The sequence below is a fragment of the Streptomyces tsukubensis genome, from assembly GCF_003932715.1.
Classification (GTDB): Bacteria; Actinomycetota; Actinomycetes; order Streptomycetales; family Streptomycetaceae; genus Streptomyces; species Streptomyces tsukubensis.
The window spans coordinates 1,798,171-1,913,513 of sequence record NZ_CP020700.1; the positions used below are offsets into that span (position 1 = coordinate 1,798,171).

Below are 115,343 nucleotides of genomic sequence, written 5' to 3' on the forward strand. Positions count from 1 at the left end.
GGCCGAGCGCGACCCGCTACCACCGGATCGACCGGGTCGTCACCGATCTGGGGGTCTTCGACTTCGCGACCCCGGACCGGTCGATGCGGCTGGTTTCGGTGCACCCCGGGGTGACGGTGGAGCGGGTGCGGGAGGCGACCGGCTTCCCTCCGGCCGTACCGGAAGGTGGTGTTCCGGAGACGCGGGAGCCCACGGCCGGGGAGCTGCGGCTGATCCGGGAGCGGCTGGACCCCGAGGGGCTGCGGGAGCGGGAGGTACCGGGCGGATGACGGGGGCGGTGGTCATGGAGACGGCGTTCACCCGGCTCACCGGGGTCCGGTATCCCGTTGTCCAGACCGGTATGGGCTGGGTCGCCGGGCCGAGGCTGGTGTCGGCCGCCGCGAACGCGGGCGCTCTGGGGATCCTGGGCTCGGCCACGATGTCGCCCGCCGCGCTGCGGTCGGCCGTCCGGGAGGTGCGGTCGCGTACGGAGGCGCCGTTCGGGGTGAATCTCCGCGCGGACGCGGCGGACGCCCGGGAGCGGGTGCGGATCGTCGTCGACGAGGGGGTACGGGTCGCCTCGTTCGCCCTGGCGCCGTCGCGGGAGCTGATCGCCGAACTGAAGGACGCGGGCGTGGTCGTGATCCCTTCGGTGGGGGCGCGCCGGCATGCCGAGAAGGTCGCGGCGTGGGGCGCGGACGCGGTGATCGTGCAGGGCGGCGAGGGCGGCGGCCACACCGGGGAGGTCGCCACGACGGTGCTGCTGCCGCAGGTCGTGGACGCGGTGGGGATCCCGGTGGTCGGCGCCGGGGGCTTCCGCGACGGCCGGGGGCTGGTGGCGGCGCTGGCGCTGGGCGCGGCCGGGATCGCGATGGGCACCCGGTTCCTGCTGACGTCGGACTCGACGGTGCCGGATGCCGTGAAGGGGCGGTATCTGGCGGCGGGAGTCCAGGACGTGACGGTCACCCGGGCGGTGGACGGGCTGCCGCACCGGATGCTCCGCACGGAGCTGGTGGATGCGCTGGAACGCCACGGCCGCGCCCGGACCCTGGCCCGCGCGGCCCGCCACGCGGCGTCCTTCCGGCGCCTGTCGGGGCTCTCGTGGCGGGCCCTGCTCCACGACGGCCTGGCGCTGCGCCACGGCCGGGAGCTGTCCTGGAGCCAGGTGCTGATGGCCGCGAACACCCCGATGCTGCTGCGGGCGGCGATGGTGGAGGGCCGTACGGATCTGGGAGTGATGGCGGCGGGCCAGGTCACGGGCGTGATCGACGATCTCCCGAGCTGCGCGGAGCTGATGGAACGGGTGATGGGAGAGGCGGCGGGGGTGGTGCGGGGGCTGGCGGGGGAGGTCTGATCCCCGGGACGGTGTACACGGATCCGCGTACACTGAGGCCATGACCGATCACCTCAGCATGCGGGAGACCCGCGCCAGGCTCCCCGAGATCCTGAACCGGGCCGAGTCCGGCGAGGCCACCGTGATCACGCGCAACGGCAGGCCCGTCGCCGCGGTGGTGCCCCTGGACGAGTACAGCGCGCTGGAGGACGCAGCGGACGAGCTGCTCGCGCGCGAGGCCCTCCGGCACCTCGACGAGCCGACGAGTTCGATGGCCGAGGTACTCGCCGATGTCTTCGGCGAACGGGACGGGGAACCGGCCGGAAGGACCGACGCCGCGTGAAGTACGCGTTCCGGTTCACCGCCGCGGCCAGGCGGCAGCTCAAAGCGATTCCGCAGTACGACGCCATGCGCATTCTCACCGCGCTGACGCCCCTCGGCGACGACCCTCGGCGCGAGGACGCCGACATCAAGAAGCTCTCGGGGCACGACAGCCTCTACCGGCTGCGGGTCGGCGACTACCGCATCGCCTACACCGTGGACGACGGTGAACTCATCGTTCTCCTGGTCAAGGTGGGCCATCGGCGCGATGTGTACCGGACCCTCTGAGTGCGGGCCCCGCTGACCACGGCCGGGACGCCCGCGCCGACGTCCGGTGGTCGTTGACCGCTGTCCTCAGCCGGCGTCGGTGCGGTCGCCGCTCACAGCCGTTCGATGATCGTGACGTTCGCCAGTCCGCCGCCCTCGCACATCGTCTGGAGGCCGAAGCGGCCGCCCGTGCGTTCCAGTTCATGGAGGAGGGTGGTCATCAGCCGGGCGCCGGTCGCGCCCAGGGGGTGGCCCAGGGCTATCGCCCCGCCGTTGACGTTGACCCGGGCCGGATCCGCGCCGGTCTCCTTCAGCCAGGCCAGGACGACCGGTGCGAAGGCCTCGTTGATCTCGACCAGGTCGATGTCGTCGAGGGAGAGGCCGGTCTTCTTCAGGGCGTACGCGGTGGCCGGGATCGGGGCGGCGAGCATCCGGATCGGGTCGTCGCCGCGGACCGAGAGGTGGTGGACGCGGGCGCGCGGGGTCAGGCCGTGGTCGTGGACCGCGCGTTCGCTCGCCAGCAGCAGGGCCGCCGCCGCGTCGGAGATCTGGGAGGAGCAGGCGGCGGTGATCGTGCCGCCCTCGACCACGGGGGCCAGGGCCGCCATCTTCTCCGCGGTGGTGTCGCGGCGCGGGCCCTCGTCGGTGGTCAGCTCGCCGTACGGCACGGTCTCGCGGGCGAACCGGCCCTCGTCGATCGCCCGGACCGCCCGCCGGTGGGAGCGGAGCGCGTACTCCTCCTGGTCGCGGCGGGTGATGTGCCAGCGGCGGGCGATCAGTTCGGCGCCGTGGAACTGGTCGACGGGCGCGTCGCCGTAGCGGGCCCGCCAGCCCGCGCTGCCCGCGAAGGGGCCTTCGGTGAGTCCGAGGGGACCGGCGGCTTGCCGGGACGCGAAGGCGATCGGGACCATGGACATGTTCTGCACCCCGCCCGCGACGACCAGGTCCTGGGTGCCGGAGAGGACCGCCTGGGCCGCGAAGTGCAGCGCCTGCTGGGAGGAGCCGCACTGGCGGTCGACGGTGACGCCCGGCACCTCCTCCGGCAGTCCGGCGGCCAGCCAGGCCGTCCGGGCGATGTTCCCGGCCTGCGGGCCGACGGTGTCCAGACAGCCGAAGACGACGTCGTCGACGGCCGCCGGGTCGATGCCGGAGCGTTCGACCAGGGCCGTCAGGACATGGGCGCCGAGGTCCGCGGGATGGACCGCGGCCAGTGCCCCGCGGCGCCTGCCCACGGGGGTGCGTACCGCTTCGACGACATAGGCCTCGGCCATCTCGGTCCTCCCTCTCGCGGCTAACGGGGCCGCGGACTCGGTGTGCCGGTTCCGGTACCGGCGGTATCGGTGCCGACGGTTCCGGTGCTCACGGCGATTCCGTCCAGCACCATCGACAGGAACTGCCGGGCGATCTCCTCGGGTCCGTACCGCCCGTCCGGCCGGTACCAGGACGCGGCGACCCAGACCGTGTCGCGCAGAAAGCGGTACGCCAGCCCGGTGTCGAGGTCGGCGCGGAACACACCGGCGGCGACGCCGCGCTCCAAGGTCCCCGTCCACAGCTCCTCGAACCGGCGCCGCGACTCGTCGAGATAGCCGAAGCGCGGCTGGCCCGCCAGATGCGGGGACTCCTTCTGGTAGATCGCGACGGCGGCGCGGTGCCGGTCGATCTCGCGGAAGGACTCGGTGACGAGGGCCTCGACGGTCTCGCGGGGGCCGAGCCCGGCGGCCAGTACGGCGTCGTAGCCGGCCCACAGCTCGTTCAGGAAGGCCGAGAGGATCTCGTCGAGCATCGACTCCTTGGAGTCGAAGTGGTAGTAGAGGCTGCCCGCGAGCATGCCCGCCTCGTCGGCGATACGGCGGACGGTGGTGGCGTTGTAGCCGTGGGCCGCGAAGACCTCGGCGGCGACGTCGAGCAGTTCACGGCGGCGTTCCGGGGCGGCGTTCACCCGGGACTTCGCCACCGGGCCCTTCGTTCCGGACGACCCTGACGAGCCGGAGGTCCCGTCCGGTCTCTCCGTTCCTGATGTTCCTGTTGTTTTTGTTGTCTTTGTTGTTTTTGGTGCTCCGCTCGGTCCTGCCGGTCCGGTGGTTCCGGTCGTTGCGTCCGGGGTGTTCGCTCTGCTCGTCTTCGGCACACCTTCATTGTCCGCCTCCGGTTGCCCACTCCCCCGTACCGTCCACCCCCGGCCGTCACCGCTCACGCCCGTCTGCTGCTGACCGGGACGATCTCGCCCGTCATATAGGACGAGTAGTCCCCCGCCAGGAAGACGATCACATTCGCGACCTCCCACGGCTCGGCGTACCGGCCGAACGCCTCGCGCTCCACCAGCTCCGCCAGCAGCTCGGCCGAGGTCGCCTTCACCAGATGGGGATGCATGGCGAGGCTGGGCGCGACCGCGTTGACCCGGACTCCGTACGCCGCGGCCTCCAGCGCCGCACACCGGGTCAGGGCCATCACCCCGGCCTTCGCCGCCGCGTAGTGGGCCTGCCCGGTCTGGGCGCGCCAGCCGAGGACCGAGGCATTGTTGACGATCACTCCGCCACGGCCGCTGTCGCGGAAGGCCCGCAGGGCGGCGCGGGTGCACCGGAAGGTGCCGTTCAGAGTGGTGTCGAGCACCCGGTCCCACTGCTCGTCGGCCATGTCGACGAGGGCCGCGGTGCCGCCGAGCCCGGCATTGTTGACGACCACGTCCGGGCCGCCGTGCTCCTCGGCGACCCGGGCGAAGAGCGCCCGTACCTGCTCCTCGTCGGTGACGTCGCAGGGCTGCGCGGCCACCGCGTCCGCGCCGAACTCGTCCGCGAGCGCGGCCCGGGACTCCGCGAGCCGCCGCCGGTGGGCATCGCTGAGCAGGACCTTCGCCCCCTCCTCCAGAAACCGGCGGGCGGTGGCGCCGCCGATCCCGGCCCCGGCCGCGGCGGTGACCAGTGCCGTACGGCCCCGGAGCAGACCGTGGCCCGGCACATAGGCGGGCGGCTCGCCCAGCGGACCCCGGCCGGCCCGCTCGCCGCTCCCGGTCTCCCTGTCGCTCTCCACCCGAAGCACGTTAACCTACCAAACACTTGTTAGGGAAGGATGGGTGTGCCGATGGACCTGCACCACTCCCCGGAGGAGACCGCCTTCAGGGCCGAGGCCCGGCAGTGGCTCTCGGCGCATGTACCCCGGGCACCCCTGCCGTCGCTGGAGACCCGGGAGGGTTTTGCCGCGCACCGCGCATGGGAGGCGGAGCTGGCGGCCGGCCGCTGGTCCGCGGTGGACTGGCCCGCCCGCTACGGCGGCCGGGACGCCGATCTGGTCCGCTGGCTGGCCTTCGAGGAGGAGTACTGGTCGGCGGGCGCCCCCGGGCGGGTGTCGCAGAACGGCATCGCCCTGCTCGCGCCCACCCTGATGGACCACGGCACCGAGGAGCAGCGGGCCCGGATCCTGCCGCCGATGGCCCGCGGCGAAACCGTCTGGGCCCAGGCCTGGTCGGAGCCGGAGGCGGGCTCCGATCTGGCGGCGTTGCGCTCGCGGGCGGTCCGCACCTCCGGCGGCTGGCTGCTGACCGGGCAGAAGACCTGGTCGTCGCGGGCGGCGTTCGCGGACCGGGCGTTCGGGGTGTTCCGCAGCGATCCGGACGCGGCGCGCCCGCACGACGGGCTGACGTATCTGATGTTCGGTCTGGAGGCGCCGGGGGTGACGGTGCGGCCCGTGGGGCGGCTCGACGGGAAGCCCGCGTTCGCGGAGATCTTCCTGGACGAGGTGTTCGTCCCCGACGAGGACGTGATCGGGGAGCCGGGGCAGGGCTGGCGGATCGCGATGTCGGCGACGGGGAACGAACGGGGGCTGACCCTGCGCTCCCCGGGCCGTTTCCTGGCCGCGGCGGAGCGTCTCGTACGGCAGTGGCAGGCGGCGGGTTCGCCGGAGGGCGCGCTGCGGGACCGGGTCGCGGACGCCGTGATCGGGGCGCGGGCGTACCAGCTGTTCACCTGGGAGGCGGCGGCCCGGTGCGCGGCCGGCGGGCGGCTCGGCGCCGAGTCCAGTCTGAACAAGGTCTTCTGGTCGGAGTACGACATCGCGCTGCACGAGACGGCGCTCGACCTGCTGGGCGGGGAGGGCGAGTTCGCGGACACGGAGTGGGCCGAGGGGCATGTGTTCGCGCTCGCCGGACCGATCTACGCGGGCACGAACGAGATACAGCGGGACATCGTCGCCGAGAAACTCCTCGGCCTGCCGAAAGGACGCCGCTGATGCATTTCGCGCTGGAGGAGGAGCAGCGGGCGTTCGGCAGGTCGCTCGACGCGCTGCTGACCGCGGCGGACGTGCCGTCGGCGGCCAGGGCCTGGGCGGAGGGGGATCCGGCGCCGGGGCGGGCGCTGCTGGCCCGGGTGGCGGACGCGGGGCTGGTGGCGCTGGCGGTGCCGGAGGAGTACGAGGGGACGGGCCGGCTCCCGGTGGAACTCGCCGTGGCCCTGGTGGAGCTGGGGCGGCATGCGGTGCCCGGGCCCGTGGTGGAGACGGTGGCCGCGGCGTCGCTGCTGGCCGGGCTGGCCCCCGGGCGGCGGAAGGCGGCGGACCTGCTGCCGGGGCTGGTGCGCGGGGAGGCGCTCGCAACACTGGTGGCCCCGGGCGGGGGGCCGTACGCACTGGACGCGGACGTGGCGGAGACGGTGATCGTCGTGGATCCGGCGGCCGCGGAGGTACGGATCGCACCGGGGCACGGGCCGGTCCGGGTCTCCACCGATCCGGTCCGGCGGCTCGCGCTGCCGGACACCGGGGGCGAGGTGCTGGCCCGGGGGCCCGCCGCGGTGGCCGCGGGGTTACGGGCCGGGCAGCTGGCCCGGCTGCTGACGGCGGCGCAGTGCCTGGGCACGGGGCAGGCGCTGCTGGACCGTACGGTCGGCCATGTGCGACAGCGGGTGCAGTTCGGCGCCCCGGTGGGCGGCTTCCAGGCGGTCAAGCACCGGCTCGCGGACACCCTGATCGGGCTGGAGTTCGCCCGGCCGCTGGTGTTCGGCGCGGCCGTGACACGGGATGTCCGGGATATCGCGGCGGCGAAGGCGGCGGCGGGCAGGGCGGGTTACGCGGCGGCCCGTACGGCGCTCCAGCTCCACGGCGCGATCGGCTACACGGAGGAGTTCGACCTGGCGCTCTGGCTCCGCCGGGCCCGCCCGCTGCGCGACGCCTGGGGCACTCCGGCGCAGTGCCGGGACGCCGTGCTGACGGCGTCGCCGGACGGCTGACGCCCGCGCCGGGCGCTCGCGAGGGGCTTCTTCAGCTGCGGCGGCGTGTCGTCGCCGGGGCGCCCGGACGCCAGGATTCCACCACCAGTTCCGCGCCGTCGACCCTGGTCCGTACGGCCTCCCCGAGGTCCGCCCGGAAGAGGTGGAACTCCCCCGGCGGCGGTCCGGCCGCCTCGCGGAAGCGGTCGAACTCCGCGCCCGCGGTGACCTCGACCGCCCGGCCGGAGATCCTGGCATCGCCGTCGGCCATCGACTCCACGGTGCCCGGGTTGGCGTGCAGCGAGAACCGGGGGTCGCGCAGAAGGTCCTTCGCCTTCCACGAGCCGGGCATCATGCCGAGGTAGACCTCGCCGCCCAGGAACGTGATCTCCAGTCCGCTCACCCGGGGTGAACCGTCCCTGCGGAGCGTGGCGAGAACGTGGTGGGTGTGCTCCTCGAAGCGGCGGCGTACGGCGTCGGCGAGTGCGGGTTCGGCGGTCCGGAAGTCCGCCCAGGAGGTGGTGCCGGTGTTCATGGAGTTCATGGCCTCCACTCCACCAGGTAATCCGGACAGCTTCTGTCCGACTTTCCGAGGGGCCGGACGGATGCGGATGCGCTCTCCGCCGCGGGCGTGCTGTGCTGGGTGTGGTGGGCAGCAGGCCGCCGCCGTGGCGACGGGGAGGCAGGGCCCGCCGCCGAGGGAGGCCCTGATGGCGATCTTCATGCATGCCGCGCTGCCGGGTGTGACGGCCGCGCAGTACGACGAGCTGAACTCCGCGCTGCAAGAGCTGCCGGGCGACACCTTCGCGGGCTGTCTGGCCCATGTGTGCGCCGTCGGCGAGAACGGGCTCGACATCTACGACCTGTGGGAGTCCCAGGCGGCGATGGATGCCTTCGGCGCGAAGATGATGCCGGTGGCGGAGCGGTTCGGCTGGGGCGTGACCCCCGCGCCGCCGACCGTCGCGGAGGTGTACCGCTACTGGATTCCCGACGGGTCCTGAGATCCGGTCCGCGGAATCCCCCGACTGACCCGACGGCCGGGACGGGAGGAGACGGCTCCTACTGGATGATGCCCTGTGCCCGCGCGGCCGCCAGCCAGCGGGGGAACTCGCCCACCATCCGGTCGTACAGTTCACTGTCCGGCACCCGCCGCGGGTCCTCACCGGCGTGGAAGAAACCGGCGTTGTCCACCACCCGCTTCTCCGGGACGGGCAGTTCGTCGAGTTTGCGGAGGAAGTCGAACTGTCTGCTGTGGGTGTTCCCGAAGCCGATGAACTGCCAGAACAGCGGCAGCTTCGAGGATTTGCAGAGATAGCGTTCGGCGGCGAGCTTGTTGATCGGGCCGCCGTCGGTCTGGAAGATCACCAGCGCCGGGTCGACGGCCCCGCTGTCGATGTAGTGGTCGATGACGGCGTCCATCGCCAGGTGATAGCTAGTCTTTCCCATATGGCCGAGCCCGGCGACGATCTTCGCCACCCGCCCGTGGTGGTCGCCGAGGGCGATATCCGTGACGGCGTCGATATCGGTGGAGAAGAAGACGGTCGGCACCCGGCCGTCGTCGTCGAGGTTGACGGAGAGGCCGAGCACCCGGTCGGCCAGGGCCTGCACACTGCCGTCCCGGTAGTAGTCCTTCATCGAACCGGAGTAGTCGAGGACGAGATAGACGGCGGCCCGCAGTCCGCCCAGACCGTGCCGGTGCAGGGAGACCCCGGCCGACTTGTAGAGGTCGACCAGCTCCGGGGCCTGCTCCTCGACCTTCCGCAGACTGATCGCCGGTCCCCCGGCGGTACGCCAAACGGCCATGCACACGGCTCCGTTCCCTCGGTCCGGCGGTGCGCCGAAACACACGCGAGCAGCACCAGGAGCACGGCGGCACGGCTCCGGCGGACGCATGATCGGCAGATCGCCTCGTATGCCGAGATTACGTCAGGTGTACGACAGTTGATGCCGTTCGGCCGGGATCACCGGCCCCGCGGTGAGGGGGTGATCCCGGCCGGGACACGCCGCAGCGCCTGCCCGGTGTCCGGTCGGGGACGGGGCAGGCGCCGCGATCAGTTCCGTACGCCGTTGTACGGGACGTCTTCCGGCCCTCCGGCGGCTTTCGCGTACCGGAGTGCCGCGGGTCGTCTCCCGTGGATCCGGCCGGGTCGGCCGGGCCAAGGGAGAGACTTCCCGGGTCAGACCGTCAGAGCACGGTCCGTCGGGCGGATCGGGGCGGGCAGTTCGCTCGCGCCGGTCAGGAAGCGGTCGACGCCGCGCGCCGCCGAACGGCCCTCGGCGATCGCCCAGACGATCAGCGACTGGCCGCGGCCGGCGTCACCGGCGACGAATACCCCGTCGACGTTGGTCGCGAAATCGGCGTCGCGGGCGACATTGCCGCGGTCGTCCAGCTCCAGGCCGAACTGGTCGACGAGCCCGTTGGACCGGTCGGTGCCGGTGAAGCCCATCGCCAGCGTCACCAGCTGGGCCGGGATCCGGCGCTCGGTGCCGGCCCTCGGGGTGAGCTTCCCGTCGACGAAGTCGACCTCCACCAGGTGCAGGGCGGCCACATTGCCGTCCTCGTCGCCCTCGAAGCGGGTGGTCGAGACGGCGTACACGCGCTCGCCGCCCTCCTCGTGGGCCGAGGTCACCTTGTAGAGCATCGGGAACGTCGGCCACGGCTGGCCGGCGCTGCGCTCCTCGCCCGGCCGGGGCATGATCTCCAGCTGGGTGACGGAGGCCGCGCCCTGCCGGTGGGCGGTGCCGACGCAGTCCGCGCCGGTGTCGCCGCCGCCGATGACGACGACGTGCTTGCCCTCGGCGGTGATCGGCGGGGCGACGAAGTCGCCCTCCTGCACCTTGTTGGCGAGCGGCAGGTACTCCATCGCGAAGTGGATGCCGTTCAGCTCCCGGCCGGGGACGGGCAGATCGCGGGAGACGGTCGCCCCGGCGGCGATGACGACGGCGTCGTAGCGGCGGCGCAGCTGGGCCGCGTCGACGTCCACGCCGATCTCCACCTCGGTGCGGAACTTGGTGCCCTCCGCGCGCATCTGCTCGATGCGGCGGTTGATGTGCACCTTCTCCATCTTGAACTCGGGGATGCCGTACCGCAGCAGTCCGCCGATGCGGTCGGCCCGCTCGTAGACCGCGACGGTGTGGCCGGCCCGGGTGAGCTGCTGGGCGGCGGCCAGACCGGCCGGTCCCGAGCCGATCACGGCGACCGTCTTGCCGGAGAGCCGCTCCGGGGGCTGCGGGGTGACGTCGCCCGAGTCCCACGCCTTGTCGATGATGGAGACCTCGACGTTCTTGATGGTGACCGCGGGCTGGTTGATGCCCAGCACACAGGCCGCCTCGCAGGGCGCGGGGCAGAGCCGCCCGGTGAACTCGGGGAAGTTGTTGGTGGCGTGCAGCCGCTCGGAGGCGGCGGCCCAGTCCTCCCGGTAGGCGTAGTCGTTCCACTCGGGGATCAGATTCCCGAGCGGGCAGCCGTTGTGGCAGAACGGGATGCCGCAGTCCATGCAGCGCCCGGCCTGCTTGCTGATGATCGGCAGCAGGGAGCCGGGGACGTAGACCTCGTTCCAGTCCTTGAGGCGCTCACCGACCGGACGGGTCTTGGCGACCTCGCGGCCGGTGGTCAGGAAGCCCTTGGGGTCAGCCATGGGTCGCCGCCTCCATCATCTTCTCGGTGGTCTCCTGCTCGGAGAGACCGGCGAGCTCAGCGGCGTCCTTGGCGGCGAGCACTGCCTTGTACGTGGTCGGGATGATCTTGCTGAAGCGGGCGGCGTTCGTCTCCCAGTCGGCGAGCAGCTTTCCGGCGACGGTGGAGCCCGTCTCCTCCTGGTGGCGGCGCACGACGTCGTGCAGCCACTGCCGGTCGGAGTCGGTCAGCGGCTCGACGGCCGCCAGATTTCCCGCGTTGACGTTGTCGCGGTCGAGGTCGACGACGTACGCGACACCGCCGGACATACCGGCCGCGAAGTTGCGCCCGGTCTCGCCGAGGACGACGGCGTGGCCGCCGGTCATGTACTCGCAGCCGTGGTCGCCGACGCCCTCGGAGACGACGGTCGCGCCGGAGTTGCGGACGCAGAACCGCTCGCCGGTACGGCCGCGGAGGAAGATCTCGCCGCCGGTGGCGCCGTAGGCGATGGTGTTGCCCGCGATGGTGGAGTACTCGGCGAGGTGGTCGGCGGCCCGGTCGGGACGGACGACGACCCGGCCGCCGGAGAGGCCCTTGCCGACGTAGTCGTTGGCGTCGCCCTCCAGGCGGAGCGTGACACCGCGGGGCACGAAGGCGCCGAAGGACTGGCCCGCCGAGCCGGTGAAGGTGATGTCGATGGTGTCGTCGGGGAGCCCGGCGCCGCCGAAGCGGCGGGTGACCTCGTAGCCGAGCATCGTGCCGACGGTCCGGTTGATGTTCCGGATCGCGACCTGGGCGCGGACCGGCTGGGCCGCCTCGGCGGACTCGGCGTTGAGCGCGTCGGCCGCCAGCTTCACCAGCTGGTTGTCCAGCGCCTTCGCCAGCCCGTGGTCCTGCTCGACCAGGGCGTGGCGGACCGCGCCCTCGGCCAGCCCGGGCACGTGGAACAGCGGCGCCAGGTCGAGGCCCTGCCCCTTGAAGTGGTGCACGGCGCGGGCGGTGTCCAGGAGTTCGGCGTGGCCGACGGCCTCCCGGAGGGTACGGAAGCCCAGCTCGGCGAGGAGCTCGCGGACCTCCTCGGCGATGAACTCGAAGAAGTTGACGACGTACTCGGCCTTGCCGGAGAAGCGGTCGCGCAGCACCGGGTTCTGGGTGGCGATGCCGACCGGGCAGGTGTCGAGGTGGCAGACGCGCATCATGACGCAGCCGGAGACGACGAGCGGCGCCGTGGCGAAACCGAACTCCTCGGCGCCCAGCAGGGCGGCGATGACGACGTCACGACCGGTCTTGAGCTGGCCGTCGGTCTGGACGACGATCCGGTCGCGCAGACCGTTGAGCAGCAGCGTCTGCTGGGTCTCGGCCAGGCCCAGCTCCCAGGGGCCGCCCGCGTGCTTGAGGCTGGTGAGCGGGGAGGCGCCGGTGCCGCCGTCGTGGCCGGAGATCAGCACGACATCGGCGTGGGCCTTGGAGACGCCCGCGGCGACGGTGCCGACACCGACCTCGGAGACCAGCTTGACGTGGATCCGGGCCTGCGGGTTGGCGTTCTTCAGATCGTGGATCAGCTGCGCGAGATCCTCGATGGAGTAGATGTCGTGGTGCGGCGGCGGGGAGATCAGTCCGACGCCGGGGGTGGAGTGCCGGGTCTTGGCCACCCAGGGGTAGACCTTGTGGCCGGGCAGCTGGCCGCCCTCGCCGGGCTTGGCGCCCTGGGCCATCTTGATCTGGATGTCGTCGGCGTTGACGAGGTACTCGCTGGTGACGCCGAAGCGGCCGGAGGCGACCTGCTTGATGGAGGAGCGGCGCTCGGGGTCGTAGAGGCGCTCGGGGTCCTCGCCGCCCTCACCGGTGTTGGACTTGCCGCCGAGGCGGTTCATCGCGATGGCGAGGGTCTCGTGCGCCTCGCGGGAGATGGAGCCGTACGACATGGCACCGGTGGAGAACCGCTTGACGATCTCGGAGACCGGCTCGACCTCGTCCAGCGGCACCGGCTCGCGGCCCTCGGCGAAGCCGAAGAGCCCGCGGAGCGTCATCAGCCGCTCGGACTGCTCGTTCACCCGGTCCGTGTACTGCTTGAAGATGTCGTAGCGGCGGGTGCGGGTGGCGTGCTGGAGCCGGAAGACGGTGTCCGGGTCGAAGAGGTGCGGCTCGCCCTCGCGGCGCCACTGGTACTCGCCGCCGATGTCCAGCGCGCGGTGCGCCGAGGCGACCCCGGACACCGGGTACGCCTTGGCGTGGCGGGCGGCGACCTCGCCGGCGATCACCGCGATACCGGCGCCGCCGATCTTGGAGGCGGTGCCGTCGAAGTAGGTGCCGACGAAGCCCTCGTCGAGGCCGATGGCCTCGAAGACCTGGGCTCCGCGGTAGGAGGCGACGGTCGAGATGCCCATCTTGGACATGACCTTCAGCACGCCCTTGCCGAGGGCGTAGATGAGGTTGCGGATGGCCTGCTCGGACTCGATGCCGTTGATGAAGGTGTCGGCGCGGACGAGGTCCTCGACGGACTCCATGGCCAGGTACGGGTTGACCGCGGCGGCGCCGTAGCCGATGAGCAGCGCGACATGGTGGACCTCGCGCACATCGCCCGCCTCGACCAGCAGCCCGACCTTGGTGCGCTGCTTGGTGCGGATGAGGTGGTGGTGCACGGCGGAGGTGAGCAGCAGCGACGGGATCGGCGCGTGCTCGGCGTCGGAGTGCCGGTCGGAGAGGACGATCAGCCGGGCGCCGTCCTCGATGGCGGTGTCGGCCTCGGCGCAGACGGCCTCCAGCCGGGCGGCGAGCGCATCGCCGCCGCCGGAGACCCGGTAGAGACCGGAGAGCGTGACGGCCTTCATCCCCGGCATGTCGCCGTCGGCGTTGATGTGGATGAGCTTGGCCAGCTCGTCGTTGTCGATCACCGGGAAGGGGAGGGTGACGCTGCGGCAGGAGGCGGCGTTGGGGTCGAGCAGATTGCCGCCGGGGCCCAGCGACGAGTGCAGGGACGTCACCAGCTCCTCGCGGATGGCGTCCAGCGGCGGGTTCGTCACCTGCGCGAACAGCTGGGTGAAGTAGTCGAACAGCAGCCGGGGCCGCTCGGAGAGGGCGGCGATCGGGGAGTCCGTGCCCATGGAGCCGATCGGCTCCATGCCGGTGCGCGCCATGGGGGCGAGCAGGACCCGCAGCTCCTCCTCGGTGTAGCCGAAGGTCTGCTGGCGGCGGGTGACGGAGGCGTGGGTGTGGACGATGTGCTCGCGCTCGGGCAGATCGCTCAGCTCGATGGTGCCCGCGTCCAGCCACTCGGCGTACGGCTGCTCGGCGGCGAGCGACGACTTGATCTCGTCGTCCTCGATGATCCGGTGCTCGACGGTGTCCACGAGGAACATCCGGCCGGGCTGGAGGCGGCCCTTGCGGACGACCTTGGCGGGGTCGATGTCGAGGACGCCGACCTCGGAGGAGAGGACCACCAGGCCGTCGTCGGTGACCCAGTAGCGGCCGGGGCGGAGTCCGTTGCGGTCGAGGACCGCGCCGACCTGGGTGCCGTCGGTGAAGGTGACGCAGGCGGGGCCGTCCCAGGGCTCCATCATCGTGGAGTGGTACTGGTAGAAGGCGCGCCGGGCCGGATCCATGGAGTCGTGGTTCTCCCACGCCTCGGGGACCATCATCAGCACGGAGTGCGGCAGCGAGCGGCCGCCGAGGTGGAGCAGCTCCAGCACCTCGTCGAAGGAGGCGGAGTCGGAGGCGTCCGGCGTACAGACCGGGAAGATGCGGTCCAGCTCGCGCTCGCCGAAGACGTCGCTGACGAGCTGGGACTCCCGGGCCCGCATCCAGTTGCGGTTGCCCTTGACCGTGTTGATCTCGCCGTTGTGGGCGACGAAGCGGTACGGGTGGGCCAGCGGCCAGCTCGGGAAGGTGTTGGTGGAGAACCGGGAGTGGACGAGGGCGATCGCGGTGGCGAGGCGCCGGTCCGACAGGTCCGGGAAGAAGGGCTCCAGCTGCCCGGTGGTGAGCATGCCCTTGTAGACGATGGTGCGGGCGGAGAGGGAGGGGAAGTACACCCCGGCCTCGCGCTCGGCACGCTTGCGCAGGACGAAGGCCTTGCGGTCCAGGGCCAGGCCCGTGCTCCGGCCGTCGGCGACGAAGAGCTGGCGGAAGACCGGCATGGTGGCGCGGGCGCCGTTGCCGAGGAGGTCGGGGGTGACCGGGACCTCGCGCCAGCCGAGGACCGTGAGGCCCTCCTCACGGGCGATCGTCTCGATACGCGAGACGGCGGTCTCGGTGGCGCTGTCCGTACCGTCCGTCGCCTCGGTGGCGTCGGTGGCGCTGTGCGGCAGGAAGGCGGTGCCGACGGCGTACGCGCCGGGCTCGGGGAGCTCGAAGCCGCTGACCTCGCGGAGGAACGCGTCCGGCACCTGCAGCAGGATTCCGGCGCCGTCCCCCGAGTCGGGTTCCGATCCGGTCGCGCCGCGGTGCTCCAGATTCCGCAGGACCGTCAGCGCCTGTTCCACCAGCTCATGGCTGGCCACACCGGTAAGGGTGGCCACGAACCCGACACCGCAGGCGTCGTGCTCGTTACGGGGGTCGTACATCCCCTGGGGGGCGGGGCGACCGTCCATGGGCGACCAGGCGTCGGAACGCATCGGCTCTCCCGTCGTCGTCGTGGCATGTGCTGTGCCGAGGGACGACGTTGGCCCTCTGCGAAATTTCGTGCAGGTTACATGATGGAATGATTCCCGAGAAGTGGATTTCTCATTCCAGCATGCGGACAACCGCGGTGGGTGTGTGGTCGTGGGTTCCGTGCCGGGGATCGGATGTCGAGCCGGGAGATTGCGGATTCCGCTGGACCGGGGGCGAGCGGGCTTCATTGCCCGCGGCGCCTGTGGCTCATGCCCGGTGACGGCGCTGTCGAAACCGCCCGCTCACCTGCTTTCGCGGGCGCCGGGCCCAGTGTCTCAGACCCGGCGGCCCAAGGCCCCTCCAGGTGGGCCTCCGGGGGATTTTCCCCAGGCAGGGCGGGCGGCGGCAGAAGCCGTACGCCCGGGCGGACCGGGGCGGTGCACCGCGGAACCCGGGGCGTGTAAGGCGTTACGGAGGGTGAAGGTACGGCCGCCGGGACGCACCGGAACCGGCGGCACGGGGCGCCCGTCCGGGTTCCGGACCGGGCCGACCGGGCGGGCCTGGGGCCCGTACGGGAGAGCGCGCCGCCACCCGGGCCCGGGGCCCACTGCGTCCGGCCGGGCTCCGGACCGGGCCGACCGGGCGGGCCTGGGGCCCGTACGGGAGAGCGCGCCGCCACCCGGGCCCGGGGCCCACTGCGTCCGGCCGGGCTCCGGACCGGGCCGACCGGGCGGGCTCCGGACCAGGCCGACCGGGCAGGCGCTCGGGCCCGTACAGGAGTGCACCCCGCTCCCGCGGACCGAACCCGGAAAACCCACCCCGTCCCGCCGGACGCCGGACCGGGCCGACCGGGCGGGCGCGCGGCCAGGCGACTCGGCGCGGCCGCCAACGACGAGCTCTTCTCCGACCGCGCTGAGCCTGATGCCCCCACGCCCGCCGTGTTCGACCCCGAGCCGGGAGCGCCGAAGCGGATCAGGGCCCGGTCATGGCCGCACCCGAGAGCACCCCGCTCCCCGGAGGGGCACCGCGTCCCGCCGGACGCCGGACCGGGCCGACCCGCGGGGCACCCGAGCCCGCACACGGGGAGCGCCCTACCCCCCGGCCCGACCCCGGATGGGCACCGCGTCCGGCCGGGCTCCGGACCGGGCCGGACCATCGGGGCGCCCGGGCCGACCGGGGAGCGCCCTGCCCGCGGCCGGAAGGCCCATGGCTGCCCCGCTCGCCACCGCTCGGCGCAGCCGAAGGGCGGGCCCGTGGAACCCGGCGGCCCCGCGGGGACGGCGCAAGGCGGCCCCCGCCGGTGGCTACAGCGCCGCGCCCAGCGCAGCGCCCAAACCGTAGGTGAGCGCCGCCGCCACACCGCCCAGCGCGAGCTGCCGCAGGCCGCTGAACCACCAGCTACGGGCGGTGACACGTGCCACAAGCGCACCCGCGCCGAAGAGTCCGATCAGGGCCAGCAGCACCGCGGGCCACAGCGCCGTCGCGCCCAGCAGATAGGGCAGCAGCGGCACCAGCGCGCCGAGGGCGAACGCCCCGAACGAGGAGACCGCCGCGACCAGCGGCGACGGCAGGTCGTCCGGGTCGATCCCCAGCTCCTCCCGGGCGTGGATCTCCAGCGCCTGCTCGGGATCGCGGGAGAGCTGCGCCGCGACCTCCCGCGCCAGCGCCGGCTCGACGCCCCGCGAGACGTACAGCGCCGCCAGCTCCTCCATCTCGTCCACCGGATGCCTGCGCAACTCGCGCCGCTCCACGTCCAGTTCCGCCTGGACCAGCTCCCGCTGGGAGGCGACGGAGGTGTACTCGCCCGCGGCCATGGAGAACGCCCCGGCCGCGAGTCCGGCGAGACCGGTGATGACGATGGTCTGCTGGGCGACGGCACCGCCCGCGACACCGGTCATCAGCGCCAGATTGGAGACCAGCCCGTCCATCGCCCCGAAGACCGCGGGCCGCAGCCAGCCGCCGTTGACGTCCCGGTGCGTGTGGTTGTCGCGATGCGCCTCGTGCAGGCTCGCGACGGACTCGATGACGGCCACGGTTCTCCCCTTCTGTCGTGCCCCGCCCTCCCGGGCGGCCGGGCCGCGGGCCCGGCCCGGGGGCCGGTTGCCGGGCAACCCTGAAGACCTCTTGCCCGCCGGAACGTTCGCCCCGGCGACCCCTTGAACTGTCCGAACGATCCGAACGATCGGAACGATCTCGAAAATACGCGCGATGTAAGGGGCGCGCCAGCAAGGCAGGGCATACTTACCTGGGCTCCAGCGGGTGACAATCAGCGCCATCAATGCATTTCTCGGTGGTTATCGGTGTTTCGCGGTCTTGTGACGCTTCGTGTGTGGCACAGATGCAGGCAACAGGCTCGCGCGCGAAAGGGGCCCGCATCATGGAGTTGGTTGCATGCAATCCCGTCGATCCGTTCGACGGCGCGCCACTACCCCCGACGGCCCCGGCCGGCCCGGCGCCGGTCCCCGCCGTCTCCGCCCCGCCCCTGCACGACCGGGCCTGCGGCGCGCTGCTGGGACTGGCGGTGGGCGACGCGCTCGGCGCCCCCGCGGAGAACATGCGGCCGTCCGAGATCCGCCGCCGCTGGGGCCGTATCGAGGGTTTCGTCGACAACGACCCGGCCGGTACGGACGACACCGAGTACGCGATCTTCTCCGGTCTGCTCCTCGCCCGCCACGGCTCCGCGCTCACCGTGGCCCATGTCGAACAGGCCTGGCACCACTGGATCGCCGACCTCGACGAGGGGCCCTTCCGCGGTGCGGGCTTCAGCGAACGCGGCACCCTGGAGAACCTCCGGCGCGGGCTCGCCGCGCCCATCTCGGCGCAGCACCGGCACGCGTGGAGCGACGGACTGGCCATGCGGGCCGCGCCGTTCGGGGTCTTCGCGGCGGGCCGCCCCCTGGAGGCGGCCCGGCTGGTCACGATCGACGGCTCCGTGAGCCACGACGGCGAGGGGATCTACGGCGGCCAGGCGGTCGCCGCGGGGGTCGCCGCCGCGATGTCGGGCGCGGGTCCGGCCGGGGTGATCGGGGCGGCCCTCTCGGTGATTCCGATGGACTCGTGGACGGCCCGCTCCTTGCGCCGGGGCGTCGTCACCGCGCAGCGCTCCTACCCCGACGCGCTGTCGATGGAGCGCGCGGTGCGCTCGTCGGTGGTCATCGGCGGCTATCCGTGGACGGACCTCGCGCCGGAGGCGGTGGGGCTGGCGTTCGGCGCGTTCACGGCGGCGCGCGGGGACTTCCGTACGTCGGTGCTCACGGCGGTCAACATGGGCCGGGACGCCGATACGACGGCTGCCGTCGCGGGGGCGCTGGCGGGGGCGGTCCAGGGCATCGGGGCGATTCCGGCGGAGTGGGCGGCGGCGATCGGACCGGTCCGGGGCAGTTGTCTGCCGTCGATGGCGGGCCATCACATCCTGGACATCGCCGATCTGCTGATCCCCGACGAGCTGCCGGGCCACGGCGGGGACCCGGAGGCGGCATCGTGACGACCGGTACGGAGGAGGGCCTGGCGCCCTCGGAACCGGCCCCCGACCCGGGCACGGGCACAGGCGCGGGCGCGCCCCACGACGCGGCACCGGACCCGGGCCCCGAGCGTGCCCCGGCTCCGGAGGCCGGTCCGCCCGGCGGCGGCCGGGAGCGCGGGGAGGAACCGTACGAGCCCGCCCCGCCCCGCCCGGAAGCGGGGACCGCCCGGACCACGGCCCCCGCAGGAACGGTCCGCCTGGTGCACCGCTCCCCGGCCGGGACGGGGACCGTGTCCGGGCCCGCGGGGACGGACGGTGCCGGGGCCGACGCACTCGGAGGAAGCACCGGCACGACGGCCCGCGCCACCGGTACGGCCGCGACCGCGACCGCGCCACCATCCCGGGCCGCCGCGAGGACCGTTCCCCGTACGGACGGCGCCGGGGGCCCCGGCCGTGCGGCAACGGCCGGTGAGAGACTGGGGACGGGCGCCCCGAACCGTACGGAATCCGGCTCCGGCGCACCCGCGGTCCCGCTCCCGGCCGCTACCGCCGTCGCGCACCGCCCCGTCGAAGGGCTGCTCCTCGGGCTCGCCGCCGGGGACGCGGCCGGGTGGCCCGCCGCTCGGCACCGGGCCGCGCGGATGCCCGAGTGGACCCGGCGGCTCACCCGCGAGCTGGACACCTTCGCCGAGCAGAACGCGACCACCACCCTCCCCGTGCCCATCGCCCTCAACCAGCCTCCCGAACCGCTCCGCCTCGGCCCCTCCGACGACGCCGAGTGGGCCGCCTTCGCCGCCGAGACCGTTCTGACGGCGGCCGGTGAGCTGTTCGCGGACATGCCGCCGGAGCACCGGCCGCGCGCCGCCGTGGACCTGGCGTGGAACTCCCTCGCCGCCGAGGTCGCCGCGGCCGCCGCCCGGGCCCCCGAGGTGGAGTCGGCGGTCCTTCCGCTGCGGGCGAGGATCTCCGTACGGGCGGGGCTGGGCAATCTCGCCACCGGGCTGCGGCCGCCCGCGACCGGTCACGACAATCCGCACTACTTCGACGACGCGGCCTGTGTACGGGCCGCGGTACTGGCGGTCGTCCACCCGGGTGATCCGGAAGCCGCCGCCGGGCTCGCGGAGTTCGACGCCCGCTACACCCAGGACGGCGACGGGGTGCACGGCGCGCGGGCGATGGCCGCCGCCGTGGCAGCCGCACTCGGCGGCGCGGACGTCGACGAAGCCGTGGACGCCGCCCTCGCCCAGCTGCCCGCCACCACCGAGATCGGCCGCAACGGCCGGCACGCGGTCCGGCTGGCCCGGTCCCTGACGGGCGACTGCGCGGCGTTCGCGCTCGTACCCCTGCTGGAGCATCAGATCGTCGACCACGTCTACAGCTACGGCATCGCCGCGGCGGAGACCGTTCCGGTGGCGCTGGCCGTGGCGACGGCGGCCCGCGGCCGGGTCGCCGAAGCGGTGCCGACGGCGGCGTGTCTGTCCCGGGTCGCTGATTCGGCGCCCGCCCTCGCCGGGGCCCTGACCGGGGCACTCGGCGGCGGCGCGGCCGTTCCGGCGTCCTGGCGGGAGGCCTGCCGCACCCTCGCGGGCTGTGCGCTCCCCCGGCTCGCGGGCACCGATCTGGTGGAACTCGCCGGGCGCCTGGCACCCGCGGAACAGACCACCCCGGGTGGACAATTCCGACATGACGCCAACAGCACACACAGCAAACGGACTCGACGACCGCATCGCGGGCGCGCTGACGGGCGCGGCGGTCGGTGACGCGCTCGGGGGTCCCGTCGAGGGGTACACGCCCGAGCAGATCGCGGAACGGCACGGCGGGCGGGTCCAGGGCATCGTCGGGCCCTGGAACGGTGACGAGTGGCGCACCGCGCGCCCCATCGCCCCGTACCACAAGGGCAATGGCCACATCACCGACGACACCCTGATGACCCATGCGCTGATCAGGGTGTACGCGACGGTACGGGATCACCTCGACGCCCATGCCGTCGCGGAGCACCTGGTGCCCGACCTGATGGGCACCCCCCGGTGGATCCCGGACCTGGAGGCGGAGGCCCTGCCGCTCCAGCGGATCTTCCTGGCGGAGAAGTGGCTGGTGGCACGGCTGCACTACGGGCATGTCGATCCGCGCGAGGCGGGCAGCGGCAATATCGTCAACTGCGGCGCGGCGATGTACATGGCGCCCGTCGGGCTGGTCAACGCGGCCGATCCGGCGGCCGCGTACGCCGAGGCGCTCGATATCGCGGGCGCGCACCAGTCGTCCTACGGCCGGGAGGCGGCCGGGGTCTTCGCGGCCTCGGTCGCCGCGGCCTGCACTCCGGGCGCCACCCCGGCATCGGTCGTGGACACGGCGCTCTCGCTGGCCAAGGACGGGACCCGGGCGGCGATCGAAGCGGTCGCGGAAGTCGCCGTACGGCATACGGACTTCGAGCCCGCGCTCAGTCCGCTGCGGGCGGCGATGGCCCCCTACGACACGGTCGGCCCGGACTACCGCTCCCCCGGTCTCGGCGCGCGCCGCCCCTCGCGGCTGCACGCCGTCGAGGAGCTGCCGATCGCACTGGGCATGCTGCTGATCGGCGGCGGCGACTACCGGCGTTCGGTGCTGGGCTCGGTGAACTACGGCAGGGACTGCGATTCCATCGCCACCATGGCGGGCGCGATCGCGGGCGCTCTGCACGGCGCGGCGGTCGTCCCGCACGAATGGGCGAAGACGGTCGTCGAGGCGAGCAGGCTGGATCTGGACGCCACCGCCCGTGAACTCGCTGCGGTCGCCCGGGAGATCTTCGTCCGCGACACGGCCCGCCGCCGGGCTCGGGAAGAGGCCTTCACTCTTCTGACGGAGACCCCCCGGTGAACCCAACGCACCCCGCGCCACCGGCACCCCCGAGGCACCCGATGAACCCGGCGCTTCCGGCGGCCCCCGCGCCGCCGGGCCGGGCCAGCGGGGGGCTGCGGCTCACCTGGGTGCAGCCGGAGGACCTCGTCGGTCACGAGCTGCGGCAGGCCGCGGAGGACGGGCGGGACCCCGGGGCCATCGCGGCGGTGGCGGCCCGGTGGGAGGCGGCGGGCGGTACGGCCGCGCCCCCGGCCGCGGGCGCCTCCCCCGTCCCCGCACCGCCCGGGCTGCGCGAACTCGCGGGGCGACTCCTCGATGAACTCGACGAACTGGCCGAACTCGGGGAACTCGGGGAACGCGGGGAACACCCCGATTCGCGGTACGGCTTCGGGGCGCACGAGCCCACGGACCTGCCCGCGATCCTGGCCGCCTGTCCCGACTGGCCCGCGTCGGACGGCGGGACCACCCCTCCGGGCGGCCGGACGGCCGCCGGGAGCCCGGCGCCGCGCCGGACCCGCCCGGGGCCGGGCACCGGCTACGGGGACGCCCTGCACGCCGCCTGGCTGGGCCGGGCCGTGGGGTGTCTGCTGGGCAAGCCGGTGGAGAAGCTGCCGCTGGCCGGGATCCGGGCGCTGGCCGCCGCGACCGGCAACTGGCCGCTGCGGACCTGGTTCACCGCCGAAGGGCTGCCCGACGAACTGGCCCGGGCCCACCCCTGGAACCGCCGCTCCGCGCCGACGTCGCTCGCCGAGAACATCGACGGGATGCCGGAGGACGACGACCTCAACTATCCGCTGCTCAACCTCGTCCTGCTGCGCAGATACGGACGCGGCTTCCGCACCCAGGACGTCGCGGCGCTCTGGCTGGACGAACTGCCCGCAGGCCGCACCTTCACGGCCGAGCGCGTCGCCTACCGCAATCTGCTCTGCGGAGTGGAGCCGCCGGACACCGCCCGGCTGCGCAATCCGTTCCGGGAGTGGATCGGGGCGGCCATCCGGGCCGATGTCCACGGCTGGACGAACCCCGGCAACCCGGGCGCGGCCGCCGCCCAGGCCTACCGGGACGCGGCCCTCACCCATACGGCGAACGGCATCTACGGCGCGATGTTCGTCGCCGCGACGGTCGCCGCCGCGGCGGGAGGCCGGGGCGACGGTCGCGGTCCCGGCGACAGCAACGGTGGCGGTCGCGGGATCACGGTCCACCGGGCGCTGGCCGCCGGGCTCACCGTCGTCCCGCCGGGGTCGCGGCTGGCCCGGGGGGTCCGGCTGGGGATCGGCGCGGCCCGCGCGGAGCCCTCGTTCGACGCGGTCGTCGACCGGCTCCACCGGGAGCTGGGCCACTATCACTGGGTGCACGCCGTCCCCAACGCCGCCCTGCTCGCCGCCGCCCTCACCCACGCCGACGGCGATTTCTCCGGCTCCATCTGCCGTGCGGTGTCCGGCGGCTGGGACACCGACTCCAACGGTGCCACCGCGGGTTCGGTCGCCGGACTGCTCGCCGGACATCCCGACCGGATCCCCGGACGCTGGACCGCCCCCCTGCGCAACCGGCTCGCCAGCTCCGTCCCCGGATTCGACGGCATCGGCTTCGACGTCCTCGCCCACCTCACGCATCAGGAGGCCCTCCGCCCATGACAGCCATCGTGGTGCTCGGCAGCACCAATATGGACCTGGTCGCCTACGTCGGCCGCGCGCCCCGGCGCGGAGAGACCGTGACGGGACGCGAGTTCCGGACGGTCCCGGGCGGCAAGGGCGCCAACCAGGCCGTCGCCGCCGCCCGCGCGGGCGGGGACGTCGCCATGATCGGCGCGGTCGGCGCCGACGCCTTCGGCAGACAGCTCCGGCACACGCTGGAGGCGTCCGGAGTCGACACCGATCTCCTGCACACCGCGGAAGGCCCCTCCGGCACCGCCCATATCGTCGTCGACGACGAGGGCGGCAACGCGATCGTCGTCGTACCCGGCGCCAACGGCACCGTCACGGCCCTCGGCCCCGGCGACGAAACCCTCATCGCCGGCGCCGGCAGTCTGCTGCTCCAACTCGAACTCCCCCTCTCCGTCGTCGTCGAAGGTGCCACCGCGGCGCGGCGCCACGGGGTGCGGACCGTCCTCACTCCGGCCCCGGCCCGGGTCCTGCCGCCCGGACTGCTCGCCGTCACCGACCTCCTGATCCCCAATGAGCACGAGGCGACCCTGCTCACCGGGCTCACCGACCCGGAGGCAGCCGCCGGGGCGCTGCTCGCGGAGGTGCCCGAGGTGGTGATCACCCTCGGCGCCCGGGGCTGTCTGTACGCCCACCGGAACGGCGCCCGGATCCGGGTCCCGGCGCCCCCGGTCACCGCCGTGGACACCACCGCCGCCGGTGACACCTTCACCGGCGCACTGGCGGTCGCCCTCGGCGAAGGCAGACCGGTCGAACAGGCCCTGCGCTGGGCCTCGTGCGCGGCGGCGCTGGGCGTCCAGCGGGAGGGCGCTTCGACGTCGATGCCCTACCGCCCGGAGATCGACGCCGAGTACACGCGGGCGACGGCCGCTTCCCCGGACGAGCTGCCGCACCCGGCCACGGAGCCCCGCCCCACCGATTCCGCCGCGCCCGCCACCAACTCCGAGATCGGCAACCCCTCATGACCTCTGCCCGCACCACGCCCTCCCCCGGCGTCACCCCACCACCCGAACAACCCAACACCTCCAACACCCCCGACACACCCGACACACTCGGCGCACCCGGAGCCACGGAGCGGCCGGGGCCGCCCGGGGCCGCCCTCCCGACCGCGCCATCCACGCCATCCACGCCATCCACGCCGACCAGACCGTCCGCCCCCTCCGTATCCGCCGCAGCGCACCCGGCACCCGGCACGGCGCCCTCCCCCCTGCCGTCTCCGGCCGCCGGGCCGCCCGCCCCGCCCCTGCACGGGCTGCGCGTCCTCGACCTGGCCACCCTCTTCGCCGGCCCGCTCGCCGCCACCCTGCTCGGGGACTTCGGCGCCGAGGTCGTCAAGGTCGAGCATCCCCGCCGCCCCGACCCCTCCCGGGGGCACGGCCCCGCCAAGGACGGCATCGGCCTCTGGTGGAAGCTGCTGGGCCGCAACAAACGGACCATCACCCTCGACCTGTCCGCCCCCGGCGGCCGGGACACCCTGCTCAGGCTGGCCGCCGACGCCGATGTGATCATCGAGAACTTCCGCCCCGGCACCCTGGAGAAATGGGGCCTCGGCTGGGAGGAGCTGCACCGGGCCAACCCGCGGCTGGTGCTGACCCGGGTCACCGGCTTCGGCCAGTCCGGCCCGTACTCCCACCGCCCCGGCTTCGGCACCCTCGCCGAGGCCATGAGCGGCTTCGCCGCCGCCACCGGCGAGCCCGACGGCCCGCCGACCCTCCCTCCCTTCGGTCTCGCCGACTCCATCGCCGCCCTCGCCACCTCCTACGCCGTACTGACCGCGCTGGCCGCCCGCACCGCCACCGGCCGGGGCCAGGTGGTCGACATGGCGATCATCGAGCCGATCCTGACGGTCCTCGGACCGCAGCCGCTCTGGTACGACCAGCTGGGCTATGTCCAGCCCCGGCTGGGCAACCGCTCCCGCAACAACGCGCCCCGCAACACGTACCGCACGGCCGACGACTGCTGGGTGGCCGTGTCCACCTCCGCCCAGTCGGTCGCCGAACGGGTGATGAGGCTGGTCGGCCGGCCCGGGCTGATCGACGAGCCCTGGTTCGCCACCGGCTGCGGCCGGGCCGAGCACGCCGACGAGCTGGACGAGGCCGTCGGCGCCTGGATCGCCCGGCGCCCCCGCTCCGAGGTGCTGGCCGCCTTCGAGAAGGCCGAGGCCGCGATCGCGCCCGTCTACGACATCCGGGACGTGATGGACGACCCCCAGTACCGGGCGCTGGACAGCGTCACCGAGGTCGAGGACCCCGAGCTGGGCACCATCCGTATGCAGAACGTCCTCTTCCGGCTCTCGGAGACCCCCGGCGCGATCCGCTGGACCGGCCGCCCCCACGGCGCCGACACCGACGCCGTCCTCACCGAACTCGGTCTGACTGCCGACGACATCTCCGCACTCCGCACCCAAGGGGCCCTGTGAACATCCCCCTCACCTATCTCTACGCCCCCGGCGACCGCCCCGAGGTCGTCCTGAAGGCCGTCCGCTCGGGCGCCGACGTCGTCATCGTCGACCTGGAGGACGCCGTCGCCCCCGACCGCAAGAAGTACGCCCTCGCCGCGACCGCCGAACTGCTCACGGACCCGCAGCCGCTCCCCGTCCACGTCCGCATCAACTCCCCCCGCTCACCCGAAGAGATCGAAACCCTGACCGGGCTGCCCGGTCTGAGCGCCCTCCGTGTTCCCAAGGTGACACACGGCACTGACATTCCCCCCGTCGCGGACCTCGCCCCCGGCGTCCCGCTCTACCCCCTGCTGGAATCGGCGCTGGCCATCGAACACGCCTACGCCATCGCGAGCGCCCATCCCGCCGTCCGCGGCATCGGTATCGGAGAGGCCGACCTCCGGGCCGATCTGGGGATCCGGGACGGCAGCGCGGCCCTGGACTGGCCGCGCTCGCGGATCGTGGTGGCCGCCCGGGCCGCCGGTCTGGCGCCCCCGGTCCAGTCGGTCTTCCCGGACATCCGCGATCTGGACGCGCTCTACGCCTCCTGCACCCATGGCCGCACCCTCGGCTTCGTGGGCCGCGCCGCCATTCACCCCCGGCAGCTTCCCGTCATCGAACGTGCCTTCCGGCCGACCCCGGAGGAGATCACGGCCGCCGCAGCCGTGGTGAAGGCCGCAGCGACCGGCGAGGGCGCCCAGGCCCTGCCCGACGGCCGCTTCGTCGACGCGGCGATCGTGGCGGCGGCGGAGCGCACCCTCCTGCTCGCCCGCCGCGAAGCGCCCTGAGCCCCAGGCCTGGGGACCCGGGCCGCGGAGCCGGAGTCCGGGCCGGGCAGCCACAGCCGCAGCCCCAGCCCCAGCCGCCCGGCAACGGCAAGAGGCCGCCGGGACGCTCTTCGTCCCGGCGGCCCCTTGCCGCCTGCCGTCGTTCCTTCTCCGCGGGCGCTCCGCACCCGAGGGGTGCACGGCCCGCGGTGTGCGTCAGGCCCCGGCCTCCGCCGTCTCGGTGTCCTCGGCCGCCCTGCCGCCCTGGTCCGGCCCGCTCTTCTCCGGCCCGGCCTTGCGGTCCTCAGCCTTGCCGTTCTCCGGCTTGCGGTCCGCCGCGTCGTCCGCGGACCCGGCACCGCCGGTCGTACCGCCGTCGGCCGCATCGGCCGAACCGCCCGCACCGTCGGCCTCGCCGGTCTTCGCGGCGCCCGCCGCACCCGGCCGGCCCGGCTCCACGACCTCCTCACGGCCCGGCCGCAGCCGCGCCGAGACCACGATGTACACCACGGCGAGGACGAAGACGACGAGCGCGGTCCAGACGTTGAGCCGCAGCCCGAGGACCTCGTGCGCCTCGTCGACCCGGAGGTACTCGATCCACGCGCGCCCGGCGCAGTAGCCGGCGACGTACAGCGCGAAGGCCCGGCCGTGACCCAGCTTGAAGCGCCGGTCGGCCCAGATCACGAGCAGGGCGACACCGATGCACCACAGGGACTCGTACAGGAAGGTCGGGTGGTAGGTCCCGGTCTCCCGGTTCGCCCCCTCGCTGATCTTCAGCGCCCAGGGCAGATCCGTCGGCTTGCCGTAGAGCTCCTGGTTGAACCAGTTGCCCCAGCGTCCGATGGCCTGGGCGAAGGCGATACCGGGTGCGAGGGCGTCGGCCCAGGCCGGCAAGGGGATGCCCCGGCGGCGGCAGCCGATCCAGGCTCCGACGGCCCCCAGGGAGATGGCGCCCCAGATACCGAGCCCGCCCTCCCAGATCTTGAAGGCGTCGACCCAGTTCTTGCCCTCGCTGAAGTAGAGCTGGTAGTCGGTGACCACATGGTAGAGACGGCCGCCGACCAGGCCGAAGGGCACGGCCCAGACGGCGATGTCGGCCACGGTCCCGGCCGTGCCGCCGCGGGCGATCCAGCGCTTGTTGCCGTACCAGACGGCCACGAAGACGCCGATGATGATGCAGAGTGCGTAGCCGCGCAGCGGCAGCGGTCCCAGGTGGATCGCTCCGGACGACGGGCTCGGAATGTAGGCAAGGTCCATGACGGAACCGACGCTACCTTGCTTAGCAGTGGAAGCGGCAAGCCGCCCGGGACAACTTATGGATAACTCTGCCGCGGACCGCCCGCCCCGAACCCGGTTCCGGGGGTCCGGGGCCGGACGGCCCGCCGCGACCGGACCCGACTACGGCTGTGTCGCGTCCGCCGAGGGCTTCGACGGTTCCGTGGTGCCCGCCTTCTTGCCCTTGTTCGCCTCGGCGACCCACTTCTTCAGATTCTCCGGGGAGATCTGCTGCCCGTCCTTCTCGGGGAAGATCGACTTCCCGTTGAGCAGGACGGTCGGGGTGCCGCGGAAGCCGCCCTCCGCGAAGGCCTTGTTCGATTTGGCGACCCAGGAGTCGTGCCGGCCGTCCTTCACACAGCTCCGGAACTCCGGAGTGTCGAGTCCTTCGACCTTGCCCGCCAGCTCGATCAGCCGGTCGTTGTCGGCGAACTTGTCGTCCGGCTCCGGCGGCTGGTTGCGGTAGAGGACGTCGTGGTACGGGGCGAATTTGCCCACGTCCTGGGCGCAGGCGACCGCATTGGCCGCGCGCAGCGAACCGCTGCCGCCCATATTGCCGTCGATGATCGTCGCGAAGTGGTAGTCGACCCGCAGCTGTCCGGAGGACTCCAGCTCCTTCAGGGCGCCCCGCATCACGTTCTCGTACTGGGCGCAGACCGGGCAGCGGAAGTCCTCCCAGACCGTGAGCGTCGACGGGGCGTCGGTGGCGCCGACGGGGATCGCGAGCTGCCCCTTGCCCTCCGCGCCCGCGGGAGCCAGCGGCGGCCCGGCGGTGGAGCTGCCGTCGCTGCCCTTGGTCCCCTTGTCGGCGTTGGCGGCGATCACCCCCACCACGGCCGCCAGCCCGAGGACGCCGATCACCGCCGAGGAGACGACCAGCGTCCGCCGTCGCCGCTCACGGACCTTCTCCAGCCGGTTCTCCCGCTCGATCCGCTCGCGCGGGGTCGGCTTCGGCCCGTTGTTCCTGTCGTTGTGCTTCTCGTTCACACCCCGCAAACGAACCGGGGAGGCGCACCCGCGCCTCCCCGGTCCCAGATCCACCCGTACGTGTCAGGCGTACGAAGGCCTCACGTTTCGCTCACCGCCGCGGAACCCCCGCTCACGCCTGCCGCGCCCGGCTCCGGCGTGCGCCCTCGCGCACCCCGGCCGCCAGATCGGCGGCCAGCTCGCGCGCGGCCGCTATCCCGGAGTCGGTGTCGGGCGCGTCCAGGATCCGCTTGACGAACGCGGAGCCCACGATCACCCCGTCCGCGAACCCGGCCACCTCCTCTGCCTGGGCCGCCGTGGACACCCCGAGGCCGACGCAGACCGGCAGTTCGGTGGTGGCGCGCACGCGCCGTACCAGGTCCTCGGCCTGCGCCCCGACGGAGGCGCGGGTTCCGGTGACACCCATCAGCGAGGCCGCGTAGACGAAGCCGGAACCGGCCTCGGTGATCGTGGCGATCCGGGCGTCCCGGCTGCTGGGGGCGACCACGAAGACGGTGGCCAGCCCGTGCTTGCCGGCGTGCTCGCGCCAGAGTCCGGACTCCTCGACGGGCAGGTCGGGCAGGATGCAGCCCGCGCCGCCCGCCTCCGCCAGCTCGGCGGTGAACCGCTCCACGCCGTAGCGGTCGACGGGGTTCCAGTACGTCATCACCAGCACCGGCTTCCCGGTCGCCGCATGCGCCTCGCGCACGGTCCGCAGAACGTCGGCGATGCGGACGCCGCCGCGCAGGGCGATCTCGTCGGCAGTCTGGATCACCGGGCCGTCCAGTACCGGGTCGCTGTGCGGCAGCCCCACCTCGACGATGTCGGCGCCGCCCGCGAAGACGGCCTTGACCGCCTCGATCCCGCCGTCCACGGTCGGGAAGCCGGCCGGGAGGTAGGCGATCAGCGCGGACCGGCCCTCGGCCTTCGCCGCGGCCAGCGTGTCGCTCAGCAGTCGTACGTTCCCGCTCACTTCGCGTTCTCCCCGTCGTACAGCCCGAAGTAGCGGGCGGCGGTGTCCATGTCCTTGTCGCCCCGGCCGGAGAGGCTGACCACGAGCAGCCCGTCCGGTCCCAGCTCCCGCCCGACCTCCAGGGCCCCGGCGAGGGCGTGGGCCGACTCGATGGCCGGGATGATGCCCTCCGTACGCGAGAGCAGCCGCAGGGCCTGCATCGCCTCGTCGTCGGTGACCGGGCGGTACTCGCCCCGGCCGCTGTCCTTGAGGTAGGCGTGCTCCGGGCCGATGCCCGGGTAGTCGAGTCCGGCGGAGATGGAGTACGGCTCGGTGATCTGGCCCTCGTCGTCCTGGAGGACGTAGGACCGCGAGCCGTGGAGTATTCCGGGTTCGCCGACGGTGAGGGTGGCTGCGTGCTCGCCGCTCTCCACGCCGTGGCCCGCGGCCTCGCAGCCGATCAGGCGGACCCCGGTGTCCGGGATGAAGGCGTGGAACAGTCCGATCGCGTTGGAGCCGCCGCCGACGCAGGCGACGGCCGCGTCGGGCAGCCGGCCGGCCCGTTCGAGGATCTGCCCGCGCGCCTCCACGCCGATGACCCGGTGGAAGTCGCGGACCATCGCCGGGAAGGGGTGCGGGCCCGCGACCGTACCGAAGAGGTAGTGCGTGGTGTCGACATTGGCGACCCAGTCGCGGAAGGCCTCGTTGATGGCGTCCTTGAGGGTCCGGCTGCCGGAGGCCACGGGGACGACCTCGGCGCCCAGGATCCGCATCCGGGCGACGTTCAGGGCCTGCCGCTCGGTGTCGATCTCACCCATGTAGATGGTGCAGTCGAGGCCGAACAGGGCGCAGGCGGTGGCGGTGGCGACCCCGTGCTGTCCCGCGCCGGTCTCGGCGATGATCCGGGACTTGCCCATGCGCCGGGTCAGCAATGCCTGCCCCAGCACGTTGTTGATCTTGTGCGAGCCGGTGTGGTTGAGGTCTTCCCGCTTGAGGAAGATCCGCGCGCCCCCGGCGTGCTCGGCGAACCGCGGCACCTCGGTGAGCGGGCTCGGCCGACCGGTGTAGTTGACCAGCAGGTCCTTCAGCTCGGCCGCGAAGGCGGGGTCGGTCTTCGCCTTCTCGTACTCGGAGGCGACCTCGTCGACGGCGGCGACCAGTGCCTCCGGGATGAACTTGCCGCCGAAGGCGCCGAAGTAGCCCGCGGCGTTCGGAATCTGCCCTTCCGGGTCCGGGACGAAGAACTCGCCGGAACCGGCGGAACCGGCGGAACCGGCGGAAGGTGTGGATGAAGTGGACATCCGGCGTACTCCTCGGGGGCGCACGGCCCCCTGACTGTGTGCGGATCGGTAGACGTCGGGAGTGGGTGCGCGCGCTCGGCGGACGAACCGGACGGATGGCCGCCGGTTCATCCGGCGGTACGGCGGTCCGGGCCGGGTATCAGCGGGTACGGCTGCGTACGGGTCCGGACCGGCCGGTCACCCGTGGAGGCGGCGGTACCGCGCGGAGACGCTCAGCGGCGCGCGCGGCGGCCGCGCCATCGCATGCCGTTGACCTGGCCCGGCTCCGAACCGATCACATAGCGCACGCGCCGGCCGTGCACCCGCCGCGCCGGAGCACGGCAGCCGCGGGGACGGCAGCCGCGCGCAAGGCGGGCGTACGCGTCCCCGGGGACCGGGCTCGGGTGTCGGACGGCGGCGGGCACGACGGGGTCAGCTCCGCCCGTGGCGCAGGGCCGGGTGGGCGCCCGCGGCGACCAGATCGGCGACGGCGGTCTTCGGGTCACGGCCGGTGACCAGGGACTCGCCGACGAGGACGGCGTCGGCGCCCGCGTTGGCGTAGGCGATCAGATCGTGCGGACCGCGGATACCGGACTCGGCGATCTTGACGATATGCGCCGGGATCTCCGGGGCGACCCGCTCGAAGGTGGAGCGGTCCACCTCCAGCGTCTTCAGATTGCGGGCGTTCACGCCGATGACCTTGGCACCGGCATCGAGGGCGCGCTCGGCCTCGTCCTCGTCGTGGACCTCGACCAGCGGGGTCAGCCCGATCGACTCGGCGCGCTCGATGAGGGAGACCAGCGCCTCCTGCTCCAGCGCGGCCACGATGAGCAGCGCCAGATCGGCGCCGTACGCCCGGGCCTCCCACAGCTGGTAGGCCGTGACGATGAAGTCCTTGCGCAGAACGGGGATGTCGACCCGGGCGCGGACGGCCTCCAGATCGGCCAGGGAGCCGCCGAAGCGCCGCTGCTCGGTGAGGACGGAGATCACGGCGGCGCCGCCGGCCTCGTAGTCCGCGGCGAGTCCGGCGGGGTCGGCGATCGCGGCCAGGGCACCCTTGGACGGGCTGGAGCGCTTGACCTCGCAGATCACCCGGACGCCCTCGCCGCGCAGTGCGGCGATGCCGTCCTTGGCCGCGGGGGCCTTGGCGGCCCGCTCCTTCAGCTCGTCGAGGGAGACCCGCGCCTGCCGCTCTGCGAGGTCGGCGCGGACGCCGTCGATGATCTCGTCGAGCACACTCACGCGAGCGGCCCCCTTCCGGGACGGTGATGATGGTCAGGGATCATTCATGTCGATGGTATCCGCAGCACGGCCCGCACCCCGCATCCGGTGGACGGCTGTCCCACGGGGTGGGACCGTCAGGGCGCCAGCGCCGAGCCCAGGGGCAGATTCCGCACCACGCTGAAGACCAGCACGGATGCGCCGGTCAGCCACCAGAGGACGGGCGGTACGGAGATCCGCCAGGACGCTGCGGGCCCGGTGGCGGGTGCGCGCGCCGCACGAACCGTCCACAGGGCCCAGAGCACGAAGAAGACCCCGTAGCCGGCGACGGCGACGGCGTTGGCGCCCAGTGCGGTGCCGAGGTCGCCGTGGACGAAGGCGTGGGCGCTGCGGAGCCCGCCGCAGCCGGGGCAGTAGATCCCCGTGTAGCGCAGGAGCGGGCAGGCCGGATAGTGGCCGGGCTCGTTGGGGTCGACGGTCGCGACATAGGCGAAGGCGGCGGCCACGGCGGCGATCGCCCCCGCAGGCGCGGCCAGCCGCCGCCAGAGCGCCTGCGGCGGCCTGGGTGCATGTGCCCCGGCGGCTGCGGGATCGCCCGGGGGGAGGGCCCACCGGGCGGCCGTGCTGCTTCCCGGCGGCGGGGGTACGGCTCCGGCTCCGGTCCCGGCCGTCCCGGTTTCGTGCGCCCCGGACCCGTGCGCCGCGGACCCGTGCGCCGCGGGAGCGACCCGTCCGGGCATCCCCGTGGGGTGCCCCTCCGCCGCCCGGGCGGGTCCTGCGGGCTCCGGAGGCGGGGAACCTGCCTCGGGGCCGTACCGACCGGCCGTCCGGGTTCCGTCCGCCGAACCGCCGGACGTTCCGGCGGCGGCGGGGGCCTCAGGCGCCGACGGAACAGGGCCAGCAGGTCCCGCGGGCGGGGCCGGTGTGCTGCGCTCCCCCGCGGGGAGGCCCGGCGCGGAGGGGGATGTCGTGGCGTCCACCGTGCGATTCTCTCCGGTCATACGCGAAGGCGCAGCCCGGCCGCGCCGGTCTGCGTCTCGTGTCGTGGGGCCGCTGCCGCGGCCGGTTGCCCGTGGGGGCAGGGCGTCAGACGCCGCCCTGGGCCGCCACGCGCTCGGCCGCGATCCGCCCGGCCTGCTCACGGGCGTGCTTGCGCTCCGCGGTCTCCTTCGCGGCACCGAGGCCCGCAGCCTTCATCCCCATGCCGACGACACCGCCGATGAGGGTGATCGCGATACCGCCCCAGAAGCCGAGCGGGTTGGCCGCGACCAGGAAGACTCCGGAGACGCAGAAGCCAATGAAGGCGATGCTGACACCGGTCCAGGCGGCGGGGGTGTGGCCGTGTCCGTGGGCGCTGCCCGACATGAAATGCTCCTCGGTTGCTGAGCGCGCTGAGCGCGCGGAATGCTGCGAACGCGGCGGCGGTCCGACGCGCTCAGGGGGTGGTGAGCCGGGTGCTCGTACTCCATTGTCCCGTACTCCCCCGGCGCCCCGGCGGCAGGGTGACCCGTCTGACATCACGCTCCGGGGCACGGTGCCTGCGGACCGTGCGAGACGGTGGTTGCGCCAGGGCCATAGGTCCCGTCACGGGCGGCGGTGGTTACCGGCCGGGGGGTGCGGGGTCGCCGTCCGTGGGGTCTTCGCCGCGGTCCAGGGCCTTCCAGAGGTCCTCGGGCCGGTCGGGGTCGACCACGGGTGCGGTACGGGAGCGGGGCGTGCCGTCGCGCTCGTAACGGCCCGACATGCTGGGCCAGAGCCGTCCGTACCGCAGGGCGAGGAGACCGGCGGCGAGGATCAGCAGTCCGGCGGCGGCGGTGACGTACGGCCAGGGGGTGTGGCTCAGGGAGCCGATCGTCGCGGCGGTGTCGCCGGTGGTCTCGGCGGCCTTGTCGTCGAGGGCGTCGCGGTCGGAGGCCCCGAGGAACGCGGCGACGGCGGCGCCCGCGCCGCTGAGGGCCAGCAGTGCGGCGACGACGGTGCGGCCCTTGCTGCGGACTGCGAAGACCGCGACGAGCGCGGCGAGGCCGACGACGGCGAGGGCGCTGGGCACTCCGGTGATGTCACCGCCCTCGGCGCTCAGCGACAGGGTGCCGCCGGGGGTGGCCGTGGTGCCCTCGGCCCAGGTACGGCCGGAGGCGAGCAGGGCGACGGTGGCTCCGGAGGCGCCGAGCAGCAGGGCGGCGGCGAGGGTACGGCGGCCCGTGGCGGCACCGGCGGCCCTCGCCGCGGCACCGGACCGGGCGCGGGGCTGGGGTACGGGAACAGCGCTCACATACCCCACTATCCCTTACGCCCCCGCGGGCCCCGCAGCCGCCCTACGGAGCGGCCGGGGCAGTCGGGGCGGCCGGGGCCGTCATGCGGTTGGCGGTATGGACGGCGCGGAGGACCGCGGCGGCCTTGTTACGGCATTCCGTGTCCTCGGCGACCGGGTCCGAATCGGCCACGACTCCCGCTCCGGCCTGCACGAACGCGGTGCCGTCGCGCAGCAGCGCGGTACGGATGGCGATCGCGGTGTCGGAGTCGCCGGCGAAGTCGAGATAGCCGACGCAGCCGCCGTAGAGACCGCGGCGGGAGGGTTCCAGTTCGTCGATGATCTGCATGGCCCGCGGTTTGGGCGCCCCGGAGAGCGTTCCGGCGGGGAAGCAGGCGGTGAGCACGTCGAACGCGGTCCGGCCCGGGGCGACCTTGCCGGTGACGGTGGAGACGATGTGCATGACGTGCGAATACCGCTCGACGGACATGAAGTCGACGACCTCGACGGAGCCGGGCTCGCAGACCCGCCCCAGGTCGTTGCGGCCGAGGTCGACCAGCATCAGGTGCTCGGCGCGCTCCTTGGGGTCGGCGAGCAGTTCCTCGGCGAGGTCGTGGTCCTCCTGGGGGGTCGCCCCGCGGGGCCGGGTCCCGGCGATGGGGTGGAGCATCGCGTGGCCGTCCTCGATTTTGACGAGGGCCTCGGGGCTGGAGCCGACGACGTCGAAGGCTTCCGCGCCGTCGGCGGCGGGGAAGCGGAAGAGGTACATGTACGGGCTGGGGTTGGTGGCCCGCAGGACCCGGTAGACGTCGAGGGCGCTCGCGGTGCACGGGGTCTCGAACCGCTGGGAGGGCACCACCTGGAAGGCCTCGCCGGCCCGGATGCGCTCCTTGATGTCGTCGACGGCCTTCTGGTAGTCGGGGCCGCCCCACAGGGCGGTGAACGGGGGCAGCTCCGAGGCGGGCAGGGCGACCGGTGCGGAGGCCAGGGGCCGGGCGAGGTCGTGCTGCATGGCGTCGAGGCGGGCGACGGCGTCCGCGTAGGCCTCGTCGACACCGGTGTCGAGGTCGTTGTGGTTGATGGCGTTGGCGATCAGCAGGACCGTGCCGTCCCAGTGGTCGAGGACCGCGAGATCGGAGGTGAGCAGCATGGTCAGCTCGGGGAGCCTGAGGTCGTCGCGCTCGCCGGGGCCGATCTTCTCCAGCCGGCGCACGATGTCGTAGCCGAGGTAGCCCACCATGCCGCCGGTGAAGGGCGGCAGTCCGGTGCCGAGGTCGTGCGGCGGGGTGTGGAGGGTTTCCACGGTGGCCCGGAGGGCGGCGAGCGGGTCGCCGTGTGCGGGGACGCCGACGGGCGGGGTGCCGATCCAATGCGCCTGGCCGTCGCGTTCGGTGAGGGTTCCGGTGCTGCGGACGCCGACGAACGAGTACCGCGACCACGAACGGCCGTTCTCCGCGGATTCGAGGAGGAAGGTGCCCGGGCGTTCGGCGGCGAGCTTGCGGTAGAGCGCGACGGGGGTGTCGCCGTCGGCGAGGAGCCGGCGGGTCACGGGGATGACGCGCCGGTCGGCGGCGAGCGCGCGGAAGGTGCTGAGGTCCATGGTCATGGCGCCGGACCCTACTTGCCGAGGGGGAGGACGTCGGCGTCGAAGCAGGTGCGGTCGCCGGTGTGGCAGGCGGCGCCGATCTGGTCGACCTTGACGAGCAGGGTGTCTCCGTCGCAGTCGAGGGCGACGGACTTGACGTGCTGGACATGGCCGGAGGTGTCGCCCTTGACCCAGTACTCCCGGCGGCTTCGGGACCAGTAGGTGGCGCGGCCGGTGGTGAGGGTGCGGTGGAGCGCCTCGTCGTCCATCCAGCCGAGCATGAGCACCTCTCCGGTGTCGTACTGCTGGGCGACGGCGGGGACCAGACCGTCGGCGGTCCGCTTGAGACGGGCGGCGACGGCGGGGTCGAGGGGGCCTGTGGTGCCACTGCTGGTCATAGGGCCATTGTGCCGTGCCCGCGGGCCGTCCCGGGCCGGTTGTCCACAGGCCGGACCCGTTCCGCGCCCTTGTCCACAGGAGCCGGGTCTCCACTGGTCGCCGTCGCCGCACCCGCCGTACGCTGGCGGACATGTCGACCCATGCCAAGCGTGAACGACTTCTTCTCGCCGACCTCCTCGAAAGCGTCGGCCCGGACGCCCCGACGCTCTGCGAGGGCTGGCGGGCCCGTGATCTCGCGGCCCATGTGGTGGTCCGGGAGCGCCGCCCGGACGCCGCGGGGGGCATTCTGCTCGGTCCGCTGAAGGGGCGGCTGGAGCGGGTCCAGGCCGAGTTCGCGGCGAAACCGTACGAAGAGCTGATTCAGCTGATCAGGACCGGACCGCCCCGGCTCTCCCCGATGAATGTGAAGCTGGTGGACGAGGCCGCGAACACCGTGGAGTTCTACGTCCATGCGGAGGACGTGCGCCGGGCCCAGCCCGAATGGACGCCCCGGCCGCTGGACCGTGTCTTCGAGGACGCGCTGTGGGCCCGGCTGGAGCGGGCGGCCCGGGTGCTGGGCCGCAGATCCCCGGCCGGGCTGGTGCTGCGGCGCCCCGACGGCCGAACGGTGGTCGCCCACCGGGGCGCGCCCGTGGTGACCGTGACCGGCGGGCCCGGCGAGCTGACGATGTTCGCGCTGGGCCGTCAGAACGCGGCGCAGGTGGATCTGGAGGGCGAGCCGGAAGCGGTGGAGAAGGTCCGCTCCTCGCGGATCGGCCTCCCGGGGTAGGTCGTCTCCGGTGGAGACGCGGACGGCTCCGGCGGCCGGAGCCGTCGGAGCCGTACAGCAGCTCGGGAGCCGTGGGAGCCGGGTCAGCGGACCGGGTGGCCCGCTTCCCGCAGTGCGTCCTTGACCTGCGAGATCCGCAGATCGCCGAAGTGGAACACGGAGGCGGCGAGCACCGCGTCCGCGCCCGCTTCGACGGCGGGCGGGAAGTCCGCGAGCCGCCCCGCGCCGCCGCTGGCGATCACCGGGACGGTGACGTGCTTGCGTACGGCCGCGATCATCTCGGTGTCGTAGCCGTCCTTGGTGCCGTCGGCGTCCATGGAGTTCAGCAGGATCTCGCCCGCGCCCAGCTCGGCGGCCCGGTGGGCCCATTCCACGGCGTCGATACCGGTGCCGCGGCGGCCGCCGTGGGTGGTGACCTCGAAGGAGCCGGCCGGGGTGCGGCGGGCGTCGACGGAGAGCACCAGCACCTGGCGGCCGAAGCGCTCCGCGATCTCGCGGATCAGCTCGGGCCGGTCGATGGCCGCGGTGTTGACGCCCACCTTGTCGGCACCGGCCCGCAGCAGTTTGTCGACATCGTCGGCGGAGCGGACTCCGCCGCCGACGGTGAGCGGGATGAACACCTGCTCGGCAGTGCGGCGCACCACGTCGTAGGTGGTCTCGCGGTTCCCGGAGGAGGCGGTGATGTCGAGGAAGGTCAGCTCGTCGGCGCCCTCGGCGTCGTACAGCCTGGCCATCTCGACGGGGTCGCCCGCGTCCCGCAGGTTCTGGAAGTTGACGCCCTTGACGACCCGCCCGTTGTCGACGTCGAGGCAGGGGATGACGCGTACGGCGAGGGTCATGCCGAGGCCACCGCCGCGAGGGCGTCCTCCAGGGTGAACGCCTTGGCGTACAGCGCCTTGCCGACGATCGCGCCCTCCACGCCCTCGGGGACGAGCCCGGCGATGGCCCGCAGATCGTCGAGGGAGGAGACGCCTCCGGAGGCGACGACGGGCTTGTCGGTGGCGGCGCAGACGTTCTTCAGGAGCTCCAGATTGGGGCCCTGGAGGGTGCCGTCCTTGGCGATGTCGGTGACGACGTAGCGGGCGCAGCCCTCGGAGTCGAGGCGGGCGAGCGTCTCGTAGAGGTCGCCGCCGTCGCGGGTCCAGCCGCGGCCGCGCAGGGTGGTGCCGCGGACGTCGAGACCGACGGCGATCCGGTCGCCGTACTCGGCGATGACCTTGGCGACCCATTCGGGGGTCTCCAGGGCGGCGGTGCCCAGATTGACCCGGGTGCAACCGGTGGCGAGCGCGGCGACCAGCGACGCGTCGTCGCGGATCCCGCCGGACAGCTCGACCTTGATGTCCATCGCGCCCGTGACCTCCGCGATCACGGCGCGGTTGTCGCCCGTGCCGAAGGCGGCGTCGAGGTCGACCAGGTGGAGCCACTCGGCTCCGGAGCGCTGCCAGGTGAGGGCGGCCTCCAGCGGGGAGCCGTAGGAGGTCTCGCTACCGGACTCGCCGTGCACGAGACGGACGGCCTGTCCGTCGCGGACGTCGACGGCAGGAAGGAGTTCGAGCGTGGTCACAGTGTTCCGATCCAGTTGGTCAGTAGCCGGGCACCGGCGTCGCCGGACTTCTCGGGGTGGAACTGGGTCGCCCACAGGGCGCTGTTCTCGACCGCCGCGACGAAGCGTTCGCCGTGCGTGGCCCAGGTGACGTGCGGGGCGCGGATCGCGGCGTTGGTGATCTCCAGCTCCCAGTCGTGCGCGGCGTAGGAGTGCACGAAGTAGAAGCGTTCGTCGGGGCCGACCCCGGCGAACAGGGTGCTGTCGTCGGGCGCGTCGACCGTGTTCCAGCCCATGTGGGGGACGACGGGCGCCTTCAGCGGGCCGACCGTGCCGGGCCATTCGTCGAGGCCCTCCGTCTCCACCCCGTGTTCGATGCCGCGGGCGAAGAGGATCTGCATGCCCACGCAGATGCCCATGACCGGCCGGCCGCCGGAGAGGCGGCGGCCGACGATCCAGTCGCCGCGGGCCGCGCGCAGCCCCTCCATACAGGCGGAGAAGGCACCGACGCCGGGGACCAGGAGCCCGTCGGCGTTCATGGCGCGGTCGAAGTCGCGGGTTATCTCCACATCGGCGCCGACCCGGGCGAGGGCCCGTTCGGCGGAGCGGACGTTGCCGAAGCCGTAGTCGAAGACGACGACCGATTTACGGCTCATGACCACACGTCCAGCCGGAGCACGCCCGCGCCGATCGCCATGGCGGCGCCGATGGACAGCAGCACGACCACGCCCTTGGGCTGCTCCTGCTTGACGAAGGAGTACACGCCGCCGAGGAGGAAGAGCCCGACCACGATCAGGATGGTGGAGAGGCTGTTCACAGCGCGCCCTTCGTGGAGGGGAGGATTCCGGCGGCGCGGGTGTCGCGCTCGCTGGCGTACCGCAGGGCCCGGGCGAGCGCCTTGAACTGGCACTCGACGATGTGGTGGGCATTGCGCCCGTACGGGACGTGGACGTGCAGCGCGATCTGCGCCTGGGCGACGAAGGACTCCAGGATGTGCCGGGTCATCGTGGTGTCGTAGGTGCCGATCATCGGCGCCATGTTCTCCGGCTCGGTGTGCACCAGATAGGGGCGGCCGGAGAGGTCGACGGTGACCTGCGCGAGGGATTCGTCGAGGGGGACGGTGCAGTTCCCGAAGCGGTAGATGCCCACCTTGTCGCCGAGGGCCTGCTTGAAGGCGGCGCCGAGCGCGAGGGCGGTGTCCTCGATGGTGTGGTGGGTGTCGATGTGCAGATCACCGTCGGTCTTGACCGTCAGGTCGAAGAGCCCGTGCCGCCCGAGCTGATCGAGCATGTGGTCGTAGAAGCCGACCCCGGTCGACACATCGGTCTTCCCGGTGCCGTCGAGGTCGATCTCGACGACGACGGCGGTCTCCTTGGTGGTCCGTTCGACCCGCCCAACGCGGCTCATGTGCTCTGCTCCTTCTTCAACTCACGTACGGCGTCGAGGAACGCGTCGTTCTCGGCGGGGGTGCCCGCGGTGACCCGCAGCCATCCCGGGACGCCGTTGTCACGGACGAGAACGCCCCGGTCGAGGATCCGCCGCCAGGCGTCGTGCGCACCGCCCGCGCCGTCGAACCGTCCGAACTGGACGAAGTTCGCGTCGGAGTCGGTGACCTCGTAGCCGATGGCCCGCAGCTCGGCGACCAGGCGGTCCCGCTCGGCCTTGAGCTGCTCCACGTACCCGAGCAGGGTATCGGTGTGCTCCAGGGCGGCGAGCGCGGTGGCCTGGGTGACGGCGGAGAGGTGGTACGGCAGCCGGACCAGCTGGACCGCGTCGACCACGGCCGGATCGGCGGCGAGATAGCCGAGCCGCAGCCCGGCGGCGCCGAAGGCCTTGGACATCGTCCGGGAGACGACCAGGTTCGGCCGGCCTTCGATCAGCGGCAGCAGGCTGGGGCGGTGGCTGAACTCGACGTACGCCTCGTCGACGACGACCAGCGACGGCCGGGCGGCCTGGGCCGCCTCGTACAGCGCCAGCACGGTCTCCGCTTCGACGGCGGTGCCGGTGGGGTTGTTGGGGGAGGTGATGAAGACGACGTCGGGCCGGTGCTCGGCGATCGCCCGGGCCGCCGCGGCCGGATCGACGGTGAAGTCGTCGTTGCGGGGGCCGGAGATCCACTCGGTGCCGGTGCCCCGGGAGATCAGGGCGTGCATGGAGTACGACGGCTCGAAGCCGATGGCGCGGCGCCCCGGGCCGCCGAAGGTCTGGAGGAGCTGCTGGATGACCTCGTTGGAGCCGTTGGCGGCCCAGACCTGTGCGGTGGTGACCGGATGTCCGGAGGTACGGCTCAGATACGCGGCGAGCGCGGTGCGCAGCTCGACGGCGTCCCGGTCGGGGTAGCGGTTGAGCCCGCGGGCGGCCTCCCGGACCCGCTCCGCGATCCGCTCGACCAGCGGTTCGGGCAGGGGGTACGGGTTCTCGTTGGTGTTGAGCTGGACGGGGACGTCGAGCTGGGGCGCGCCGTACGGGGACTTGCCGCGCAGTTCGTCGCGGATCGGCAGATCGTCGATCGCCACGGGGCGCGGGGTGGTGCGGCCGGTCACTGGCCCGGGACCTTCCAGTCGAAGCGGGCCTTCAGGGCGGCGCCGTGGGCGGGCAGGTCCTCGGCCTCGGCGAGGGTGACCACGTGGTGGGTGATCTCGGCGAGGGCGTCGCGGGTGTAGTCGACGATGTGGATGCCGCGCAGGAAGGACTGCACGGACAGGCCGGAGGAGTGGCAGGCGCAGCCGCCGGTGGGCAGCACGTGGTTGGATCCGGCCGCGTAGTCGCCGAGGGAGACGGGCGACCAGGGGCCGACGAAGATCGCGCCCGCGTTCCGGACCCGGGCGGCGACGGCGGCGGCGTCGGCGGTCTGGATCTCCAGGTGCTCGGCGCCGTAGGCGTCGACGACCTTCAGCCCCTCCTCGACCCCGTCGACCAGCACGATCGCCGACTGGCGGCCGCTGAGCGCGGGCACGATCCGGTCGTCGACGTGCCGGGTGGCGGCGAGCTGCGGCTCCAGTTCCTTCTCGACCGCGTCCGCGAGGCGGAGGGAGTCGGTGACCAGGACGGCGGCGGCCAGCGGATCGTGCTCGGCCTGGCTGATCAGATCGGCGGCGACGTGCACCGGGTCGGCCGTGTCGTCGGCGAGGACCGCGATCTCGGTCGGTCCGGCCTCGGTGTCGATGCCGATCCGGCCGGTGAAGTAGCGCTTGGCGGCGGCGACCCAGATATTGCCGGGCCCGGTGACCATATTGGCGGGGGCGCATTCGCCGGTGCCGTACGCGAACATGGCGACGGCCTGGGCGCCGCCCGCCGCGTACACCTCGTCGACGCCGAGCAGGGCGCAGGCGGCGAGGATGGTGGGGTGCGGCAGCCCGCCGTGCTCCTTCTGCGGCGGGGAGGCGAGCGCGATCGACGGGACCCCGGCCTCCTGCGCCGGAACCACGTTCATGATCACGGAGGAGGGGTAGACGGAGCGTCCGCCGGGCGCGTACAGCCCGACCCGCTCGACGGGGACCCACTTCTCGGTGACCGTGCCGCCGGGGACGACCTGCGTGGTGTGGTCCGTACGGCGCTGCGCGCGGTGGACGATCCTGGCCCGGCGGATGGACTCCTCCAGGGCGGCCCGCACCCCGGGGTCGAGCGCCTCCAGCGCGGCCGTGAGGGCGGCGGCGGGCACCCGGATCCGCTCCAGCACCACACCGTCGAACCGCTCGGCGTAGTCGATCAGCGCCGCGGTGCCGCGATGGCGTACGTCCTCGCAGATGGGCCGCACCTTCTCCAGGGCGGCTTCCACGTCGAACTCGGCACGGGGCAGCAGATCGCGCAGGGCGGCACCCTCGGGGAGGGCGTCGCCGCGCAGGTCGATTCGGGAGATCACACCGACAATTCTCGCAGACCCGGAACCGGGGTCGCGTTCCGTATCACTGGCTGATACACCTCCCGTGATACGGAATGCGGCCCACGGGTGATCGTTGACCACTAGCGTTCACCCCGTCACTCAGCGGGCATAACGGCGTTACGCGCCCGGATTAACGGGAGTCGCGCGACGCCGTCGAGGAACGGGGGAAGCGCAGTGAGCGAGCCGTCGGCCGACGGTCCACCGGACGGGCTGAGTCCGGCCGAGCTACGGATGTGGAACGCCTTCAGAAACGGCAGCACCTTCGATCTCAGCGACCCCGATCCGCTGCGGAACGATCCCTTCTCGCCCCACCCCTGGGGTCCCGAACGACAGGTCCGGGCCGACATCGTTGCCCTGCTGCTGCTCGACGGGCCGCCGCCGCACCCCGGGCGGGTCGCGGCGCTCAAACTCCGCGGCGTCCAGATCACGGGCACGCTGAAGCTGGCAGGCGGCACGGTCGGCCCCTATGTGGAGCTGCACTCCTGCCGTTTCGACAGCGAGATCCTGATGCCGGAGGCCCATGTCACCACCCTGCGGATGGTGTCCTGCCTGCTGCCGAAGCTGGAGGCGGCCCGGCTGCGCACCGAGGGCGATCTCCATCTGCCGCGCTGCCGGGTCGAGCACGGGATAAGGCTCACCGACGCCCAGATCGGTACGGATCTGCTGATCAACCAGATTCAGGTACGGCCGGACCGGCGGGGCCGGGCGATCACCGCGGACGGGCTCTCGGTCGCCCAGGACCTCCAGGCCGAGCTGATCCAGACCTTCGGGGAGTTCAGTCTCCGCGGTGCGAAGATCGGGGTGTCCCTGAGTCTGCGCGGCAGCAGACTGCGGGCGGCGGCCGAGCGCCGGGCGCTGAACGCCCCGCAGCTCACCGTGGAGCGGACGCTCTATCTGACCGGGGCGTGGGTGAGCGCGGCAACCGGCGACCCGGGCGCCACCCCTCCGTACGGGGTGATCCACAGCGGTGCCCGGCGCGGCACCCGCCTCCAGCCCTTCGAATGCCACGGCGGGGTCCGGCTCGACGACGGCCGGTTCGGTGACGCGATCGACCTGCACCGCGCCCGGCTGCTGATGAACACCGGCGAGGAGCTGTCGCTGCGCCGGATCGTCACCCCCGAGCTGCGGTTCAACGGGGAGCGGCCGGAGGAGGGCCGGGTGGTGCTCAACGGCGCCAAGGTCGTCACCCTGGTCGACCTGGCGGCGAGCTGGCCGGGCCCCGGCGGTCTCGCGATGGGCGGTTTCGTCTACGAGAACCTGGTGCCGATCGACTCGTTCCCGCTGGCCAGACGGCTGGAGTGGGTGGAGTCCGCGACCCCGGAGTACTCGCCCGAGCCGTACGAGCGACTGGCGACGGTCCTGCGCAACAGCGGCGAGGACGCGGACGCCCGGGAGGTACTGCTCGCCAAGCAGCGGCGGCGGCGCGAGACGCTTCCGCTGGCCGGAAAGCTGTGGGGGCATATCCAGGATCTGACCGTGGCGTACGGCTACCGGCCGGGGCGGGCGGCGCTGTGGATGGCCGTGCTCTGGGCCGCGAGCGCGCTGGCCTTCGCCCAGGCCGAGCCGAAGCCGTTCAAACCGGGCGAGCATCCGGACTTCAACCCGGCGCTGTACGCACTGGACCTGCTGGTCCCGGTGATTAACCTGGGCCAGGACGGCTACTGGAAGCTGGAGGGCCACTGGCAGTGGACGGCGGCGGGGCTGATCCTGCTGGGCTGGATTCTGGCCACCACGGTCGCGGCGGGAGCCACCCGGCTGCTGAGCCGCGGCTGACGGCCCGCCTCCGGCGCGGTGCTCGCCCTGCGACCCGGGCAGGGTTCCGTACCGGACCCGAAGGGGCGCGGGAAACCGGCGCATCACGGCCTTGCACCGCCGGGCCGGGACACATAGGTGCGTCACCAGGGGCCGGGCACGGACGCCGCCCCGCCCCCGGGCCTGCAGGGAACCGGCCCGCATTCTTTACGCTCTTTACGGTCTCTTGCCCTCCCCCGGCACAACCTTTCCGCCGCCACGAAAACTTCACACCGTTCCGCTGGCAAACTCCCGAGCCGGGTTTTTCAATGGTCGGCATCATGGCACTGCTCCGCGCCCTGCTGCGCACCGCACGCGTGATCCGCCACACCCCGCGGCTCTCCGACGGTCTGCCGCCCGATGATGCGGTACTGCTCGACGTGCCCGATGCCCGGACGGCACCCTCCCTGGTGGCCGCCGCCGACGGCGACTGGGAACCCGCCGCGAAACTGCTGGCGACGGCCCGCGCGGAAGCCGACTGGGAGAGCCGGGACCGCCAGGTGGCCCGGCTCGCGGCCTTCGCCTACGCCCGGGACGACTGGCTGGTCCACTGGCTGGCCGACGCACCGCGCGACCCCGACGCCCTGGTCGTCAAGGCCGAACTGGAGGTCCGCCGGGCCTGGGACTCCCCCGCCCGCCGGGAACGGCTCCGGGAGATCGGCCCGTTGATCGACGCGGCCGCCGACAGCGCGCCCGGCGATCCGGTGCCCTGGCGGATCGCCCTGGACCACGCCCGCGGCAGCCATGCCACGCACGGCGCGTTCGAAGCCCTCTGGGAACAGGCGATACGCCGCTCCTCGCACCACTACGGCTGCCATGTCGCCGCCCTGCGCTATCTCTCCGCCCAGTGGTACGGCTCCCACCGCGAATGCTTCGACTTCGCCGAACAGGCCGCCGCCGACGCCCTGCCGGGCTCTCTCATCAAGGCGCTGCCGGTGCGGGCCGCTTTCGCCCAGCTGCTCGCCGGCGGCTACAGCACCGTCCACGCCGAGCGCATCGACCGGGCCGCCGATCTCGCGGTGGAACTCTCCGCGGGCCATCCGGCCGCCGATCCCGGACCCGCCGAGGTACGGAACCTGACGGTCTCCGTCCTGGTGCGGCGGGGCCGCTGGGAGGCCGCGCTGGAGGAGTTCCGGCTGATCGGCCCGTACGCGACCTCGTTCCCCTGGACGTACTTCTCCGATGATCCACTGGACCGGTTCCTCCAAGCCAGGGACGGTGTACGGCACCGGCTCGCGTCGGCGACTCCGCTGCGCGCGGCACCCGGCCGGGACCGGACCGGCCGGGACCGCCCCGCGGCCCATTAGTCTTGTCCGACGTGACCATCGCAAGACTGCCGCTCTTCCCGCTGAACTCGGTACTGTTCCCGGGGCTCGTCCTGCCCCTGAACGTCTTCGAGGAGCGTTATCGCGCCATGATGCGCGAACTGCTGAAGACGGACGAGTCCCTGCCGAGGCGCTTCGCCGTCGTCGCCATCCGCGACGGCCACGAGGTGGCACCCTCCGAGCCCGGGCTGCCCGACCCGACCGCCCGGCCCGACCGCGGACCCGCGGCGGGCTTCGGCACCGATCCCCTGAAGGCCTTCCACGGCATGGGCTGCATCGCCGACGCCGCGACCATCCGGGAGCGCGAGGACGGGAGCTTCGAGGTGCTCGCCACCGGCACCACCCGGATCAGGCTGCTCTCCCTCGACAGCGACGGCCCTTTCCTCACCGCGGAGGTGGAGGAGGTGCCCGATGTCACCGACGAGAGCGCGGGGGCGCTCGCGGAGGGCGTGCTGCGGGCTTTCCGCGCCTATCAGAAGAGGCTGGCGGGGGCCCGGGAGCGGACCCTGACCGCTCCCCCGGACCTGCCCGACGAACCGTCCGTGGTGTCCTATCTGGTCGCCGCGGCGGCCGTGCTCGACACCCCCGCGAAGCAGCGGCTGCTGGAGGCGCCGGACGTGGCGTCCCGGCTCCGGGACGAGCTGAAGCTCCTGCGCTCCGAGACCGCCGTCATACGGCACCTTCCTTCGGTGCCCGCCGTCGATCTGACCCGGGCGCCGACCAGCCTGAACTGACCCTCGGGGCGGTGCGGGCCGGGCCCGTACCGCCCCGGCCGACGGGCGGTCCGCGCACCGGCGGCCGGCCCCACCAGGAAGAGCGTGCGCTGTGGCGAAGAAGAACGGCAGGAAGCAGCAGAAGGCGGGCGGCGGGACCCCCGCGACGGTCGCCCTGGCGGCCGCGGGCACGGAGTACACCGTGCACGCCTACGACCACGACCCCGCATCGCCCTCGTACGGCGAGGAGGCGGCCGAGGCACTCGGGGTCTCGCCGGACCGGGTCTTCAAGACCCTCGTCGCGGACGTCGACGGAGAACTGACCGTGGCGGTCGTCCCCGTCGCGGGCCGGCTCGACCTCAAGGCCCTCGCCTCGGCGGTCGGCGGCAAACGCGCGGCGATGGCCGATCCGGCGGCGGCGGAGCGCACCACGGGCTATGTCCTCGGCGGTATCTCCCCGCTGGGGCAGCGCAAACGGCTGCGGACGGTCCTCGACGACTCGGCCGGGGCCCACACCACGATCTGTGTGTCGGCGGGCCGCCGCGGGCTGGAGATCGAACTCGCCCCCGGCGATCTGGCGGCCCTCACCGGCGCGGTCCTGGCGCCGATCGGGCGGATGTAGTCCACGGGCGGCCCGCGCCTTCTCGTACCGGCGCCGAATCGGGCGTGCACGGGGGGTCGACGCGGGCCGGCTTCTCGGTTACGACCGAGGGGGACGACCCGGCGTCCGTGCCGCGTCCCGTGCCGGGAAGGAGCCCCTCCGTGTCCAAGCGCACCCGCAAACGCAAATGGCGCACCCGTAAGGCCAACCACGGCCGCCGCCCCGCGTGACGGGGCAGCCGCGCCCCCGGGGTCGGGGGCGCGGCTGCGGTGTCAGTGGGCGGACGGGCCCCAGGGCTGCTGCGCGGGCGGGTCGTCCGTGGCCGGTTCGCGGTCGCCGAACAGGGCCGTGAGCCCCAGGTGGACGATCATCGCCCCGAGGGGCCAGGCCAGCAGCACCCCGTACGCCCGCATCTTCAGCGGCGCGTCGAACGTCACGCCCGCACCGACCTCGCGGGCGTGCGCCGCCACATCGTCGGTCGGGCCGAACCAGATGCCGAAGCGCCACGCCAGCAGCGAACCGAGCAGTCCGCCGACGGCGAGCGCGAGGACCAGCAGGACGCCGCCGCGACGGCGCCAGAGGAAGACCCCGGCCGCGCTGAGCGCGCCGAACGCCAGGCCGAGCAGGGCGAAGGTGCCGTCCGCGCCGATCGCGCCCTCGCCCTCGGTGTCCTTGAGGAAGACGGCCTTGCCGTCGGAGATCAGCGGGATGCGGGGGGCCAGCCAGAGCCACAGCAGGCCGAGCGCGATGCCCAGGGCCGCGACCGCGACCGCGACGACCGCGGCGTCGCGCAGATCAGCCCGGCGGCGGGCCGCACGCTCCGCGAGCTCGGCGGGGGTGGGGGGCGCAGGGGGCGCGAACCCGGGCCAGGGGGCGGGCGGCGGCGACTGTCCGGGCTCCGGCGCGCGCCAGGGGTTGTCTTTCGGCCCGTGCTCCGGTTCCTGCCCCGGCTCATGGCCCGGTTCCCGGTGCGGAGGTGTCAGCGGTGCGGTCACCACGCCATCGTGCCAGGCCTGCGGCGACCGCGCCTCACCGGACCGCCGCGCGGCGATACGCCCAGGTCGCGGCGGTCAGCGAGAGCACGCCGACCACGGCGCAGACCCCCAGGTGGAGGGCGACGGCGACCCAGTCGGGCCGGGAGTCGAAGGTCCGTGCGAGGGCCTCGACACCGTATGTGGACGGCATCAGATCACGGAGGTACGCGATCGGCTCGGGCAGCCTGGCCGGCGGCAGCACGCCCAGCAACAGCGCCGCGGACATGCCGAGCTGGCCGAGGAGGGTGGCGAGTTCGGGGCGGGGCGCGAGCAGACCGAGGGCCGCGCCGAGCCCGGAGAGCGCCGCACCGCAGAGCGGTACGACGGCGACCAGGACCCAGAGGTGGGTCAGCGGCAGACCGAACAGCAGACTGCCGGTGACGGCGGTGACGATCGTGCCGGGCACGGTGAAGGAGGCGTACGCCCCGGCCGCGCCGAGCACCACGGCGGCGGGCGGCACGGGCAGGGTGGCGTAGTGGTCGAGCCCGCCGCTGCCGCGCAGCTGGCCGAAGTACTGGGCGAGGAGGTTGAGCGCCACGAAGGCGACGACCAGCACGGCGGATCCGGCGACCACGGCCCGCGCCTCGGCGCCGCCGTCGACGACTCCGCGCATCAGGACCATGATCCCGACGGACTGGAAGGTCGCCACGAAGAGCAGCGGGATCCGGGCCACCCGGGCCCGGGACAGCTGGGCCCGGTAGACCGCCGCCAGCGACGGCAGCAGTCTGGCCCGGGGGGCCAGCGGGGCCGGGGCGGCGGCCGCCTCCGGGGTCCGTTCCCGCTCCGCCTCCGCCTCCGCCTCCGTCGTCCGGGTCCGTCCGGACACCGTCTGTACGGGCACGATGCTCACGCCTTGACCAGCCCCTTCGTCGCGTTCCCCCCGAGCGCCAAGTACACGTCCTCCAGGCTGGGCGTCGCGAGCGTGAAGTCGTCGAGCGCCGCGAAGGCGGCGCCGCCCGTGACGGCCGCGACGGCGGCGCGCGCCTCGTCGGGTGCCAGCCTGAGCACCCAGCGCCGGCCGGACTCCTGGGCGGAGGCGCGCAGCGCGGCGACCTCCGGAACGTCCAGGGGCGCCCGTTCCCGCCAGACCAGCTCCACCCGTACCTCGCCGGCGATCCGCTCCTTGAGCCCGGCGGGGGTGTCGCAGGCGATGACCCGTCCGCGGTCCAGCACGGCGACCCGGTCGAGCACGGTCTCCGCCTCGATGACGTTGTGGGTGACGAGGACGACCGTGGTGCCGTGCTCGGCGCGGCGCCGGTCCACCGCGGACCAGACCGCGCGGCGGGCGACGGGGTCCATTCCGGTGGTGGGCTCGTCCAGGACGAGGAGGGGGCGCTCGCCGACGAGGGCGGCGGCGACGCAGGCGAGCCGGCGTTCGCCGCCGGAGAGCTTCTTGAGGGCGCGGCCGGCGAGCGGGGTGAGTCCCAGCTCCTCCAGGACCGCGTCGCGCTCGGCCCGCGCGTCGTGGAGGCCGAGGCCGCGCAGCCGTCCGGTGGTCTCGGCGGCGAGGGAGACCGTCAGCTCGTCGAGGGCGGTGGACTCCTGCCCGAGGTAGCCGATGAGCCGGGCGGCGCGTTCCGGGTGGCGTACGAGATCGTGGCCGAGGACCTCGACACTGCCCGCATCGGGGCGCATCAGACCGGTCAACTGGCGTACGAGGGTGGACTTCCCGGCTCCGTTGGGCCCGAGCAGTCCGAAGATCTCACCGCCCCGGACCTCCAGGCTGATGCCGTCGGAGGCCCGGACCTCGGGGGTGGCGGGTACGCCGCGGCGGGCGCGCACGGCAGGGTACGTCTTCACCAGCCGCCGCACCACGCACACCGTACTCACGAGGTACGAGGGTACGGGGTCCCCGCCCCGTCTCCGTGCCCGGGTGCCCTGCCGCGTACCGCCACCGGACCTCAGGGGGGCGCTACTCGCCCGCCGGGGCGTGCTCGGCAGCCGTACGGACGTCGATCTCGCGCCAGAAACCGGCCCGGATGGCATAGCGGTCGTGCTCGTCGATCTGGTCGTCCTTGTGCGCCAGCAGCCCGAAGCGTGCCGCGTAGCGCAGCAGTTCCCCGTCGATGCGGTGGGGGATCCGCGGGTACATCGTGGACAGCTTCGACACATGGCCGTTCTCGGGAAGCCGTTCCATCCAGCGGCGGGCGAAGACCTGGCCGACCTCGAAGGGGTCGCCACCGACGGTGGTGATGTCCTCCTCGCGGTCGGCCCACCGCTGCTCCGCGCTGGTCAGCTGGGCGAGGGTGGGCAGCGATGCGGTCTCCGGGGGTTCGCCGAGGGTGCCCGCCCGGTCGATCCACCCCTTGTCCGAGGACCAGCGCAGGGTCGCGGAGGCGGGCGGCTGCGGCTGCGGGCCGGGAGCCCGCAGGGCGGCCAGGTCCTTGGGGGTGGGGACGCCCTTGGCGGCCGGGGCGGACGGTGCTCCGGCGGTCGCGACGGCGGGCTCCTGCTCCCCCGGCGGGGCGACGGCGGAGGCGGCCGCCTCCGCCTCGGCCCGCTCCTGGGCCGCGGCGAGCGCGGCTTCGGGCAGGGGGGCGGAGAGGATCGCGGCGATCTCCGGGCGGGGCGCGGGCGGCGGGGCGCCGAGTCCGCCGAGGTCCCGGGCCCGGACCGCCCGGGTGATCCACGTGCGGTCCAGCACCCGCCGTTCGTCGGCTTCGGCGACCAGGTCCTCGGACTGGTTGTAGTCTCCGTCGGCGGCCTGGACGGCCCAGAGGTGGACGGCTACGCCGTGCTCCTTCGCCGACATCAGTCCGGGCAGCAGATCGCCGTCACCGGTGACCAGCACGATGTCGGAGCAGGCATGGTTTCTGGCCAGTTCGGTCAGTTCGGCGTGCATCGCGGCGTCCACGCCCTTCTGGGCCCAGCGGCCGTCGCTGCGGGTCAGCGCGCCCAGCCGGACCGTGACCCGGGGCATCACGCGCAGTCTGCGGTGCTCGGGCTGGGGCACCCGGTCGGGGGCGCCGTCGAACCAGTAGATACGGAGCAGGGGGCGCTCGGTGTCGCTCTCGGCGAGTTCACGCAGGCCCTGGACGAGGGCGGTGTGGTCGACGGCGATCCGGGAGCGGACCGGTTCCCCGGCGAGCAGACTCGCCGCCGCCCCCAGCAGATATCCGGCGTCCACCAGGACAACACAGCGGTCCACGCGCTCCACCCTCTTTCGGATCACCCCGGGACCCGCCCGGCGTCGCGCTCCGGGCTCGCCCCGAGTCTGCCCGACATGATCGGGGTTGACGGCCGGAACTCGATCTTCGGCGTGGCGGAAAACCTGATGGAGCCCGGCGGAGGCCCCGGTTCCCGCCTTTGACAAGGCACCCTTACCCACCGCAATGATCCAAAATGCGGTGTATCTCCCCATATGTGAGTCTGGTCGCGGTCCCAGACAGACCCTTGCCGCTAGACCCTTGATGTGGAGGCATTCCCATGGCCAAGAACAAGAACCGCAAGGATCGTCAGCAGAACCGTTCTTCGCAGCCCGAACAGTCGCAGGAGCAGGCGAAGTCGACCGCCTACGAAGCCCAGAACAGGCCGCAGACACAGGCCCAGGGCAGTCCGGCGGACGTGGCCCGCAAGCACCAGCGGCGTTTCGGCCACAACTGACGGCCGGATACGGAGCGGAAGAGAAGAGAGAAAGAGGGGCGCGCCCGTCGCGACGGGCGCGCCCCTCCACTGCTGCCGGGCGGGGTCAGCCGGCCAGACAGGACGGTCCGAGCAGGACCTTCAGATCTCCGAAGAGCGCGGGATCGGGCTGGACCCGGTGCCGGTCGAGCCGGAGGACGGTGGTGCTCCGCGGCCCCTGGAGCTTGATCCGTACCTCGGTGTTCCCCCGGTGGTGGCTGAGGATCTCCCCCAGCCTGGTGACCATCGGAGGGGTGACCTTCACGGTCGGGATGGTGACGATCACCGGCGCGTTGGTGCCCGCCGACGAGAGGTCGGGGACCATCAGCTCCATCGCGACCAGCCGGGGCACGTCCTCCCGCTTGTCGAGCCGTCCCTTGACGAAGACGACCGTGTCCTCGACCAGCTGGGTGGAGACGAGCTGGTAGGTGGCGGGGAAGAACATGCACTCCAGGGATCCGGCCAGATCCTCGACGGTGGCGATGGCCCAGGCGTTGCCCTGCTTGGTCATCTTCCGCTGGAGACCGGAGATGATGCCGCCGATGGTGACGACCGCACCGTCGGCGTGTTCGCCGCCGGTGAGCTGGGAGATCGCGGCGTCCGACTTGTCGGAGAGGACGTGTTCGATCCCGAAGAGCGGATGATCGGAGACATAGAGCCCGAGCATCTCGCGCTCCTGCGCGAGGAGATAGGTCTTGTCCCACTCCACGTCGGAGAATTCGACGTCCAGACCGAAGCCGGGTTCGTCGCTCTGCTCGTCGCCCATCCCGCCGAAGAGGTCGAACTGTCCCTCGGCCTCCTTGCGCTTGACCGCGACCACATTGTCGATCATGGGCTCGTGGTGGGCGACCAGGCTCTTGCGGGTGTGGCCCATCTCGTCGAAGGCCCCGGCCTTGATCAGCGATTCCACGGTCCGCTTGTTGCAGACGACCGCCTCGACCTTGTCGAGGAAGTCGGGGAAGGAGCTGTACTTCCCCTTGGATTTGCGGCAGCGGATGATGGAGTCGACGACGTTGGTGCCGACGTTCCGGACGGCCGAGAGGCCGAAGAGAATGATTTCGTCGCCCTGGGCCGCGAAGTTCGACTGGGATTCGTTGACATTGGGCGGCAGCACCTTGATGCCCATCCGCCGGCATTCGTTGAGATAGACCGCCGACTTGTCCTTGTCGTCCTTGACGGAGGTCAGCAGCGCCGCCATGTATTCGGCGGGGTAGTTCGCCTTGAGATAGGCGGTCCAGTAGGTGACCAGGCCGTACGCGGAGGAGTGGGCCTTGTTGAAGGCGTATCCGGCGAAGGGGACCAGCACGTCCCAGAGCGCCTGGACGGCCTCGTCCGAGTAATTGTTCTTCCGGGCGCCGGCCTGGAAGATCGTGAAGTTCTTCGCCAGTTCCTCGGGCTTCTTCTTGCCCATGACGCGGCGGAGGATATCGGCCTCGCCGAGCGAATAGCCCGCGATGATCTGGGCGGCCTTCTGCACCTGCTCCTGGTAGACGATCAGGCCGTGCGTCAGGTCGAGAACCTCCCGGAGCGGCTCCTCCAGCTCCGGGTGGATGGGGGTGATCTCCTGCTGCTTGTTCTTCCGCAGCGCGTAGTTCGTATGGGAGTTCATTCCCATCGGGCCCGGCCGGTAGAGGGCCGAGACGGCGGAGATGTCCTCGAAGTTGTCGGGCTTCATCAGCCGCAGCAGCGACCGCATCGGACCGCCGTCGAACTGGAAGACGCCGAGCGTGTCACCGCGGCAGAGCAGTTCGTACGTCTTGGGGTCGTCCAGCGGGACGGCGAGCATCTCCAGCTCGATGCCCTTGTTCGCCTTCACCATCTTGACGGCGTCGTCCATGATGGTGAGGTTCCGCAGGCCGAGGAAGTCCATCTTCAGCAGGCCCAGCGACTCGCACTGCGGATAGTCCCACTGGGTGATGGTGACGCCGTCGGTGTGCCGGACCCAGACCGGGGCGTGGTCCACGATCGGCTCGCTGGACATGATCACGCCCGCCGCGTGCACGCCCATCTGCCGGACCAGGCCCTCGACGCCCCGCGCGGTGTCGATGACCTTCTTGACGTCGGGCTCGTTCTCGTACATCCCGCGGATCTCCGCGGCCTCGCTGTAGCGGGGGTGCGAGGGGTCGGTGATGCCGGAGAGTTCGATGCCCTTGCCGAGGACGTCGGCGGGCATGGCCTTGGTGAGCCGGTCGCCCATGGCGTAGGGGTAGCCGAGGACCCGGGCGGAGTCCTTGATGGCGTTCTTCGCCTTGATCTTGCCGTAGGTGCCGATCATGGCGACCTTGTCGGCGCCGTACTTCTCGGTCACGTACCGGATCACTTCGACGCGCCGACGCTCGTCGAAGTCGATGTCGACATCGGGCATCGAGATGCGCTCGGGGTTGAGGAACCGCTCGAAGATCAGTCCGTGCTCGATGGGGTCGAGGTCGGTGATGCCCATCGCGTACGCCACGATCGAACCGGCCGCGGAGCCACGGCCGGGGCCGACCGCGATGCCGTTCCGCTTGGCCCACATGATGAAGTCGGCGACCACGAGGAAGTACCCCGGGAAGCCCATGTCGATGATGACGGACATCTCGTACTCGGCCTGGCGGGCGCGGTCGTCCGGGACGCCGCCCGGGAAGCGGCGCTCCATCCCGGCCCGGACCTCGGCCTGGAACCAGGTGACCTCGGTGTACCCCTCGGGGATGTCGAACTTCGGCATGAGGTTCCGCTCCTGGAACATGCCGGAGGTGTCGACCTGCTCCGCGACCAGCAGGGTGTTGCGGCAGCCCTCCTGCCAGGCCTCGGAGGAGTCGACCGCGTACATCTCCTCGGTCGACTTCAGGTAGTAGCCCGAGCCGTCGAACCGGAACCGGTCCGGGTCCGAGAGGTTCTTGCCGGTCTGGATGCAGAGCAGGGCGTCGTGGGCCGTCGCCTCGTGGGAGTACGTGTAGTGGGAGTCGTTCGTGACCAGCGGGGGGATCCCGAGCTTCTTCCCGATCTCCAGCAGCCCGTCCCGGACCCGCCGCTCGATTTCGATGCCGTGGTCCATCAGCTCCAGGAAGTACCGGTCCCGGCCGAAGATGTCCTGGTAGTCGGAGGCCGCCTGGAGCGCCTCCTTCTCCTGCCCCAGCCGCAGCCGGGTCTGGAGCTCACCGGAGGGGCAGCCGGTGGAGGCGATCAGCCCCTCGGACCACTGGGCGATGGTCTCCCGGTCCATCCGGGGCCACTTCTGCAGCCAGCCCTCGGCATACGCGTCGGAGGAGAGCCGGAAGAGGTTGTGCAGACCCGTGCTGTTCGACGCCCAGATCGTCTTGTGGGTGTAACCACCGGAACCGGAGACGTCGTCCCGCTTCTGGTGCGGCTGCCCCCATTGGATCTTGCGCTTGTTCCGCCGGGACTCCGGGGCGACGTACGCCTCGATCCCGATGATCGGCGTCACCCCCGCCTTCACCGCCTGGTGGAAGAAGTCGTACGCCCCGTGCAGATTCCCGTGGTCGGTCATCGCGATATGGGTCATGCCCATCTCGTTGCACGCGGCGAACATGTCCTTCAACCGCGCCGCACCGTCCAGCAGTGAGTACTGCGTGTGTACGTGCAGATGCGTGAAGGGCGGTTTCGTCACGGCGGGGGCCTCCAGAGAACGACGGGGCGGCGGAACAGCGGGGCAGTCGGGCAGCGGGGCAGCGGGGCATACGGATGCGGAAGTGCCCGGGGGGACAGCGTCGAAGTCTACGACTCCCCGCCGACAGTCGCGGGGCAGTGGCGTACACCCGCCATCGCGGTCCGCGACGGGCACCTCCGGCGGGCGCCGGGCGTTGGAGAGGGCGGAGACCGCTCTCCCCCGGCCCCGGCCGGGACACTCGTTCCACCCCTTCGCAGGAGGCACGCACCGATGCCCGTTCCGCACCCCGCCGAGACCACGGCCCACGAACGCGGCGAGGAGATCCTCGCCGTCTTCGGTACGGCCTTCGGCGAGCTCCTGGCCGCCGATCCGGCCGCCTTCCGGGTCAAGTTCCGGAAGATGGCGGCCTCGGCGTTCGCCTTCTACCGGGGTACGGCCTGCCTCTTCTACCACGATCTGGAGCGGGAGCACGCGGACCGCGGCGACGGCGCGATCGCCGCCGGACCGTATCTCGACGAGCGGACCGGCCGGGTGTGGATCCACGGCGATCTCCACGCGGAGAACTTCGGCACCTACATGGACTCCACCGGCCGGCTGATCTTCAATGTCAACGACTTCGACGAGGCCTATGTGGGCCCCTTCACCTGGGATCTGAAGCGGCTCGCCGCCTCCCTGGCGCTGATCGGCTACACCAAGGCCCTCTCCGACGGGCAGATCACCGAGCTGGTCCAGGTCTTCGCCGCCGCCTACCGGGAGCGGATCAGCGCCCTGGCCACCGGTGCCCGCGGGGACGAGGTGCCGCCGTTCACCCTGGACACCGCGGAGGGCCCGCTGCTCGACGCGCTCCGTGACGCCCGGTCGCTGACCCGCTTCTCCCTGCTGGACTCGATGACCGAGATCCGCGACTTCGAGCGGCGCTTCGCCCCCGGCGGCGGCTCCATCGAGCTGGACGCGGCCACCCGGTACAAGGTGCTGGCGGCCTTCGACGGCTATCTGGAGACGCTGCCCGAGTCCAGCCTGACCCGCCCCGACTCGTACCGGGTGAAGGACGTCGTGGGGCGGCGCGGGATCGGTATCGGCTCGGCCGGACTGCCCTCGTACAACATCCTGCTGGAGGGCAACAGCGACGCCCTGGAGAACGACGTCGTGATCTATATGAAGCAGGCGCAGACCCCGGCCGTCTCGCGGCACATCACGGACCCGGCCGTCCGGGGCTACTTCCACCACGAGGGCCACCGCACGGTGATCTCCCAGCGCGCCCTCCAGGACCACGCCGACCCCTGGCTGGGCTGGACCGAGCTGGACGGCTCCGGTCAGCTCGTCGCCGAGGTCTCGCCGTACGCGGTGGACCTGAACTGGTCCGATCTCGACGATCCGGTCCAGATCGCGGCGGTCGTCGCCGATCTCGGCCGGGCCACCGCCACGATGCACGGCGCCGCGGACGAGGAGAGCGGCCATTCACTGGTCCCGTTCTCCACGGAACGGGCCATCGACGCGGCGATCGCGGCGGACGAGGAGGGCTTCGCAAAACTGCTGGTCGACTTCGCCCACGCCTACGGCAGCCGGGCCCGGCGCGACCACCAGATCTTCGTCGATCTCTTCAGGAACGGCCGGATACCGGGCCTCTGACCTGCTTCGGGGCCCCGGGGGACGGCCCGGGGCCCGGGGTGCCGGTGTGCCCGATCTTTAAGCCGTCTTTCACACAGTCATGGCACACTCGCAGGCAATGGACGTTTCGGGAAAGCGGCTGAGAGCGCTGCGGGCGGCGATCTTCACGGCAGTAGTCGTGACGCTGTCCGCCGCCTCGCACGTGCTGCTGTCCCGCGCACCACTGCCCTGGTTCACGGTCGCCGCACTGTCGGCGGGTGTCTTCGCCGTCGCCTTCGCCCTCTCGGGCCGTGAGCGCGGCTTCTGGCGGATCGCGGGTCTGCTGGTGCCGCTGGAGCTGGCCGCCGACACCGTTTTCAACGGCAGCCAGAACGCCTGTTACGGCCCCGGCGGCGGCCCGGTCACCGGCTCCCTGCGGGCCCTCGGGCTCGATGTGCTCTGCAGCGGCCCGGTCGGCGGGCCACTGCCCGGTGTGGCCGGTATCACCGGAGCGGACGGCAGCGGCAGCAGCCTGCTGGCCTCCCCCGGACCCGCCACCCCCTGGGCGCTGCTCGCCGTCCACATCACGGTCGGCCTGCTGGCGTCCCTCTGGCTGTGGCAGGGCGAGGCCGCTCTCGCGAGCCTGCTGCGGACCGTCGAGGCGTACGCCTTCCGTCCGCTGCTGCTGGCCGTCGCCGTCGTGGTCGCCGCCTGCCGCCCCGTCCGCCGGGGACCGCGCCCCGCGCCCCGGCGGGCCACCTTCCGCACCCTGCTGCTGGTGCATGCGCTCGGACGGCGAGGTCCCCCGCACCGCGCGGCCGGCCTCGCGCTCGCCGCGTAACCTCCGGTCACCCTCCGCGCCCGTCCGTCCGGCCCGTCCGGCCGTCACGGCGCGCCGACCGGTGTGCTCCGGCGCGCACACGCCCCCGGGCGCTTCCACACACCCCGCGCAGAGCCCCTTGCGCCGGCCCGGAAGCCCTCTCTCTTCTCCCACCACATCGTCCGTATCCGACGGATACGTCCCCACACGGAGTGAATCCTCATGAGCGCACGGAACAGCAAGACGAACAAGACCGCGGCCCGCGAGCGGATCAGGCTGGAGCGCGAGCAGCAGGCCAAGAAGGAGCGGACGCGCCGCCAGCTGATCGTGGCCGGCTCCACGGTCGCGGTCCTCGCCCTCGCCGCCGGTATCGGTTACGGGGTGATGCAGGCCAACGAGCCCGACGCCTGGGAGTCCGCCAAGGACGCCAAGACCGTCACCGCCCCGAAGAACACCAGCGGCGACAACGGCACGACCGTCGTCATCGGCAAGCCGGAGGCGAAGAAGACGCTGGAGGTGTACGAGGACTCGCGCTGCCCGGCCTGTGCCTCCTTCGAGCAGGCCGTGGGCGGGACCATGAAGCAGGACGTCGCCGCGGGCAAGTACAAGGTCCAGTACGTGGGCGCCACCTTCATCGACAACGCCACCCGCGGCGAGGGCTCGAAGAACGCTCTCAGCGCGCTGGGCGCGGCGCTCGACGTCAGCCCCGAGGCGTTCAGCGACTTCAAGGCCGCCCTTTACTCGAAGCAGTTCTTCCCCACCGAGAGCAAGGACGACTTCGCCAAGGACTCCTACCTGCTGAAGGTGGCCGACTCGGTTCCGGCCCTCAAGGACAACGCGGCGTTCGAGAAGAACGTCAAGGACGGAACCTTCGACGCCTGGGCGATGAAGATGTCCGCGAAGTTCGACAAGAGCGACATCAAGGGCACTCCTTCGCTGAAGATGGACGGCAAGAAGATCAACGCCGAGGGTTCGGAGAACACCCCGATGACGGTGGCCGAATACCGTGCGGCGGTCGACAAGGCGCTGAGCGCCGACACGGCGAGCTGATACCGGAAGCACAGTGACGGCCCCGGGAACCCCGCGTTCCCGGGGCCGTCGCCGTATCCGGCGCCCCGGCACCGGGCGGAGGCCGCGGAATGTCCGGAAACAGTAGCTGTTCCGCCACGACACTCCCGGAGCGGCAACAAGGGAACCCGATCGGCCCTACCTCCCGGTAATCTGACGGGCCGTGACCAGTCGACTTCCGTCAACTCCCAGCCGCCGCACGGTCGTCAAGGCCGCTGCCGCCACCGCGGCCGTACCCGCGGTCCTGCCCGCCGCAAGCCCCGCCCTCGCCGCCGGGGCGCCGCCGCGCTCCTCGCCCACCGTCTTCCGTCACGGCGTCGCCTCCGGCGACCCCCTCCCCGACGGCGTCCTGCTGTGGACCCGGGTGACCCCCACCGACGACGCCCTCCCCGGCTCCGGCCTCGGCCCCGACACCCCCGTCGTCTGGGAGGTCGCCGAGGACCGGGAGTTCACCCGGATCGTCTCCCGCGGCGCGACCACCGCCGGCGCCGCCACGGACCACACGGTCAAGGCCGATGTCCGCGGGCTCCGCCCGGGAACCGCCTACTGGTTCCGGTTCACGGCCGGGGACGCCGTGTCCCCGGCCGGCCGCACCCGTACCGCCCCGGCCGCCGACGCCGCCGTGGACCGGCTCCGTCTCGGCGTGGTGTCGTGCGCCAACTGGGAGGCCGGCTGGTTCTCCGCGTACCGCCATCTCGCCGCCCGGACCGATCTGGACGCCGTCCTCCATCTCGGGGACTACCTCTACGAGTACGGCACCGGCACCTATCCGAAGCCGGCCGAGGTGGTCCGCCGCCATGTGCCGGAGCACGAGATCGTCGCCCTCGCCGACTACCGGCTGCGGCATGCCACGTACAAGACCGATCCCGATCTCCAGGCGCTGCACGCCGCCCATCCCGTGATCGCCATATGGGACGACCACGAGATCGCCAACGACGCCTGGTCGGGCGGCGCCGAGAACCACACCCCGGGCACCGAGGGCGATTTCGCGGTACGCGCGGCCGCGGCCCGGCAGGCGTACTTCGAGTGGATGCCGGTCCGCGCCTCCACCGAGGGCACCGTCTACCGCAGGCTCCGCTTCGGCAGGCTCGCCGATCTGCACCTGCTGGACCTGCGCTCCTTCCGGTCCCGGCAGTCGGGCTTCGGCAGCGGCGCGGCGGACGATCCGGAGCGGACGATCACCGGCCGCGCCCAGCTCGACTGGCTGAAGGCGGGGCTCGCCGGATCGGATGCGGACTGGCAGCTCGTCGGCACCTCCGTGATGATCTCCCCGGTGGCCTTCGGCGCGCTCCCGGCGTATCTGCTCGCCCCCGTGGCCGAGTTGCTCGGACTGCCGAAGGAGGGCCTGACGATCAGCACCGACCAGTGGGACGGCTACACCGACGACCGCCGGGAGCTCCTGGGCCATCTGAGCGGGCAGGGCATCGGGAACACCGTCTTCCTCACCGGCGACATCCATATGGCCTGGGCGACGGACGTGCCCGCGAAGGCGGCGACCTATCCGGCGTCGGGGTCGGTGGCCACCGAGTTCGTGGTCACCTCGGTCTCCTCGGACAATCTGGACGATCTGCTGAATGTGCCGCCGCGCACGGCCTCCGTGATCGCCGCGACCGCCATCAGGGCCGCCAACCGGCATGTGAAGTGGGTGGACATGGACGGCCACGGCTACGGCGTCCTCGATGTCACCGCCGAACGCTCGCAGATGGACTACTACGTCCTGTCGGACCGCACCGACCGGAACGCGACCGCGGCCTGGGCCCGGTCCTACCGCACGCGGAGCGGGACGCAGAAGGTCGAGCGGGTGGACGCACCGGTGCGCTGACGTCCCGGAGACGGGCCCGCGGCCGGCGGGCCCGTACCGCGGTCAATCCTGTCGGGCGGCCTCGTCGAGTTCGTCGAGGAAGGCCAGCACCGCACGCCAGGTCCGCTCCGCCGCCTCCTCGTCCCAGTCCGGCAGCCCGGGGTCGGTGTACAGATGCCCGGCCCCGGGGTAGCGGTGGACCTCCACCTCGGCCCCTGCCCGGCCCATCCCGAGATACCAGGCCGTCTGCCAGTCGTGCGGCTCGAAGGCGTCCGGATCCGCGACGTGGAACTGGACCGGAAGCCCGTCGGTGGTCGCGTCCGGTGCGATGTCCGAGGTCCCGTGCAGCAGCACCAGACCCCGCGCCCGCTCGTCTCCGAGCGCCAGGTTCTGGGCGATCGAAGCGCCCAGCGACAGCCCGGCGTAGACCAGCCCGCCCTCCGAGTGGGGAGCGGCGGCGGTCACCGCCCGTCGGAGCAGTTCGTCCCGTCCGACCTCGTCCTTGAACTCCCGGGCCTCCTCGACCGTGTCGAAGACCCGCCCCTCGAACAGATCGGGCGTCCACACCCGGTGCCCCGCCCCCTCCAGACGGGCGGCAGCCGCCCGCACCGCGGGCCGCAGACCGTAGACGGAATGAAAAAGCATGATGTCCATCGGGTCAGGTTACGTTCCCTGATATGGAGAACGCGCTACGCCCTTGGATCGTCATCGGCGGCTCGGTCGTCCTCACCCTGCTGGTGGGCTGGGCCGTCGACCGCCTGTTGAAACGTGCCGACGACCGGCACACCGACACCCCCTTGTGGGGACTGCTGCGCCGCGGCCGCCCCGCGCTCCAGTTCGTGCTCTGCGCGGCGCTCCTGAGAGGCGCGTACCGGCAGAGCGGCATCGGGATCGTGGAGCGCCACGAGCGCGGTATCGGCCAGGTGCTGACGCTGGTGCTGATCGGAGCCTCGGCCTGGCTGGTGGTCCGGGTGGCGGCCGCGATCGTCGAGTCCGCCTACCGCCGGTACGCGGCCGGGGCCGGCGATCCGGCCCGGGTCCGCCGGGTCCGTACCCAGGTCACCCTGATCCAGCGGGTGGTGATCGCCGTCGTCGGTGTGGTCGCCTGTGCGGCGATGCTGCTGACGTTTCCCGCGATGCGGGGCGTCGGAGCCTCGATGCTGGCCTCGGCCGGAGTCCTCGGCATCGTCGCGGGCGTCGCCGCCCAGTCCACCCTCGGCAATCTCTTCGCCGGGCTCCAGATCGCCTTCGGCGACATGGTGCGGATCGGGGACACGGTGGTCGTCGACGGGGAGTGGGGCATCGTCGAGGAGATCACCCTCACCGCGCTCACCGTCCGCACCTGGGACGAGCGGCGGATCACCATGCCCGTCTCGTACTTCACCGCGAAACCGTACGAGAACTGGTCCCGCGGCAGCATCCGGATGACCGGCTCGGTCTTCTTCCATCTGGACCATTCGGCGCCGGTCGGCCTGATGCGGCAGCGGCTCGCCGAGATCGTCGGAGAGCATCCGGCGTGGGACCGCCGGGACCAGTCGCTCGCGGTCACCGACACCACCCCGTCGACGATCCTCGTCCGGGCCGTGGTCACCGCGAAGGACCCGGACGATCTGTGGACGATCCGCTGCGAGGTACGGGAGCGGATGATCACCTGGTTGTACGAGGAGCATCCGTACGCCCTGCCCCGGATCGCCACCGTGCCCGCGCCGGGCTCGTCGCGGGACCGGGCGGACGTGGGGCACCAGCGCTCCGGCGAGGACTGAACGCGCCCCGCTCAGCGCAGGCTGCGGACGTCCAGATGCCGGAGCACCCGGTCCACGATCTCCGGATCGGCGCCCGGTTCGCTGCGGGCCGCCAGCACCTCGTGCCGGGCGGCCGACAGCATCTCCCGCTGGATGCGCTGGACCGTCCGCAGCCGCTCCACCCGCCGGTTGTAGAAGTCGCGGCGTTCCTCGTCGATGAGCTCGGGGCTGATGCGCGCCCCCACCTCGTACGCCGTCCGGTGCAGCCGTTCGCTGACCTCCTCCGGCAGCTCCTCGACCTCTTCGATCTCCTTGAGCCGGTGCCGGGCGGCCTGCGCGGCGCGCAGCGCCAGCCGGTGCTCCAGCTCGCGCTCCTGGTCGGTGTCGGCCCGTACCCCGAGCCGTTTGACCAGCCAGGGCAGGGTCAGCCCCTGGAGCAGCAGGGTCGACAGGATCACCACGAAGGCGATGAAGACGATCTCGTCCCGGCCCGGAAAGGGGCTGCCGTCGTCCGTGGTCAGCGGGATGGCGAGGGCCAGGGCGACGGAGGCCACACCTCTCATCCCCGACCACCACACGACGACGGTCTCCCGCCAGGAGACCGGGATGTCCTCGTCGTAGTCGCGTTTGCCGTGCAGTTTCTTGGCCAGCCAGGTCGCGGGCAGCAGCCAGAGCAGCCGCACCCCGATCACCACGACGGTGGTGATCGCACCCCAGCCGAGCATCCGCAGCACATGGCCATCGGCCGTGCCGAAGACATTGCGCAGCTCCAGGCCGATCAGCCCGAAGGCGGCACCGGTGACCAGGATGTCCACGATGCCCCAGAAGGTGTTTCCGGCCAGCCGTCCCATCACGTCGTCCGCGTCGGCCGCGTGTTCGGCGAGGAAGAGTGCGGTGGTGAGGACGGCGAGCACACCGGAGCCGTGCAGTTCCTCGGCGACGACATAGCTGACGAACGGCACCATCAGGGTGAGCCCCACCTGGAGCGTCGCATCCCCCAGATAGCCCATCAGCCGGTTGGACAGCCAGCCGGTGGCGACGCCGACCGCGATGGCGACGACCGCCGACAGCACGAGCTGCCAGGCCGCCGACGGCAGCGAGAAGGAGCCGGTGACCGCGGCGGCGATCGCCACGTGGTACAGCACGATCGCCGTGACGTCGTTGAACAGCCCCTCGCCCTCCAGGGTCGACACCAGCCGCCGGGGCAGCCCCAGCCGCCCCGCGACGGCGGTCGCGGCGACCGGGTCCGGGGGTGCGACCAGGGCGCCGAGCGCGACCGCGGCGGCGATGGGCAGTCCGGGGACGAGCGCGTTCACGACGAACGCGACCGCGGCCGTCGTCACGAAGACCAGGGCGACCGCGAGCAGCAGGATCGCCCGGAGATTGGCGGTGAACTGCCGCCACGAGGTGCGCTGCACCGCCGCGTAGAGCAGGGGCGGCAGTACGAGCGGCAGGATGAACTCGGGCGGGATGTCGACGTTCGGTACGAAGGGGAGGAACGCGACGCCCGCGCCGATGAGAGTCATCAGCACGGGCGCGGGAAGGTCGAGCCGGTCCCCGAGGGGGACGGTCACGACGGCCCCGAACATGAGCCCCAACACCAAGGCGACCTGCTCCACACGCCCCCTCCGGACCGACGACGCCCCCAGGGTGACATGTTCGCTCCGCTATGCCGGTTTCCTCCCGGGTCGTGTCGCCCTGGGGTGCGGGCCCCGCCGAGGGCGCGGGCCCCGGGGGCGGGGCGCGCCGTTGTTGGTTACGGTTGCGTGTCCGGCCTCGGCCGGTGGAGGCTGGTCGCGCAGTTCCGCCCCCTATGCCTTCGGCAATGGGGGGACCCCCAGCGCCCCCAGGTACGCGTCCTTGCCGCCCCTGCGGTGTGCGGCCCCTCCGGTGGTCGGGTTGCGTTACTCCGTGGGGTAGGGCACCGGTCTTGCCTGGTGCGGCCAGGTCGTGGGCCTCCGGGCTCACCTCCTCGCCACGGGCGATGCGCCGGACCGAAGCGCGTCCGGTCATGTCGCCCTCCCCCAAAGCTGCCTTTGGGGGTACCCCCAGCGGGGGCGACCCTGCACCCCCCTCCGGAGATCACCCCGACTTGACCCCGGGGGGGAACGAGTCCGCCCGGTCACCCGCCGAGTGGTCCCCGCAGATCAGGGTGTGCCTGTGCCCCGAGGGGGTGGTGTCTTCCGGGGCGGTGATCAGGAGAGATTCCTCCCCTCGGTGACGCGCGACAACTCCCGGGACCTCGCGGCCTGATCAGGTCGGGATCACGTGGGAGGGGGGTGCAGGGTCGCCCCCGCAGTGGCCTGCGACAAGCACGGTTTACCGGAGGGCAGTGCATCGCAGGCCGCGAGGAGGTGAGCCCGGAGGCCACCGACCCACCCGCACCCGACACGACCCCGCGCCTACACCACGGAGCAACGGTCACCCATCTTTCAGCCCCGCCGGCGTTTGAGGCGCAGGAGCGCCCGCACCCCGCGGGAAACGAACACCCCCGGGGCCCGGACCCCTGAATGGTGAGCGCTACGCGCTCTCGGCTGCGATACGGTCCAGCGCCGACTGCAAGTCGTCCGGGTATCCGCTCGCGTACTCGACCCAGCGCCCGTCCGACGGGTGCTCGAAGCCCAGCCGTACCGCGTGCAGCCACTGCCGGGTGAGGCCGAGCCGCTTCGCCATGGTCGGGTCGGCGCCGTAGGTGAGGTCGCCCACGCAGGGGTGCCGGTGCGCGGACATATGGACCCGGATCTGGTGGGTGCGGCCGGTCTCCAGCTTGATGTCCAGCAGGGAGGCCGCCCGGAAGGCCTCCATCAGGTCGTAGTGGGTGACCGAGGGCTTGCCGTCCGCGGTCACGGCCCACTTGTAGTCGTGGTTGGGGTGCCGTCCGATGGGGGCGTCGATCGTGCCGCTCATGGGGTCCGGGTGTCCCTGGACCAGCGCGTGGTAGCGCTTGTCGACGGTACGCTCCCGGAACTGCTGCTTCAGCAGGGTGTACGCCCGCTCGGACTTGGCGACGACCATCAGCCCGCTGGTGCCGACGTCGAGCCGGTGCACGATGCCCTGCCGCTCGGCGGCGCCGGAGGTGGAGATCCGGTAGCCCGCGGCGGCGAGCCCGCCGATCACGGTCGGGCCGGTCCAGCCGGGGCTGGGGTGCGCGGCGACCCCGACGGGCTTGACGATCACCACGATGTCGTCGTCGTCGTGGACGATCTCCATGCCTTCGACGGGCTCGGCCACGATCTGTACGGGTGCGGCCGCCTGCGGCATCTCGACCTCCAGCCAGGCGCCGCCGTGAACCCGCTCGCTTTTGCCGACCACGGCACCGTCGACCTGCACCTTCCCCGCGGCGGCGAGCTCCGCCGCCTTCGTACGGGAGAAACCGAACATCCGGGAGATGGCGGCGTCGACGCGCTCGCCTTCCAGGCCGTCCGGTACGGGCAGGGTGCGGATCTCGGGAAGCGTACTCACCCGTCCGAGTATGCCTTGCCCGGCGGGCCGGGATGGACCGCCGGGCGTCCGAGGCGGGGCCCGCTCAGTCCTTGTGGACGGTCCCGTCGGGGTCGAGACCGCGGAAGGAGAGGATGACGATGAGGATGCCGCCGCAGACGATCGCGGTGTCGGCCAGGTTGAAGACGGCGAAGTGCGCGGGGGCGATGAAGTCGACGACGGCGCCCTTGAAGACCCCGGGGGACCGGAAGATCCGGTCGGTGAGATTGCCGAGCGCGCCGCCGAGGAGCAGTCCGAGTGCGATGGCCCAGGGGAGGCTGTAGAGCTTCCGGGCCAGCCGGACGATCACGATGATCACCACGGCCGCGATGGCGGTGAAGATCACGGTGAAGGCCTCGCCGATGCCGAACGCGGCGCCCGGGTTCCGTACCGCCGTGAACTTCAGCAGATCGCCGATGATCTCGACGGACGGCCGGTGCTCCAGCTCGGCCACCACAATGGTCTTGCTGATCAGGTCGATCAGATAGGCGACCACCGCGACACCGAGGAGTACGGCGATCCTGCGCCGGCCCTTGGGCTGCTCGGCGGGGGCCGCCGCCTCGCCGGCCTCGGCTTCGTTGTCCGGCGTACCGATGATGCGCTCCGCCTCTGCCACGTGTGTCCCTCAACCTAGGTCAATGTGTCCACGAGGGTACGTCACGCCCGTGGGCTCAGCCCCGCCGCTCCTGCTTCTGCTTGCACTCCACACAGAGCGTGGCCCGCGGGAAGGCCTGCATCCGGGCCTTCCCGATGGGCTTACCGCAGTTCTCGCAGATCCCGTAGGTCCCGGCGTCGAGCCGCAGCAGGGCCCGCTCGGTCTGTTCCAGCGTTTCGCGGGCGTTCGCCGCCAGGGCCAGCTCGTGCTCGCGGGTGATGTTCTTGGTGCCGGTGTCGGCGTCGTCGTCGCCCGCGCCGTTGCCGGAGTCCCGCATCAGTCCGGCCAGGGCCGCCTCGGAGGCGGTCCGCTCTGCGTTGAGCCGGGCGATGTCCGCCGTGAGTACGGCGCGGGCCTCGGCGACTTCCTCGGGGGTCCACGGCTCCTCACCGGGCCGTACCACCAGCTCCTCGGCGGGTGCGGCCGCCGCGCGGGCGGTGGGCACCGCGGTGGGGCTCTCTCCGACGGCCACGGTCTTCTTCGCTCCCACTGTCCTGGCTCCTGTCTTTTTCGCAGCCTTCTTCGCAGTTTTAACTGTTTTAGCGGTTTTAACTGTTTTCGCGGTCTTCGCGGTCTTCGCAGCCTCGGCCGCTTTCGCCGGCCCCGGTGCCGTCTTCTTCGCGGCGACCTTCTTCACGGCCTTCTCGGCAGCCTTTTTCACGGCCTTCTCGGCCGTCTTCTTCGCCGGTGCCGTCTTCTTCGCGGGAGCCTCCTCCTGCTGCTCCTCCGCCGCGGCTCCGGGCGCAGCGGTTTTCTTCGCAGCGGTCTTCTTCGCCACCATGGCCGCGGCCCCTTCACATACTGTGATCTTGCACGCGAATCGTGCTGGGACGATAAATCGACCCAGGTCCCGCGGCAAACGGGGCACGCCGCCTTCGGGGCCGCCCCGGAGCGGGCGAGACGGACCTGCATCCGTTGTGCCCGGCTCTCCGCCGGGTAATCCGCCGCGCGGCGGCGCCCCGGCCGCCGTACCGGCCGGTCTGGACCGTTCGGGTCAGCCTCGGACGCTGCCAGGGACCCTGCCCGGAGCCCTACCCGGCACAGGGGACAGCCCCCCGGCGGAGCCCGCCGGAAAGGCAACGGAAAGGGCGCCCGGGAACCCGTACACTGGGCGGAGCGAAAGGCTTGGATGGGGACGAGTAGCGTCGTACGCAGCCATGAGCGACCCGGGGACGGTGCGAGCCCGGGGGCGAGCGCGGCGTGAAGGATCACCCCGGAGCTGCCGGAAGAAAGCCGCGGGCCCGTCCCGTGCGGCTGTTAGACCCGGCCTCGCGACCCCAATGAGGGGGCGGCGCGCTGTGCGCCGCCAAGGAGGGTGGTACCGCGGGAGCCGCAGGCTCTCGTCCCTCCGACGGAAGAGAATCTGTCCGCCGGAGGAGTTCGCCCATGACACCCCCGCAGTACCGCCCGGTGCCCGCCCAGGTCGATCTGCCCGCGCTGGAGCACGCCGTGCTCGACTTCTGGCGCGAGAACAAGGTCTTCGCCCAGAGCCTCGCCCGCTCCGAGGGCCGCCCGGAGTGGGTCTTCTACGAGGGCCCCCCGACCGCCAACGGCATGCCCGGCGCGCACCACATCGAGGCCCGCGTCTTCAAGGACGTCTTCCCCCGCTTCCGTACGATGCGCGGCTACCACGTCGCCCGGAAGGCCGGCTGGGACTGCCACGGCCTGCCCGTGGAGCTGGCCGTCGAGAAGGAGCTGGGCTTCTCCGGCAAGCAGGACATCGAGGCGTACGGCATCGCCGAGTTCAACGCCAAATGCCGTGAGTCGGTGACCCGGCACACCGACGCCTTCGCCGAGCTGACCGAGCGCATGGGCTACTGGGTCGACCTCGACGACGCCTACTGGACGATGAAGCCGGAGTACATCGACTCCGTCTGGTGGTCGCTGAAGCAGATCTTCGACAAGGGCCTGCTGGTGCAGGACCACCGGGTCGCGCCGTGGTGCCCCCGCTGCGGTACGGGGCTGTCCGACCACGAGCTGGCGCAGGGGTACGAGACGGTCGTCGACCCTTCGGTCTATGTCCGCTTCCCGCTGACCTCCGGCCCGCTGGCGGGCGAGGCCTCGCTGCTGGTGTGGACGACGACCCCGTGGACCCTGGTGTCGAACACCGCCGTCGCCGCCCACCCGGACGTCACCTACACCGTCGCGACCGACGGCACGGAGAAGGTCGTCGTCGCCGAGCCGCTGCTGGCCAAGGCGCTGGGCGAGGGCTGGGAGCCGACCGGGCAGTCGTTCACCGGCGCCGAGATGGAGCGGTGGACGTACCGGCGCCCCTTCGACCTGGTGGAGTTCCCGGCGCCCGCGCACTTCGTGGTCAACGCCGACTATGTGACCACCGAGGACGGTACGGGCCTGGTCCACCAGTCCCCGGCCTTCGGTGAGGACGACCTCAAGGTCTGCCGTGCCTACGGTCTGCCGGTGGTCAACCCGGTCCGCCCCGACGGCACCTTCGAGGAGGACCTGCCGCTGGTCGGCGGGGTCTTCTTCAAGAAGGCCGACGAGACGCTGACCGCCGATCTCGGCGCCCGCGGGCTGCTCTTCCGGCATCTGCCGTACGAGCACAGCTACCCGCACTGCTGGCGCTGCCACACCGCTCTCCTCTACTACGCCCAGCCGTCGTGGTACATCCGCACCACCGCGGTCAAGGACCGGCTGATCGAGGAGAACGAGAACACCAACTGGTTCCCGGACTCGGTGAAGCACGGCCGCTTCGGCGACTGGCTCAACAACAACATCGACTGGGCGCTCTCCCGCAACCGCTACTGGGGCACCCCGCTGCCGATCTGGCGCTGCGAAGAGGGCCACCTCACCTGTGTCGGCTCGCGCGCCGAACTCTCCGAGCTGACCGGCAGCGACCAGTCGGAACTGGACCCGCACCGCCCGTTCATCGACGACGTCACCTTCGACTGCCCGCAGTGCGCCGGTACGGCGACCCGGGTGCCCGAGGTCATCGACGCCTGGTACGACGCCGGGTCCATGCCGTTCGCGCAGTGGGGCTACCCGTACCACAACAAGGAACTCTTCGAGAAGCGCTACCCGGCGCAGTTCATCTCCGAGGCCATCGACCAGACCCGCGGCTGGTTCTACACGCTGATGGCGGTCGGCACCCTGGTCTTCGACAAGTCGTCGTACGAGAACGTGGTCTGCCTCGGGCATATCCTCGCCGAGGACGGCCGGAAGATGTCCAAGCACCTGGGCAATATCCTCCAGCCGATCCCGCTGATGGACCAGCACGGCGCGGATGCGGTCCGCTGGTTCATGGCCGCGGGCGGTTCGCCCTGGTCGGCCCGGCGCGTGGGGCACTCCACGATCCAGGAAGTGGTCCGCAAGACCCTCCTCACCTACTGGAACACCGTCGCCTTCCAGGCGCTGTACGCCCGCACCGCGGGCTGGGCCCCGTCCGCCGCCGACCCGGCGCCGGCCGACCGCCCGGTGCTGGACCGCTGGCTGCTCGGCGAGCTGAACACCCTGATCGAGCAGGTCACGGACGCGATGGAGGGGTACGACACCCAGCGCGCCGGAAAGCTGCTGTCGTCCTTCGTCGACGATCTGTCGAACTGGTACGTACGCCGTTCGCGGCGCCGCTTCTGGCAGGGCGACGCGGCCGCGCTGCGCACCCTGCACGAGGTCGTCGAGACGGTGACGCGGCTGATGGCCCCGCTGACGCCGTTCATCACCGAGCGGGTCTGGCAGGACCTGGTCGTCCCGGTCACCCCGGGCGCGCCCGGTTCGGTGCATCTGACGGACTGGCCGGAGGCCGACGGCTCGGCCGTCGACCCGGAGCTGTCCCGGCAGATGGTGCTGGTACGGCGGCTGGTCGAGCTGGGCCGGGCGACCCGCGCGGAGTCGGGGGTCAAGACCCGGCAGCCGCTGTCGCGCGCACTGGTGGCGGCGACCGGTTTCGAGGCGCTCTCCCCCGAACTGCACGCGCAGATCACCGAGGAGCTGAACGTCTCGTCGCTGGCGTCGCTCGCCGAGGTCGGCGGTTCGCTGGTCGACACCACGGCCAAGGCGAACTTCCGGGCGCTGGGCAAGCGGTTCGGCAAGGGGGTGCAGGCGGTGGCCCGGGCGGTCGCGGAGACCGACGCGGCCGCGCTGGCCCTGGCCCTGCGCGGCGGCGAGGCGACGCTGGAGGTCGAGGGCGAGACCATCACCCTGACCCCGGACGAGGTGTTCATCACCGAGACCCCGCGCGAGGGCTGGTCCGTGGCATCGGATTCGGGCGCCACCGTCGCCCTGGACCTGGAGATCACGCCCGAGCTGCGGCTCGCCGGTCTGGCCCGGGATGCGATCCGGCTCATCCAGGAGGCCCGTAAGAACAGCGGTCTCGATGTCGCGGACCGGATCGCGGTGGTGTGGACGTCACCGCAGGACGAGACGGTACGGGCGCTGGACGAGCACGCCGCGCTGATCGCGGACGAGGTCCTCGCGACGTCCTTCGCGGGCGCCGCGCCGGACGCTTCGTACGGCCCGGCCTTCACCGACGAATCCCTCGGGCTCACCTTCCACCTGCGCAAGGTCTGACCTCGGGTCCCTGGTGGCCGGGCCCGGCAGGGGCCCGGCCACCGGGTACCCCTCGGCAACAGGATCCGACCGGGTTCCCGGCCCTCCGAGCCACGACTCCACGGTCCCGAACCCGGGGTCCCGGGACCGGATCGCGCCGCCGGGACCGTCCGGGCGGCGGTCCGCACGGCCCCGGCGAGCCGGGCCCCGGGCTCGAACCCGGGGCCCCGGACCCCAGGGCCCGCACGGGCCCGGACCGTCCGCCCCGGCCGGGGGCCTACCCCCGGGGCCGTTGCCCCGGCACCGGAACGCCGTACTCCCCACCGTCCGGTGGGGAGTACGGCGTTTCCGTATCGCCGCCCGCAGGACATCCGGGCACACCAAAGGGCCGGGCCCGGACGGATGTCCGGGCCCGGCCCTTGTGGTGCTGACTGCCGACGAGCTATGCGCTCGGCACCGAGCGCCGCCCCGTCAGTTGTCGTCCTCGTCGATCAGGAAACCGCGCATCGGCGACGGCGCCTGCTGCATCGGCTGCGGAGCCTGCGGGCGGACCGGAGCCATCGGCTGGGTCATCGCGGGCGCCATCTGCTGCTGACCGCCGTAGGACGGACCACCGCTCATCGGGGAGCCCATCGAAGGACCGCTGCCCATCGAGTGACTCGAATGGCTGGAGTGACCCATCGAGGGCGCTCCGGCGGAGGCCATCGAGGGGGCCGGCGGCAGCGAGGCGGCAGCCGGGGTCCGCGGCGGGGCGAGCGAGTCGTCGGCCTGGGTCTCCAACTGACGCAGCTGGCTCTCCAGGTACGACTTCAGACGGGTGCGGTACTCGCGCTCGAAGCCGCGCAGGTCCTCGACCTTACGCTCCAGCGTGGCCCGGGCCGACTCCAGCGAGCCCATCGCGACGCGGTGCTTCTCCTGGGCGTCCCGCTCCAGCGCATCGGCCTTGGCACGGGCGTCCCGCTCCAGGCCCTCGGCGCGCGAACGAGCCTCGCCGACGATCTTGTTGGCCTCGGAACGGGCCTCCGCGATCGCCTGGTCGGCGGTCTGCTGCGCCAGCGAGAGCACCCGCGCGGCACTGTCGCCACCGGGGCCCTGACCGGGCATCTGCTGCGGGTGGCCACCCATGGGGCCGCCCTGCATCTGACCGGGGCCGCCCATCGGACCGCCCTGCATCTGACCGCCCTGCATCGGGCCGCCCTGCATGGGACCGCCCTGCATTCCGCCCATCTGCGGACCGCCCATGGGGCCGCCCTGCATCTGACCGGGGCCGCCCATCGGACCGCCCTGCATCGGGCCGCCGTGGTTGGGGCCGCCGTGGTTCGGACCACCGTGGTTGGGGCCGCCGTGACTGGGACCGGCAGGCAGCTGCGGAGCACCGCCGGGCAGCTGGGGGGGACCCATCTGCTGCGGCTGCTGCTGCACCGGGGGTCCGGATATGGCAGCGGGCACCGGACCTCCCGGCCGGGCGTCCTGGGGCTCGGGCCCCTTGCGCATGCCCTGCTGCTGGTTCTGCGCCGCCGCACGGGTCGCCGCCGCCAGCTTGGCGCGCAGGTCCTCGTTCTCGCGGAGCAGGCGGGTCAGTTCGCCCTCGACCTCGTCGAGAAAGGCATCGACCTCGTCCTCGTCATAGCCTTCTCGGAGTCGGACGGTCGTGAACTGCTTGTTCCGCACGTCCTCGGGGGTCAGCGGCATCTCTTCTTCACCTCTACGTAGTCGTCGGCAGTCGGCAAGACCGTATCGTCCACAGTTACCCCGTTCACCCCGCGAAACGTCCCACGATGGAGATCAGGATGTAGACGATGATCATCAGAACGAAGAAGGACAGGTCGAGTGCCACGCCCCCGAAACGCAACGGCGGGATGAACCGCCGAAGAAGCTTGAGTGGTGGATCGGTGACAGTGTAGGTGGCCTCAAGGAGGACCACCATCACCTTCCCGGGTTGCCATGAACGAGCGAACTGGAAGACGTAGTCCATGACCAACCGGAAGAACAGCACGACCAGGAAGCACACCAACGCGATGTAGACCACCTGCAGTGCTACGCCCATGCCGTGCTTCCCTCTCCCCTGTGCTCACGTGACCCGGCCTCCCGGCCGGGGTTGTCCCGACGGCGTGTTTCTCAGCTCTGGTTGAAGAATCCGCCCTCTGCGATGCGGGCCTTGTCCTCCGCCGTGACGTCGACGTTAGCAGGAGACAGGAGGAAGACCTTCTGGGTCACCCGCTCAATACTCCCGTGGAGGCCGAAGACCAGACCGGCGGCAAAGTCGACAAGTCGCTTTGCATCGGTGTCGTCCATCTCCGTGAGATTCATGATCACCGGAGTGCCCTCACGGAAGTGTTCCCCGATGGTACGGGCCTCGTTGTAGGTCCGGGGGTGCAACGTGGTGATGCGGTACGGCTCCCGCTCGGACACGACCTTGGGCATGATCACCGGTGCGTTCTTCTCCAGGCTCGGACGTTCAGGTGTGATGGATGCCACGGGGGCGATACGGGCCGGACGCCCGCTCTCGGCAGGCAGCGGAGGCGCCACGTGCGCCACCGGCTCGCGGGGCGCGGGGGGTTGCACCACGCGCACCGGCTCCTCGCGCTCCATCTGGTGCGGGGGCTGGTGCCGCCGGTGCTCCCGCTCGGGCTCCGGCTCGGGTTCGAAGTCGTCGTCGGGGTCGAAACCCCGGCCGTCGTACCCATCGTCCTCCACGAGGCCGAGGTAGACCGCCATCTTGCGCATCGCGCCGGCCATTGCTCTGAGTCCTCCGCTCTGTGGTGGATCGCCTTGTGCCGCCGATAGTGCAGTGTCACCAAGTGCCCGCGATCCACGTGGCATGCCCGCTTATTGACGGGAATGACCATATTTTCTGCTGTGGTCCGACCTGCTTCGCGACGTTACCCGAGCCGGGGACGGACTCCGAGCACCGCGGTGCCGACGCGTACATGTGTCGCTCCGGCCGCCACGGCCTCTTCGAGGTCCGCACTCATCCCCGCGGACACCATGTTCGCAGCAGGATGCCCCGCGCGCAGGCCCGATGAGAATTCCGTCAGCCGGTCGAAGGCGGCCCGCGGCCGTCCGGCATAGGGTCCGGCCAGCGGCGCGACGGTCATCAGACCCCCGAGCCGGAGTCCCGGGGCGGCCGCCACCGCGGCCGCCAACTCCTCGATCCCGCCCGGCGCGACGCCGCCGCGCTCACCGCGGGCGGCACCCTCACCGGCGTCGAGGGCGACCTGGATCAGACAGCCGATCTCCCGGCCGCTCCGCTCCGCCGCTCCGGCCAGCGCTGTGACAAGTCTTACCCGGTCCACGGACTGCACAAAGTCCGCATATTGCGCAACAGAACGGACCTTATTGGTCTGCAACTGTCCGACGAAGTGCCAGGTGAGGTCGAGATCCGCACAGGCAGCGGCCTTGGGTGCGGCGTCCTGATCGCGGTTCTCCGCCACATGGCGTACGCCCAGTTCGTGCAGGATCCGTACGTCGCTCGCGGGGTACGTCTTGGTGACGACGATGAGCGTCACTTCGCCGCGCGGGCGTCCGGCGGCCGCACAGGCAGCGGCGATACGTTCCTCCACCGCGGCCAGATTCTCGGCCAGTTCGGCCCGGCGATCCGTCATGTTGCTTCCCTCCCGGGCCCGTCCGGCCGTCCGATCCAGACATATCCGGCGAGCCGTCCGGTCATACGGTCCCTCCGGTACGAAAAGTGGTCCCGGGACTCCAGGGTGCAGACGCCCATGTCCTGACGGTCCGTGATCCCGAGCCGGGCCAGTTGGGCGTGGACGCCGGCGGCCACGTCCACGGCCGGAGTGCCCCGGCTCGTGGTGGCGAAGGCTGCGGGTTCGACCTCGGCGACCCCGGCCCGCATCTCCTCGGGCACTTCGTAGCAGCGCCCGCAGACCGCGGGACCCGTCCGGGCGGTGATCCGCTCGGGCCTGGCGCCGAGGGAGACCATCGCCTCGACCGCGGCGGGGACGACTCCGGCGACCATTCCGGGGCGGCCCGCGTGCGCCGCCCCCACGACACCCGCGACCGGATCGGCCAGCAGGACCGGTACGCAGTCGGCGGTCAGTACGGCGAGGGCGAGTCCCCGGCGGGCGGTCACCACCGCGTCCACTGCCGGAACCGGTCCCTCCGCCCAGGGTCCTTCGACCACGGCGACCTCGCGGCCGTGCACCTGGTTCATCCAGACCACCAGCTCCGGATCGAGGCCCAGTTCCTTCGCCGCGATCGCCCGGTTGGTCCGTACGGCCTCGGGGTCGTCACCGACCGCGCCGCCGAGATTCAGCTCCTCGTACGGAACGGCGCTCACCCCGCCCCACCGGTCGGTGAAGGCGAAGTGCGCGCCGTTCTCGTGTATCGCGCCGTGCCGCACGGTCACTTCAGGAAGTCCGGCACGTCCAGCTCTTCGGCGGAGGCGTCGGTGTAGGAACGGGTCGACGGCACCTGCGGGGCCTGGCCGACGGGCTCGGCCACCGGGACCGGCTCAGCGGCCTTGGACTCTTCGCGCACCGGTACGGTGCCGAGCCCGGAGGGACGGGAGGTCTCGGCCGGGCGGGAGACCGGGGCCGGCTCGTCGCGCTTGGCCGAGGAGGAGCCGAGGACGTTGTCACGGCGGGCGGGCGGCTGGCCGCCGTCGAACCCGGCCGCGATCACGGTGACCCGGACCTCGTCCCCGAGCGCGTCGTCGATGACCGCGCCGAAGATGATGTTCGCCTCGGGGTGCGCGGCCTCGCTGACCAGCTGCGCGGCCTCGTTGATCTCGAAGAGGCCGAGGTCGGAGCCGCCGGAGATGGAGAGCAGCACACCGCGGGCGCCGTCGATGGAGGCCTCCAGCAGCGGCGAGGAGATCGCCATCTCCGCCGCGGCCACCGCACGGTCGTCGCCGCGGGCGGAACCGATGCCCATCAGCGCCGATCCGGCCTCGGACATCACGGACTTGACGTCGGCGAAGTCGAGGTTGATCAGACCGGGCGTGGTGATGAGGTCGGTGATGCCCTGGACGCCGGACAGCAACACCTGGTCGGCGGACTTGAACGCGTCCAGCACGCTGACCTGGCGGTCCGAGATGGACAGCAGCCGGTCGTTGGGGATGACGATGAGGGTGTCGACCTCTTCGCGGAGTTCGGCGATGCCGTCCTCGGCCTGGTTCGCCCGGCGGCGGCCCTCGAAGGTGAACGGGCGGGTGACCACACCGATCGTCAGGGCGCCCAGCGAGCGGGCGATATTGGCCACGACGGGGGCGCCGCCGGTGCCGGTGCCACCGCCCTCGCCTGCGGTGACGAAGACCATGTCGGCCCCCTTGAGGACCTCTTCGATCTCCTCGCGGTGGTCCTCGGCGGCCTTGCGGCCGACGGCCGGGTTGGCGCCGGCGCCGAGCCCCCGGGTCAGTTCGCGGCCGACGTCCAGCTTGACGTCGGCGTCGCTCATCAACAGTGCCTGGGCATCGGTGTTGATCGCGATGAACTCGACGCCCTTGAGGCCGACCTCGATCATTCGGTTGATGGCATTGACACCACCGCCGCCGACACCGATGACCTTGATGACTGCGAGGTAGTTCTGCGGTGCTGCCACGTCGAAGGCCTCTCGCCTCGAAATACAGGTGTTGCCGCGGTGCGGTTCACGCACCTCGGCGACGGATGCCGATGGGACGGTCCGGAGCGCCGACCCGAACCCTAACGCTGAAGTTTAGGGTTACCAGTGTGTCCGGTCGCCGGACTCTTCCGAACAGGACACTAAGTCGACACGTGGCGCGCGTTCAACGAACACGCCGAACCTCCCGTTTTTCTTTTCACCCTATGTGATCAGCCGTTGCGCGCACCACCCAGGGGGCGGGTGGTGGGCATGTGTGCGTCAACTCCCGGCTGCCGCGGGGGCGGTGGGGGCGCTGACGTCGTACCGCCGGGCCTCCGGTTCGGCCTTCATCAGGGCGACCAGCGCCCGGGCCTTCTGCTCGCCCTCTTCGGGACTGCCCCAGACCACGGTCCGGCCGCGCGTCAACTCCGCGGTGATGTCGTCGTATGAACGGACCACCAGGGCGCGGAGTTCGGTTCGGGTCTTCGGCGGCAGCTCCCGCCGGACCCGGACCGCTTCGGTGATGAGCCGATCGGTGCCGAACCGCCGCAGACTGGGTGATCCGGATGCTTCCAGCCGGAGTCGCGGTACGGCGCCGGGGGCCCGGTCGACGGTGGCGAACCGGACGCCGTCCTCGTCCACTTCGACGAACCGGGCACCCTGCTCCAGCACCAGGACGGGCCGCCGCTCGGTGACCTCCAGGGTGATTCCGCCGGGCCAGGAGCGGGAGACGTCGACGCCGGCGATCCGGGGCAGCCGGGCCCTGAGCCGGGCCTCGACGTCGTCGGTGTCGACCGAGACCAGGGGTTCGCCCATCGGCACCCGGGCCGTGTCGACGACCTGCTGGGGCGTCAGGACGCGGGTGCCGCTCGCCGAGACCTCCCGGACCCGGAACCAGGAGGATCCGTACAGCGCCCACAGGATCCCCCCGGTCAGTGCCAGTACCGCCAGGGCGATCAGCAGGGTCCGGGGGCCGCCGGGGATCCGGACCGCCCGGCGGGTCGGCGGGGCCGACGGCCCCGTAGAGGGTTTGCGCACCCCGCGCTCGGCGGTGCTCGGTCCGGCCACGCTCCCGGTCTCCTTCCGGCTGGGTCGCTTCCCCGGGGCCCGGGCCCGGTGGGGCCAGGGCTCAGCGGCGGGCCGCGATCGCCTCGTACACCATGCCGACGAGGAGGTCGTCGGCGTCCCTGCGGCCGAACTCGGCGGCCGCCCGGGACATCTCGTACAGCCGGTGCGGATCGGCCAGCACCGGAAGGACGTTGTTCTGGACCCACTGGGGGGTCAGTTCCGCGTCGTCGACCAGCAGTCCGCCGCCGGCCTTCACCACCGGCTGGGCGTTCAGCCGCTGTTCGCCGTTGCCGATCGGCAGCGGGACATAGGCGGCGGGGAGCCCGACGGCGGAGAGTTCGGCCACGGTCATCGCGCCGGCGCGGCAGAGCATCATGTCGGCCGCCGCGTAGGCGAGGTCCATCCGGTCCACGTACGGTACCGGGATGTACGGCGGCATTCCGGGCATGTTCTCGGCGCGCGGCAGTTCGTTCTTGGGGCCGACGGCGTGCAGGATCTGGATTCCGGAGCGCTGAAGCACGGGGGCGGCCTGCTGCACCACCTCGTTGAGCCGGCGTGCGCCCTGGGATCCGCCGGAGACCAGCAGGGTCGGGAGCTGCGGGTCCAGCTGGAACGCGGCGCGCGCCTCGGGGCGCACCCGGGCGCGGTCGAGGGTGGCGATCGAGTGCCGGAGCGGGATGCCGATATAGCGGGAGTTGCGCAGCTTGCTGTCGGGGGTGGCGACGGCGACCCCGGCGGCGTACCGCGAACCGATCTTGTTGGCGAGGCCGGGCCGGGCATTGGCCTCGTGGACGACGATGGGCACCCCGAGCCGTTTGGCGGCGAGGTAGGCGGGCAGGGCGACATAGCCGCCGAAGCCCACGACGCAGTCGGCCTTGGCGCGCTCCAGGATCTGCTCGGCGGCCTTGATGGTGCCGCGCAGACGTCCGGGGACGGTGATCAGTTCCGGGGTGGGCTTCCGGGGCAGCGGTACGGCGGGGATCAGCGCCAGCTCGTAACCGCGCTCGGGGACGAGCCTGGTCTCCAGACCGCGCTCCGTGCCCAGTGCCGTGATGCCCACGGTGGGGTCCTGCCTGCGCAGGGCGTCCGCGAGGGCGAGCGCGGGCTCGATGTGGCCGGCGGTCCCCCCACCGGCGAGTACGACATGCACCGAAATTCACCGCTCTCCGGACGGACGCCTGGTGACGCGCCGTCTCATCGTCTTCCATCTCACGCCTGGCGTACGGACCGCCAGGGCCGCCTTCGCCGCGGGCTCGGCCCGTGCGAAGGCGATCAGCAGCCCGACCGCGAACATGGTCGGCAGCAGGGCGGACCCTCCGTACGAGAACAGCGGGAGCGGAACCCCGGCGATCGGCAGCAGTCCGAGCACCGCCCCGATGTTCACCACGGCCTGGGCCGTGATCCAGGTGGTCACGCCTCCCGCGGCGAATCTCACGAAGGGGTCCTCCGTGCGTCCGGCCACGCGGATACCCGCATAGCCTAGAGCCGCGAACAGGGCGAGCACCGACAGCGTCCCCGCCAGGCCCAGCTCCTCACCGGCGATGGCGAAGATGAAATCGGTATGCGGTTCCGGCAGTTGTCCCCATTTTTCCACACTGGCCCCGAGGCCGGAACCGAACCATCCGCCGGAGGCGAGGGCGTAGATGCCGTGGACGGCCTGCCAGCACTCGCCCTTGGGGCCGAGGTCGATGGCGCCGATGCACTCCAGCCGGGCCATCCGGTTCTCGTTGGTCCTGATCAGCATGAAGCCGACCAGGGCGGAGACGCCGAGTACCCCGGCGAAGAGCCTGGTCGGGGCGCCCGCCAGCCAGAGCAGTCCGAAGAGGATCGCGGCGAGGATGATCGCGGTGCCCATGTCCCCGCCGAGCATGATCAGGCCGAGCAGCAGAAAGGTGACCGGCACCAGCGGCACCAGCAGATGCTTCCACTGGTTGAGCAGTTTCCGCTCGTGTTTGCGGGCGAGCAGGTCGGCGCCCCACAGGATGAGCGCCAGCTTGCCGAACTCACTGGGCTGGAGCTGGAACGAACCGCCGAGCGACAGCCAGTTCTGGTTGCCGCCGACCGACACCCCTATCCCGGGGATCTGCACCAGGACCATCAGGAAGACGGTGACCATCAGCAGGGGGTAGGCCAGGGCGCGCAGCAGCTTCGGCGGCAGCCGGGAGGCGAGCAGCAGCAGTCCGGAGCCGATCAGGGCGGCGAGGAACTGCTTGCGGAAGAAGTAGGAACTGGAGAGCGACAGTTCCAGCGCTTTGATCATCGACGCGGAGTAGACCATCACCAGTCCGAGGACGGTGATCAGCAGGCTGCTGCCGAGGATCAGGTAGTACGCGGTCAGCGGCCGGTCCCAGGCCTTGCGGGCCCGTTCGTAGAGCTGCCGGGCGCCGCGGCCGCGGGGCGGCCGGGGCGAGCCGGCCGGGCGTCCGCCGCCCGCCCGGGGCACCCGCGGGGCGCGGGCCGCCTTCCCGGCGCCCTGCCCCTCGCCTCTGGTACGGCTGCGCAGCGCGCGGCCCGCGGCGAGTGCCGGCGCGGGTGCGTACCCGCGCAGCCGCATCGTGTCCAGCATGCGCATCGGCGCTGTCCCCTCCAGTCGGGCCCGGAGCGCCGGCGTGCGCCCCGGGCCGGGGCGCACGCCGGACGCACAGGTCGGGCCGGTCAGGCGCGCTCGGCGGCGAGGGTGCGGACCGCTTCCGCGAAGGCCTCGCCCCGCTTGTTGTAATTGGTGAACATGTCCATCGAGGCGCAGGCCGGGGCCAGCAGGACGGTGTCCCCCGGCCGGGCGAGCCGCGCCGCCTCACGGACCGCCGCCGCCATCGCCCCAGTGTCCGTCCGGTCGAGGTCCACGACCGGGACATCGGGGGCGTGTCGCGCGAGGGCTTCGGCGATCAGGGCCCGGTCGGCGCCGATCAGCACCGCGCCGCGGAGCCGGCCGGCGGCTGCGGACACCAGTTCGTCGAAGGTGGCGCCCTTGGCGAGGCCTCCGGCGATCCACACGATCGGGTCATAGGCCGCCAGGGAGGCCTCGGTCGCATGGGTGTTGGTGGCCTTGGAGTCGTCGATCCAGGCGACCCCGCCGACGTCGGCGACCTTCTCGATCCGGTGCGGATCGGGGCGGAAGGCCCGCAGTCCGTCGCGGACCGCGCTCGCGGGGACGCCGTAGGCGCGGGCCAGGGCGGCCGCCGCGAGGGCGTTGGCGATGTTGTGCGGGGCGGGCGGGTCGATATCGGTGACCTCGGCCAGCTCCTGGGCCTGCTGCTGCCGGTTCTCGACGAAGGCCCGGTCGACCAGGATGCCCTCGACGATCCCGAGCTGGGAGGGGCCGGGGGTGCCGAGGGTGAAGCCGACCGCCCGGCAGCCCTCGACCACATCGGCCTCGCGCACCAGGTCCTCGGTCGCCGGATCGGCCGTGTTGTAGACGCAGGCGACCGTGTTGCCCTCGTAGACCCGGCCCTTGTCGGCGGCGTACGCCTGCATGGAGCCGTGCCAGTCGAGATGGTCGGGCGCCAGATTGAGCACGGCGGCCGAATGGGCGCGCAGCGAGGGCGCCCAGTGGAGCTGGTAGCTGGAGAGTTCGACGGCGAGTACGTCGTACGGCTCCTCCGCGAGGACCGCGTCGAGCAGGGAGACGCCGATATTGCCGACGGCGGCCGTCCGCAGTCCGGCCGCCTCCAGGATGGCGGCGAGCATCCGGACCGTGGTGGTCTTGCCGTTGGTGCCGGTGACGGCGAGCCAGGGGGCCGAGTCGGGGCGCCGCAGCCGCCACGCCAGCTCGACATCGCCCCAGATCTCGGTGCCCGCAGCGGCGGCCGCGGCGAACAGCGGCTTGTCGGGCCGCCAGCCGGGGGCGGTGACGATCAGCTCCGTACCCTCGGGGAGGGTGTCGCCGTCGCCGAGCCGGACCGTGATGCCCTCGGCCTCCAGAGCGGCGGCCTGCTCCCGGGCGCGCTCGTCGGCGCCGTCGTTGACGACGGTGACGAGCGCCCCGAGCCGGTGCAGTACCCGGGCCGCCGGGATTCCGGAGACCCCGAGTCCGGCGACGGTGACCCGTCGGCCCGCGAGGTCCTCACGCGTACTCACTTGTCCGCCGCCCAGCCCGCGTAGAAGAGTCCGAGACCGACGATCACGCACATGCCCTGGATGATCCAGAACCGGACCACCACAAGGACTTCGGACCACCCCTTGAGTTCGAAGTGGTGCTGGAGCGGGGCCATGCGGAAGACGCGTTTCCCGGTGAGCTTGAAGGAGCCGACCTGGATGACCACGGACATGGTGATCAGCACGAAGAGGCCGCCGAGGATGGCGAGCAGCAGTTCGGTGCGGGAGCAGATCGCCAGTCCTGCCAGCGCGCCGCCGAGGGCCAGGGAGCCGGTGTCGCCCATGAAGATCTTGGCGGGTGAGGTGTTCCACCACAGGAAGCCGAAGCAGGATCCCATCAGGGCGGCCGCGACGACGGCGAGGTCGAGCGGATCGCGGACCTCGAAACAGGCGTCCGGATTGGTGAGGGTGGTCGCGTTGGCGCAGGACTCCTGGAACTGCCAGAGGCCGATGAAGGTGTAGGCGCCGAAGACCATCACCGAGGCACCGGTGGCCAGGCCGTCCAGACCGTCCGTCAGATTCACGCCGTTGGACATGGCGAGGATCATGAACAGGGCCCAGACCACGAACAGCACCGGGCCGATGGCCCAACCGAAGTCCGTGATGAAGGAGATCTTCTCCGAGGCCGGTGCGATTCCGCGGGCGTCCTTGAACTGGAGCGCGAGGACGGCGAAGGCGATGCCCACGATGAGCTGCCCGGCCATCTTCGCCTTGGCCCGCAGACCGAGCGACCGCTGCTTGACGATCTTGATGTAGTCGTCGAGGAAGCCGACGACACCCATGCCGGCCATCAGGAAGAGGACCAGCAGACCGGAGTAGGTGACCTCACCGCCGGTGAAGACCTTGGCGAGCGCGTACGCGATCAGCGTGGCCAGGATGAAGGAGATACCGCCCATGGTGGGCGTCCCCTTCTTACTGCCGTGGGTACGCGGGCCGTCGTCCCGGATGAACTGCCCGTAGCCCTTGCGGGCCAGCAGTTTGATCAGCAGCGGCGTACCGACGAGCGACAGGAAGAGGCCGATGGCCCCCGCGAAGAGGATCTGCCTCATCGACCGGCACCCCGCCCGTCCGCGGCCACCGCCGCGTCGTCAATCAGCGTCTGCGCGAGCCGTTCCAGACCGGCAGATCTGGACGCCTTCACCAGCACGACGTCTCCTGGGCGCAGCTCACTGCGCAACAGGTCGGCCGCCGCCTGTGCGTCGGACACGTGCACCGACTCCTCACCCCACGAACCCTCGTTATATGCGCCCAGTTGCAGCCAGGACGCTTCCCTGCCCCCGACTGCAACGAGCTTGCTGACGTTGAGCCGGACGGCGAGCCGTCCGACGGCGTCGTGCTCGGCGAGCGCCTCGTCACCGAGCTCCGCCATGAGACCGAGCACCGCCCATGTCCGTCCCCCCCGGCTCTGTGCGTCCTGTCCCATGGCGGCCAGGGCGCGCAGCGCCGCCCGCATGGACTCGGGGTTCGCGTTGTAGGCGTCGTTGACGATCGTCACGCCGTCCGGTCGCTCGGTGACCTCCATGCGCCAGCGGGAGAGGGTGCCGGCCTCGGAGAGCGCGCCGGCGATCTCGGAGACGGGCATGCCCAGCTCATGGGCGACGGCGGCCGCGGCGAGCGCGTTCGACACGTGGTGCTCACCGTACAGCCGCATGGTCACTTCGCCGCACCCGGTGGGGGTGTGAAGCGTGAAGGCGGGCCGACCTTGCCGGGTGAGCCGGACATTTTCGGCACGGACGGCGGCGTTCGGAGACTCTCCGAAGAACACGACGCGGGCGCGGGTGCGGTCGGCCATGGCCCGGACGAGGGGGTCGTCGGCGTTGAGTACGGCGACTCCGTCGGCGGGCAGGGCCTCCACGATCTCGCCCTTGGCTTCCGCGATCTTCTCGCGGCCGCCGAACTCGCCGATATGGGCGGTGCCGACGTTCAGGACGACGGAGATCCGCGGCGGCACGAGTTCGGTCAGATAGCGGATGTCGCCGACGTACCGGGCGCCCATCTCCAGGACGAGGTGTTCGGTGGTGGTGTCGGCGCGGAGCGCGGTCAGCGGCAGGCCGATCTCGTTGTTGAGATTGCCCTCCGGGTAGATCGTGGGGCCCTTGCGCGCCAGGAGCTGGGCGATCAGGTCCTTGGTGCCGGTCTTGCCGACGGAGCCGGTGAGCGCGACGGTGGTGGCGCCGAGGCTTTCGACGACATGGCGGGCGAGGGCGCCCAGCGCGGCGGTGACATCGGGCACCACGATCGCGGGTACGCCGACGGGCCGGGTCGCCAGGACGGCGCAGGCGCCGTCGGCGACGGCCCGGGCTGCGTAGTCGTGGCCGTCCGCGCTGGCGCCCGCGAAGGCGGCGAACAGGGCGCCGGGGACGACGGCCCGGGAGTCGATCACGACGGGCCCGGTGACCGTGCGGTCCGGATCCGGTATGTCGTACGGCTGCCCGCCGACGACTGCGGCGATCTCGGTGAGGGAGAGGGTGATCACTGGGTCATCCCCGGGGGGTCTCGTGCGATGCGGCGGAGGTGGCGCGAATCGCGTCGCGCAGTACCACCCGGTCGTCGAAGGGGCGGACGACTCCGGCGGTGTCCTGGCCCTGCTCATGGCCCTTTCCGGCGACCAGGACGGTGTCGCCGGGCTCGGCGCGGGCGACGGCGGCGGCGATGGCCGCGGCCCGGTCGGCCTCGACGAGGACCCGGCCGCGTTCATGGGCCGGGACCGTGGCGGCTCCGGAGAGCATGGTGGCGAGGATGGCCAGGGGGTCCTCGGAGCGCGGGTTGTCGGAGGTCAGGACGGCCGTATCGGCGTAGCGGGCGGCGGCGGCGCCCATGGGGGCGCGTTTGGTGGTGTCGCGGTCGCCGCCGCAGCCGAGGACGATGTGCAGTCTGCCCTTGGTGACCTTGCGCAGGGAGCGGAGGACCGATTCGACGGCGTCGGTCTTGTGGGCGTAGTCGACGACGGCCAGATACGGCTGACCGGCGTCCACGCGCTCCAGCCGGCCGGGGACCCCGGGGACGGCGGCGACGCCGTCGGCGGCCGTCCGCGGGTCGGTCCCGGCAGTGGCGAGGGCGACGACGGCGGCGAGGGTGTTGGCGACGTTGAACGGTCCGGGCAGCGGGGCCGTGGCGGGGATACGGGTCCCGTCGGGGGCCACGACGGTGAAGGTGGAGCCGACGGCGCCGAGTTCGACGTCCTCGGCGCGCCAGTCGGCGTCCGGATCGCCCTCGGCGGAGAACGTGGTGACCGGTACGGTCGCCTCCGAGGCCAGCCTGCGGCCCCATTCGTCGTCGAGGTTGACCACGCCCCGGACGCTGCGGGCGGGTGTGAACAGCACCGCCTTGGCCCGGTAGTAGTCCTCCATGTCGGAGTGGAACTCCATGTGCTCCGGGCTGAGGTTGTTGAAGACGGCGACGTCGAAGACGCAGCCGTCGACCCGGCCGAGCACGAGGGCGTGGCTGGAGACCTCCATGGCGACCGCTTCGACACCGCGTTCGCGCATCACGGCGAAGAGGGCCTGGAGGTCGGTGGCCTCGGGGGTGGTGCGTTCGGATTTGACGCTCTCGGCGCCGATCCGGGTCTCCACTCCGCCGATCAGGCCCGTGGTGCGTCCGGCGGCCCGCAGACCGCCTTCGACCAGGAAGGTGGTGGTGGTCTTGCCGGAGGTGCCGGTGACGCCGATCCGGAGCAGTGCCTCGCCCGGCCGGCCGTAGATCTCGGCGGCCAGGGCGCCCATCCGGGCGCGGGGGGCGTCGACGACGAGGGCGGGCAGCCCGGCCGCGGCGGCGCGGTCGGCGCCCGCCGGGTCGGTGAGGACGGCGACGGCGCCCAGCGCGGCGGCCTGGCCGGCGAACTCGGCGCCGTGGACGCGGGCGCCGGGCAGGGCGGCGTACAGGTCACCGGGGCGTACCGCGCGGGAGTCGTGGGTGATGCCCGTGACCTCGACGGGGTCCCCGCCCGGTGGGGCCTCCGGGGTGCTCACCCCCAGCAGGGCCGCCAGTTCCGCGAGGGGCGTGGGGCGGGTCCGGTCCGGACGGGGCGCTCCCGGCTGCGACGGCGGGGCGGCTTCGGACGGGGAGGGCCGGGCGGTGTTTCCGTACTGATCAGGGTGGGGCACGGCGGTGAGCGTACCGGGCTCGGTGTGCGGGGGGCCAAAAGAGGTCCGCCCGGGTCCGTGGTTCCCGGGATCGGGGGTGATCGTCGTCACTGGTGGCACTGGGATTACCTCGGGTCTGGGTCTGGATCCGGCGGACGGTGGCGCCGGGGGTGCGGTCCGGTCAGTCGCCCGGGTCGAACGTGACGGGCAGCCCGGCGGGCTCCGCCCCGGTCGGCGGGACCTGGAGGGTCTTCAGGGCGAACGCCATGACCTTCTGGTAGATGGGGCCGCAGATCTGGCCGCCGAAGTAGCTGCCGCGGGTGGGGTTCTGGATCGCGCAGTAGACCGTGATCCGCGGTTTGTCGGAGGGGGCGAATCCCGCGAAGGAGGAGGTGTAGCCGCGGTAGCGGCCGAGCTCCGGGTCGACCCGGTTGGCGGTGCCGGTCTTGCCGGCGACGCGGTAGCCGGGGATGCGGGCCTTGGTTCCGGTGCCCTCCTCGTCACCGACGACGGACTCCAGCATCTTCGCCAGGGTGGTGGCGGTCCGCTCGCTGACGACCCGGGTCTTCCCGGGGGCGGGGGCGGCGGTGAACCGCCCGTCGGGGCCCTTGGTGCCGCGGACCAGTGTGGGGTCGATGCGGACGCCGCCGTTGGCGACCGTCGAGTAGACGGAGGCGGCCTGGACGGCGTTGAGGGAGAGGCCCTGTCCGAAGGGGATCGTGTACTGCTGGGAGGTGGACCACTTCGACGGAGGGGCGAGGATGCCCGGGGTCTCGCCCGGGTAGCGCAGTCCGGTGGGGCTGCCGAGGCCGAACTTCCGCAGATAGGTGTGGAGCACCCGGTTGGCCTGCGGCTGGGTCTTCCCCAGCTGGCCGGTGGCCAGGATGGTGCCGATGTTGCTGGACTTGGCGAGGACGCCGTTGAGGGTCAGGTACCAGGTGGGGTGGTCGATGTCGTCCTTGAAGAGCCGGTCTCCGCGGTGCAGCCGGTTGGGCACCACCACATGGGTGTCGGGGGTCGCAGCGCCTTCCTCCAGGACGGCGGCCATGGAGATGACCTTGGCCGTGGAGCCGGGTTCGTAGGCGTCCTGGAGCGCGGCGTTGCCGAGACCGGCGGGGTCGGCGCGGCTCAGGTCGCCCGGGTCGAAGCCGGGGGCGTTGGCCATGGCGAGGATCTCGCCGGTCCGGGTGTCCTGGACGACCACGTAGCCGCGGTCGGCGCGGGACTTCGCGACCTGGTCGCTGATCGCCTTCTGGGCGGCCCACTGGATATCGCGGTCGATCGTCAGCTCGATATCGGAGCCGGGGACGGCGGGGGTCTCGCGGGTGCCGCCCGCGGTGGGTACGCGGCGGCCGCCGGACTGGGCGTAGGTGATCTCGCCGTCCTGCCCGGCGAGCTGCTTGTCGAGCATGGACTCCAGGCCCCCGCCGCCGCGGCCGGAGGCGTTCACATAGCCCAGTATCCCGGCGGCGAGTTCGCCGTTCGGGTAGACCCGGCGGCTGCTGGGCTCCTGGAAGACCCCGGCGAGGACGCTGACGCCCGGGCCGCCCTTCGGCTTCTCCTCACGGGCCTTCTCGGCGAAGACGCTCCGCAGGTCTTTGATCTGGTTCCACACCTGGGGCGTCTGGCGGCGGGCCAGGACGGTGTAGCGGGACTTGGGGGTCCGCAGCTTCTTCACCAGATCGGGCGCCGGGACCTTGAGGATCGGGGAGAGCAGGGCCGCGGCCTGTTCCGGGGCGTCGCGGACCTTGCTCTCCTCGGGGGTGAACATCTTGGGGTCGGCGGTGATGTCGTAGGCGTCGACACTGGTGGCCAGGGCGATCCCGGCGCGGTCGGTGATCTCCCCGCGCTCGGCGGCGAGCCGGACGCTGAGGTAGCGGCTCTTCTCGGCCTTGGCCGCGTACGCCTCGGCGTCCACGGCCTGGACCTGGAGGAGGCGGACCACGAAGGCCAGCATGACGAGGGTCAGACCGAAGCCGACGAGACGCAGCCGGGGGCGGGGGCTGCCGAGGCGCAGCTTCGTACCGCCGCGCGGGCCGCCGGGGCGCTGCGGTCCGCCGGTGCGCCGGGGGGCGGGGCGGGGGGCCGGTCCGGGTACGCGGCCCCGGGGCGGCGCGGTGTCCCGGTCGCGCGCACCGTGCCGCGGGCGGGGTTCCTGGTGGGAGGGCACTGCGTCACCTGCCGGAGGGCGTCGGGGCCGACGGCGCGGACTCGTCGGCCGGGGCGGTGGGCGGGGCGGGTGACCGGCCGGGGCCGGTGAGGGGGCCGGGTCCGGGTGGGGCTCCGGCGGCGGGTGAGGCTCCGGTGGCTGCGGAGGCGGAGGGCTCCGGTTCGGGGGGCGGGGCCGAGGCCCGGCCGGGGACGCCCCGGACCGTTCCGTCCGGGTCGATGAAGGCGGGGCCGCTGCCGGGGACCATGCCCAGCTCCGCGGCCCGGCGTTCCAGCGCGTCGGGTGCCGACCGGTCGTCCACGTCCCGCTGGAGCGCCTGCTGTTCGTCGGTCAGCTCGGTCGTCTTGCGTTTCAGCTCGCTCAGTTCGAACGAGCCCTCGTTGAGGGACGAGTTCAGCAGCAGCAGGGTGATCAGCCCGCCGCCGAGGAGGACGACCACCAGCAGGACGAAGGGGGTACGGGCGGCGTTGCTGGGGCCCGCGGGCATCAGCCGGGCGAGTCTCGCGGCGCGTCCCCTGAGCTGTTTGCCCGCTGTGCTCACCATGTCCTCCCGTCGGCCGTGCCCCAGGTGTCGCCGGACGGCCGGGGGCCGTTCCCCCCGCCCGGTCCGTCCGGTCCGTCCGGCGGTCCGTCCGGTGCGGGGCTGTGGATGGTACGACTCACCGCACGTCCTTGCGGATGCGCTCCGCCCCCCTCAGACGCGCCGGAGCGGCCCGGCGGTTCTCGGCCACCTCTTCCTCCGTCGGCAGCTCGGCACCACGGGTGAGCAGCTTGAGCCGGGGCTGGTACTCCTCGGGTACGACGGGCAGTCCGGGCGGCGCCGTCGTCGCAGCGCCCGCCGCGAGGACCTGCTTGACCAGCCGGTCCTCCAGGGAGTGGTACGACAGCACGGCGATCCGGCCGCCGACGGCGAGCGCCCCGACCGCCGCCGGAACGGCCCGCTCCAGCACGCTCAGCTCGCCGTTGACCTCGATGCGCAGGGCCTGGAAGGTGCGCTTGGCCGGATTGCCTCCGGTGCGCTTGGCGGCCTGGGGCAGTGCGTCGCGGATCAGCTGGACCAGCCGGGCGCTGGTGGTGAAGGGCTCCCGATCCCGCTCCCGGACGATCGCGGACACGATCCGCTTGGCCTGCTTCTCCTCGCCGTACATCCGCAGGATCCGCACCAGCTCGCCGGGCGCGTAGGTGTTGAGGACCTCGGCGGCGGAGACGCCCGTCGTCTGGTCCATCCGCATGTCCAGGGGGGCGTCCTGGGCGTAGGCGAAACCGCGGTCGGCCTCGTCGAGCTGCATGGAGGACACCCCGAGGTCGAAGAGAACGCCCTGGACCTCGGGGACGCCGAGCCGTTCGAGCACCTCCGGCAGCTCGTCGTACACCGCATGGACCAGCACGGCACGGTCGCCGAAGGGCGCGAGGCGTTCGGCGGAGAGTCTCAGGGCCTCGGGGTCGCGGTCGAGGGCGATCAGCCTGACGGCGGGGAACCGGCTCAGCAGCGCCTCGCTGTGGCCGCCGAGGCCGAGGGTGCAGTCGACGACGACCGCTTCCCGGTCGCCGGCCGCTTCGAGGGCGGGCGCCAACAGGTCCAGGCACCGCTGGAGCATTACCGGGACGTGTCGGGTATTGCTCAAGGGGCCCTCTCAGGATCCGGCGCGGGGCTGGTGCGACCGGCGAGCTGAAGAGGAAGGCCGAGCCGTGCGCAGTCCGCACACGCGGGGATGTACAGAAATACGGAAGGAGTACCGGGACGGAACTGCGGGGTCCGCCGGACGGTACGGACGTACGGTCGTGGAACGGGTTGCGCCGGTGGACTGCGCGCCACTCTAGTCCACGGCCCATCCCGGTCAATCAACCGGTTGACGGCGTGGCGCGGGCCCCCTCCGGCACCGCAATTCACTCGAACGGATGGCTGCGCACCCCCTCTGTGGGTTACCTCACAACAAGCGTTGTTGATGTTCTTTGTCCACTCTCACGACGAGCCACGGACGCCGGTCCCCGTTACCGTCGTCGACATGACGACTTCTGCGCACCCCTCCCCCGGTCCGACGCGTGCCGGCGGACCGGTCACCGATCGCCTCGTGGAGGCGAATCAGCGCTATGCCGCCGACTTCAAGGACCCCGGGATGGACGCCCGTCCCGTACTGCAGGTGGCCGTCGTCGCCTGCATGGACGCCCGGCTCGACCTGCACGCCGCGCTCGGGCTGGAACTGGGCGACTGCCACACCATCCGTAACGCGGGCGGAGTCGTCACCGACGACGTCATCCGTTCTCTGACCATCAGCCAGCGGGCGCTGGGCACCCGCAGCGTGATCCTCATCCACCACACCGGCTGCGGGCTGGAATCACTGACCGAGGACTTCCGGCACGAACTGGAGGACGAGGTGGGGCAGCGTCCGCCGTGGGCGGTGGAGGCGTTCCGCGATGTCGACCAGGACGTACGCCAGTCGATGCAGCGGGTGCGGACCTCTCCGTTCCTGCGGCACACGGACGACGTCCGCGGGTTCGTCTTCGACGTGAAGAGCGGGTTGCTGCGGGAGATCGACCCGGCGCAGTAACGGGCCCCGACCGCGACCGCCCCGCCGGAGTGCTCCGGCGGGGCGGTCGCGCTTCCGGGGACCGGCCGCCGGCTACCGACCCCGGCCACCGGTAACCGGAATCCGTGCTCCCGGAACCGTTTCCCGCGTGATCAACGTGTGAGGAGTGTGCGTGTGACGCGTCGAACACCGCGGGAAAAAACGGCCAATCCGACAAAACTCCTGCGGTTGTCCACAGGCGAGTGACACGACACGCCGACGGCAACAAGAATGCCGGTACGGGCACCCCCGGGTACAGGCCGGGGCTGGGTGCCTCGGGGTGGGCCGGGCCATGTGTGTCCCCGGCCGGGAAAGGGCCGAGGAGGGCCGGGTGACGACCTATGACGAGCGAGCTGGTCTCACGGATCTGACCGCGACCGCGGATCGTGTCCGCAGGTCGGTGGAGAGCGTGATCGAGGGCAAGCCGGAGGTCGTACGGCTGTCGCTGACCGTCCTGCTGGCCGAAGGGCATCTGCTCATCGAGGACGTGCCGGGCGTGGGCAAGACCATGCTGTCCAAGGCCCTGGCACGGTCACTCGACTGTTCGGTGCGGCGAATCCAGTTCACGCCCGATCTGCTGCCGTCCGACATCACGGGCGTATCGGTCTTCGACCAGCAGCGGCGGGATTTCGAGTTCAAGCCGGGCGCGATCTTCGCCCAGTTCGTGATCGGCGACGAGATCAACCGGGCATCGCCGAAGACGCAGTCGGCGCTGCTGGAGTCGATGGAGGAGCGCCAGGTCACCGTCGACGGGATCACCTACGAACTGCCCAGCCCCTTCATGGTGGTCGCCACTCAGAACCCGGTGGAGATGGAAGGCACCTATCCGCTGCCCGAGGCCCAGCGGGACCGCTTCATGGCGCGGGTGTCCATCGGCTATCCCAGCGCGGACGCCGAGCTGCGGATGCTGGGGATCCACGGCGGGGCGTCCCCTCTGGACGACCTCCAGCCGGTGGCCCACGCCCATGACATCGTGAAACTCATCGAGGCCGTGCGCCAGGTGCACGTCGCCCAGTCCGTCCAGCGGTACGCGGTCGAGCTGGTCGCCGCCACCCGCAGCCATCCGGACCTCCGGCTGGGGGCCTCGCCGCGCGCCACTCTGCATCTGCTGCGCGCCGCGAAGGCCGAGGCCGCGCTCTCCGGCCGGGACTACGCCCTGCCGGACGACGTCCAGGCGCTGGTGGTGAAGGTGCTGGCGCACCGGCTGCTGCCGACCGCACAGGCCCAGCTCAACCGGAGAACGGCCGAGCAGATCGTGCTGGAGATCCTCCAGCGGACCCCGGTTCCGGCGGCCGACGGCACCGAGACCGCGTTCGGTACGGGCGGCCGGACCGCGCCGCTCTACGGCCAGCGGCCCGGGAACCGGCGGCTCTGATGCCGGACCGGGATCCCGCCGCGGCGGGACAGGCGTGGGGCACGGCCGACGAGGAGGGCCCCGGGCGGGCCCCGGGCGACCGGGACAAGGGGGCGGTCCGGATCGCCCTGGCCGGGCTCACCACGCGCGGCCGGTCCTTCGTCGCCGCCGGGCTGGCCGCCGGGGTGTGCGCCTATGTGCTCGGGCAGGAGGACCTGCTCCGGGTCGGCCTGCTGCTGGCCGTGCTGCCGCTGGTCTGTGCCACCGTGCTCTACCGCACCCGCTACCGGGTCGCGGGCAGCCGCCGGCTCACTCCGGCGCGGGTGGCCGCCGGTTCGGAGGCCCGGGTGCATCTGCGGATGGACAATGTGTCGAAGCTGCCCACCGGGCTGCTGATGCTCCAGGACCATGTGCCCTATGTGCTGGGGCCCCGGCCGCGGTTCGTCCTGGACAGGCTGGAGCCCGGCGGCCGGCGCGAAGTCTCGTACCGGGTCCGCTCCGACCTCCGCGGCCGCTATCCGCTCGGCCCGCTCCAGCTCCGGCTGAACGATCCGTTCGGCATGTGCGAGCTGACCCGCTCGTTCAACGCCTTCGACCTGCTCACCGTCGTTCCGCGGACCGAGGAGCTGCCCGCGGTGCCGCTGCTGGGCGACGGTGCGGGCCAGGGCGACGGGCGGCTGCGGGCCCTCGCGCTCGCGGGCGACGACGACATCATCCCCCGCCCCTACCGGCACGGGGACGATCTGCGCCGGGTTCACTGGCGCTCCACCGCGCGCTTCGGCGAGCTGATGGTCCGCCGCGAGGAGCAGCCCCGGCGGGCTCGCTGCACGGTCCTGCTCGACACCCGGGGCATCGCCTACCAGGGGGTGGGTCCGGACGCGGCCTTCGAATGGGCGGTGTCCGGGGCGGCATCCGTACTGATGCATCTGCTGGCGCAGGGGTATGCGGTGCGACTACTGACGGACGAAGGCAGCCCGCTGCCGGGCGGGGCCGGTTCCGCCGCGGGCGGGTTCTCCGGGACGGCCGTGGAGTCGGCCGAGTCGGCGGGGCTGCTGATGGATGTGCTGGCGGTCGTCGACCACTCCGAGGGAGAGGGCGTCGAATCCGCGTACGAGGCGCTCCGCGACGGCGCCGAGGGGCTGCTGATCGCCTTCTTCGGCGATCTCGACGAGGAGCAGGCGGCGCTGGTGGCGCGGATGCGGCAGCGCAGTGCGAACGCCGTCGCCTTCCTCCTCGACGGTGAGACATGGACAACGGGCGGGGCGATGAGCGGGGAGACCGGGAACGCGCTGCGCGTACTGCGCGAGGCGGGGTGGACGGCGCTGGCGGTACCGCCCGGGACGGGGCTGCCCGCACTCTGGCAGCAGGCCGCCCGGGAGCGGGCCGAAGCGGCCGGCGGCCCGGCCGGGCCGGGGCCGTTCGGAACCGGTCCCGCCATGACGGCCGGGGGGCGCTGATGAGCGGCCGGGGGCGGCTCGCGCTCTGCGCATACGCGGCGACACTGATGGCGGCGGGCGCGCTGCTGCCGCTGGTCGACTCGCCGGGCTGGCTGGTGCAGGCGGCGTTCCTGCTGGCGGTCCAGAGCGGGGTGGGCGTACTGGCGCGGAGGCTTCCGCTGCCGTCCGCGCTGACCGTCGCCGCCCAGGCCCTGGCCGGGCTGGTGCTGCTCACCCTGGTCTTCGCCGGGGACCGGGCGCTGCTGGGCGTGGTGCCGGGGCCGGACACGCTGGTCCGGTTCGGTGAGCTGATGAGCATCGGCGGGCAGGACATCGAGCGGTACGCGATACCGGCGCCCGCCTCCGAGGGCATCCGGCTGATGCTGGTCGGCGGCGTGCTGGTGATCGGGCTCATGGTGGACACGATCGCGGTGACGTTCCGCAGCGCGGCTCCCGCCGGGCTGCCGCTGCTCGCGCTGTACTCGGTGGCCGCCGGACTGGCCGGGGGTGCCGCGAGCGCCCTGTGGTTCCTGCTCGCCGCGTCCGGGTATCTGCTGCTCCTGCTGGCGGAGAGCCGGGACCGGCTCTCCCAGTGGGGCCGGGTCTTCTCCGGGACGCCGTCGGCGCCGCCCCGGGGGGAGCGGGCCTTCGGCAGCGGGGGTACTCCCGGGGCGCCGGTGCGCACCGGCCGCCGGATCGGAGTGCTGGCGCTGGGCGTCGCCCTGGTGGTGCCGCTGGCGCTGCCCGCGCTCGACGGCGGTCTGCTGTCGGACCTCGACGGGGGCGACGGCTCCGGTTCGGGCAGCGGGACGATCAACGCGGTCAACCCGATGGTGTCCCTGCAGAACAGTCTGAACCAGCCCGCCGAGCGCGAATGGCTGCGCTACCGGACGAACGCCGCCGACACCAGCGGCATGTACCTCAGGCTGGTCGCCCTCGACCGGTTCGACGGTTCCCGGTGGCTGACGTCCGAGCGCGATGTGGAAGATCTGCCGGACCAGCTGCCGCGGCCCGAGGGCCTCAGCTCCTCCGTCCGCACCCAGGAGGTCGAGACCAGGATCACCGCCGCCGGTTCGTTCGCGCAGGAGTGGCTGCCGATGCCCTTCCCCGCGGCCGGGGTGGACGTCGAAGGGCGGTGGCGCTTCGAGCCGGAGGGGCGTTCCCTGGTCGGTGACCGGGGCCAGAACACCCGGGACCTGGAGTACACGATCCGCAGTCTGCTGGTGCAGCCGACGGCCCAGCAGCTCGCGACGGCCCCGGCGCCGCCCGCTGACATCACCACCGAGTACACCAGGCTGCCTCCTGCGCTGCCGAGCGTCGTCGAGGAGACCGCCCGCCGGGTCACGGCCGGGGCCGAAAGCGACTACGAGGCCGCGGTACGGCTCCAGGAGTGGTTCACCACGACCGGCGGCTTCACCTACGACACCGATGTGAACTCGGGCAGCGGTCCGGGCGCCATCGCCCGCTTCCTCCGGGACAAGGAGGGCTTCTGCGTCCATTTCTCCGCTTCCATGGCGGCCATGGCGCGGACGCTGGGCATCCCGGCCCGGGTGGCGGTCGGTTTCACCCCGGGCACCGCGCGCGGTGACGGTTCGATGTCGGTGAGCAACCGCAACGCCCACGCCTGGCCCGAGCTGTACTTCGAAGGTGTGGGGTGGACCCGGTTCGAGCCGACGCCGAGCATCGGCAGCGCCCCCGACTACAGCCTTCCCGACTCTCCGTCCGCGGAGGAGTCCGCCGCTCCGTCGGAGCCGAGGGAGACGGCGTCGCAGGCGCCCGCGCCGACGGTGTCCGCCTCGGACGACTGTCCGGCGGACGCGCGGCAGCGCGGTGAGTGCGCCGAGAGTGCCGCTGCCGGGGAGGGCACGGCCACCGGCTCGGGCGGCCCGCCGTCCTGGCGGCCGTTCCTGCTGGTACCGGCCGGGGCGGCGCTGATTCTGCTGCCGCTGGTGCCGATGCTGTGGCGGGTCCGGGTCACGGCCCGGCGGCTGGGCTCCCGGGGCCGTACGGACGAGGACGCGGCCGAGCGGGCCCTGCTGGCCTGGCAGGAGGTGACCGATCTGGCGTGGGACCACGGGATACCGCCCGACGAGTCCCTCACCGCCCGCCGGTCGGCTGTACGAATCGTGCTGCTGGGCAAGCTGGAGGGCGCGGCGGCGGAGTCGGTGCACCGGACGGCCGGTGCTGTGGAGCAGGTGCTGTACGCCCCGGGGCCCCGTCCGGTGCCCGGTCTCGTGGACGACGTGGCCCGGGTGCGGGCCGGGCTGTCGGCGGGTGCGGGCCGGTGGGAGCGGATCCGGGCCAGGCTGTTCCCCCGGTCGTCCGTCCGGGTGGTGTGGGCGCTCGCGGCCCGTCGGCAGGCGTTCGCCGGGCGGCTCCGGGACCGGGCCGATTCCTGGCGGGCCCGTCTGCCGGAGCTCCGGAGACCCTTCCGCGGGCGCGGCTGAGAAAGAGGGCCGTCCGGGTCGGCAGGGTCCGGCCCGGACGGGGATCCCGGGTGAAAGCCCCCGGGGGCGGGCGGAGGCCCGTGGAGGGGGCAGGGGCAGCCGTCGCACCGGACCGGGACGGGTGCGGTGGCGGTATGCGAAGACCCCGTCACCATGGGGTGACGGGGTCGAAGAGTTCATCTCCGCGCCGAGTTCGTCTGCGCGCCGGTGCCCGGGGCCGGACGGCTCCGGCCGGGCGGGCGCAGCGGACGGCGATGCTGCCTCAGGAGCGGACTGCCTCAGTGGCCCTGTTCATCGCGGCGGCGCTGCCACCGCTCCTCGATGCGGTTCATCATCGACTTGCGCTGACGTGTCCGGCGGGGTTGGCGACGGGCGCCCGCGCCTCCCGGCGCGTCCCCCAGGGTCGGCTTCTCGCCCGGCTTGGGCGCCTTGCGCCAGCCGGTGACCGCCAGAGCCGCACAGCCCAGCATGACGAGGAAGCCCACCACGCTGATCCAGATCATCTGCTGCGCGACCATTCCGGCCATGAGGAGCGCGATACCCACCAGGAAACCGGCAATCGCCTGGTAGACCCGTCGCCGGGTGTACGTACGCAGCCCGCTTCCCTCAAGCGCTGTCGCGAATTTGGGATCTTCGGCGTACAGCGCTCGCTCCATCTGCTCGAGCATTCGCTGCTCGTGCTCCGAGAGCGGCACGGAGTCCTCCTAGTCGTCGGCCGCGGGGGCGACCGTTTGCGGCCCTTTCAGGATAGGCAGGGAATCGCCCCCGTGAAACCCGCCCTCTATGTCAGTACGTCAAATCGCTGGTTCGGGCCGCCACGGCGGCTCGGCTGCTGAGGCTTTGATTCCCCGGCCTCCGATCCGTCATGCCGGACGGTGTCCCTCGATCATACGGTGCGATCGACTCGTTCGGGGGGTGCGCGGCGTACTCCGTCTGCGGTTGCGCCGCTGATCAGCCCGGTTTCCGCGCCAGTACATGGAGCTGGGTGGCCACGGAGTGGAAGGCGGGCAGTTCGGCCGCGGCGGCTTCGAGGGCGAGCAGCGAGTCCAGGGCCCCCGGCTGGGTGTCCACCAGGACCCCGGGGACGAGATCGGCGAAGACCCGGACCCCGTGGACGGCACCGGGCTCGGCCCCGGCGCCCCGGGCCAGCTCGGTGAGCTGTTCGGCGGTGAAACGGCGGGGGACGGGGTCCCCCTCGCCCCAGCGGCCCGCGGGGTCGTCGAGGGCCCGGTGGGCCTCGGCGAAGTGTCCGGCGAGGGCCCGGGCGACCACGGCGCCGCCGAGGCCCGCGGCGAGCAGGCTGAGCGCGCCTCCGGGCCGTAGTGCGTCGACCGCGTTCCGTACGCCTTCGGCGGGGTCGTCCACGTACTCCAGGACGCCGTGGCAGAGCACCGCGTCGTACCCTCCGGGCTCGACGACGTCGAAGAGGCCGTGGACGTCGCCCTGGACGCCGCGGACACGGTCGGCGACGCCGGCCTCGGCGGCCCGGCGCTCCAGTGCGAACAGGGCGTTCGGGCTGGGGTCGACGACGGTGACCCGGTGGCCGAGCCGGCCCAGGGGCACGGCGAAGGAGCCGCTGCCGCCGCCGGTGTCGAGGATGTCCAGCACGGGCGATCCGGTGGCCTCGGCCCGGCGGTCGATGGCCTCCTTCAGCACCTCCCATACGACGGACGTACGGAGGGAGGCGCGGGGCGAACGCGTCGGGGTCTCCCCACGGGGGGCCTGGTCCGGCACGGCAGTTGACTCCTCGGGCGGTGCGGGTCCGGCCGCGCGGGAAGCGGGGCCGGACGGGCGGCGGACGGTGTGCGGGGCGGCGGTGCCGCTGCGGCGTTCGTGGTGCCGAACGACAAACCCCACCCTATTGCCTGTCCCGCCGGACGCCGCGTCCCTTCCCGGTGGGGTCCGGGTCGGGCGCCCTTCAGCGCGCGGCCGGGCGGGGCGGTGGCCGTCAGCTCGCCCGCTCACCTGCTCCGGACGCCGGGGGCGGTGGCTCCGGCCTCGGGCGGGGCAGCACCGGCTGGAGCATCAGCAGCCGTTCGGCGAGGCGGAGGAAGGTCTCCGCGTCGCGCAGCAGGGAGTCGGCGTCCTGCGGTCCTGCCGCCCCGCGGATACCCGCGACGGCGCGGGCCCTGCGGTCCGCTCCCGCCGCGAAGTGGGCGCTCCACTCGGCCAGCTCCGGGGCGGATTCGGGCAGCAGCTCCCAGGCGCTGCGGATGCCCGCGCGGCGGCCGCGGCGGGGGGCGGTGCCGCGGGCGGCGGGGACCGGGTCGTCGGGGTAGCCCCGGGCGGCCAGCACTGCGGCTGCCGTGCGCAGGGCGGCCAGATGGGCGGTGGCGTAGCGCTCGTTGGGCGTGTCGAGGCCGGCGGCCTCCGCCAGGGAGGCGCGGGCCCGGGCGAGCAGGTCGAGGGCGGCCGGCGGGGCGGAGGCACGCCGTGGCACGGGGTGCACATCGTCTGCGGGCCCGGTCAGTGAGGGGACAGGGCCGGTGGCGCGGCGCCGGTGTGCGGCGGCTGCGTGGTGACGGGCCATGACGAACCTCCTGTCGTCGTGTGACGGCGTGTTAGCCGTAGGTGTCCATGGTGGCCGCCACCACTGACAATCCGCCCTGACCTGCGGTTTTGTGCCCGTTCTCGGTTCACGCTAATTTTTGCACTGACCGGTCAGTTCAAATTCTGGCCGTAGGGCTCCTGAGGGGAGAGCACGTGAACAGCCCGGGAGGGGCGGCGATCAGCGCCGAGGGCTTCGGACTGAAGGGCCCGCGCGGCTGGGCCTTCCGCTCGGTCGATGTCGAAGCCGCGCCCGGTTCCCTGATCGCCCTGGCGGGCCCGTCCGGCTCCGGCCGTACCTGTCTGCTGCTGGCGCTCACCGGACGGATGCGGCCCACCGAGGGCCGGGCCGAGGTCGGCGGGCACTCCCTGCCCCGCGGCATGGCCGCCGTGCGCAGGATCAGCGCCCTCGGTCCCGTACCGGGAGTGAGTGATCTCGACCCGGCGCTCACGGTCGACGAGCATCTGCGCGAACGGGCCCTGCTGCGGCGGCGTTTCGACGACTCCTTCCGCTCGCTGCTGCGCCCGCGCGCCGAGGGCGCCCGGGCCGCGCGGCGCCGGATCGACGAGTCCCTGGCGGCGGCCGGTCTCGACCGGTCGGGGCTGGTGAAGGAGGGGCGTACCGCCGTACGCGATCTGGAACGCCTGGAGGCGCTGCGCCTGTCGATCGCCCTGGCGCTCATCGGCCGCCCCGGGCTGCTCGCGGTGGACGACACCGATCTCAAGCTCCCGGACGCCGACCGGATCGCCGCCTGGCGACTGCTGCGTTCCGTCGCGGACTCCGGCACCACCGTTCTCGCGGTGTGCAGCCAGGCACGGACCGAGGAGTGCACCACCGTCGTCCGTACGGACGGCGCGCCGGACCGGGAAGCAAGCCCTGGCACCGGCATCAAGAACGGCAGGACCGAAGGGGAGGGGACGGCCGATGCGCTCGCCGAAGCTGGCCGCGCTTGAGCTGAAGCGGTTCGGACGGGGGCGGCTGCCCCGGGCCGCGATCGTGTCGATCGTGCTGCTGCCGCTGCTGTACGGCGCGCTCTACCTGTGGTCCTTCTGGGATCCGTACGAGCAGCTCGACCGCATCCCGGTCGCCCTCGTCAACGACGACCGGGGGGCCACGGCCGGCGGTGAGAAGGTGGCCGCGGGCGACGAGATCGCCGAGGGGCTCCGCGACAGCGACGTCTTCTCCTGGCACGAGGTGGGCGCCGCCGAGGCCCGCAAGGGCGTCGAGGACGGCACGTACTACCTCTCGCTGACCGTGCCCGGGGACTTCAGCAAGCGGATCGCGTCCGGTGCGGGCGAATCGCCCGAGACCGGGGCCCTCCAGGTGCGGACGAACGACGCCAACAACTACATCGTCGGGCAGATCTCCCGGACCGTCTTCGCCGAGGTGCGCACGGCCGCCTCCACCAAGGCGTCCCGCTCCTTCCTCGACCGGATCTTCATCTCGTTCTCCGATATCCACGACCGGACCGAGCAGGCGGCCAAGGGCGCCGACGAGCTGAAGGGCGGTATCGGCAAGGCCAAGAAGGGCTCGGCCGATCTGGCCGACGGTCTGAAGAACGCCAAGGACAGCACCGGGAAGCTGTCCGGCGGACTGAGCAGGCTCACCAAGGGGGCGGGCGAACTGGAGTCGGGCTCGCGCCGGATCGCCGACGGCACCCGGACCCTCGCGGCCAAGGTCAACGGCCTCGCGGACGGCGTCAGTCCGCATCTCAAGGACGGCGGGGCGACGATCGGCGCCACGGCCCGTACGGTCTCCGACACCGCGGGCACCCTGCGCAAGGAGCTGGACCGGCTGACGAAGTCGGCCCCGCCCGCGGCCGTCCAGGCGCGGACCTCGGCCGCCGAACTCACCGAGCTGTACGACGTCCAGTGCGAACGGGCCGCGGCCCCCGACCCCGCGCTCTGCCCGGCGCTCCAGCGCGCCCGGGACACGGCGACCGAGGTCCGTACGGTCGCCGACCGCGTCGGCACCGTCCTCGGCGGCGAACAGGCCGACCTCGGCCGGCTGGACACCCAGCTGGCCGACCTCCAGAAGAAGTCGGCAGACCTGGCCAGGAGCGCGCCGAAGCTGGGCGACGACCTCGCCTCCGCGGTCTCCCGCGTCAACGCGCTCAACGCCGGGGCCGGGAAGGTCGCGGACGGTGCGAACGCCCTCCACAGCGGACTGCTGAACGCCGCATCGGGCTCCGCCGAACTCGACACCGGGGTGGGCAGGCTCAAAACGGGTGCCGGAAACCTCGACGGCGGGCTGTTCAAGCTGGTCGACGGCTCGACGGAGCTGGCGAGCGGGCTCACCGACGGTGTGGCGAAGATCCCCGACTACGGCCAGGAGGACCGCGATCGCCGTACGGAGGTGATGGCCGACCCGGTGAAGCTGGCCAGCAGCTCCCTGCACACCGCCCCCAACTACGGCACCGGATTCGCCCCGTACTTCATCCCGCTCGCCCTCTGGGTCGGCTCGATGGTCGCGTACATGATCATCCAGCCGATGAACCGGCGCGCCCTGGCCGCCGGGGCGTCCGCCTGGCGGATCGCGCTGGCGGGCTGGCTGCCGGTGTTCGCCATCGGACTGGCCCAGGTGGCCGTTCTGATGGCGGTCCTGCACTGGGGGCTGGGCCTCGACCCGGTGCACGGAGCGGCGACGGTCGCCTTCCTCGCCCTGGCCGTGGGCTGCTTCGCCGCCATCATCCAGTGGCTGAACGCGCGGTTCGGGGCGGCGGGCCGGATCCTGGTCCTCGCGGTGCTGATGCTCCAGCTGACCTCGGCGGGCGGCACCTATCCCGTCCAGACCAGCCCCGGCTTCTTCAACGCGATCCATCCGTTCCTGCCGATGTCCCACGTGGTGGACGCGCTGCGCCGGCTGATCACGGGCGGGAGCACGGAGCCGGTGTGGCAGGCCGCGGCGGTGCTGCTGGTCTTCACCGCGGGCGCCCTGGCGCTCACGGCGCTCACCGCGCGGCGCAAGCAGGTCTGGACGCTGGACCGGCTGCACCCGGAACTGAGCCTGTGACCCTCCGCCTTCCCGTACGGCCGCCGCTGTTCCCGGCCGCGCCGGTATCACCAGTTGAGACCGTACGGGAAGGCGGTCCGTGCAACGTATGGGACCTGTGAGAATCGACACCATGGACGCCATGGACAGCACCAGCACCCGCCGCCGGGCGACCCGGGCCAAGCTCTACGAGGCCGCGGTGACGCTCATCGCCGAGCAGGGGTTCTCCGCCACCACGGTGGACGAGATCGCCGAGCGTGCCGGAGTGGCCAAGGGGACGGTCTACTACAACTTCAAGAGCAAGACCGAACTCTTCGAGGAGCTGCTGCGGTTCGGTGTCGGGCTGCTGACCTCGTCGCTGCAGACCGCCGCGGACGAGACCGCCGAGCGCGGCGGCAGCAAGGTCGAGGCCCTGGACGCGATGATCCGGGCCGGTCTGGTCTTCATCGACCGCTATCCGGCCTTCACCCAGCTGTACGTCGCCGAGCTGTGGCGGACCAACCGGGCCTGGCAGGAGACGCTGCTGGTGGTGCGGCAGCAGGCGGTCGCGGTGGTCGAGACGGTGCTCGCCGAGGCGGTGGAGCAGGACGAGCTGAGCGCGGAGATCGACATTCCGCTCACCGCGGCGGCGCTGGTCGGGATGGTCCTGGTGGCCGCGCTGGACTGGCAGTCCTTCCAGCCGGAGCGGTCGCTGGACGAGGTGCACGCGGCGCTGTCCCGGCTGCTGCACGGGCGGGTCAGCGGGCGCTGAGCGGCGACTGACCGGGTTGGACCGGCGGCCGCACGGGGGCCCGTACCGGCTCCGTAGGAGGGGTTCTGTACGAGGCTTCGTACCAGGGCTCTGTACGGGGTCGAGTACGGGTTTCTTGTCCGAGGGGCCGGCCCGAGGGGCCCGTACGAGGTCGGGTGCGAGGAGCTGGTACGAGGCCGGTCCGAGGGGCCCGTACGAGGTCGGGTGCGAGGGGCCCGTACGAGGCCGGGTGCGGGGGCGCGCGACAGGGGCGTGCGACGGGGGCGCGTACGCACGACGGTGCCGGTCCGCCGCGGGCCCACTTCCCGGCCCGGGCGGACCGGCACACGGCCGTTCCCCCTGTTTTCCTGCACCGGACGTCCGTCTCCCCCGAGACCCCCGTGGACCGTCCGGCCCCCGTAACCGCTGTTCCCCCGCGGTCGTGGAGAACCTCTGGCGAGGTCCTCCGTACTGCACCCCGTTCCCTCGGCGGAGCCTGCCGTTCCGCAACCCCGTGTTCGCGGTACCGGCCCTCTCCCCTTCGGTGGTTCCACTCTCCCGCCCCGCGGGGCCCGGTCCCATCCGCATACCTACTCATCTGCGTGGCTAGGTACGCATACTCAGGCCTCCGCCGTCCCACCCGCCACAGAGACGGGTGCGGGGGCCGGGCCGGGCAGGTGACCGGACGGCCGGCGACGGTCGATAGAGTCACGGACATGGCAAGGATTGCGGTGATCGGCGCCGGAATGGGCGCGATGGCGGCCGCCGCCCGGCTGGCCGTGGCCGGCCACCGGGTGACGGTGTACGAGCGTTCGGAGACGTACGGGGGCGCGCTCGGTGTCCTGGAGCGGGACGGTTTCGTCTTCGACACCGGTCCCGGGCTGCTCCATCTTCCCGCGGTCTGGCGCGATCTCTTCCTGAAGACGGGCAAGGAGCCGCTGGAGGACTGTCTCGGGCTGGTCCCGGTCTCGCCCGCGAGCCGCCATCTCTTCGCCGACGGCACCGTCGTGGCGCTGCCGGACGCCTCCCGGGCCGGAATCGTCTCCGCGCTGGACGGCGCGCTCGGCACGGGCGCGGGCGAACGCTGGGGCGACTTCCTCGGCCGGGCCCGGGACGCCTGGGACCGCTCCCGCCGTCCGCTGCTGGAGGAGCCCCTCCGGGCCGACCGGCAGGTACTGGAGCGCGACCCCTACCCGGCCCTGCAGCGACGGTCCTTCCTCCGGACCCGCCGGGCGTCGACGGTCACCGAGGTCGGGGCTCGGGAGCTGGGCGACCCCCGGCTTGCCACGCTCTTCTCCTGGTACGCCCTGGCGTACGGGCTCGACCCCCGTCACGCCCCGGCGAGCGCCGCCCTGCTGCCGTATCTGGAGCAGACCTTCGGCACCTGGTACGTGGCGGGCGGGCTGCGGGAGCTGGCGCGGGCCGTGTACGAGCGGTGCCGCAAACGCCGGGTGGAGTTCGCCTTCGGCTCGGATGTGGTGTCGATCGCGGTCCGGGAGGGCCGGGCCGCCGGGATCGTCCTGGCCGACGGTACGGCCGTGGAGGCCGACCATGTGGTCGCGGGTGCGGACGCGGCGGCGCTGCTGACCGAAGGGGCGGCGGACGTGCTCTGGTCGGACGGGGACGTCCGGCTCCCGGAGCGGGTGCCGCCCGGACGGTTCACGGTCCTGCTGGCGCTGCGGGGCGCGGCCGGGGAGGGCGTGGCCCATCGGAGCGTGGTGCACTCCCCCGACCCGTCGGCGGAGGCCGCGGCCGTGTTCGGCGGCGGTGTCGCGGACCGGCCCACGGTGGCGGTGCTGCGGCCGTGTGATCCGCTGACCCGCCCGGACGACGGCCACGAGGCCGTCACCCTGACGGCGACGGTCGCCGGGCACCACGCCCCGGGCGCGCCCGGGACCGGCCCCGACTGGACCGACAAGGCGCTGCGCGAACGCGTCGCGGAGACGCTCATCGACACGGTCGCAGCCGCTGACCCCGGGTTCGGCGGGCCGGGCGCCCTGCGGGAACGGCTGCTGTGGCAGGAGGTGCTGACGCCCGCGGAGACGGGGGCGTTGCCCGCGCCCGCGCTGGCCGGACCCGGGGGCCGCTGGCTGCATCCGGCGAACAGCACCCGGCTGCCGGGGCTGTATCTCGTCGGCGGCCGGGCCCACCCGGGCGGCGGGCTCGCGCACGAGGGAATGTCGGGGGCGCTGGTCGCGGGGCTGATCGTGGAGGGCGCAGGGTTCCGCGGCTCCCAGTGAGCCGCCGGGACACAGGCCGTCCCGCATGCTGATGGGCCCGCCGGATATCCGGCGGGCCCATCAGCGTGTGCGCGGCCCCGTGGTGCCTCCGGTGCCCGACGCGGCTGGTTCCGCGCCGTGTCCGGGCTCCGCGTCAGCGGCACAGCGGCTCAGTGGCTCAGTAGCGGTACTGCTGCTGCTCGTTGTCGTACCCCGGGCCGTTGCCGTGACCGTCGCCCTGGCCCTGGCCGTAGTCGTACGGTGGCTGTTCGCCGCCGGGGCCCGGCTGCTGCGCCGCTTCGTTGTCCCGCTGCTGGGGGACCCACACCCCGCCGGGCGGGGTGTCCGTCAGCCCGTCCTGCGGGTAGTAGCCGGAGGGGTCCTGCGCGCCGTACGGCTGGGGGTTGCCGAAGCTGTCGTACCCGCCCTCGTAGGGGGTGTACTGCTGGGCGCCGCCCACGTACGGATCCGAGTAGGCGGGGTACTGCTGCTGTTCACCGCCGAAGTCGTAGCCGCCGGGGGGTCCGGCGGGTGCGTCGGGGGCGGGCTGGTCGCCGTAGTACGGGGCGTAGCCGCTGTCGTAGGCACCGCCGTCCGGGGTTCCGTCCGGCAGGACGGCGTCCTGCTGCTGCACCGTGGGCATGTAGGCGGTGTCGCTGTAGACACCGTACTGACCGGTCTCGTCGGGCATCGGCTGCGGCTCGTACACCGAACCGGCGGCGCCCGGTACTCCCGCGCCCGCACCGGCTCCCGCACCGGCGAGGACGCCGACCTCGGGGGCGGCCGGGAAGGCGTGGTCCCCGGCATCCGGAACGTCGATACCGCCCATTCCGCCGCTGCCGTTGGTGCTGTTGGTGTTGCTGTTGTCGATGGCGTCGTACGCCCGCCGGGGGCCGGTCTCCTCACCGGCGGCGCGGTCCGCGGCCGCCGGACGGGATTCCTTCGCGCCGTCCCTGCGGCGGCGGCTGGCGCCCGGACGGCCGCCGATCGCCCAGCCGGTGGAGAAGCCCTTCCGGAAGGAGAGCGTCACATACGTCTGTCCCACGGCGAAGGCGATCGCGCCCAGCGCGATGACCACCCGGGAGGCCACCAGAACGCCCAGGACGACCGTGAGGAAGCCGCCGAAGGCGAGGAGCCGCCAGCGCAGTCGCGCCTTGTACTGCAGCAGCACCTCACCCAGCAGCCACAGCGCCACGACACCGAAAGCGATGTAGAGGACCGTAAGACCCATCCCCGCCCCTCTCCTCCGGCCGTCGTCGGGTACGGCCGGTCACACCTGCTCGTGCAGTCCGAGATTCTCGTAGATCTCAAGCGTCGCCGTGGAGTTGTTGAGGGTGATGAAGTGCAGCCCCGGCACACCCTCCGAGAGCAGCTCCGCGCAGAACTCCGTTGCGAACTCGATACCTATGGAGCGTACAGCGGCCGGATCGTCCTTGACCGCGAGGATGCGTTCTTTCAGTTCCGACGGGACCGCCGCGTTGCTGAGCTGAGCGAATCGTTCCAGTTGTCCGACACTGGTGATGGGCATGATCTCGGGGATGATCGGAGTGTCGCAGTCCGCCGCCGTCACCCGGTCACGCAGCGTCAGATAATCCGCGGGCCGGAAGAACATCTGGGTGATCGCATAGTCCGCCCCGGCCCGGCACTTGTCGACGAAGTGACGGATGTCGGTGTCCCAGTCGGCGGAGCGCGGATGCATCTCGGGGAAGGCCGCGACACCGACGCAGAAGTCGCCGGACTCCTTGATGAGCCTGACCAGTTCGGCAGCGTACGTCACACCGTCCGGATGGCGGACCCACTCGCCCATCGGGTCGCCGGGCGGGTCGCCGCGGACGGCGAGGATGTTGCGGATCCCCGCATCGGCGTACTGGCCGATCATATTGCGGAGTTCCGCGATGGAGTGGTTGACCGCGGTGAGGTGGGCCACGGGGGTCAGGGTGGTGTCGGAGGCGATCTGCTCGGTCGCCCGCACCGTGCCCGCACGGGTCGAGCCGCCCGCGCCGTAGGTGACGGAGACGAAGCTCGGTGCGACGGCCTCCACCCGCCGCAGCGCGTTCCAGAGGTTCCGCTCGCCCTTCTCGGTCTTGGGCGCCCAGAATTCGAAGGAGTGGGACGTCTGACCGGTCGCGAGAACCTCGCGAACGGTCCGCGCCCGGTCCGTCCTGGTCGATGCTGTTCCTAGGGCCATACTCGCAGGTTATCGGGGGTACGGGGGTGCCCCAACCGCAGTCCACCCCTCGGACAGGCCCGGTTTACGTCATGGCTGGTCGCAGCGGGCGCGTATCCGCTTGCTGAGACGAGCGGCCGCGGCACCCGGGTCGTCGGCCTCGGTGACGGCCCGGACGACGACGATCCGGCGGGCACCGGCGTCCAGCACCTGGTCGAGATTGCCCTCGTCGATGCCTCCGATGGCGAACCAGGGTCGGTCGGTGTCCAGGGCGGCGGTGGCCCGGACCAGGTCCAGGCCGGGGGCGTGCCGGCCGGGCTTGGTGGGGGTGGGCCAGCAGGGGCCGGTGCAGAAGTAGTCCGCGCCGGGCTGGACCGCGGCGGCCCCGGCTTCGGCGGAGCTGTGGGTGGAGCGGCCGATGAGGATCCCGTCGCCCAGCAGGGCGCGGGCCGCGGGTACGGGCAGATCGCCCTGGCCTAGGTGGAGGACGTCGGCACCGGCGGCGTGGGCGACGTCGGCGCGGTCGTTGACCGCGAGGAGGGCGCCGTGGCGGCGGCAGGCGTCGGCGAAGACCTCCAGATGCGCCAGCTCCTCGGCCGCCTCCATGCCCTTGTCGCGCAGCTGGACGATGTCGACGCCGGAGGAGAGCACCGCGTCGAGGAAGTCGGGAAGGTCGCCCTGGCGGGTCCGGGCGTCCGTGCAGAGGTAGAGCCGGGCGTCGGCGAGCCGGGCGCGGTGGTGCGGTGTCTCGGGCATGCGGGATTCCCCCCAGGGGTGGTTCGGCGGTACGCGGTCGGGCCGGCCCGGCGGTGACGGTGCGGCGCCCGGCTGCCGACACCCGACGGACCCGGAGCCGGAGCCGGACAAGGCAGGGCCCAGTGCGGAATCGGGCCGGGCCTTCCCCCGGCCCGCGGCTGTCTCGCGGACGGGGAGGCACCGGTTCCCGGCCCCGGGCGAGCGCCCCGGCCGGTGGCCCGGTGCGCCCGCTCGGGCGGACGCACCGGCTGCCGGGGAGCCGTGCCGGGGTGGGAGGGGGTCAGACGGCGAGCGCCTGGGCCCGTCGCTTCACTTCCGTACCGCGGTTCTCACTGAGGGCCTGGGCGGGGGTGCCCGGGAGGGTCGGGTCGGGGGTGAAGAGCCACTCCAGCATCTCTTCGTCGGTGAAGCCGTCGTCCTTGAGCAGGGTCAGGGTGCCGGCGAGCCCCTTGACGACCTTGTCGCCGCTGATGAACGCGGCGGGGACCTGGAGAACCCGGTTCTCTCCGCGGCGCACCGCGATCAGGCTGCCTTCCTTCACCAGCTGTCGCACCCGTGTCACCTCGACGTCCAGCTTCTCCGCGATATCGGGAAGCGTGAGCCAGGCGGGCACGAGGGAATCAATCTTTTCGTCAATCTCGGTCACAGGACAAGCGTGCCATCTGGGGCCGACAGTGGGTAGCGGGAGCCCCCTCGGGCGGCGGCCATCCGGCCCACGCGGGGCCGTGCCGACGCAACGCTCCCGGCCGACGGCGCCTGCCGGGGCACCGCAGGAACCCCGGCCGGGTCAGCGGGCGGCGGCCTTCAGGGGCGTCGCGGGATCCGCCGCGGCCACCGGATCCAGCCGTCCGCCCGACTGGATGATCCGGCGGCCCTGGGACAGGTCCCGGGGCCGTCCCACGGCGAGTACGGCGACGAGCGCGCCGTCGCGGAGCCAGAGCACGGACCAGGCGGCGTCGGCGGGGTCGCCGCGCCACAGGAGGGTGTCGGCACCGGCGTGGTCACCGGCGTACTGGACGAAGCGGCCGAACTGCTCGGACCAGAAGTACGGCACGGGGTCGTAGACGGCGGGGGCCACGGCGGGCCCGGGCGGTGCGCCCTCGGGGCGGGCGGCCGCCTCCAGGTCCCCGATGATGTTGGTGGCGACCGTGCGCGGGCCCTGGAGGGCGTTGTCCCAGTGGTGGACCAGCAGGCGTCGGCCGTAGCGGGCGGAGGGGAAGGAGGCGCAGTCCCCGACCGCGTACACCCCGGGCAGACCGGTACGCAGGCCTTCGTCCGCGGTGATCGAGCCGTCGGGGCCGGTCGCGATGCCGGAACCGGCCAGCCAGGCGGTGGCGGGGCGGGCCCCGATGCCGACGACGACGGCGCCCGCGGCGATCCGGCGCCCGCGGGACAGGACCACGGCCCCGGGCTCCACCGACGCCACCCGGGCATCGGTGATCAGCTCGGCACCGGCCTCGGCGTACCAGTCGGCCATCGGGGTGGTGACCTCGGCGGGCAGCGCGCCCGCGAGCGGCCGGGCGGCGGCCTCCACGACGGTGACCGCGCAGCCCGCGGCGCGGGCCGCGGTGGCGAACTCCGCCCCGATCCACCCGGCACCGACGACCACGACGTCGTGCTGCCGGGCGAGTACCGGCCTGAGTCGTTCGGCGTCGTCGAGGGTCCGCAGCAGATGGACCCCGGGCACGCCCTCCGCACCGGGCAGGGCGACGGGCTCGGCACCGGTGGCGAGGACGAGGACGTCGTAGGGGACGGGCCCCGCCTCCGTGTCCAGCTCCCGGGCCGCGGGGCGCAGCCCGGTCACGGCGAGCCCGAGGCGCAGTTCGATCCCGAGCCCCTCGAAGTCCACCTCGAAGGCGGATCCCTCGGCCGTACCGAGCAGGACCGCCTTGGAGAGCGGCGGCCGGTCGTACGGCTGGTGGGGCTCGGCCCCGATCACCGTCACGGGACCGGTGTGACCCAGCTCCCGCAGGGCGACGGCCGTCTGCACCCCGGCCATGCCCGCACCGACGACGACCACGCCCGCCGTCTGCTGCTCCTGCTCCGTCTGCTGATCGCTCACCCCTCCACCTTAAGCACCTGACATTCCATCAGAAGTGTGGGGCCCGGCAGCCTCGGTCAGCGAAGCTCCTCCACCACGCTCGTACCGCTGCCGTCCCGGGACTCCCAGGACCAGCTCTCCTCCAGCCTCAGCCGCCCGTCGGGCAGTTCGACGACGGTGGAGAGGCAGTGGCCCGAGGAGGTGCCGCCGTCCGTCTTGAGCTGCACATAGCGGAAGTCGAGCCGGTCGCCCTCCCGGGTGCCGACAAGGCGGCCGTGGACCACGTCACCCCCCTCGTATTCGGCCCAGATCCGGCCCTCCTCCTCGTGGTAGACGAATCGGGTACGGGTGCCGACCTGGCCCGGCGCCTGATCGGCGACCGGGGACAGCACACGTCCGTCCAGTGAGCCCGCCATGGGTGAAAGCCCCCTCCTCGTGTCCGGGCGTCCCGTGCGGATGGGCCCGGTGCGGCTGCCCCGACCGTCTTACTCCGCTGCGGACCCGGGGGTTAGGGTGGCCACCGTAAAGCACTCGCGGGAGCCCGGGCGGACCGGGCTGAGAGGGAGGCTGACCGGCCTCCGACCGTACGAACCTGATCCGGGTCATGCCGGCGAAGGGAGGGGCTGGACGCCCATGTCGCGTACCCCCGAAGCATCCGCACCGGCCGCCGCACGGCCGGCCGCGCCGCCCGAGGAAACCGCACCGCGCTCCCCGTCACCCCGCATCGGGGCACCACCCGCACCCGACCGGACCGCACCCGACCCGCCCGCCCGGGACCGGACCGCCGCGGCCCCGTCCGCGCAGGACCTGTCCGCACACGGCCGGTCGGTGAACGGCCGGTCCGTTCGGGACCGGGCCGGGAGCCGGGAGGATGTGCTGGTCATCGGGGGCGGGATCATCGGGCTCGCCGTCGCCTGGCGGTCCGCGCAGCGCGGGCTGAACGTCACCGTCGCCGACCCGGAGCCGGGCGGCGGCGCGGCCGGAGTGGCGGCGGGCATGCTCGCAGCCGTCACCGAACTCCACTACGGCGAGCAGACCCTGCTGGCCCTCAATCTGGAGTCCGCCCGGCGCTATCCCGCCTTCGCCGCCGAACTGGAGGAGGCGAGCGGGCACTCCGTCGGCTATCGCGCCTGCGGCACCCTCGCCGTCGCCCTCGACGCCGACGACCGCGCCCATCTGCGGGAGCTGCACGCCCTCCAGCAGCGGTCCGGGCTGGACTCGCAATGGCTGACCGGCCGGGAGTGCCGCCGACTGGAACCCATGCTGGCCCCCGGGGTCCGCGGCGGGCTCCGGGTCGACGGCGACCACCAGGTCGACCCCCGGCGGCTGACGGCGGCACTGGTCACCGCCTGCGAACGCGCCGGGGTGCGCCTCCACCGGAGCCGGGCGGTCCGGCTGCTGGTCGAGCGCGACCGGGCCGCGGGAGCGGTCCTCGGCGACGGCACCGAACTGCGCGCCGGGCAGACCGTGCTCGCCGGGGGCAGTTTCAGCGGCGGGCTGGCCGGGCTGCCCCCCGATGCCGTACCCCCCGTCCGCCCGGTGAAGGGGCAGGTGCTCCGGCTGTCCGTGCCCCCGCCGCTGGCTCCCTTCCTCTCCCGGACCGTGCGCGCCGTCGTCCGCGGCAGCCATGTCTATCTCGTCCCCCGGGCCGACGGGGAGCTGGTCGTCGGGGCGACCAGCGAGGAACTGGGCTTCGACACCACCGTCACCGCGGGCGGGGTCTACGAACTGCTGCGCGATGCGCACGAACTGGTCCCCGGCATCACCGAGCTGCCGCTGACCGAGGTCCGGGCCGGACTCCGCCCCGGCTCTCCGGACAACGCCCCCCTGCTGGGCCCGAGCGCGCTGCCCGGGCTGCTGCTGGCCACCGGCCACTACCGCAACGGCGTCCTCCTCACTCCCCTGACCGGCGACGCGATCGCGACGGCGCTCGCCACCGGCGCCCTCCCCGAGGAAGTCCATCCCTTCACCCCCGACCGCTTCCTCCCCGCCGCCCCCGCCTCCCAGGAGCAGCTCGTATGAACAGCATCCCCCCGCTCGTCTCCGTCAACGGCGAGTGGCGTGAACTCGCCACCGGAACCACCCTCGACGTCCTCGTCGCCACCCTCACCCCGGCACCGGCCGGGGTCGCCGCCGCGGTGAACGAGACGGTCGTGCCCCGCGGCCAGTGGCCCGGCACCCTCCTCGGCGACGGCGACCGCGTCGAGGTCCTCACCGCGGTCCAGGGCGGCTGACCGGCCGTGTCCGATCTCGCCCCGCCGCCGCCCCCGGCCGCCCCCCGCTCCCGCAACGCCACCACGGCGCACCGCACCGGCCCGGCACCGTCACCCGTCCCGACGGCCCCGGGGACGGCCCCCGGCCGTGATCCGTTCACGATCGCCGGTACCACCTTCGACTCCCGGCTGATCATGGGTACGGGCGGCGCCCCCAGCCTCGACGTGCTGGAACGCGCCCTGGTCGCCAGCGGCACCCGGCTCACCACCGTCGCCATGCGCCGCGTCGACCCCACGGTCCACGGTTCGGTGCTCTCCGTCCTCGACCGGCTCGGCATCGCCGTCCTGCCGAACACCGCGGGCTGTTTCACCGCCGGGGAGGCGGTACTCACCGCCCGGCTCGCCAGGGAAGCCCTCGGAACCGACTGGGTGAAGCTGGAGGTCGTGGCCGACGAGCGGACCCTGCTGCCCGACCCGGTGGAGCTGCTCGACGCGGCCGAGACCCTCGTCGACGACGGCTTCACCGTCCTCCCGTACACCAATGACGATCCGGTGCTGGCCCGGAAGCTGGAGGACGCCGGCTGCGCCGCGATCATGCCGCTGGGCTCCCCCATCGGCTCGGGCCTCGGCATCCGCAATCCGCACAACTTCCAGCTGATCGTGGAGAACGCGGGGGTACCGGTCATCCTGGACGCGGGCGCCGGGACGGCGTCCGACGCGGTCCTGGCGATGGAGCTGGGCTGCGCCGCGGTGATGCTCGCATCGGCCGTGACCCGCGCCCAGGAGCCGGTGCTGATGGCCGAGGCGATGCGGTACGGGGTCGAGGCCGGGCGGCTCGCCCACCGCGCGGGCCGTATCCCGCGCCGCCACTTCGCCCGCGCCTCCTCCCCCGCGTCCGGACTCGCAACGCTGGGCCCGGACCCGGGGGACGGCGGTGACGGCAGGGACCCGGCGGACCCCGATCCGGAGCGCCCGGCGTTCGGGACCCCGGCCGGACCGGGCCCCGGCTCCGGTGGCTGAACCCGGCCCCGGGGCCCGGCGGCCCCGGGGAGGCGCCCCGCCGCACGGGCGGAGCATCACAGCTCGGCATCGTTCCTGACCCGATCCTGCCCCGGTCGCGGCGGAGCCGGGACCGGCGGCGGCAGGGCTGTCGGTCCCGGCTCGTAGAATCGGCCTGTGGACACGACCCTTCAGGACCCTCTCGTCGGGCAGGTGCTCGACGGCCGATACCGCGTCGACGAGCGCATCGCCGTCGGCGGGATGGCCACGGTCTACCGGGCCCTGGACACCCGGCTTGACCGTGAGCTGGCGCTGAAGGTGATGCATCCGGCGCTGGCGACGGACGCGACGTTCGTGGAGCGGTTCATCCGGGAGGCCAAGTCCGTCGCCCGGCTGTCGCACCCCAATGTGGTGGGGGTGTTCGATCAGGGCGCCGAGGGCGCCTATGTCTATCTGGCCATGGAGTACGTGGCCGGATGCACCCTGCGGGACGTGCTGCGCGAGCGCGGCGCGCTCCGGCCGCGGGCGGCGCTGGACATCCTGGAGCCGGTCCTCGCGGCGCTCGGCGCGGCCCATCGGGCGGGCTTCGTCCACCGGGACGTCAAACCCGAGAATGTGCTGATAGGGGACGACGGCCGGGTCAAGGTCGCCGATTTCGGGCTGGTCCGTGCCGTCGGTTCGGTGACGAACACCACCGGCAGCGTCCTCGGTACGGTCTCCTATCTCGCGCCCGAACAGATCGAGGACGGCACCGCCGACACCCGCTCCGACGTGTACGCCTGCGGGGTCGTGCTGTACGAGATGCTCACCGGTGCCAAACCGTATGCGGGCGACACCCCCGCCCAGGTTCTCTACCAGCATCTGCACGACTCCGTTCCGGCGCCGTCGGCCGCGGTGCCGGGGCTCGCCCTGGAGCTGGACGAGCTGGTGGCGAGCGCGACGGCACGCACGCCCGGTGTCCGCCCGTACGACGCGGTGGCCCTGCTGGCGCAGGCCCGCACGGCCCGTGCCGCCCTCGACGACGAGCAGCTCGACCTGCTGCCGCCCGGCGCCCGGGAGATCGGTGACGCACCCTCCGGTGCGCGCGGCGGACGGGCCCGTCGTACGGGCTCCGAAGAGCGTACGGACGTCATTCCGCGGACCTCCGGGGTCCTCCCCGACGAGCAGCGGGTCCAGCACACGGCCTGGCTGGCGGCACCGCTGCCCCCGGCCGGGCGGGCCCGCGCGGGGCGCCGGGACCTTCCCCGGCTGACGCGCCGGGGCGTGATCACGATCGTGGTGGCGGTGCTCGCGGTCTTCGGTATCGCCGGGGGCGTCTGGTACATCAACTCGGGTCAGTTCACCCGCGTCCCCGCCGTGATCGGCCTGACCGAGGCAGCAGCGGAGAAGCGCATCGAGGACGCCGGCCTCGGGGTCAAGGGCGTCCGGCGCGAGTTCAGCGATACCGTCGAGCGGGGCTCCGTCATCTGGTCCGACCCCGTGACCAACGAGCGGATCCGGGGCAACGGCTCGGTGACGCTCGTCGTCTCGCGCGGCCCGGAGATCGTCCGGGTGCCGTCCCTCAAGGACGTTCCGCAGGAAGAGGCCGAGGAGCGGCTGCGCAAGGCCGGATTCGCCCCCGGTGCGGTCTCCCTGGAGTTCAGTGCCGAGGTCCCGCAGGGCGCGGTGATCCGTACGGATCCGGCGGCCGGCACCGGGCGCCGTCCCGATTCGGCGGTCTCCCTGGTCGTCAGCAAGGGCGCGCCCGTCGAGGTGCCGGACGTCATGGGCGATCCGGTCGCCGAGGCGACGGCCGCTCTGAAGGGTGCCGGTTTCGAGGTCGCCGTGGAGCCCGAGCAGGTCAACTCCCCCGAGGCCGCGGGGACGGTCGCCCGTCAGTCGGCGCCCGAGGGCACCCGGCTGGCCGGCGGCGACACCATCACCCTCACGGTCTCCAAGGGCCCCAGAATGGTCGCCGTCCCCGATGTCTCCGGCTCGTCCGAGAGCGACGCGCGCCGGGAACTGGAGGCGGCGGGCTTCGAGGTGAAGGTGGAGAAGTCCTTCCCGTATCTCGGGGACAAGGTTTCGGGCCAGTCACCGTCCGCCGACGAGCGGGCCCCCGAGGGCAGCACGGTCACCATCACATTGAAGGGCCTCTAGCCCGAGAACCGCCGTCGCGTACGGCATCGCGGAGAGAGCCCGGAGAACCGCCGTCCCGTACGGCGCATCGGAAGGACACCGGAAGCACCCATGCGCAATCCCGTCGGCGGCCATGTCCCCGTGGCCGGCGGTCTCGCCACCAACGGACTCGGGTACGCCCGTGAGATCGGGGCCGAGGCCGTCCAAGTCTTCGTCGCCAACCCCCGGGGCTGGGCCGTGCCGGACGGCCGTCCGGCCCAGGACGAAGCCTTCCGGGAGGAGTGCGCCGCGGAGGGGATATCGCCGTGGATCCACGCGCCCTATCTGATCAACTTCGGTTCGCACACCGAGGAGACCGCGCGCCGGTCGGTCGTGTCCATGCGGCACTCGCTGCGCCGGGGCCGGGAGATCGGCGCCCGCGGCGTGGTGGTGCACACCGGATCGGCGACCGGCGGCCGCTCCCGGGAGACGGCACTGGCCCAGGTCAGGGAGCTGGTGCTGCCGCTGCTCGACGAGCTGACCGAGGACGGCGATCCGATGCTGCTCCTGGAGGGTACGGCGGGCCAGGGCGCTTCGCTCTGCTCGCGGGTGGCGGACTTCGGCCCGTACTTCGAGGCCCTGGAGTTCCATCCGCGGCTCGGTGTCTGTCTCGACACCTGCCATGTGTACGCGGCAGGGCACGATCTGGCGGCACCGCGGGGGATGTCCGAGACGCTGGACGCGCTGGTGGCGACGGTCGGCGAGGGGCGGCTCCGGCTGATCCACGCCAACGACTCCAAGGAGGTCGGCGGCTCCCGCAAGGACCGGCACGAGAACATCGGCTCGGGGCACATCGGCGCGGACCCCT

At 72.5% G+C, this 115,343-nt stretch carries 100 protein-coding genes and 1 riboswitch (2 of these 101 only partly in view); of the genes, 39 read left to right on the plus strand and 61 right to left on the minus strand.

The window, feature by feature from the left end:
* The 4 genes in view from B7R87_RS06545 to B7R87_RS06560 are tightly spaced (at most 40 nt apart) and all read left to right on the plus strand, a layout consistent with a single transcriptional unit that may run on beyond the window.
* Positions 1 to 269, plus strand: the 3' end of a protein-coding gene (locus B7R87_RS06545; RefSeq protein WP_006349867.1) for a CoA-transferase subunit beta. It extends 484 nt beyond the left edge of the window; the window shows 269 of its 753 coding nt (coding positions 485-753); its start codon lies beyond the left edge, outside the window; it ends in the stop codon at positions 267 to 269.
* A gap of 14 nt (positions 270 to 283) precedes the next feature.
* Positions 284 to 1,333 (plus strand): NAD(P)H-dependent flavin oxidoreductase, encoded by a 1,050-nt coding sequence (locus B7R87_RS06550; RefSeq protein WP_040916605.1) that lies wholly within the window; start codon positions 284 to 286, stop codon positions 1,331 to 1,333.
* 40 nt (positions 1,334 to 1,373) lie between these two features.
* A complete protein-coding gene (locus B7R87_RS06555; protein WP_006349865.1) occupies positions 1,374 to 1,655 on the plus strand; it encodes a type II toxin-antitoxin system Phd/YefM family antitoxin in 282 nt (93 codons plus the stop codon).
* Entirely contained in the window at positions 1,652 to 1,921 is a 270-nt protein-coding gene (locus B7R87_RS06560; protein ID WP_006349864.1) for a type II toxin-antitoxin system RelE family toxin, read from the plus strand. The genes B7R87_RS06555 and B7R87_RS06560 overlap by 4 nt, the downstream gene beginning before the upstream one ends.
* A gap of 92 nt (positions 1,922 to 2,013) precedes the next feature.
* On the opposite strand, the gene B7R87_RS06565 is transcribed toward B7R87_RS06560, so the two are convergent.
* From B7R87_RS06565 to B7R87_RS06575, 3 genes are all read right to left on the minus strand, one after another.
* A complete protein-coding gene (locus B7R87_RS06565) occupies positions 2,014 to 3,171 on the minus strand; it encodes an acetyl-CoA C-acetyltransferase (RefSeq protein WP_006349863.1) in 1,158 nt (385 codons plus the stop codon).
* Between the two features lie 20 nt (positions 3,172 to 3,191).
* Positions 3,192 to 3,854 (minus strand): TetR/AcrR family transcriptional regulator, encoded by a 663-nt coding sequence (locus B7R87_RS06570; RefSeq protein WP_006349862.1) that lies wholly within the window; start codon positions 3,852 to 3,854, stop codon positions 3,192 to 3,194.
* 236 nt (positions 3,855 to 4,090) lie between these two features.
* Positions 4,091 to 4,876 (minus strand): SDR family oxidoreductase, encoded by a 786-nt coding sequence (locus tag B7R87_RS06575; RefSeq protein ID WP_040916603.1) that lies wholly within the window; start codon positions 4,874 to 4,876, stop codon positions 4,091 to 4,093.
* Between the two features lie 102 nt (positions 4,877 to 4,978).
* On the opposite strand from B7R87_RS06575, the gene B7R87_RS06580 reads away from it, so the two are divergent.
* Both B7R87_RS06580 and B7R87_RS06585 read left to right on the plus strand, forming a co-directional pair.
* Positions 4,979 to 6,121 (plus strand): acyl-CoA dehydrogenase family protein, encoded by a 1,143-nt coding sequence (locus B7R87_RS06580; RefSeq protein WP_006349860.1) that lies wholly within the window; start codon positions 4,979 to 4,981, stop codon positions 6,119 to 6,121.
* Positions 6,121 to 7,113, plus strand: coding sequence for an acyl-CoA dehydrogenase family protein (locus B7R87_RS06585; protein ID WP_130584543.1), 993 nt, complete (start codon positions 6,121 to 6,123; stop codon positions 7,111 to 7,113). Before B7R87_RS06580 ends, B7R87_RS06585 begins: the two co-directional genes overlap by 1 nt.
* 31 nt (positions 7,114 to 7,144) lie before the next feature.
* On the opposite strand, the gene B7R87_RS06590 is transcribed toward B7R87_RS06585, so the two are convergent.
* A complete protein-coding gene (locus B7R87_RS06590) occupies positions 7,145 to 7,636 on the minus strand; it encodes a pyridoxamine 5'-phosphate oxidase family protein (protein ID WP_040916599.1) in 492 nt (163 codons plus the stop codon).
* 166 nt (positions 7,637 to 7,802) lie between these two features.
* Here B7R87_RS06590 and B7R87_RS06595 point away from each other — a divergent pair, with 166 nt between their 5' ends.
* Positions 7,803 to 8,093, plus strand: coding sequence for a hypothetical protein (locus B7R87_RS06595; RefSeq protein ID WP_006349856.1), 291 nt, complete (start codon positions 7,803 to 7,805; stop codon positions 8,091 to 8,093).
* A 58-nt stretch (positions 8,094 to 8,151) separates the two neighbouring features.
* Here B7R87_RS06595 and B7R87_RS06600 read toward each other — a convergent pair whose 3' ends face one another.
* The 4 genes from B7R87_RS06600 to B7R87_RS06615 all read right to left on the minus strand — a co-directional run bounded on the left by B7R87_RS06600 (position 8,152) and on the right by B7R87_RS06615 (position 17,331).
* Complete coding sequence (locus B7R87_RS06600; protein ID WP_006349855.1) at positions 8,152 to 8,895, minus strand: vWA domain-containing protein; 744 nt, start codon at positions 8,893 to 8,895, stop codon at positions 8,152 to 8,154.
* A gap of 374 nt (positions 8,896 to 9,269) precedes the next feature.
* Positions 9,270 to 10,730 carry a glutamate synthase subunit beta gene (locus B7R87_RS06605; RefSeq protein ID WP_006349854.1) on the minus strand — a complete coding sequence of 487 codons (1,461 nt, stop codon included), beginning with the start codon at positions 10,728 to 10,730 and terminating at the stop codon, positions 9,270 to 9,272.
* Entirely contained in the window at positions 10,723 to 15,321 is a 4,599-nt protein-coding gene (gene gltB, locus B7R87_RS06610) for a glutamate synthase large subunit (RefSeq protein WP_040916597.1), read from the minus strand. Before gltB ends, B7R87_RS06605 begins: the two co-directional genes overlap by 8 nt.
* A 1,281-nt stretch (positions 15,322 to 16,602) precedes the next feature.
* The gene (locus tag B7R87_RS06615; RefSeq protein WP_130584544.1) at positions 16,603 to 17,331 is read right to left on the minus strand and encodes a VIT1/CCC1 transporter family protein; all 729 of its coding nucleotides are present in this window, start codon (positions 17,329 to 17,331) and stop codon (positions 16,603 to 16,605) included.
* A 344-nt stretch (positions 17,332 to 17,675) separates the two neighbouring features.
* Between B7R87_RS06615 and B7R87_RS06620 the strand changes: the two genes are divergently transcribed.
* The 7 genes from B7R87_RS06620 (at position 17,676) to B7R87_RS06650 (ending at position 26,485) form a co-directional block, all read left to right on the plus strand.
* Positions 17,676 to 18,782, plus strand: coding sequence for an ADP-ribosylglycohydrolase family protein (locus tag B7R87_RS06620; protein ID WP_006349851.1), 1,107 nt, complete (start codon positions 17,676 to 17,678; stop codon positions 18,780 to 18,782).
* Between the two features lie 455 nt (positions 18,783 to 19,237).
* A complete protein-coding gene (locus tag B7R87_RS06625; RefSeq protein ID WP_130584655.1) occupies positions 19,238 to 20,521 on the plus strand; it encodes an ADP-ribosylglycohydrolase family protein in 1,284 nt (427 codons plus the stop codon).
* Positions 20,445 to 21,614: an ADP-ribosylglycohydrolase family protein gene (locus tag B7R87_RS06630; protein WP_006349849.1), complete on the plus strand. Its 1,170-nt coding sequence runs from the start codon at positions 20,445 to 20,447 to the stop codon at positions 21,612 to 21,614. Before B7R87_RS06625 ends, B7R87_RS06630 begins: the two co-directional genes overlap by 77 nt.
* Positions 21,615 to 21,655: 41 nt before the next feature.
* Positions 21,656 to 23,230 carry an ADP-ribosylglycohydrolase family protein gene (locus tag B7R87_RS06635; protein ID WP_130584545.1) on the plus strand — a complete coding sequence of 525 codons (1,575 nt, stop codon included), beginning with the start codon at positions 21,656 to 21,658 and terminating at the stop codon, positions 23,228 to 23,230.
* Positions 23,227 to 24,222, plus strand: a complete 996-nt coding sequence (gene rbsK / locus B7R87_RS06640) for a ribokinase (RefSeq protein WP_006349847.1) — start codon at positions 23,227 to 23,229, stop codon at positions 24,220 to 24,222. Before B7R87_RS06635 ends, rbsK begins: the two co-directional genes overlap by 4 nt.
* Positions 24,219 to 25,676, plus strand: coding sequence for a CaiB/BaiF CoA transferase family protein (locus tag B7R87_RS06645; protein ID WP_006349846.1), 1,458 nt, complete (start codon positions 24,219 to 24,221; stop codon positions 25,674 to 25,676). Before rbsK ends, B7R87_RS06645 begins: the two co-directional genes overlap by 4 nt.
* Positions 25,673 to 26,485 (plus strand): HpcH/HpaI aldolase/citrate lyase family protein, encoded by an 813-nt coding sequence (locus B7R87_RS06650; protein WP_006349845.1) that lies wholly within the window; start codon positions 25,673 to 25,675, stop codon positions 26,483 to 26,485. Before B7R87_RS06645 ends, B7R87_RS06650 begins: the two co-directional genes overlap by 4 nt.
* Before the next feature lie 195 nt (positions 26,486 to 26,680).
* On the opposite strand, the gene lgt is transcribed toward B7R87_RS06650, so the two are convergent.
* The 11 genes from lgt to hisI form a co-directional block, all read right to left on the minus strand.
* Positions 26,681 to 27,721: a prolipoprotein diacylglyceryl transferase gene (gene lgt, locus B7R87_RS06655; protein ID WP_130584546.1), complete on the minus strand. Its 1,041-nt coding sequence runs from the start codon at positions 27,719 to 27,721 to the stop codon at positions 26,681 to 26,683.
* A 141-nt stretch (positions 27,722 to 27,862) separates the two neighbouring features.
* The gene (locus B7R87_RS06660) at positions 27,863 to 28,726 is read right to left on the minus strand and encodes a DsbA family protein (RefSeq protein WP_006349843.1); all 864 of its coding nucleotides are present in this window, start codon (positions 28,724 to 28,726) and stop codon (positions 27,863 to 27,865) included.
* A 112-nt stretch (positions 28,727 to 28,838) separates the two neighbouring features.
* Positions 28,839 to 29,678 (minus strand): tryptophan synthase subunit alpha, encoded by an 840-nt coding sequence (gene trpA / locus B7R87_RS06665; RefSeq protein ID WP_006349842.1) that lies wholly within the window; start codon positions 29,676 to 29,678, stop codon positions 28,839 to 28,841.
* Complete coding sequence (gene trpB / locus B7R87_RS06670; RefSeq protein ID WP_006349841.1) at positions 29,675 to 30,958, minus strand: tryptophan synthase subunit beta; 1,284 nt, start codon at positions 30,956 to 30,958, stop codon at positions 29,675 to 29,677. Before trpB ends, trpA begins: the two co-directional genes overlap by 4 nt.
* 212 nt (positions 30,959 to 31,170) lie before the next feature.
* Positions 31,171 to 31,362: a tryptophan biosynthesis modulator TrpM gene (gene trpM, locus B7R87_RS34380; protein WP_130584547.1), complete on the minus strand. Its 192-nt coding sequence runs from the start codon at positions 31,360 to 31,362 to the stop codon at positions 31,171 to 31,173.
* A 7-nt stretch (positions 31,363 to 31,369) separates the two neighbouring features.
* Complete coding sequence (trpC, locus tag B7R87_RS06680; RefSeq protein WP_006349840.1) at positions 31,370 to 32,179, minus strand: indole-3-glycerol phosphate synthase TrpC; 810 nt, start codon at positions 32,177 to 32,179, stop codon at positions 31,370 to 31,372.
* A gap of 116 nt (positions 32,180 to 32,295) precedes the next feature.
* Positions 32,296 to 32,898 carry a DUF2752 domain-containing protein gene (locus tag B7R87_RS06685; RefSeq protein ID WP_130584548.1) on the minus strand — a complete coding sequence of 201 codons (603 nt, stop codon included), beginning with the start codon at positions 32,896 to 32,898 and terminating at the stop codon, positions 32,296 to 32,298.
* Between the two features lie 346 nt (positions 32,899 to 33,244).
* Positions 33,245 to 33,523 (minus strand): HGxxPAAW family protein, encoded by a 279-nt coding sequence (locus B7R87_RS06690; protein WP_130584549.1) that lies wholly within the window; start codon positions 33,521 to 33,523, stop codon positions 33,245 to 33,247.
* A 235-nt stretch (positions 33,524 to 33,758) separates the two neighbouring features.
* A complete protein-coding gene (locus B7R87_RS06695; RefSeq protein WP_130584550.1) occupies positions 33,759 to 34,439 on the minus strand; it encodes a TIGR02234 family membrane protein in 681 nt (226 codons plus the stop codon).
* Positions 34,440 to 34,473: 34 nt separating this feature from the next.
* Positions 34,474 to 36,009 (minus strand): anthranilate synthase component I, encoded by a 1,536-nt coding sequence (locus B7R87_RS06700; RefSeq protein WP_040916587.1) that lies wholly within the window; start codon positions 36,007 to 36,009, stop codon positions 34,474 to 34,476.
* Between the two features lie 17 nt (positions 36,010 to 36,026).
* The gene (gene hisI / locus B7R87_RS06705; protein ID WP_006349837.1) at positions 36,027 to 36,392 is read right to left on the minus strand and encodes a phosphoribosyl-AMP cyclohydrolase; all 366 of its coding nucleotides are present in this window, start codon (positions 36,390 to 36,392) and stop codon (positions 36,027 to 36,029) included.
* Positions 36,393 to 36,523: 131 nt separating this feature from the next.
* Between hisI and B7R87_RS06710 the strand changes: the two genes are divergently transcribed.
* A complete protein-coding gene (locus tag B7R87_RS06710; protein ID WP_006349836.1) occupies positions 36,524 to 37,162 on the plus strand; it encodes a TIGR03085 family metal-binding protein in 639 nt (212 codons plus the stop codon).
* Positions 37,163 to 37,245: 83 nt separating this feature from the next.
* Here the strand turns inward: B7R87_RS06710 and hisF are convergent, their stop codons facing one another.
* Genes hisF through hisD form a run of 7 tightly spaced genes read right to left on the minus strand, consistent with a single transcriptional unit; the run spans position 37,246 to position 42,567 of the window.
* Positions 37,246 to 38,001 (minus strand): imidazole glycerol phosphate synthase subunit HisF, encoded by a 756-nt coding sequence (gene hisF / locus B7R87_RS06715; RefSeq protein WP_006349835.1) that lies wholly within the window; start codon positions 37,999 to 38,001, stop codon positions 37,246 to 37,248.
* Positions 37,998 to 38,726, minus strand: a complete 729-nt coding sequence (priA, locus tag B7R87_RS06720; RefSeq protein ID WP_006349834.1) for a bifunctional 1-(5-phosphoribosyl)-5-((5-phosphoribosylamino)methylideneamino)imidazole-4-carboxamide isomerase/phosphoribosylanthranilate isomerase PriA — start codon at positions 38,724 to 38,726, stop codon at positions 37,998 to 38,000. The genes hisF and priA overlap by 4 nt, the downstream gene beginning before the upstream one ends.
* Positions 38,723 to 39,361 carry an imidazole glycerol phosphate synthase subunit HisH gene (gene hisH / locus B7R87_RS06725; protein WP_006349833.1) on the minus strand — a complete coding sequence of 213 codons (639 nt, stop codon included), beginning with the start codon at positions 39,359 to 39,361 and terminating at the stop codon, positions 38,723 to 38,725. Before hisH ends, priA begins: the two co-directional genes overlap by 4 nt.
* Complete coding sequence (locus tag B7R87_RS33060; protein WP_006349832.1) at positions 39,358 to 39,522, minus strand: hypothetical protein; 165 nt, start codon at positions 39,520 to 39,522, stop codon at positions 39,358 to 39,360. The genes hisH and B7R87_RS33060 overlap by 4 nt, the downstream gene beginning before the upstream one ends.
* A complete protein-coding gene (gene hisB / locus B7R87_RS06730; protein ID WP_006349831.1) occupies positions 39,519 to 40,112 on the minus strand; it encodes an imidazoleglycerol-phosphate dehydratase HisB in 594 nt (197 codons plus the stop codon). The genes B7R87_RS33060 and hisB overlap by 4 nt, the downstream gene beginning before the upstream one ends.
* Positions 40,109 to 41,248: a histidinol-phosphate transaminase gene (locus B7R87_RS06735; RefSeq protein ID WP_006349830.1), complete on the minus strand. Its 1,140-nt coding sequence runs from the start codon at positions 41,246 to 41,248 to the stop codon at positions 40,109 to 40,111. Before B7R87_RS06735 ends, hisB begins: the two co-directional genes overlap by 4 nt.
* Entirely contained in the window at positions 41,245 to 42,567 is a 1,323-nt protein-coding gene (gene hisD / locus B7R87_RS06740; RefSeq protein WP_006349829.1) for a histidinol dehydrogenase, read from the minus strand. Before hisD ends, B7R87_RS06735 begins: the two co-directional genes overlap by 4 nt.
* 252 nt (positions 42,568 to 42,819) lie before the next feature.
* On the opposite strand from hisD, the gene B7R87_RS06745 reads away from it, so the two are divergent.
* From B7R87_RS06745 to ybaK, 4 genes are all read left to right on the plus strand, one after another.
* Positions 42,820 to 44,361, plus strand: a complete 1,542-nt coding sequence (locus B7R87_RS06745) for an oxidoreductase (RefSeq protein ID WP_100249246.1) — start codon at positions 42,820 to 42,822, stop codon at positions 44,359 to 44,361.
* A 287-nt stretch (positions 44,362 to 44,648) separates the two neighbouring features.
* Positions 44,649 to 45,686 (plus strand): hypothetical protein, encoded by a 1,038-nt coding sequence (locus B7R87_RS06750; protein WP_006349827.1) that lies wholly within the window; start codon positions 44,649 to 44,651, stop codon positions 45,684 to 45,686.
* Positions 45,687 to 45,697: 11 nt separating this feature from the next.
* Positions 45,698 to 46,438: an LON peptidase substrate-binding domain-containing protein gene (locus B7R87_RS06755; RefSeq protein ID WP_040916583.1), complete on the plus strand. Its 741-nt coding sequence runs from the start codon at positions 45,698 to 45,700 to the stop codon at positions 46,436 to 46,438.
* A gap of 91 nt (positions 46,439 to 46,529) precedes the next feature.
* Positions 46,530 to 47,039: a Cys-tRNA(Pro) deacylase gene (gene ybaK, locus B7R87_RS06760; RefSeq protein WP_006349825.1), complete on the plus strand. Its 510-nt coding sequence runs from the start codon at positions 46,530 to 46,532 to the stop codon at positions 47,037 to 47,039.
* A 251-nt stretch (positions 47,040 to 47,290) separates the two neighbouring features.
* Here the strand turns inward: ybaK and B7R87_RS06765 are convergent, their stop codons facing one another.
* The 4 genes from B7R87_RS06765 to B7R87_RS06780 form a co-directional block, all read right to left on the minus strand.
* A complete protein-coding gene (locus B7R87_RS06765) occupies positions 47,291 to 48,013 on the minus strand; it encodes an ABC transporter permease (protein WP_130584551.1) in 723 nt (240 codons plus the stop codon).
* A gap of 34 nt (positions 48,014 to 48,047) precedes the next feature.
* Entirely contained in the window at positions 48,048 to 48,902 is an 855-nt protein-coding gene (locus B7R87_RS06770) for an ABC transporter permease (protein ID WP_006349822.1), read from the minus strand.
* Entirely contained in the window at positions 48,899 to 49,864 is a 966-nt protein-coding gene (locus tag B7R87_RS06775; protein WP_006349821.1) for an ABC transporter ATP-binding protein, read from the minus strand. The genes B7R87_RS06770 and B7R87_RS06775 overlap by 4 nt, the downstream gene beginning before the upstream one ends.
* A gap of 100 nt (positions 49,865 to 49,964) precedes the next feature.
* Complete coding sequence (locus tag B7R87_RS06780) at positions 49,965 to 51,209, minus strand: NYN domain-containing protein (protein WP_130584552.1); 1,245 nt, start codon at positions 51,207 to 51,209, stop codon at positions 49,965 to 49,967.
* 269 nt (positions 51,210 to 51,478) lie between these two features.
* Between B7R87_RS06780 and B7R87_RS33065 the strand changes: the two genes are divergently transcribed.
* Positions 51,479 to 51,655: a hypothetical protein gene (locus B7R87_RS33065; RefSeq protein WP_006349817.1), complete on the plus strand. Its 177-nt coding sequence runs from the start codon at positions 51,479 to 51,481 to the stop codon at positions 51,653 to 51,655.
* 85 nt (positions 51,656 to 51,740) lie between these two features.
* Here the strand turns inward: B7R87_RS33065 and dnaE are convergent, their stop codons facing one another.
* A complete protein-coding gene (dnaE, locus tag B7R87_RS06785) occupies positions 51,741 to 55,280 on the minus strand; it encodes a DNA polymerase III subunit alpha (protein WP_006349816.1) in 3,540 nt (1,179 codons plus the stop codon).
* A gap of 270 nt (positions 55,281 to 55,550) precedes the next feature.
* On the opposite strand from dnaE, the gene B7R87_RS06790 reads away from it, so the two are divergent.
* From B7R87_RS06790 to B7R87_RS06805, 4 genes are all read left to right on the plus strand, one after another.
* Positions 55,551 to 56,909: a DUF2252 domain-containing protein gene (locus tag B7R87_RS06790; RefSeq protein WP_006349815.1), complete on the plus strand. Its 1,359-nt coding sequence runs from the start codon at positions 55,551 to 55,553 to the stop codon at positions 56,907 to 56,909.
* Between the two features lie 97 nt (positions 56,910 to 57,006).
* Positions 57,007 to 57,708, plus strand: a complete 702-nt coding sequence (locus tag B7R87_RS06795) for a hypothetical protein (protein WP_130584553.1) — start codon at positions 57,007 to 57,009, stop codon at positions 57,706 to 57,708.
* Between the two features lie 201 nt (positions 57,709 to 57,909).
* Positions 57,910 to 58,737: a DsbA family protein gene (locus tag B7R87_RS06800; protein ID WP_006349813.1), complete on the plus strand. Its 828-nt coding sequence runs from the start codon at positions 57,910 to 57,912 to the stop codon at positions 58,735 to 58,737.
* A gap of 181 nt (positions 58,738 to 58,918) precedes the next feature.
* The gene (locus B7R87_RS06805) at positions 58,919 to 60,577 is read left to right on the plus strand and encodes an alkaline phosphatase D family protein (protein ID WP_006349812.1); all 1,659 of its coding nucleotides are present in this window, start codon (positions 58,919 to 58,921) and stop codon (positions 60,575 to 60,577) included.
* A 42-nt stretch (positions 60,578 to 60,619) separates the two neighbouring features.
* On the opposite strand, the gene B7R87_RS06810 is transcribed toward B7R87_RS06805, so the two are convergent.
* Positions 60,620 to 61,210, minus strand: a complete 591-nt coding sequence (locus B7R87_RS06810; protein ID WP_006349811.1) for a dienelactone hydrolase family protein — start codon at positions 61,208 to 61,210, stop codon at positions 60,620 to 60,622.
* 23 nt (positions 61,211 to 61,233) lie between these two features.
* Between B7R87_RS06810 and B7R87_RS06815 the strand changes: the two genes are divergently transcribed.
* Complete coding sequence (locus B7R87_RS06815) at positions 61,234 to 62,319, plus strand: mechanosensitive ion channel family protein (RefSeq protein WP_006349810.1); 1,086 nt, start codon at positions 61,234 to 61,236, stop codon at positions 62,317 to 62,319.
* 11 nt (positions 62,320 to 62,330) lie between these two features.
* On the opposite strand, the gene B7R87_RS06820 is transcribed toward B7R87_RS06815, so the two are convergent.
* The 4 genes from B7R87_RS06820 to B7R87_RS06835 all read right to left on the minus strand — a co-directional run bounded on the left by B7R87_RS06820 (position 62,331) and on the right by B7R87_RS06835 (position 67,214).
* A complete protein-coding gene (locus tag B7R87_RS06820) occupies positions 62,331 to 63,917 on the minus strand; it encodes a Na+/H+ antiporter (protein ID WP_130584554.1) in 1,587 nt (528 codons plus the stop codon).
* Between the two features lie 901 nt (positions 63,918 to 64,818).
* Positions 64,819 to 65,760: an RluA family pseudouridine synthase gene (locus tag B7R87_RS06825; protein WP_006349807.1), complete on the minus strand. Its 942-nt coding sequence runs from the start codon at positions 65,758 to 65,760 to the stop codon at positions 64,819 to 64,821.
* A 64-nt stretch (positions 65,761 to 65,824) separates the two neighbouring features.
* On the minus strand, positions 65,825 to 66,394 hold the full coding sequence (gene lspA / locus B7R87_RS06830) for a signal peptidase II (protein WP_006349806.1): 570 nt from the start codon (positions 66,392 to 66,394) through the stop codon (positions 65,825 to 65,827).
* Positions 66,395 to 66,449: 55 nt separating this feature from the next.
* On the minus strand, positions 66,450 to 67,214 hold the full coding sequence (locus B7R87_RS06835) for a TraR/DksA family transcriptional regulator (RefSeq protein ID WP_040916569.1): 765 nt from the start codon (positions 67,212 to 67,214) through the stop codon (positions 66,450 to 66,452).
* A 605-nt stretch (positions 67,215 to 67,819) separates the two neighbouring features.
* Here B7R87_RS06835 and ileS point away from each other — a divergent pair.
* Positions 67,820 to 70,957, plus strand: a complete 3,138-nt coding sequence (ileS, locus tag B7R87_RS06840) for an isoleucine--tRNA ligase (protein ID WP_006349804.1) — start codon at positions 67,820 to 67,822, stop codon at positions 70,955 to 70,957.
* Between the two features lie 450 nt (positions 70,958 to 71,407).
* Here the strand turns inward: ileS and B7R87_RS06845 are convergent, their stop codons facing one another.
* From B7R87_RS06845 to rsmH, 16 genes are all read right to left on the minus strand, one after another.
* Positions 71,408 to 72,628: a DivIVA domain-containing protein gene (locus tag B7R87_RS06845; RefSeq protein WP_006349803.1), complete on the minus strand. Its 1,221-nt coding sequence runs from the start codon at positions 72,626 to 72,628 to the stop codon at positions 71,408 to 71,410.
* Between the two features lie 64 nt (positions 72,629 to 72,692).
* Entirely contained in the window at positions 72,693 to 72,983 is a 291-nt protein-coding gene (locus B7R87_RS06850) for a YggT family protein (RefSeq protein WP_006349802.1), read from the minus strand.
* Positions 72,984 to 73,054: 71 nt separating this feature from the next.
* Entirely contained in the window at positions 73,055 to 73,675 is a 621-nt protein-coding gene (locus tag B7R87_RS06855; protein ID WP_006349801.1) for a cell division protein SepF, read from the minus strand.
* A 143-nt stretch (positions 73,676 to 73,818) separates the two neighbouring features.
* Complete coding sequence (locus B7R87_RS06860; RefSeq protein ID WP_006349800.1) at positions 73,819 to 74,541, minus strand: YggS family pyridoxal phosphate-dependent enzyme; 723 nt, start codon at positions 74,539 to 74,541, stop codon at positions 73,819 to 73,821.
* Positions 74,538 to 75,302: a peptidoglycan editing factor PgeF gene (gene pgeF, locus B7R87_RS06865; RefSeq protein WP_006349799.1), complete on the minus strand. Its 765-nt coding sequence runs from the start codon at positions 75,300 to 75,302 to the stop codon at positions 74,538 to 74,540. Before pgeF ends, B7R87_RS06860 begins: the two co-directional genes overlap by 4 nt.
* Entirely contained in the window at positions 75,299 to 76,495 is a 1,197-nt protein-coding gene (gene ftsZ, locus B7R87_RS06870; RefSeq protein ID WP_006349798.1) for a cell division protein FtsZ, read from the minus strand. The genes pgeF and ftsZ overlap by 4 nt, the downstream gene beginning before the upstream one ends.
* A 279-nt stretch (positions 76,496 to 76,774) precedes the next feature.
* Entirely contained in the window at positions 76,775 to 77,563 is a 789-nt protein-coding gene (locus B7R87_RS06875; RefSeq protein WP_006349797.1) for a cell division protein FtsQ/DivIB, read from the minus strand.
* Between the two features lie 61 nt (positions 77,564 to 77,624).
* On the minus strand, positions 77,625 to 78,713 hold the full coding sequence (gene murG / locus B7R87_RS06880; protein ID WP_006349796.1) for an undecaprenyldiphospho-muramoylpentapeptide beta-N-acetylglucosaminyltransferase: 1,089 nt from the start codon (positions 78,711 to 78,713) through the stop codon (positions 77,625 to 77,627).
* Positions 78,714 to 78,719: 6 nt separating this feature from the next.
* Entirely contained in the window at positions 78,720 to 80,135 is a 1,416-nt protein-coding gene (gene ftsW / locus B7R87_RS06885) for a putative lipid II flippase FtsW (RefSeq protein WP_233168776.1), read from the minus strand.
* An 83-nt stretch (positions 80,136 to 80,218) separates the two neighbouring features.
* Positions 80,219 to 81,640 (minus strand): UDP-N-acetylmuramoyl-L-alanine--D-glutamate ligase, encoded by a 1,422-nt coding sequence (gene murD / locus B7R87_RS06890; protein WP_006349794.1) that lies wholly within the window; start codon positions 81,638 to 81,640, stop codon positions 80,219 to 80,221.
* The gene (gene mraY, locus B7R87_RS06895; RefSeq protein WP_006349793.1) at positions 81,637 to 82,707 is read right to left on the minus strand and encodes a phospho-N-acetylmuramoyl-pentapeptide-transferase; all 1,071 of its coding nucleotides are present in this window, start codon (positions 82,705 to 82,707) and stop codon (positions 81,637 to 81,639) included. The genes murD and mraY overlap by 4 nt, the downstream gene beginning before the upstream one ends.
* Positions 82,704 to 84,134, minus strand: coding sequence for a UDP-N-acetylmuramoyl-tripeptide--D-alanyl-D-alanine ligase (locus tag B7R87_RS06900; protein WP_006349792.1), 1,431 nt, complete (start codon positions 84,132 to 84,134; stop codon positions 82,704 to 82,706). The genes mraY and B7R87_RS06900 overlap by 4 nt, the downstream gene beginning before the upstream one ends.
* A 4-nt stretch (positions 84,135 to 84,138) precedes the next feature.
* The gene (locus B7R87_RS06905) at positions 84,139 to 85,851 is read right to left on the minus strand and encodes a UDP-N-acetylmuramoyl-L-alanyl-D-glutamate--2,6-diaminopimelate ligase (RefSeq protein WP_130584555.1); all 1,713 of its coding nucleotides are present in this window, start codon (positions 85,849 to 85,851) and stop codon (positions 84,139 to 84,141) included.
* A gap of 70 nt (positions 85,852 to 85,921) precedes the next feature.
* On the minus strand, positions 85,922 to 87,697 hold the full coding sequence (locus tag B7R87_RS06910) for a peptidoglycan D,D-transpeptidase FtsI family protein (RefSeq protein WP_006349789.1): 1,776 nt from the start codon (positions 87,695 to 87,697) through the stop codon (positions 85,922 to 85,924).
* A gap of 217 nt (positions 87,698 to 87,914) precedes the next feature.
* On the minus strand, positions 87,915 to 88,454 hold the full coding sequence (locus B7R87_RS06915; RefSeq protein WP_130584557.1) for an FtsB family cell division protein: 540 nt from the start codon (positions 88,452 to 88,454) through the stop codon (positions 87,915 to 87,917).
* A gap of 115 nt (positions 88,455 to 88,569) precedes the next feature.
* Entirely contained in the window at positions 88,570 to 89,535 is a 966-nt protein-coding gene (rsmH, locus tag B7R87_RS06920; RefSeq protein WP_078902394.1) for a 16S rRNA (cytosine(1402)-N(4))-methyltransferase RsmH, read from the minus strand.
* A gap of 381 nt (positions 89,536 to 89,916) precedes the next feature.
* On the opposite strand from rsmH, the gene B7R87_RS06925 reads away from it, so the two are divergent.
* The 4 genes from B7R87_RS06925 to B7R87_RS06940 all read left to right on the plus strand — a co-directional run bounded on the left by B7R87_RS06925 (position 89,917) and on the right by B7R87_RS06940 (position 95,714).
* On the plus strand, positions 89,917 to 90,459 hold the full coding sequence (locus B7R87_RS06925; protein WP_040916563.1) for a beta-class carbonic anhydrase: 543 nt from the start codon (positions 89,917 to 89,919) through the stop codon (positions 90,457 to 90,459).
* A 349-nt stretch (positions 90,460 to 90,808) separates the two neighbouring features.
* The gene (locus B7R87_RS06930) at positions 90,809 to 91,852 is read left to right on the plus strand and encodes an AAA family ATPase (RefSeq protein WP_006349785.1); all 1,044 of its coding nucleotides are present in this window, start codon (positions 90,809 to 90,811) and stop codon (positions 91,850 to 91,852) included.
* Complete coding sequence (locus B7R87_RS06935) at positions 91,852 to 93,288, plus strand: DUF58 domain-containing protein (RefSeq protein WP_130584558.1); 1,437 nt, start codon at positions 91,852 to 91,854, stop codon at positions 93,286 to 93,288. The genes B7R87_RS06930 and B7R87_RS06935 overlap by 1 nt, the downstream gene beginning before the upstream one ends.
* On the plus strand, positions 93,288 to 95,714 hold the full coding sequence (locus tag B7R87_RS06940) for a transglutaminase family protein (RefSeq protein ID WP_006349783.1): 2,427 nt from the start codon (positions 93,288 to 93,290) through the stop codon (positions 95,712 to 95,714). The genes B7R87_RS06935 and B7R87_RS06940 overlap by 1 nt, the downstream gene beginning before the upstream one ends.
* A 278-nt stretch (positions 95,715 to 95,992) precedes the next feature.
* Here B7R87_RS06940 and B7R87_RS06945 read toward each other — a convergent pair whose 3' ends face one another.
* The 3 genes from B7R87_RS06945 to B7R87_RS06955 form a co-directional block, all read right to left on the minus strand.
* Complete coding sequence (locus B7R87_RS06945; protein WP_006349782.1) at positions 95,993 to 96,409, minus strand: DUF3040 domain-containing protein; 417 nt, start codon at positions 96,407 to 96,409, stop codon at positions 95,993 to 95,995.
* Positions 96,410 to 96,665: 256 nt separating this feature from the next.
* Positions 96,666 to 97,448, minus strand: coding sequence for a class I SAM-dependent methyltransferase (locus B7R87_RS06950; protein WP_006349781.1), 783 nt, complete (start codon positions 97,446 to 97,448; stop codon positions 96,666 to 96,668).
* A gap of 214 nt (positions 97,449 to 97,662) precedes the next feature.
* Positions 97,663 to 98,244: an SAV_6107 family HEPN domain-containing protein gene (locus B7R87_RS06955; RefSeq protein ID WP_130584559.1), complete on the minus strand. Its 582-nt coding sequence runs from the start codon at positions 98,242 to 98,244 to the stop codon at positions 97,663 to 97,665.
* A gap of 173 nt (positions 98,245 to 98,417) precedes the next feature.
* Between B7R87_RS06955 and B7R87_RS06960 the strand changes: the two genes are divergently transcribed.
* The 4 genes from B7R87_RS06960 (at position 98,418) to B7R87_RS06975 (ending at position 104,223) form a co-directional block, all read left to right on the plus strand.
* Complete coding sequence (locus B7R87_RS06960; RefSeq protein ID WP_006349780.1) at positions 98,418 to 99,215, plus strand: ATP-binding cassette domain-containing protein; 798 nt, start codon at positions 98,418 to 98,420, stop codon at positions 99,213 to 99,215.
* Positions 99,187 to 101,274 (plus strand): YhgE/Pip family protein, encoded by a 2,088-nt coding sequence (locus tag B7R87_RS06965; protein WP_006349779.1) that lies wholly within the window; start codon positions 99,187 to 99,189, stop codon positions 101,272 to 101,274. Before B7R87_RS06960 ends, B7R87_RS06965 begins: the two co-directional genes overlap by 29 nt.
* Before the next feature lie 121 nt (positions 101,275 to 101,395).
* Positions 101,396 to 102,004, plus strand: a complete 609-nt coding sequence (locus B7R87_RS06970; protein ID WP_332903368.1) for a TetR/AcrR family transcriptional regulator — start codon at positions 101,396 to 101,398, stop codon at positions 102,002 to 102,004.
* A gap of 695 nt (positions 102,005 to 102,699) precedes the next feature.
* On the plus strand, positions 102,700 to 104,223 hold the full coding sequence (locus tag B7R87_RS06975) for a phytoene desaturase family protein (RefSeq protein ID WP_040916559.1): 1,524 nt from the start codon (positions 102,700 to 102,702) through the stop codon (positions 104,221 to 104,223).
* Positions 104,224 to 104,380: 157 nt separating this feature from the next.
* On the opposite strand, the gene B7R87_RS06980 is transcribed toward B7R87_RS06975, so the two are convergent.
* The 6 genes from B7R87_RS06980 to B7R87_RS07005 form a co-directional block, all read right to left on the minus strand.
* Complete coding sequence (locus B7R87_RS06980) at positions 104,381 to 105,433, minus strand: polysulfide reductase NrfD family protein (protein WP_006349776.1); 1,053 nt, start codon at positions 105,431 to 105,433, stop codon at positions 104,381 to 104,383.
* A gap of 39 nt (positions 105,434 to 105,472) precedes the next feature.
* The gene (gene metF / locus B7R87_RS06985; protein ID WP_006349775.1) at positions 105,473 to 106,390 is read right to left on the minus strand and encodes a methylenetetrahydrofolate reductase [NAD(P)H]; all 918 of its coding nucleotides are present in this window, start codon (positions 106,388 to 106,390) and stop codon (positions 105,473 to 105,475) included.
* Between the two features lie 69 nt (positions 106,391 to 106,459).
* Positions 106,460 to 107,125, minus strand: coding sequence for a thiamine phosphate synthase (thiE, locus tag B7R87_RS06990; RefSeq protein WP_006349774.1), 666 nt, complete (start codon positions 107,123 to 107,125; stop codon positions 106,460 to 106,462).
* 280 nt (positions 107,126 to 107,405) lie between these two features.
* Complete coding sequence (locus B7R87_RS06995) at positions 107,406 to 107,771, minus strand: Rv2175c family DNA-binding protein (RefSeq protein ID WP_040916558.1); 366 nt, start codon at positions 107,769 to 107,771, stop codon at positions 107,406 to 107,408.
* 141 nt (positions 107,772 to 107,912) lie between these two features.
* On the minus strand, positions 107,913 to 109,124 hold the full coding sequence (locus B7R87_RS07000) for an NAD(P)/FAD-dependent oxidoreductase (protein ID WP_202488242.1): 1,212 nt from the start codon (positions 109,122 to 109,124) through the stop codon (positions 107,913 to 107,915).
* Between the two features lie 119 nt (positions 109,125 to 109,243).
* Positions 109,244 to 109,582, minus strand: a complete 339-nt coding sequence (locus tag B7R87_RS07005) for a hypothetical protein (RefSeq protein WP_006349771.1) — start codon at positions 109,580 to 109,582, stop codon at positions 109,244 to 109,246.
* Positions 109,583 to 109,689: 107 nt separating this feature from the next.
* A riboswitch (TPP riboswitch) is annotated at positions 109,690 to 109,802 on the plus strand.
* Here B7R87_RS07005 and thiO point away from each other — a divergent pair.
* From thiO to B7R87_RS07030, 5 genes are all read left to right on the plus strand, one after another.
* On the plus strand, positions 109,800 to 111,188 hold the full coding sequence (gene thiO, locus B7R87_RS07010) for a glycine oxidase ThiO (RefSeq protein ID WP_233168777.1): 1,389 nt from the start codon (positions 109,800 to 109,802) through the stop codon (positions 111,186 to 111,188). Its footprint overlaps the riboswitch before it by 3 nt.
* A complete protein-coding gene (gene thiS, locus B7R87_RS07015) occupies positions 111,185 to 111,400 on the plus strand; it encodes a sulfur carrier protein ThiS (RefSeq protein ID WP_006349769.1) in 216 nt (71 codons plus the stop codon). Before thiO ends, thiS begins: the two co-directional genes overlap by 4 nt.
* Before the next feature lie 141 nt (positions 111,401 to 111,541).
* Entirely contained in the window at positions 111,542 to 112,399 is an 858-nt protein-coding gene (locus tag B7R87_RS07020) for a thiazole synthase (RefSeq protein WP_269847473.1), read from the plus strand.
* A 156-nt stretch (positions 112,400 to 112,555) separates the two neighbouring features.
* Positions 112,556 to 114,517 (plus strand): Stk1 family PASTA domain-containing Ser/Thr kinase, encoded by a 1,962-nt coding sequence (gene pknB / locus B7R87_RS07025; RefSeq protein ID WP_006349767.1) that lies wholly within the window; start codon positions 112,556 to 112,558, stop codon positions 114,515 to 114,517.
* A 90-nt stretch (positions 114,518 to 114,607) separates the two neighbouring features.
* Positions 114,608 to 115,343 carry the 5' portion of a deoxyribonuclease IV gene (locus B7R87_RS07030; protein ID WP_006349766.1) on the plus strand. 146 nt of this gene lie beyond the right edge of the window, so only the first 736 of its 882 coding nucleotides appear in the window; its start codon is at positions 114,608 to 114,610; its stop codon lies off the right edge, out of view.

Coding starts and splice junctions, on each gene's coding strand:
- B7R87_RS06690 (WP_130584549.1), bottom strand. CDS start 33,523: ATGTCGGGCAGCGCCCACGGACACGGCCACACCCCCGCCGCCTGGACC.
- mraY (WP_006349793.1), bottom strand. CDS start 82,707: ATGAGGCAGATCCTCTTCGCGGGGGCCATCGGCCTCTTCCTGTCGCTC.
- B7R87_RS06850 (WP_006349802.1), bottom strand. CDS start 72,983: ATGGGCGTAGCACTGCAGGTGGTCTACATCGCGTTGGTGTGCTTCCTG.
- B7R87_RS06815 (WP_006349810.1), top strand. CDS start 61,234: ATGGAGAACGCGCTACGCCCTTGGATCGTCATCGGCGGCTCGGTCGTC.
- B7R87_RS06590 (WP_040916599.1), bottom strand. CDS start 7,636: ATGAACTCCATGAACACCGGCACCACCTCCTGGGCGGACTTCCGGACC.
- B7R87_RS06745 (WP_100249246.1), top strand. CDS start 42,820: ATGTGGAACGCCTTCAGAAACGGCAGCACCTTCGATCTCAGCGACCCC.
- B7R87_RS06915 (WP_130584557.1), bottom strand. CDS start 88,454: ATGGTGAGCACAGCGGGCAAACAGCTCAGGGGACGCGCCGCGAGACTC.
- B7R87_RS06635 (WP_130584545.1), top strand. CDS start 21,656: ATGAACCCGGCGCTTCCGGCGGCCCCCGCGCCGCCGGGCCGGGCCAGC.
- B7R87_RS06980 (WP_006349776.1), bottom strand. CDS start 105,433: ATGGGTCTTACGGTCCTCTACATCGCTTTCGGTGTCGTGGCGCTGTGG.
- ileS (WP_006349804.1), top strand. CDS start 67,820: ATGACACCCCCGCAGTACCGCCCGGTGCCCGCCCAGGTCGATCTGCCC.
- hisF (WP_006349835.1), bottom strand. CDS start 38,001: ATGACCCTCGCCGTACGCGTCATCCCCTGCCTCGACGTCGACAACGGG.
- B7R87_RS06910 (WP_006349789.1), bottom strand. CDS start 87,697: ATGCTGGCCTTCGTGGTCCGCCTCCTCCAGGTCCAGGCCGTGGACGCC.
- metF (WP_006349775.1), bottom strand. CDS start 106,390: ATGGCCCTAGGAACAGCATCGACCAGGACGGACCGGGCGCGGACCGTT.
- B7R87_RS06565 (WP_006349863.1), bottom strand. CDS start 3,171: ATGGCCGAGGCCTATGTCGTCGAAGCGGTACGCACCCCCGTGGGCAGG.
- thiS (WP_006349769.1), top strand. CDS start 111,185: ATGAACAGCATCCCCCCGCTCGTCTCCGTCAACGGCGAGTGGCGTGAA.
- B7R87_RS07000 (WP_202488242.1), bottom strand. CDS start 109,124: ATGGCCGGGGTGCAGACGGCCGTCGCCCTGCGGGAGCTGGGTCACACC.
- B7R87_RS06630 (WP_006349849.1), top strand. CDS start 20,445: ATGACGCCAACAGCACACACAGCAAACGGACTCGACGACCGCATCGCG.
- B7R87_RS06835 (WP_040916569.1), bottom strand. CDS start 67,214: ATGGTGGCGAAGAAGACCGCTGCGAAGAAAACCGCTGCGCCCGGAGCC.
- B7R87_RS06790 (WP_006349815.1), top strand. CDS start 55,551: ATGCCCGTTCCGCACCCCGCCGAGACCACGGCCCACGAACGCGGCGAG.
- B7R87_RS06925 (WP_040916563.1), top strand. CDS start 89,917: ATGACGACTTCTGCGCACCCCTCCCCCGGTCCGACGCGTGCCGGCGGA.
- B7R87_RS06605 (WP_006349854.1), bottom strand. CDS start 10,730: ATGGCTGACCCCAAGGGCTTCCTGACCACCGGCCGCGAGGTCGCCAAG.
- B7R87_RS06685 (WP_130584548.1), bottom strand. CDS start 32,898: ATGCCCGGACGGGTCGCTCCCGCGGCGCACGGGTCCGCGGCGCACGGG.
- B7R87_RS06800 (WP_006349813.1), top strand. CDS start 57,910: ATGAGCGCACGGAACAGCAAGACGAACAAGACCGCGGCCCGCGAGCGG.
- hisH (WP_006349833.1), bottom strand. CDS start 39,361: ATGAGCCGTAAATCGGTCGTCGTCTTCGACTACGGCTTCGGCAACGTC.
- B7R87_RS06970 (WP_332903368.1), top strand. CDS start 101,396: ATGGACAGCACCAGCACCCGCCGCCGGGCGACCCGGGCCAAGCTCTAC.
- B7R87_RS06855 (WP_006349801.1), bottom strand. CDS start 73,675: ATGGCCGGCGCGATGCGCAAGATGGCGGTCTACCTCGGCCTCGTGGAG.
- hisB (WP_006349831.1), bottom strand. CDS start 40,112: ATGAGCCGCGTTGGGCGGGTCGAACGGACCACCAAGGAGACCGCCGTC.
- gltB (WP_040916597.1), bottom strand. CDS start 15,321: ATGCGTTCCGACGCCTGGTCGCCCATGGACGGTCGCCCCGCCCCCCAG.
- B7R87_RS06645 (WP_006349846.1), top strand. CDS start 24,219: ATGACCTCTGCCCGCACCACGCCCTCCCCCGGCGTCACCCCACCACCC.
- B7R87_RS06975 (WP_040916559.1), top strand. CDS start 102,700: ATGGCAAGGATTGCGGTGATCGGCGCCGGAATGGGCGCGATGGCGGCC.
- B7R87_RS06965 (WP_006349779.1), top strand. CDS start 99,187: ATGCGCTCGCCGAAGCTGGCCGCGCTTGAGCTGAAGCGGTTCGGACGG.
- B7R87_RS07005 (WP_006349771.1), bottom strand. CDS start 109,582: ATGGCGGGCTCACTGGACGGACGTGTGCTGTCCCCGGTCGCCGATCAG.
- trpB (WP_006349841.1), bottom strand. CDS start 30,958: ATGTCCACTTCATCCACACCTTCCGCCGGTTCCGCCGGTTCCGCCGGT.
- B7R87_RS06795 (WP_130584553.1), top strand. CDS start 57,007: ATGGACGTTTCGGGAAAGCGGCTGAGAGCGCTGCGGGCGGCGATCTTC.
- ftsW (WP_233168776.1), bottom strand. CDS start 80,135: ATGCGCATGCTGGACACGATGCGGCTGCGCGGGTACGCACCCGCGCCG.
- B7R87_RS06550 (WP_040916605.1), top strand. CDS start 284: ATGGAGACGGCGTTCACCCGGCTCACCGGGGTCCGGTATCCCGTTGTC.
- B7R87_RS06600 (WP_006349855.1), bottom strand. CDS start 8,895: ATGGCCGTTTGGCGTACCGCCGGGGGACCGGCGATCAGTCTGCGGAAG.
- B7R87_RS06555 (WP_006349865.1), top strand. CDS start 1,374: ATGACCGATCACCTCAGCATGCGGGAGACCCGCGCCAGGCTCCCCGAG.
- B7R87_RS06620 (WP_006349851.1), top strand. CDS start 17,676: ATGGAGTTGGTTGCATGCAATCCCGTCGATCCGTTCGACGGCGCGCCA.
- B7R87_RS33065 (WP_006349817.1), top strand. CDS start 51,479: ATGGCCAAGAACAAGAACCGCAAGGATCGTCAGCAGAACCGTTCTTCG.
- B7R87_RS06940 (WP_006349783.1), top strand. CDS start 93,288: ATGAGCGGCCGGGGGCGGCTCGCGCTCTGCGCATACGCGGCGACACTG.
- B7R87_RS06580 (WP_006349860.1), top strand. CDS start 4,979: ATGGACCTGCACCACTCCCCGGAGGAGACCGCCTTCAGGGCCGAGGCC.
- B7R87_RS06935 (WP_130584558.1), top strand. CDS start 91,852: ATGCCGGACCGGGATCCCGCCGCGGCGGGACAGGCGTGGGGCACGGCC.
- hisI (WP_006349837.1), bottom strand. CDS start 36,392: ATGACCAGCAGTGGCACCACAGGCCCCCTCGACCCCGCCGTCGCCGCC.
- rbsK (WP_006349847.1), top strand. CDS start 23,227: ATGACAGCCATCGTGGTGCTCGGCAGCACCAATATGGACCTGGTCGCC.
- B7R87_RS06955 (WP_130584559.1), bottom strand. CDS start 98,244: ATGGCCCGTCACCACGCAGCCGCCGCACACCGGCGCCGCGCCACCGGC.
- thiO (WP_233168777.1), top strand. CDS start 109,800: ATGTCGCGTACCCCCGAAGCATCCGCACCGGCCGCCGCACGGCCGGCC.
- B7R87_RS06585 (WP_130584543.1), top strand. CDS start 6,121: ATGCATTTCGCGCTGGAGGAGGAGCAGCGGGCGTTCGGCAGGTCGCTC.
- B7R87_RS06595 (WP_006349856.1), top strand. CDS start 7,803: ATGGCGATCTTCATGCATGCCGCGCTGCCGGGTGTGACGGCCGCGCAG.
- B7R87_RS06845 (WP_006349803.1), bottom strand. CDS start 72,628: ATGCCGCTGACCCCCGAGGACGTGCGGAACAAGCAGTTCACGACCGTC.
- B7R87_RS06700 (WP_040916587.1), bottom strand. CDS start 36,009: ATGGACCTCAGCACCTTCCGCGCGCTCGCCGCCGACCGGCGCGTCATC.
- B7R87_RS06860 (WP_006349800.1), bottom strand. CDS start 74,541: ATGACGGATCGCCGGGCCGAACTGGCCGAGAATCTGGCCGCGGTGGAG.
- lgt (WP_130584546.1), bottom strand. CDS start 27,721: ATGGACCTTGCCTACATTCCGAGCCCGTCGTCCGGAGCGATCCACCTG.
- B7R87_RS06750 (WP_006349827.1), top strand. CDS start 44,649: ATGGTCGGCATCATGGCACTGCTCCGCGCCCTGCTGCGCACCGCACGC.
- thiE (WP_006349774.1), bottom strand. CDS start 107,125: ATGCCCGAGACACCGCACCACCGCGCCCGGCTCGCCGACGCCCGGCTC.
- B7R87_RS06810 (WP_006349811.1), bottom strand. CDS start 61,210: ATGGACATCATGCTTTTTCATTCCGTCTACGGTCTGCGGCCCGCGGTG.
- B7R87_RS06710 (WP_006349836.1), top strand. CDS start 36,524: ATGTCGACCCATGCCAAGCGTGAACGACTTCTTCTCGCCGACCTCCTC.